Raw genomic sequence first — 111986 nt, 5'->3', positions numbered from 1 at the left:
GTGGCACCGAGTCACTGGGTGCCGAAACCCCGTCCGAGAAGCCCGTGATCATGGCGGGCGAGCCGAAGTCCGCGAGGTCGAGGGTCAGCCAATATGGCTCGGGCGCGGGCAGCACCGACTTCACCGCGCCGAGGATGGAAAACTCCCGCTGGACGTCCGTCTCACAGCACGCGCCCTGGGACTTGATCCGCAGGACGAGCCGTTGCGCGCTTCCGTTCCTCGTGAGACGGAAGGCATAGCACTCGTTGGCGCCGCCACCGGACATCTGGACCACGTCGGTGACCCCGAACTCCTCGCTCAGCCGACGCGACAGGAACCGGGTGATACGCGACTGGGCGTCGCCCGGCGTGATACCCGGCCTGTCCCCGATTCCCCGGGCACGACGGCGAGCCCGCTCATCGAGCACGGCCGCCAAGTTCCGTTCGATCCGCCGTTGCGGCGCTACTCCGGCCGACGACCTGGTTTCTTGAACCTTCATGAATTCATTCCTCACAGAGCTCGCACACCCTCCGGGTCAGACTTCTTCCAGGCTTCGGTTCGAGGTCCGCATGCCGAAGAAACCCATCGCCACCGCGAAAATCACCGCGGCGGCCGCCATGTAACCGAATACCGGAGCAAAACCGAAGGCATCGAAAATACCGGCCACGATGAAACCCTGAGCCAGTCCAGCCACCCGCCCCATTCCGTTTCCGACGCCGGCACCGAGGCCGCGCAGGTTGGTCGGGAATATTTCGGGAGCATACGTATAAAGCACCGAAAGCGCGACATACGACAGCGCCGTCAGCAAAAATCCCGAAACGATGAGCAGCGTGGCGCTTTTCGCGAACGCGAAAACAACCAGGAAGGCGGCGACCCCCACCATGCTCAGCGCACCCACGACGCGCCGTTCGAACCGGTCGATGATCGGATAGGCCAGGAAAGAGCCGGGAACACTCGCCAAGGAGATGATGAACGCGATGCGCAGCGCCTGCGACTGGGCGATCCCGCGCTCGACGAGCAGTGTGGCGACCCAGCCGTTGAACCCGTAGTTGATCAGAATGAAACAGATCATGCAGATGGACAGGACGACGAGACGGCCGAAGTACTTGCGGGAGAACAGGTTCCGCATCGCCCCGGCCGGCACCGGCTTGGCGATGACCAGGTCGGGCAGTTCCGCGCCGGTCTTGCGCCGGGCCTCGTCCTCCAGCCGGGCGACCAGCAGTTCCGCTTCGGCTCCCCGCCCGTTGTCCGCCTGCCATCGCACGGATTCAGGAAGGATCCGCAGGCCCACCAAGCTGCCGACGACACCGAGCCCGCCGATGACGAACACCCACCGCCACATGCCGTGGCCCAGGGGGATCAGCAGGCTGGAGATCCCTGACACGACCGGGATACCGATGCAGCCGAGCCCGAGGAGCACGGCCTGGTAGCGGCCGCGCAGATGCTTCGGGTACATCTCGCTGACGAACACCAGGAGCACACCGGTCATCGCCTGCAGGCCGACGCCGGTGAGGATCCGGCAGGTCCCCAGAAAACCCACGTTGGGCGCGCACGCCGCGGCGATCGAGAACACCGAGTAGAAGACGACCGACGCGAGGATGATCTTTCGCCTGCCCACCCGGTCGGCCAGTCGGCCGCCGACCACCGCACCGATCATCATCCCGGCGAACGTGATGGACGAGAGCGCCCCGATCGTCGAGATCGATAGCCCCCATTCGGCTTTGAGCGCAGGCGCCGTATAGCCGAGCATGGCGGCGTCGAGGGTATCGAAGAGGAAGAAGAACGCCAGCAGCACCATCCATCTTTTGTGCGTGGCGGTCGCCACCGGCAAGCGGTCGATCCGGGCTTTGAGAACAGCGGCTGAATCCCGCTGTTCGGAGGTAGAAGTCGTCATTGATCTTCTCCGGGAAAGTTCGGGGACACGTCGTCGCGACCCGAAGCGGGCGTGACGACGTTCTTGGTCTTCAACCTCTGGAAGGTCATCCAAAAAGGACGGCGGACTCCGCGCGCCCGGCTCCACGACCGGCACCGGGCGCGGCCCGGCCACAGCCGAACCGCTCGGGCAACGCGCCCCACGTGCTAGCGTTCAATTGCTTCGCTGCCCGAACCATATGTGTCACTATCGCGGGCAGCGAACCACCTGTCAAGAGACGGGCGAACGGGCTTCACGGCCCGGCGCCGAACGGGGGCTTAGGGTGATGTTCATGGACGGCGAGTCCGGCACGAATACCGACGACCCCGCGATTCCCGGGCTCTTCGAGCGCAATCCGGTGTCGCTGACCCCCGCGGAAGTCGCGGCGGCGAGCAGGCCGCCACTGACGATGATCGGCAACCGGCTGCGCGAAACCAACGCGAACGCGCCGCTCAGCGCCGCACAGAGCCTGGTGCTGAGCCAGCTCACCACCACAGACTCGATGCCGATCACCGAACTGGCCGCGGCCGACGGCCGCGCGATCTCGACGATGACCGAGATCGTCGGACGGCTCACCTCGGCGGGCCTGGTGGTGAAACGGGGCGGCGTGGAGGATCGCCGCCAGGTCAGGGTCGCGATCACCGCGGAGGGCAGGCGCGCCCTGGAGGACAACCAGCGACTACGGAACCAGACTCTCACCGAGCGCATCGCCGCGCTGTCCGACCAAGAACGGGCAGCACTCGCCGCGGCCCTTCCCGCCCTGTGGAAGGTCGCCGAGATCGATCCCGTCGCCTGGCCGCGGGTGCACCCCCGCAGCGAACGCCGTCGCCGACGAACAACGCGCTGAGCAGAGGAACCGACAGGACGGCCATCATTTATGGTTCGTGTCACGAAGCAATAGGCCGACGAGCGGCGCGTCCGGACCCTCTACACTATGGGCCGATTTTTGCTATTATCGGACCAAAACGTTCGAAAGGCCAACGGAGGTCATCGTGACGGAGTCGCGCGGCCACGGGAGTCCTGGGGCACTCGACGCCACGGGACCCCGGGTCGAAGACGCCATCGAAGCCGGATTGGTGGCGCACGACCAGTTGCGGGCGAAATGCCGGCAACTCCTCCGGATCCGCGACTTCGAGGCTGCCGGGGAACTCGAGCGGTTCCGCGCGTTCGAAGGCATGGTCTCGCGCCTTGACGACTTCGCACGAATCGCCACCACGGCACACACCGCGTGAGCTTGTCCCCGTTCGCCGGACACGTTGGCGTTGCCCCGGTTTGCCGGACCCGCAATGGTGGAGTCTAAGGCGGGTTGTTGTAGCTCGTGGAGTCTTTCATACTCGACCGGTGTGAGGTGGCCGAGCTTGGAGTGCCGACGTTGCCGATTGTGGAAGATCTCGAAATATTGGAAGATTTCGTTCGCCAGCTCGGTACGGATTTTCCAATTCTTCCGGTCGAGCAGTTCGGTCTGCATCTTCGACCAGAATGACTCCATCATCGCGTTATCGTAACCATCACCGACAGTTCCTAACGACGGCATGAGTCCGGCCTCCTTGACCCGGTTGGTGAAGGACCAGGACGTGAATTGCCTAGGTTCAGATTTCCTTGCGGTTGCGCGGGAACGGGTGACAGGGAACAAGGGTGCGCGCACCCCCGGAGTGGACCGGGTTGCTCCCTGGTTCATTTCTGAGCCAGCGAAAGTTACCGATTTTCTGGGCGAAACACGGGAACTGCTGCGGACGCGGGAGTTCGTGCCGCTTCCGGTTCGGGAGCGGCGGATTCCCAAGCCCGGGCAGCCTGGGAAGTTCAGAAGGTTAGGGATACCCACGGCTCGGGACCGGTTGGTGCAAGCGGCTCTGGTGCTGGTCTTGGAACCGATCTTCGAGGCGGACTTCGCGCCCGTGTCCTACGGGTTCCGCCCCAAACGTCGAGCGCAGGACGCGATCGCGGAGATCCACTTCTACGGGACGGGTTCCCGCAGTTATGAGTGGGTGTTCGAGGCCGATATCGCGGCCTGTTTCGACGAGTTGCCGCATCAAGTCGTTATGGCCCGGCTGCGGCGGCGGATCGGGGACAAACGTGTCCTTGCTCTGGTCAAGTCCTTCTTGAAAGCGGGCGTCATGTCCGAAGCGGGACAGTATCAGGGGACGGTGGCCGGCACCCCACAAGGCGGTATCATATCGCCGTTGTTGGCGAATATCGCGCTCTCAGCGTTGGATGAGCACTTCCTCGCCAAGGACGACCATGGAACATCGTGGCGGAGGGGAGCGCACCGCAAACGCGGTGGCGCTTTCTACCGGATCGTCCGCTACGCGGACTTATGCCGACGTCGGCATAAATCCGCTTATGTGGACCATCGGGTTATGTTGCTCCTGGTGCGATTGTGTTCGTGTGTAAGGGGTTTACTTCGGCGTGTTCGGCATAACCCCAGTGAGTCAGAGCGTTTTGAGGAAGGTCAGCAGTGTGTCCGGGGCGGTGTAGCGGCGGAGCTTGCCGCCGCGGGGATCGGTTCGGGCAAGGGCGCGTTCTTTGATGGTCATGTCGGCGTGGAGATAGATCTGGACGGTTTCGGTTGCTTCGTGGCCAAGCCAGAGGGCGATTACCGAGACGTCGACGCCGGCGTGCAGCAGCGCCATCGCGGTGGAGTGCCGCAGGGTGTGTGGTGTGACGTTTTTGTCCTCGAGCGAAGGGCAAGTGGTCCGGGCGGCGTGGGTGTGTTTGGTGACCAGGCGTGCGACGGCGTCGCGGGACAATGGGGTTCCCCGTCTGCTGGGGAACAGCGGGTCGGTCGCTGTGCCGTCGTGTTCTTTCAGCCAGGTCTTCAGGGTTTTGGCGGTGGTGCTGGTCAGCGGGGTGCAGCGGTCCTTGCGTCCCTTGCCGTGGCAACGTAGATGTGCGCCCGCGCCAAGGTGGACGTCGCCGATTCTCAGGCTGGTCAGCTCGGTGACGCGTAGTCCGGTGTGGACGGCGATCAGCAGCAGCGCGTGGTCGCGGCGGCCGGTCCAGGTGGACCGGTCCGGAGCGGCGATGAGTGCGTCGGTCTCGACGCGGGTCAGGTAGCTGACGATCGCGCGGTCCCGCCGTTTGGGAGGGATAGCCAGCACCCGTTGGATTAGCGCAGCGTGCTCGGGCGCGCGGGGCAGCGCGTGGCGGAAGAAGGAGTGAATCGCGGCCAGCCTCGCGTTGCGGGTCGCGACGTTGTTGCCCCGTTCGGTCTCCAGGTGTTCCAGGAACGCCCCGATCATCGGAGCGTCCAGGTCGGACAGCTCCATCTGGGCGGGTTGCCGCCGAACGCGGGTGCTGGCGAAGCCGAGCAGCAGTGTGAACGCGTCGCGGTATGTGGCGATGGTGTTCGGGCTGGCTTGGCGTTGCCGCATCAGTTTGTCGGTGAAGAAGTTCTGCAGCAGCGGCGCGAAGTCGCAGGTGTCGGTGTGCGCGGTCACGGCCTGGTCTCGTTTTCTGTGGTGAAGGCGCGTTCCAGCCGCGAGGCGGCCAGCGCCAGTAGTTCGGGTGATCCGCTCAAATACCAGTAGGAGGACTTGGGGTCGACGTGGCCGAGGTAGGTGGCCAGCAGCGGCAGGCGGGCCTGAACGTCGACGCCGGCCCGGTACCAGTCCAGCAAAGTCGCGACCGTGAAAGTGTGGCGGAGGTCGTGGATTCGTTGCCGGCGACGCCCAGGGGTTTGGGCGATGCCCGCGGAGGTGAGCAGCCGGGTGAACGTGTGCGACATGTTGGCCGCGTCCAGCCGGGTGCCGCGGGTGGACACGAAGAACGCCGGGTCGGCCGGGGCGGGGGCGAGCCGATCGCGCACGAGCGCGTAGCCGGCCAGCGTGGCCCTGGTCGAGGCGTGCATGGGGATGTCGCGGGACTTACCGAACTTCGAGTCCCGCACTGTGAGGACACCGCTTCGCAGGTCGACATCGGAATGATCTAGCCGGCATACCTCGCTCACGCGCATCCCGGTCACCGCCAGCAGCCCAAGCGCGGTCTGCCAGGTCGCCGCCCGCAGCGAAGGCGACAGCCTGCCCGCGGCCAGCAACAGAGCGACGATCTCACTGGGCGAGTAGAGATATGGGGTGACCCGCCGATAGCGGCGCGACAGGACGTCCTCGGGTGGGATTTCCGTTGCTGGTTCCATGGTTTTCAGGTGCCGGGCGAAGATTCGCACCACGTCCAGGCGGCGGGCCCAGTGCACTCGGTCAGTGCTGCCCCGAGGTGTCGATGTCGCCCAGGTGATAGCGGCGTCGGCGGAGATGACGGTGTGGCCACGCGATTCGAGGTAGCCGATGAAACTCATCAGTTTCGGTCCCCAGGTGGTGAGTTTGAACCCCAGCGCACGGCGCATGGCCAGGTACTGTTCGGCGTGTTCCCGCAGCATGGTCATGACCTGCCACCTTGTGGCGCGGGCAGCGGCCAGGGGCGTGCCAGTGTCCGCAGCGCGGTGTAGTCGACCTTGGCGTAAACGGTGGTGGATAACTGGTTGCGGTGCCGCAACAACTGCCCGACCTCGGCCAGCCCGGCGCCAGCCTGTAACACCTCGGTGGCCAGGGAATGTCGCAGACGATGCGCGCCCAGCCAGGGTAGCCCGGCCCTGTGGCAGGCCCGCCCCATGATCGCCCGGACCGCCGTGCCCGACAACGCGTGATAGGGCGCGCGGGCCGTGACGAACAACGCTGAGCACGAACACGACGGCCGCCCACTGGTCAGGTAGTCGGCCAGCGCCCGGCCAACCTCGACCGGCAGCGGGATCCGTTCGAACGTGGATCCCTTGCCGCGCACGGTGATCTCTCCGACATGCCAGTCCACATCGGTCAGAACGAGCGCGGCGGCCTCCGCCCCGCGCAACCCGAGCCGGGCCAGCACGGTCAAGATCGCGTGATCACGCAACCCCGCCGGGGTGGAAGTGTCCGGGCCGGCGAGCACGGCCGCGACCTGATCGCGTTGCAGACCACGGGGCAACCCAGCCAGACGCCAGCCCGCCACCGCGGGAACCGCGCCGGTCAGCGGGCCCGGGATCACGCCCTCCACATGCAGGAACCGCAGCAACGACCGCAACGCCGTCACCAATGCCTTGGCCGACCACACACTCTCGGCCGCAGTGCTGTGACCGAGGACGAACGCGGTCACCGTCGCGGCGTCCAACCGTGCCAGCGAGGAATCCACTGGCTCGCGCAGCCATTCAAGGAACTTCTTGGCCTGACTGCAATAGCAGCGCACCGACTCGTCAGCCAAACCGCGCTCACCCACCAGCCACGCGCGATACCGAGCGAGCAAGATCGCTACCTGGTCGGAGCACCACACCTCGCCCCGAGCGGGTGCGACTCCGGCACCACGCAGAAAACGCAGTAACGGCCCCAAACCTCGCCGGGCCACGGCCTCGCTGCCGCTGCGTTCCCGCCGCAGCGCAAGGAAATCCTCCACCACCGTCGGCGTCAAATCCGCCGCCGTTCGGCCGGTTTCCCGCAGCCACATACTCAGCCGGTCCATCGCCCGCACAACATCGGCCGCGGAGGAATCCAGGTATCCGGTCGCTGCCAACTCCGCACGCAACGCGTCCTCGTAGGGCGCTAACGGTCCGCCGGTGACACCACGATCCTCATCCATGATCCTCTCCCGTCTGGGGTCTGATGCCCATCCAGGCGAGAGAACCTCCGGATCATGACGCCGGTTATGCTGATTGAGACCCGAATGGCCCAGTCAACCACCAGGACACGATCGACAACAGTCGGCATAACCTGATGGTCCACATAAGCGGACGATTTTGTGATCCTGGTGAAAGGAACGCGGGAGCAAGCGATGGCCCTCTGGGATGAGGTCGGCCAGGTTCTCGCCCACCTAGGGTTGCGCCTGTCCGTCGAGAAGACCAGGGTCTGCCGCCTTGACGAGGGGTTCGATTTCCTCGGGTTCCGTATCCAGCGGCGTCGCAGGAAGGGGACCACCACGTGGACGGTCTACACCTATCCGTCGAAGAAAGCCTTGCTTTCGGTGATGGGCAAGGTGAGGGCGTTGACGAATAGGGTCAAGCAAGCTTCATTGGAAAGGTTGTTGAGGCAGCTCAACCCGATACTCAGAGGATGGTGCGCCTACTTCAGACACGGGGTGTCCAAAGCAACTTTCGGATACCTGGACATGTTCGCCTGGCGACGTGTCACCGCGTGGCTGAGGAAACGCCACCCTCGGACGAATTGGGAACAGCTCTACCGGAAGTTTTTGGCCGGTCGGCCAGGAAACCGGCCATTGGAGAACGGAATAGTCATGTTTGACGCCGCAACGCTGGAGGTCACCCGATACCGGTAGCGGGCGAGCAATATCCCTACTCCGTGGACGCAGCAACCCGCCTGAGGACACGGGAATCCGTGGAGCGCCGGATGCGTGGAGACACGCAAGTCCGGTGCGGTGAGCGGGCCGGGGAGACCGGCCGGGAGCAATCCCGGAACCGCGCCCCGGTCCGACTCTCCATCATCGGCAAGGACAACCGCTCCGCCATCGGCACTCTGGTCGAGCGCGCCACCCGCTATGTGATGCTGGTACACCTGCCACGGGAAGTGGGCTATGGCACCGTTCCTCGCACCAAGAACGGCCCCGCGCTCGCCGGCTATGGCGCGGTGACGATGAAGAACGCGCTCGCTGCTGTTATGGGCACGCTTCCCGAGTTGCTGTGTCGATCGCTGACCTGGGATCGGGGCAAAGAACTGTCCGAACATGTGGCATTCACCCTGGAAACCGGGATCCCGGACTACTTCGCCAACCCGCACAGCCCCTGGCAACAAGGCACCAACGAGAATACGAACGGGTTGCTACGTCAGTACTTCCCGAAAGGTACAGACCTATCGCGATGGAGCGCGGAGAAACTTCAAGCCATCGCCACCACGCTCAACAACAGGCCGCGCAAGGCACTCAACTGGCGGACCCCCGCCGAAGCACTCAACGATCACCTACACTCACTCCACCAAGCTGATGTTGCGACCACCGATTGAATCCGCCCAGTTCCGCTCGGCAGCCTACCGTAGCCTGCTGCACGCTCACGGTCTTACCGGCTCGATGGGACGGGTCGGCGCCTGCGGCGACAACGCTGCCATGGAATCGTTCTTTTCCTTGCTACAAAAGAATATTCTCGACACCCGGCGCTGGAAACCCGGGAAGAACTACGCCTGGCCATCGTCACCTGGATCGAGACGAAATACCACCGCAAACGCCGACAACGCGCCCTGGGCAAGCTCACCCCGGTCGAGTTTGAGACCATCTACACGGTCGCATCAGCGGCCTGAAACCAGTCAGCCCCGGTGCCAACCGAAGTCTGGGCAGACCCGCCGGCGACGTGGACGTGGGGCTGGACGTGTTCGGCGGGGAGATCCTCGCTCGCTCAGCCGGCGTCCCGGCTGGAAACCTGTCGGTACTTCGGCGAGCGGACAGCGGGAACCGACAGGACGCGCAAGCTGCCGTCGCGGACGAGCGTCGCCAGCTCGGCCAGCCGGACCCGGTCGGCTTCGACGACGGGCGGTGGCGGAAAACCGATCATCGTGCCCGACGAGGACTGATTCAGCCGTCCACTCAGGACAGAAGGTCGCGATAGAGCCGTACGTGGTCGGAGGCCGCCTTCTCCCAGCTGTATCCGGCGGCGAGAGTCTGTCCTGCCACGCGCAGGGAATCCGGGTCGTCGAGCGCGGCCCGGAACTGGGTGGCGAACCCGGCGGGGTCCTCGGCGAAGCGGGCCGCGCCGCCGAAAACCTCGCGCAGCACCGGGAGTTCCCGGGTGACCACGGGGACCCCGGCGGCGAGTGCTTCCATCGCGGCAAGGCCGAATCCCTCCTTTGTGGACGGAAAGGCGAACACACCCGCCGCCGCCACGAGGGAGGGGAGCTCGTCGTGCCCGACCGGGCCGAGCATCATCGGTTCCACGCCGAGTTCGGCGGCGCGTTTGTCGAAGCGGGCGCGGTAGTCGCGGTAGTCGAACAGGGTCTCCCCGCCGGCGATCACCAGGCGCACGCCGGGGTCTGACTCGCGCAGGATGGCGTAGGCCTCGAGGAGATCCAGGGTGCCCTTGCGCGGCTCGATCCCGCCGACGGCAAGCACGTAGTGGCCCAGTTCGGCCTGCCATCGCCGCCGGGCGGGACCGTCCTCAGCCGCCTGCGCGAACCGCCGCGCGTCGACGCCGTTGGGAATGACCGTGGCCTTGATTCCCCAGCCCTGGCGCAGTTCTTCCGCCACCGCCGCCGAAACGCAGACATGCGCGAAGGGCCGCACGATGGCCCGCTCGTGGCAGGCGGCCAGCTCCGGAGTGGTGAACTGGTCGAGATGGTGCACGGTGCGGACGCATCGCTCGACGGCGTTGGCGCTGATGCAGTCCTGGGCGTGCACGATGTGGTAGTCCGCCGGATCGAAGGCGGCGCGCAGTGCGTCGATCGAGCGCAGGATCCGGGGACCGACGCCTTCTCCCTCGCGGTCCGGGAACGGCACGATCCGCTGCCGCACCCGAGAATCGACCGGCCGGAAGAAGCCGCTGTCCCCGCCCCGGCCCAGGGTCCATACGGTCACGTCCTCGCCGGCCGCGGCCAGCGCTTCGGCGAGCGCGAGGGTGTGCACCACGCCGCCCCGGGGTTTGGTCGAGTAGGACAGCAGCGCGATTCTCACGTCGTTCTCCGGTAGGCGTCGGGTTTGCGTTCCCCGAGGTGGTGCAGCACCCGCCGGGCTTTGGTGACCTCCTCGGTCACGTCCACCTCGGCGATCGCGATCCCCGCCTTGCTCCAGGTGCGGGCCAGGATGTCGCCACCGGGCCCGACCACCTTGGCCTGGCCGAGAAAGCGCATTCCGCCCATCGCCCCGGTCTGGTTCGACGAGACGAGGACCACCTGGTTCTCGGCGGCCCGCGCCTGGTCGTAGAGGTCGAAGAGGCGGGACTGGCGGTCCTGGGCCATGCGGGGCGCCCGGTTGGTGATGCTGGTCGGCCAGGCCGACAGGCAGGCCACGATCTCCGCGCCGTCGAGGGCGAGGCTGCGCGCCGACTCGGGAAAGGTCTTGTCGTAGTCGATGAGCATGCCGATCCGGCCGACCGGCGTGTCGAACGCGGCGAACTCGCTCCCCGCCGCATACGCGGCGAGCTCGCCCGGTGGCTGGTGCACCTTGCGGTGGCGCCCGAGTACCCCGTCCCCGGTCACGCACACCGCCGCGTTGTACCGGTCGCCGTCCGCCTCTTCGCAGTACCCGACGCAGACGACCATCTCCGCGGCCAGCGCGGCGATCTCCTTGAGGTAGCGGCTGTCCTGGCCGAGCGCGGGCGGCAGGGCCTCCGGGTCGGGATGCCGGAGGTCGGCCAGATACCCGCCGAGCGCGGCGTCGGGCAGCACCAGCAGGGACGCGCCGGACCCGCGAGCGTGGTCGATGAGCGTGGTGATGCGCTGCATGCCGAACTCGAGATCCCGGCCGAAATGCGCCGCGACGGCACCGATACGGATCGCTCCCATGCGGTTCAGTATCTCGACGCCACGAGATCTTCATACGCCTCGGGTCGCCGGTCCCGCAGATGGCCCATCGACCGTCGCGCCGTCTCCAGCACCCGCGGCACATCGAACTCGGCGACCGCGACCCCCTCGGTGACTCCCGTGTCCGCCACGATCTCACCGCCAGGGTCGACCACCTTCGCGCTCGCCACGAACCGCAGATCGCCGAACGTGCCGGACTGGTTGGCCGACAGCCACACGATCTGGTTCTCCAGCGCCCGCGCGCGATCGAACAGGTCGAACCGGCGCTTCCACCGGTCCCGCGCGAGATCCGCGGCCGGGCTGGTGCGGCTGCCGGGCCAGGCCGACATGCACACCACGATCTCCGCGCCGTCCAGCGCCAGCGAGCGCGCCGACTCGGGGAACGCCTTGTCGTAGCAGATCATCATGCCCAGCCTGCCGACCGGCGTGTCGAACGCGGCGAACCCGTTGCCCGCCCGGTAAGTGGCGTCCTCCGACAGCGGCTGGTGCACCTTGCGGTGGTTGCCGAGTACGCCGTCCCCGGTCACACACACGGCGCTGTTGTACAGGCGCCCGCCCGCGTTCTCGCAGTATCCGGCCGTGACCACCAGGTCACCGGCCAGCGCGGCGAGCCTGCGGATCTCGGGTCCGTCCAGCGCCAGCGCGGGCGGGCCGTCCGCTCCCCCGTCGAGGTTGGCGAGGTACCCGCCGAGGCACGCCTCGGGCAGGGCCAGCAAACCGACGCCGTCCGCGCGGGCCTGGTCGATCAACCGCGAGATCCGCGCGAAGCCGGTCTCCAGGTCACGGTCGAACGGCGCGGCCACCGCCGCGACGCGAAGCACGCTCATGCCAACCCCAATCCCGTCACCCCGGACTCGATCGCCCGGGTCAGTTCTCCATCCGGCCAGCGGAGCACCACTCCCCTGCCCGCCACCAGTTCCCCGCATTCCGCGCCCACCGCGGGCCCCGCGGGGAGCGCCGGGCCGCCGGCGGTGAGCATCGCGAACCCCGGGAAGCAGGTGAACCAGTCGCCGACCGTCGCGCCGTCCGGCCGTGGCACGGCGGCGACGTCCAGCACCGCGCCGCACCCGCTCGCCTCGGCCACCATGCCGAGCGTCCCCACGATGCCCGCCATCGACACGTCTTTCGCCGCGGCGGGCCGGGCGGCCGCGACCGAAGCGAGCATCGCCCGCAATTCCGGGGTGCGCCGCGTGGTCGTGGAATCCCATTGCCTGCCCGCATATCCCGGCCGCCACCGCCCGGCGAGATCGGCGGTGAGCCGCACCCGCTGCCCCGGTTTCCCGCCCCCGCCCGGGATCGGCCGCGCGGCACGTCCGAGCGCCGTGACCGACAGCGCCGCGGGCACGCCGAGCTGTGTGTGCCCGCCGAGCACGGGCACGCCGTAGGCCCGGCTCGCGCGCCGCAGTCCGGCGAGCACCCTGGCCGCGAACGACCGGTCCCGCGCGCCCAGCGCGTCGAGCAGGCCCACCGGTCCGGCCCCCATCGCGGCGAGGTCGTTGACGTTGACCAGCACCGAGCACCAGCCCGCCCAGTCCGGATCGCGCTCCACCATCGACGGCACGATCGCGTCGCAGGCCGCGACCAGATCGCTGCCCGGCACCGGCACGCCGTCGTCACCCACGAAACCCGGCACCCCGGTCAAGCCGGTCAGCAGCGAGCCGAGATCGCTTTTCGTGGCCTTCGCGAGCGCGGCGGCACGCCCGACGGGCCAGCGCATCAGCACATGGGGTGCGCCCGCGACCGTCACCGGCCGGACACGTTCCCAGCCGAGCCGGGTGAACAGGATCTCGTTGGGAACCTGCACCGTGGCCTCGAAGCGCAGGACCCCGGCGTTCTCGGCATATGCGCAGGCCGCCCGCACCAGCGCCGCGCCGATCCGCCCCCGGCTCGCGGGCGCGACCACCAAACGGCCCCCGACCCACCAGCCGACATCCGGGCCTTCCTCGGCGGGCCCGAGCCGGACCCCGCCGACGACCGTGCCCTCCCGGTCCCGCGCGACGAGCACGACCGTGCGCGGATCCTCGTCCCGGAAATCCAGGTCGTGCCCGGTGAACAGGCCCTGCTCGCGCACGAACACCTCGGCCCGCAACGCCCGGTAGGCCTCGATCGCCGCCGTGTCCTGGGCCTGCTCGACCCGGAAGTCCGGCTGCCTGGCGACACTCGTGGAATCACCGAGGACGGCGAGAACATCCATCATGGCCACGGGGTCACGCCCCCGCCGCGCTCAGCGCGCCGCAAGCGCCGCAGGCCGCGCACCCGGCGCCCTGGTCCGCGCCCTTCATGTCCGCCTGGCGCAACAACGCGGCAACCCGTTCGGTGATGTCGCGAACCAGCGCCGGCGACGGGGCCTTCGCGCCGTCGCGCCGGGCGAGCGTACCCAGCATCGGCCGCATCGGCACGACGAACGGATACACGCCGCGGTCGATCAACCTGCCCGCGCCCGCCACCAGGTCGTCCGGGTTCTCGCCGAGCCCGATGAGCAGGTAGGTCGAGACGCGGTTGCGGCCGAACACGCGCACCGCCTCGTCCCAGGCCTCCTCGTACTCCCGCAGTGGCACGGTTGACTTGCCCGGCATCCACCGCCGCCGCACGTCGTCGTCCAGCGACTCGACGTGGATCCCGATCGACGTGGCCCCCGCCTCCCGCAGCTCCGTCAGCACCGCGAGCTCGCCGGGCGGTTCGATCTGCACCTGGATCGGCAGGCCCGGCACCGCGTCCAGCACCGCCCGCACGCACCGCACGAGATGCCGCGCGCCCCGATCCGGGCCGGCGGTGGTGCCGGTGGTCATCACCATCTGCCGCACCCCGTCGAGCCGCACCGCGGCCTCGGCGACCTCGGCGAGCTGCGCCGGGGTCTTCGCCGCGACCGTCGACCCGGCCCGCAGCGACTCCTCGATCGTGCAGAACCGGCAGCGCTGGTCCTCCCCGTACCGGATACAGGTCTGGACCACGGTGGTGGCCAGGACATCGCGCCCGTGCAGCAGCGCGATTTCGCGGTACGGCACGCCATCCGCGGTCTCCAGGTCGTAGAACCTCGGCCGCGCAACGGGTTCCACGGACAGCCCCAGGTCGATCGTGCCATGCCGCACGCGGCCGTCCTCGATGGTGTAAGGGCTTTCCGGGTCGATCGGCAGGGTCGCGTTGCGGCCGTCGATCACCACATGGCCGTCGTCGCTCGGCCCGGCGCCCTTGTGCCGCCGGACCGGCGCGTCCACTCTCACACCGCGCACGGCCAGGCCGACCCTCGCGGCGAGGTGCTCCGTCCCCTGCTCATCTGCGTCAACGCGCACGACAACTCCCTGTAGATTCGAGCCCGGTTACGTCGATATTTCGGAAGAACGAGACGACGTGGGCTGCCGGCCGGACCGCACGAATCAGGTTCGGACGGCAGCCCCCGTTCCGGCGGAACGCGAAGTGAGCCGCGAGGGCTACCACATGTAGGTGGAGTTGATGATCGCGCCCTTGCGCGCGTAGTGGATCAGGGCGTCCTGCACGTCCAGCGGATGGGTCGGGATCACGCCCTCGATCAGGTCCTCCTCCCGGAGCCCGTGCAGCGACAGGCCGAACCGGCAGCAGTACACCTTGCCGCCTTCCTTGATGAAGGTCTTCAGCTGGTCGTTGATGTTGTGCTCGCCCGGGAACGCCGAGCTCCCGGTGGTGGGGAAACCCCGGGTGGCCATGCAGTTCATCGACCCGGGGCCGTAGAAGTAGATCGCGGCCTCGAATCCCTTGCGCAGCGCGCGGGTCGCCTGCAGGATCGCCACGAAACTCACCGACGACTCGTGCGCGATACCGTGCACGAGCGTGAAATACGACTGGCCCGGTTCCGCTTGGTAGTCCGGGAAAACCTTGGTCCCGCCGTAAAGGTTCGAGCCCTCCGGCAGCGACGGGTGCGGGATATCCTCGAGGCTCTGCTTCTCGGTCTCGGTCAGCTCGGACACGCGTTCTCCTTCTGGTATTCGTTCGGATTGTTCCTTCACCACGGAATTACCCGTAGAGCTTTTCGAAAGTGCCCCGGAAGACCAGGTCCGCGAGCTCGCCGTCACCGGTCGCGGCGCGCAGCCGGGCGTACTCCCCTTCGTGGTCTCCCCAGGGCTGGTCGCTGGCGAACAGGATCCGGTCGTGCCCGATCCCCCGCCGGTCGATCTCGTGAGCCAGCCAGCGCGGCGCGAAACCGATGGCCCACGACAGGTCGGTGTAGACCCGTTTGCCCGCCTCGATCCAGTCGAAGAACCGGTGCGAGACCAGCTTGATGTGGCCGCTCATCCCGCCGCCGAAGTGCACGAGGTGCACCGTGACCCGGTCGCCGTAGGTGTCGACGAGCTTCCCGACCTCGTCGATGTCCGAGGCCGCGCCGGGCGAGGTGTGCACATGGACGACGAGGTCGTGGGCCCGGGCGACCTCGAAGATCCGGTCCAGTCCTGGCCGGCAGTCCGGATCGGAAGCCCGCCCGCCGAGCAGGAAGCTGAGCTTCAGCGCCCGCACGCCCGGTTCCCCGGCCAGCGCGAGTGCGGCCTCGGTCCGTTCCTTGTCCCGCGCCAGCGGGGAAACCCAGAGCCCGGCCCGGATCCGCTCGTCGCGGCTCGCCGCCTCCACGCACAGTTCGTTGAAGGAGAAGGCGATACCCGGGTCGGGCACCCCGTAGTTCGGGATGACCAGCGCCCGCTCCGTGCCCTCACTGTCCAAATCGGACAGGAGCTCGTCGATCGTGGCACGCGCCGTCACATCGGGCCGCACCGGCGGGCCGCCGTAGAACGGATAAGCCGGCATCACGCCGAGATGGCGGTGCGCGTCATGGATGCCGTGAGCCATGTCAGGCCACCGTCCGCGGCGCTGTCCAGTATTCGTCGCCGGGGTAGGTGCTCTCCGGCGTCCCCGCGATCCAGTGCACCTCGCTGCCCGCGCCCGGCCTGCCGGCCGCGGCTATGTGGGACACGAGGTAGGCGGCATCGTCGGCCACGCCGCAGAAGCGGCCGGAGCCCCACGTGTACTGCCACGGCAGCCCGATGAAGTACAGCCCGGGGCAGCTGGTGACGCCGCGGGTGTGCGTCGGGTAGCCGCGCCCGTCGAACACCGGCACGTCGATCCAGCGGTGGTCCCGGCCGAATCCCGTGCACCACACCACCGAGGTGATCCCCGCCGCAAGCAAGTCCACTTCGGACGGTTCGGTGTCCGGCTCCCAGACCGGCACGTAACGCTTTTCGGTCGGCGCGTCCAGACCGTTCGCCGTGATGTAGGCGTCGATCGAGTCCTTGATCCCCTCCGAGACCGCGTCGGCACCGTCGAGGTTCTTCCGGAGGTCCGGCGCGAACGTCAGCGCTCCGTCGCGGATGTCGGAAAGCCTGCCGTAGAGCCGCATCCCATCACGGGCGAACGCTCGCAGGTCGATGTCCCGCCCGCCGTCGCGCCCGGTCACGTAGTGATTGGCCCGGAACCGCACGGCATCCGCGTCCGCGAACTGGTCGATGCCACGCCGGTAGTAGCCCATGTCGTCCAGCCACGCCACGACGTCCCGCCCGCGGTAGCACCGCGCCACGCGCGGCGCGCTGCCCACCGCGAGATGCACCCGCCGCCCGGCCAGATGGAGGTCCTCGGCGATCTGGCACCCGGACTGGCCGGTGCCGACCACCAGCACCTCACCCTCGGGCAACTGGCCCGGATTCCGATAGTCCGCCGAGTGGATCTGCGTCACCGACGCCGGCAGTCGCTCCGCGTAGCGCGGCGTGAGCGGAACCTGATACGGGCCCGTCGCGAGCACCACGTGATCGGCGGTCAGCTCGCCGTGCGTCGTGGAAATCCGGAAGCCGCCCGCCTCCTCCTGCCGCAGCCGCGTCGCGGTCACCCCCTCGGCAAGCGGGACGTCGGCGAACTTCACGTAGTCCTCGATGTACCGCACGATCTCGTCCCGCACCATGAATCCGTCGGGATCGCCGCCCTGGTAAGGGAAACCGGGCAGCCGGCACTGCCAGTTCGGGGTCACCAGGCAGAAGGTGTCCCACCGCCGGTTCCGCCACTCGCCGCCCGGGCGATCACGCTCCAGCACGACGTGATCGATACCGGCCTGCGACAGGCGGTAACTCACCGACAGCCCGGCCTGCCCGCCGCCGACCACCACGACCGCGCGGTGCAGCCCGTCGATTTCCGTTGTCACCGCTCGAATCCTTCCACTACGACGTCCGCGTCCTCACCGGTGAAACCCGCGGCCCTGCGCTCGATGTCGGCCAGCTGAGCCGCCGCCTGCGCGCAGCCGAACCCGTAGCTCCGGCGCACCCGCTCGGACGCCTGGGTCAGGGCTTTCCGGCTCAGCGCGACGAACTCCGCCACGGGATAGGACCGGCCCGCGGAGAAGATCTCCTCGACCACGGTCGAGGGCGAGTAGCATCGATGGACGGAGCCATCCGGCCACCGCACGCGGAACACCACTTCGGGCACGATCGCCTCCCGTTCTCCGGTGCTGACGGAGACCAGTTGACCGCCCCGGTATTGCCGGACTGTTTCATCCGGAAAAGCCGTGCGTTACCAGGAGCCGCCGGATGTTACGGGCAGATGGCCCTTTCGCGGCAGGCGCCCATTTCGGTGGTGATCTGGTCCACAAGAGACGGTCGGAGGACAGAACCCTGTGCCCGTGGACACCCACCCTCGCCGCGGTGATCCGGCAGTGCGTTTCCCGCAATGCGTCGAGGTGGGCGGGATCTGGTGAGAGCGGCGCGGAGGCGTTCTCGGGTGAGCCCAGACAGTCGCTGGGCAGGGGTGCGTCGAAGCCGTGCCCCGGCATGTCGACGGCCACACTTGCGGCACCCAGTCCGGCCAGCGCGCGCCGCGTCGCCGCCCACTGTCCGGAGCTGTGCCAGGCGCCGTGCACGAAAACGAAGGCAGTGCCGGTCAGGGATACGTTCTTCATGGCTTCATTCCGGGAAGAAACCGCGGCGCCAGCCATTCATAGATCTGATAAACGGCAGGGTGATATCTTTGAGGTATCGGGCATCGCGAGCGCGAGGCCGCACCCCGCATCGTCGCCCACTGCGGTTCCGGCGCGACGATAGTCGACCGTGGAAGCGCTTTCCCTGTTTCCCACGGTGCGATCACCGGGCGGGCCCCAGCCGAGTCGGGGCGCGCTCACGCCCGGAGGTTCGCGCGCATCACCTCTGCCACGTCGTCGAATGCGGCACCCGGGGTACCTGGCAGTTCCCGGGAGGCGGCGCGAACGCGGGCGAGGATCTGCTCGGCGGAGCGGTCCGCCTCCGCCAGCAGCGTCGGCAGGTCGTGGCCGACGAGCACACCGTCCCGCTTCACGAACCTGCCCGCGACCATTACGTGCCGGATATCGGAGGGTTTCGTCTGGTAGATCAGCGTTCCCGGTGCGTCGAGGACGGGATGCACGGCCAGGCCCTGGCCGCCGGCCATGATCAAATCGGCCTTCTTGCCGACCGTGATGCTGCCGACGAGGTCATCGAGCCCGCAAGCCTCGGCGCCATTGATCGTCGCCCATTCCAGTGCCTGCAATGCCGTGGTGGACACCTGTTCGACATCCTTGCCGCTGAGATTGAGCTGCTCCGTGTCCGCCCAGCGCTTGAACGCGAGACCCATCCGCGCCTGCGTGATGAGGTCGCCTGAGTTCAGGGAAACCACATCGCACGACAGCGTGGGTTTGACGCCGAACTCGTCACATTTGGCGAAGACGGGACGCCCCATTCCCATGTTCAGTTCGGTCTCGACCGAGATCGACACCTTCACCCCGGAGTCGGCGAGGATGCGCCACCGCTCGTCGGTCAGCGCGTTGCAGTGAATGTGGACCTGATCGGGCCCGAGCAGCCCGGCCCGCGCCAGCGGTTCGAAGACCGAGGGTGCTGCCCACAGCCCGTCCATGTGTGTGGCGATCAGCGCGCCGTGCTCGCGCGCCGCCCGGATTTCGGCCCTGGTATGCGAAAACGGCACGATTCCGAGTTCGTTCAGCGACACGCCCAAGGTCACCAGGCCGTCGCCGCTGCCGAAATAGGTCTTGGCGATGCGCTCGAAGTCCGCGATACGGCTGGCGTGGCCGGGGAAATACGGTGGCGCCTCGGGACTGCTCTCGAAAAAGCCGTAGCAGAATTTGGCCCGGATTCCGGAATCACGAAGGCCGGTCACCGCGGCGTCGGAGTGATCCGGGGTGTTGTTGCAGTGCGAGAAGTCCAAGAGGGTGGTGACGCCGGCGTTCAACGCCTCCAGCGCGCCCAGCTTGTTGCCGAGGTAGACGTCGGCTGCGGTGTAGGCGGGAGACACCGCCAGCCGGATGCCGTAGAAGTAGTCGGCCATGGACCAGTCGGCACAGAGGGCGCGGACCTGGGTCTGCCACGTGTGCCTGTGGGTGTCGACCATGCCGGGCGCGACGATGTGGCCGCTGAGGTCGAGGATCTCGGCGTGCGCCGCCTCCACGTGCGCACCGACCGCGGCGATGGTGTCGTCCTCGATGAGGATGTCCCCGCGTGGCAGCACTCCGGTCGCCGGGTCCATGGAGACGATGTGCGCGTTCCGCAGGAGTACTCGGGTCGTCATCGTGATGAAATCCTTTCGTCCCCGGCATCCGGTGTCGTGTTCAGTTTCCTGATCGCCAGCTCGGCCAGCAGTCTGGCGACATCGGGCACGACCGAGTCGTCGAATCGCACGTCGGGTGAGTGGTTGGTGGGCAAGGTGTCAGGATCGCTTCCCATCGCGGCGCCGACCAGCACGAACGCGCCGCCCGTCTCCCCGAGGAGGAGCGAAAAGTCTTCCGAGAGCATCTCCGGCACGGGCAGGTCCCGGTAGCGTTCGGCGCCGAACAGCTCCCTCGCGGTGCCACGCACGAGCGCTGCCCCATCGGCGTCACTGACGGTCGCACCGAGGTCCGGACCGGTCCGCGCCCGAAGCCGGAGTCCGTAGCTTTCGGCGATGGCCGTCGCGATGCCCTGGATCCTGGCGTAGAAGTGGTGCGCCCGCGCGCGGCTTGTCGCGCGCAGGCACACCTTGAGCAGGGCCCGGCTCGGAATCACGTTGGCCGCGGTCCCGGCCGTGAGCGAGCCGACGGTGACGACGAGCGGATCCGCCGGCGAGGTGTTCTGGGCGACGAACGTCTGGATCGCCTGCACCACCAAAGCCGCCGTAGAGACCGGGTCGAGCGCCATGTGCGGGCGCGCCGCATGTCCCCCGCGACCCAGCAGTTCGAGGTCGAACACGAGCGCCGCGCCCATCACCGTGCCCTCGCGGCAGAAGAACATCCCCGCCTCAACATAGGAGAGCACGTGTACGCCGTACGAGGCGATCGGCGTCTGTCCGGTGACCAGGTGCGTCTTCTCGCTGATCACCAGCTCCGCTCCCCCGGCGCCCTCCTCCCCTGGCTGGAACAGCGCCAGCACAGTGCCGCGGAACTCGTCCCGCCTCCGGTACACCTCGTGGACGGCACCGACCAGCCCGGCCATGTGCAGATCATGGCCGCAGGCGTGCATGTTTCCGTTGACCGAGGCGAACTCCTCGCCCGATTCCTCGGCGACCGGCAGCCCATCCATGTCCGCGCGCAGCAGCACTGTCGGGCCAGGCCCGGCCCCGGGGATCACCACCGCGAGCGACGAGCACCTGTCACTGGTGTGGACCACCAGGCCGAGGGGTTCGAGTGTTTCCATCACGAGTTCCCGGGTTTTCGGCAGGTGCAGGGCGAGTTCCGGCGTCCGGTGCAGTCGGCGGCGGAGGTCGATCAGGTCGATCACGAAGCTCCCTCCGATGGGCTTGCCAGTTCGCGCGATGCCACGCCCCTCCTGCGTTTCCCGCGCCCTCCGACTACCGCGCCGATGACGGCGGCGAGCACGAGGACGTAAGGCAGGCGGGCGATCACCGGGGAGTCCGACCCGGTGATCAGGGCGAAGTTCTTCACGATCAGCGTGCACGCCAGCGCCAGGCCGGCCGCCGCGAGCAGCGGCGCCAGCACCGCTTGCCACACTCCTGGACTGCGCTCGGGGTGGCGCCGGAAGTAGGCGATGACCGAAAGGGAGACAACGGCTTCCATCGCGACGATCCCGAGCGTCGACAGGCCGACGAAAGTAGCGGCGAACTGCGTCAAGGGATCCGCGCCCGCGATGGCGTAGATACCGCCGACGACGATCGTCAGGATGGTCTGGACCACGATGCCGAAGTGTGGTGTCCGCCGTGTGCGGTGGGTCCTGGCGAACGGCCGGGGCAGATAGCCGTCGCGGGCGAGCGAAAACGTGTACCGCGACGAAGAGTTGATCGTCGCGATGAGCACGGCGAACACACTGGTCACCACGAAGACTTCCATAAGGTGCACGGCCCACGGTCCGAGCACCGCGCCCGCGGCCGCGAACATCATCTCACCGGGATTCTCCTGCGCCGCCTGGACGGCTCCGGCGCTCCCGAGGGACGCGATCAGGGACCACGCGGTGGCGATGTAAAGGACGCCGATGACGGCGATCGCGAAATACGTCGCGCGGCGGACGGTGCGCTTCGGATCCTTCGCTTCTTCGGAAAAGACCGCGGTCGCTTCGAAACCGATGAATGTGGCGAACGCGAACGCCAGCGCGACCCCGATCGAACCGCCGAAGGTCTCCGCCGGTGAGAACGCCTGGAGCGAATACGCTCCCGGGCCCGCCACGACCAGCGTGCCGATATCGAAGACGACGAGCAGGGCCGTCTCGACGCCGAGCAGGATCATCATCGCGCGGACGCTGGCCTCGATTCCCGTAAAGGCCAGCACACCGGCGATCAGGACGCCGAGAATCGCCAGCGGGAACCAAGGCACGTGCACGGAAAGTTCAGTTTCCAGGATGGTGCTGGCGAAGTACCCGAAAAACGCACTGATCGCGAACACCATTCCGCTGTAGGCGACCACGGACAAATATCCCGCGGCGACGCCGGCGCGACGACCGAGACCCGCCGCGATGTAGGCGTAGAACGCGCCGGCGTTGGTCATGTGGCGGCTCATCGCGGCGTAGCCGACCGCGAAGAGCAGCAGAACGACGGCGGCCAGCAGCCACGCGCCCGGTGCGCCGGCTCCGTCCCCGAGCCCGATGGCGAGCGGGATGCTGCCGACGCTCGCGGCCAGTGGCGCCGCGAAGGCGATCACGGCGACGACCATTCCGGCAACGCCCATCGTGCCGCGGCGTAATCCGCCGCCGGTTTCTTCGAGGGAGGACGCAGTTCCCGTTTCCTTTTTCTCGGTCATTGGGCGGCCTTAGCGGCTCGGACCGCGTCCGCGTAGATTTCCCGGGCAGCCGCATCCGCGGTCGCGAAGGCGCCGGGCGGGGTGCCGGGGAGTTCCTGGCCGGCATCGCGAATCCGGCCGAGAATCGCCTCGGCGGCGCTGTCCGCCTCCTCGGTCAACCGCGGCATGTCGACGCCGGTGAGCACGCCGTCGCGTTTGACGATCCGGCCATCGACGAGAACCGTCCGCACATCGGCGGCCGTCGTCTGGAAGACGAGCGTGGCGTAGGGGTCGATCCTCGGGTGCTGTTCGACCGCTCCCCCGCCCACGAGCTGCACGTCCGCGCGCTTGCCGGGGGTCAGCGAGCCGATCCGGTCACCGAGCCCCAGTGCGTGCGCGGCGTTGACCGTGGTCCATTCGAGCGCTTCCTTCGCGTTGGTGGTCACGGATTCGGGCATCGCGCCCGCCAGGTTGACCGCCTCGGTCGACTCCCAGCGCGTGAAGCCGAGCCCGAACCGCATCTGGTGCCACAGATCGCCGGAGTTCAGGGAGACGACGTCCGCGGACAGGGTGGGCGCGACCCCGTGGCGGCGGCACCGCTCGAAGACCGGCCGCCCCATCGACATGTTGAGCTCGGTCTCCACGGAGATCGAGATCTTCCCCCCGCTGCGGGCGATCGCTTCCCATTCGGTGTCGCCGAACTTGTTGCAGTGCACGTGCACCATGTCCGGGCCGAGCAGCCCGAGCGCGTCCAGCTCGACGTACCCGTCGCACATCACGCTGCCCCAGACGTCCCCGGCGTGGTTGACGATCAGCGCGTTCCGTTCGCGGGCGGCGACCAGCTCGGCGACCGTCTGTTCCCACGGCAGGCAGAACAGCTCGGACAGCGACACGCCCAGGGTCAGCAGTCCGTCCGAGGCGAAGTACCGGTCGGCGATCCGGTGGAAGTCGGCGATGCGTGCGGAGTGCTCGCCGAACTTCGAGTTCCCGGGCGAGCTTTCGAAGAAGCCGTAACAGAAGGCCGCGCGGATCCCGGCCTCTTGAAGTCCGAGCACGGCCCCGTCGGAGTGGTCGGGGGTGTTGTTGCAGTGGGAAAAGTCGAGCAGCGTGGTCACGCCGGCGTTGAGCGCGTCGAGCGCGCCGAGCCGGTTGCCGAGCCGGACGTCCTCGGCGGTGTAGGCAGGCGAGATCGTCATCCGGATGCCGAAGAAGTAGTCGGCGAGCGACCAGTCCCCGCAGATCCCGCGGGTCAGGGACTGCCAGGTGTGGCGGTGGGTGTCGATGAGCCCGGGCAGGACGAGATGCCCGCTCGCGTCGATCACCTCGGCATCGACACCGTCCAGTGACGGCGCGACGGCGGCGATCACCCCGTCCTCGATCAGGATGTCGCCGCCCGGGAAGTCGCCGAGCGCGGGATCCATCGTCAGAACGTGCCCGCCCCTGAGCAGTGTGCGTGCCATCGTGACCTCCAGATACATAGCATCGAGGTAGATCCTATAGATTTGACGAGTAAGCTATAGTCCTACTCATGAATCTGTCAACGAGGTCGGAAGCGGTGGAGCCCTCGCGGTCCCCGAGCCGCGCGGAAGCCGCGTATCGGGAACTGCGAACCCGGATCCTGTCCGGGAAGTTCGAGCCGGGTGCCCGCCTTCAACCCGACGCGCTGGCCTCCGCGCTTTCGATGAGCCCCACGCCGGTCCGGGAAGCGATCCAGCGGCTGGCCGCGGAAGGGCTGGTGCAGTTCGTTCCGCAGAAGGGCGCGCAAGTGATCACCCAGTCGCTCGCGGACATGCTGGCGATCTACCAGTTGCGGATGGTCCTCGAGCCCGTGGCCTTTTCCCTGTCGATCCGGCGCGGCACCCCGGACTGGTCCGTCGGCGTCCGGCGCTCGTGGGACGCGCTCACCGGCTCGAGTCATCCCGGGGATACCTGGAACGCGGAGTTCGAGCAGAAGCACGCCGATTTCCATCTCCAGCTCATCAGCGCCTGCGACTCGGAGGCACTGTTGCGGGAGATCGAGCGCCTGCGCGCGCAATCGCTGATGTACCGCGCGGTGTCCCGCGCGCCGCATGGTCCCGGGGAGGGCTTCGAACGAGCCCACGAACCCCTGATGGCGGCGGCACTGCAGGGAGATCACTCCGGCGCGATAGATCTGCTCGTCGATCACATCGCGTCGGCCGTCGACGACGCGAGGCTCGCGGGTGATGTGGTGCTGAGCGAGGAACAGCGCAATGCCGCGAAGGAGTCCGCGAGGCTCGTCGCGGCGAGTTGGAACGCGGTGACGATCCGGCCGGCGACGGCCACCTCGGTCCAATGAGGATCGGACGGGTAGCACGCGGCGCGGACGCCACCCCTCGCCTCGTCGCGGTCGCACCGGAAGGACTCGTCGATTTGGTGACGGCCGACATCGCCCTGTCGATGCGGCGAGGAGTCACCCGCGAGGCCGCGACGCGCGTCGCGGAGGCCAAATTTCCGGGCAGCCTCACCACGGCATTGGACCGAGGGGCCGGTGTGCTCCTGGAGGAGGCGGCGGCCGCGCTCGCTTCCTTCGACGAGCGTGCGCTGATTCCCTTTGACGAGGCGGTATTTCTGCCACCGGCCAATCCACGGGTGCTGCGCTGCTGCTCGGCGTTCGAGGAACACGCCCGTAACGGCTTCAGCAGGCTCGGGCGGGACGTGCCCGCCACCTTCTACGAGTTTCCGCCCTACTACAAGGGAAGTCCGGCGGGCCTGATCGGCCACCGCGCGCCCGTGCGCTGGCCGGGCTACACGCAGTCGATGGACTACGAGCTCGAATTCGCCTTGGTCATGGGCTCGGGAGGCACCAACCTCCAACCCGAAGACGCCGCATCCCACATCTTCGGGGTGACCGTCATGAACGACTTCAGCGCGCGGGATACGCAGTCGCGGGAAGCCGGGCAAGGACTGGGCCCCGCCAAAGCCAAGGACTTCGCGACCGCACTCGGCCCCTGGATCACCACCCTCGACGAGCTCGACATCCACTCGCTGCCGATGATCGCCCGCGTGAACGGCGTCGAATGGAGCCGCGGGTCCTCCTCGACGATGACCTGGCTTCCGGAGGAGCTGGTCGCGTACCTGGCCTACGGCGAGGAACTGCTCCCGGGAGACGTGATCGCCTCGGGCACGGTCGGCAAGGGATGCGGGATGGAGCTGGGAAAAGAGCTCGCACCCGGCGACATCGTCGAGCTCGAGATAGGCGGAATCGGAACCTTGACCAACCAGCTCGGCCGGCCCGAGACATCCGGCTGGCGGCCCGTCCCGCGCCGGCAGTTCGCAGGAGGAACCTCATGACCATTTCGCCCACGCCGCGCGTGGCGGAGCTCGCGCCAGGCATCTTCGCCTACGTCCAGCCGGACGGGAGTGTCATGGTGAACAACGCGGGCTTCGTGGCGTCCGGCCCGGATCTGCTCCTGATCGACACGTGCGCCACCGAAGCGAGAACGAAGGCACTTCTCGGTGCGGCACAAGCGAAAACCGGCTTGCACCCCACCCTGGTGGTCAACACGCACCATCATGGCGACCACACCTTCGGCAACTGCGTGACGAATCCGGCGCCGATCATCAGTCACGAGTACGCGCGCCGGCGCATCCTGTCGACCGGGCTGGAACCGATGAGCCTGACGCCGACGGTCCAGTTCGGTGATCTCGTGCTGGCCGCCCCGACGATCACGATCGAGACGCGGGCACGGCTGTACGTCGGTGCCATCGAGGTGCATCTCCTCCATCTCGGAGTGGCCCACACCGCGGGCGACCTCGTTGTCTGGTTGCCCAAGTCGCGTGTGCTCTACGCGGGGGACATCTTGTTCAACGGCGGGACCCCGTTCCTGATCGACGGCAGTCTCGCCACCTACGACCGGGTTCTCGACGAGATCCGCGACCTCGATCCCCGCGTGATCGTCCCCGGACACGGCGATCCCGCCGGGACAGAACTTCTCGACGAGACACGGGATTACCTGCGATGGCTGCGCCGGGTCGTGGCGGAAGCCCATGAACGCGGACAATCCCCTCTCGAGGCGGCGCGGGCCGCGGATCCCGGACCGTTTTCCGCCTGGCTGGATTCCGAACGCCTGGTGGTGAACATCGCGCGCGGCCTGGCCGAGCTGAAGGGCGCCGCACCGGCGGAGCCGCTTGACTACGCGCAACTGTTCGCGGATATGACCACGCTGCGCGGCGGCCCGATCCACACGCTCGCATGAGCACCACGCACGTGAAATTGTCTCCCCTTGGTCAGGAGGAGGTGTCCACTGTGCACGGTCTGCTCACCCGGGCGCGCGACCGCGGTCAGTTCGATGCCACCCCGCCACCGCAGCGCGTGCGAAACCTGTTAGCCAGCCCCGATTCCGCGGCTCGCGTGGTCAGGACGGACGAGGGCCGGGTGACCGGTTTCGTGTCCGCGGGGCCGCTGGGGCTCGTGGGCCCACCACTCGCGCGAACCACTTTCGTCGAGGTCGTCGCGGATCATCGCGAGACCGAGGACGCGCTTTTCGAGTGGGCGCAGGCGGCCGCGAACCCCGGTACCGTGCTTCGTACGCTTCGGGGCAGCGGGAGCGCGGAGCCGCAAGGTTTCGCCAAGACGCGGGAGTTCTGGCGGATGGACGCCAGCGCGCTCGAAGAGCCGGTGCCACAGCGCGATGACCTCACCCTGCACGCCTACCCGACAGCGGCCGCCGACGAAACGGCGTGGATCACGATCATCAACGAGGCGTTCGCCGAACACTGGGGCGGCTATGTTCCGTGGACGCCGCAACGGTGGCGAGACCGCCTCGAAACAGATCTCGGGGGCGGCCCGCAGCTCCTCGTCCTCCGGGACGGGGAGCCCGCCGGGGTGCTGCTGAGCCGGATCGTCGAGCTCGACGACGACGGCGCGCGGCCCACCGGCTTCATCGAGGTGGTCGCGACCCATCCGGCTCACCGGCGCGCCGGAATCGCGGAATACCTGGTCCGCACCACACTGACACGCTTCGCGGCGGCCGGCGTCACGAGGGCGGTGCTGCTGGTCGACAGCACGAGCGAAAGCAGATCAGCCGCCGTCTACCGGCGTTGTGGATTCGAACCGACCTTCACGTACGACGTCTGGGAGAGGCAGGCGAGCGAGCATCGGTGATCCGCGTTCGCGGTTTCCGGCGTTTCGGTGATCCGCTTCTTCGGCGGACCCGCGTCGTGGAGTCGCGCGTGACGAGGGTCGGCTCGAAGACGACCGAGCTGGGTTTCCGGCCTTGGAGAACGTCTTCGAGCAACCCGAACGCCGCTCGCCCGATGTCGAGCATCGGTGACCGGATCGTCGTCAACGGCACGGGCAGGCCGGCCGCGAGCGGCGTGTCGTTGTAGCCGACGACGCCCACGTCGTCGGGAACACGCAGTCCGTGCTCCCGCAACGCGCCGATGGCACCGATGGCGGCGAAGTCGTTGGTCGCGAAGATGGCGTCCGGTGCACGTCCGCTTTCGAGAAGTTCAGTGACGCCGGCACGTCCGGCATCGGCGTCGAATCCACTGTGGACGATGCGATGCGCCGGGAGATCGAGCCCGCCGGCGTCCAGGCCCGCACGGAAACCGGCGACACGGTGCGTCGCCGTCGACGCGTATCCGGGACCGGCGATGACGGCGGGCTCGCGGTAGCCGAGTTCGGCGAGGTGTTCCGCGGCGAGACGGCCACCGCGGACATCGTCGGCGAAGGAGCCGGCGTATTCCCCGGAAGAACGTGAAGCGAGGACGAACGGGACGCCGCGTTCCACGAGCCTCCGGAGGACGGCATCGTCCGCGCGCGCGTCGCACAGGATGAGTCCGTCGACACGGCGATCGAGAAGCTGCTCGACGCGGGCGTCGCGTTGTGCGGGGTCGTCGAGCGAGTTGGTCACGAACGCCGCATAACCCCGTTCGGACGCCGCTTGGTCGATGCCCTCGAAGACGGTCGCGAGAACGAAGTCCTGCAGACGGGGCACGATGACTCCGACGAGCAGGGAACGCGCGGTCCGCAAACTGGCGCCGTGCGGGTTGCGGCGGTAGCCGAGCTCCGTCGCGGCGCGCAGGATGCGCTCGACGGTGTCCGCCCCCGCCCATCGTTCGCGCTCGCCCGCAGGGCTGTTCAGCACTCGCGACACGGTGGAGACGTCGACCCTTGCCGCGGCGGCGACGCTGCGCAACGTCGGCGTCTTCTTCCCGGAGGCCACGTTCTTGACGGTACACAAACGTTTGAGTAGCTTCGGTGCGACACGTTACCCAATCGTTTGTGTACGGCGGAAGAGAGGCCACCATGGCGGAGCTCGCTGCCCGCGGCGGCGCGGCGATCCGACTCACGGCGGGGGATGACCTCCTCGTGACCACCACGCACGGGCAGCAGGTCGTCGACACGTGGGCGCTCTCCGCGACCGACGTCGCCCGGTTCGTCTCGGCCCCGCACCCGTGGAGGCACACGGGCAGGCTCACCGTGCGGGCGGGCGACGACGTGGTGTCAGGCTCGTGACGGGCTTCGTCGAAGCGCTCGAAGCGGCGCGCGCCACGCGGGACACCTTCTTGCAGCTCACGCCCGCGAGAGCCGAGCGGGATGCCGAGCGCGCACGGACGATCCGAGGCCCGCTCGCGGCGATTCCGTTCGCTGTCAAGGATGTCTTCGATGTCGCCGGCACACGCACGTCCGGTGCCTCGCGGCTGCTGGACTACCGCTCGCAGGCCACGGCCGACGCCGAAGCAGTACGTCGTATCACCGCCGCCGGAGGCGTTTGCGTCGGCAAGACGACGCTGAGCGAGCTCGCCTACTCCGGGCTGGGAGTGAACGACCGGTTCGGCACGCCGACGATCCGGCGCGGCGGACGCGAATATGTCGTGGGTGGCTCGTCGTCCGGCGCTGCCGCCGCCGTACGCGCCGGTATCGTATCCGTCGCCCTCGCGAGCGACACCTCGGGCTCGGCGCGGATTCCCGCGGCGTGGGCGGAGGTGTACGGGTTCCGTCCGAGCATCGGCCGCTACCCGGGCGCGGGGATGCTCCCCCTTTCGCCGACGCTGGACACTGTCGGCATCATCGCCGCGGACGCGGCCACCCTCATCGACGTCGACGCGGTACTCGCGCGAGAACCGCGTCGACGCGAGGAGCGGCCATCGGCGAAGTTCGCCGTACCGCACGATGATTATCTCGACGGCTGCGACCCCGCCGTCCTCGCCGAATTTCACGCCACCATCGACGATCTGCGCGACCGGGGGATTTCCCTCGAGCAGCGCCGGTTTTCCGCCCTCGACATCGCCCGCGGTCTGCACGCCACAGGAATGCCCATAGTGGAGGAAGAAGCCTTCGCCGCCTACGGCCCATACCTCGATCGGCACCCCGCCCGGCTGACCGCCGCCGTCCGCCGCAGGCTCGAACGCGCGCGCCTGCGCGGCCGCGAGCATTCCGCCACGCCGCTCCGGAACGCCATGTCCGCGCTGCGGGCGCGCTTCGCGGAAGAACTCCGCGACGACATTTTGCTGAGCCCCACCACCGAGATCGACGTCCCCACGCTGCACGATGTCCGAACGTCCGCCGAGCGGGAGGACGAGCTCAACTCGCGGGCGTTACGGCTCACGATGACACTGAGCTATTTGGACAGTCCCAGCGTGGTGCTACCTCTCTCGTCGCGCGCTCGTTCGCATACCGTCGCACCGAACCTCCAGCTCTCCGCCCGTTCGGGGAGAGATCGCCGGGTTCTCGTCGAAGGAGCCCGGCTCGCCACGTACGACAGCAGGACGAGAGAGGAAGAATCCGCATGACCACGCAAGCCTGGCTTCCCCGGGGAGCCGCGGCCGTCGCCTGCCTGACCTTCGACGTCGACGCCGAAACCGGCATCCTCTCGGCGGACGCGAGCGCCGCGGACCACGCGATGGCGATCACCCACCAGCAGTTCGGACCGGACGTCGGCGTGCCCCGCATCCTCGGCATCCTCGGCGATCTCGACGTTCGCGCGACTTTCTTCTTCCCGGGCTGGGTCGCCGAGCGGCGCCCGGACCTCGTCACCCGGATCGCCGAAGCCGGGCACGAGATCGGCCACCACTCCTACAGTCACGTTCCCGCCTCGTCCATGACGCGCGACCAGGAGGAACGGGACTTCGACCGTGCGCTCGAAGTGTTCCGGCGGATCGGGGTGCCGATCCACGGACACCGCGCCGGGCTGTGGGAGGCCAGCTGGTCAACCCCCGCGATCATCGCGGAGCGCGGTCTGTCCTACGACAGCTCCCTCATGGGCCGCGACACGCCCTACCGCGTGGCCACGCCGAAGGGCAGCATCGTCGAGCTGCCCCCGCACTGGTCACTCGACGATTGGGAGCAGTACGCCTTCCTGCCCTTCCCCGAAATCGGGCAGCACATCAAGAACCCCGCCGACGTCCTGAGCATGTGGCGAGCGGAGGTCGACGCGATGCGCCGGTTCGGCGGGCTGTTCATGCTCACCAACCACCCGTTCCTCACGGGACGGCCTGCTCGCGCGGTCGCACTCGAACAGCTCATCGGGCACATCCTGGATGCCGGTGACGTCCCGATCCTCACGGCGCACGAGCTCGCGGCACAGCTGTCGGAGGTCGTGCTCCCGGAACATGAGCACACGCGCCCCGAGCTCGAAACAGGTCTCTTTCCGACGCATTGACGAACGCCGCCTCCTGTTCCGGCGGTCTTGCTCGATAAGACATCTCGCGGGTCGTAAACTTGCCTCGTGGAAGCTGAGGAGAGCGAAGCGTCGATCGATGGCGCCGTGGGCGCGAGACTGCGCCGGCTGCGGCGCGAGCACAAGCTGTCGGCCAAGGACGTGGCCGACGCCGCGCACGTGAGTCCGGCTTATCTCAGCAGGCTGGAACACGGCAAGATCAGCCCGACGGTGGCCACCTTGACCCGCATCGTGCAGGCGATGGGCGAGTCGGTGGGCAGGTTGTTCGGCGACGACACGGCGGGACCACTGGTGCGCCGGGCCGACCGGCGGATCGTGCACAACCGCGGGGTCGCCGACGAGATCATCACGCCGGCCATGGCGACCCGGCTGGAGGTACTGGAGACCACTGTCGAGCCCGGCGCGGGCAGTGGCCCCGCGGCTTATCACCATCCCGGCGACGAGGAATGCGTGCTGGTGCTCGATGGGCGGCTCCTCGTCTGGCTGGACGGCACCGAACACGATCTGCGCGAGGGCGACGCGGTGACCTTTCCCTGCCGGACCCCGCATCGCTGGGAGAACCCCGGCGATGCGGCCGCCCGCGTGCTGTGGGTGATCACCCCGGCCGGCTATTGAGCCCAAATCTTGCTTCATAGAGCAAGATTTATTTGACTTCTTGACTTCAACTCCTGCATGCTGCGGAGGTACGTGCTGACGCGCACCTCCGCGAATGTGAGGGGAAGTCGAGAAGATGTCACAGCAGGGCCCGATTGATCTGCCGTTCGGACTGGGTGCGTTGCCGTTGCGCAACCGCGCGGTCGTGGCCCCGATGAGCCGGGTGAGCGCCGGAGCCGGCGGGGTACCCACCCCGCGGTTGGCCGAGTACTACGCCGGGTTCGCCCGCGGCGGGTTCGGCCTGGTGATCACCGAGGGCGTGTACACCGACCAGCTCTACAGCCAGGCGTACGACGGGCAGCCGGGTCTGGTCACGCCCGGCCAGATCGACGGCTGGCGCGTAGTCACCCGAGCCGTGCACGACGCCGGTGGGCGCGTCCTGGCGCAACTGATGCACGCGGGCGCACTGTCACAGTGCCGCACCGCGACCATCGCCCCCTCGGTGGTGCGGCCGCGCGGCGAGAAGATGCCGGCGTACGGCGGAGAAGGCGCCTTCCCGATGCCGGCGGCGGCCACCGACACCGACCTGAAGGCCGCGATCGACGGTTTCGCCGCGGCCGCGCTGGCCGCCCGCGAAGCCGGCTTCGACGGCGTGGAGATCCACGGCGCCAACGGTTATCTCCTCGACCAGTTCCTCACCGGGTACACCAACCTTCGCGACGACCGGTACGGCGGAGACGCGGCGGCGCGGGCCACGCTGGCGGCGGAAGTCGTCGACGCCGTCCGCCGTGCGACGGACCGCGAGTTCGTCGTCGGGATCCGGTTGTCCCAGACGAAGGTCAACGACTTCGACCACCGCTGGGCCGACGTCGCCGAAGCCACCGCGATCCTGCGGACCGTGACCGAGCCCGGCCCCGACTACCTGCACATCGCCGGTGAGGGAAGGAACTGGCGCACGGCCGCGACGCTGCCCGGCGGCCCCACGATCACCCGCCTCGCCAGGGAGGTGACGTCGCTGCCGGTCATCGCCAACGGAGGACTGCACGATCCCGCCCAGGCAGCGGAGGTCCTCAGCGAGGGTGACGCGGATCTGGTGTCGATCGGCCGCGGCGCGCTGGTCACCCCCGACTGGCCGCGGCGGGTCCGCGACGGCCTCCCCCTGCGGCCGTGGGACCCCGCCCTCCTGTCACCGGCCGCCGATCTCGCCTCGCAACACGCCTGGCAGGCGAAGAACTGATTCCCCGAAACCGCATACGACCCTGAAAGGCTGCTCATGACCTCCGAATCCGGCAAACCCGCCGAGGAATGGCCCACGGTGCTGAGCGCGACCGAGCTGTCCAACAGCTTCCTCGGCAACCTGATCGAGATCTGTTTCGTCACCCGCGATCACCAGCGCACGATGGAAGGGCTGGTGCGCCTGGGAATCGGCCCGTGGCGGGTCTACACCTTCGATTCGGCGACCGTCACCCAGCGCACCTACAAGGGCGCGGAGGCCGACTGGGCGATCAAAGTCTGTTTCGCCGACGTCGGGGACATGGCGGTGGAGATCATGCAGCCGCTGTACGGTCCCTCGATCTTCCAGGAGTACCTCGACCGGCACGGCGAAGGCATCCAGCACATCGCGTTCGACGCGGGTGAGCGCCCCTGGAAGCAGCGAATCGACACGTTCACCGGGCGCGGCTTCCCGATGGTCCAATCAGGACGGTTCGCCGACCGCAACGCCTTCGCGTTCTTCGACACCGCGGACGCGACGGGCACCACCTTCGAAACCTACGACATCCCCCCGGATTTCGTCTGGCCGGAACCCGAAGCGTGGTTCCCCGGCCCGCCACCCGCCGGGCAGCGGCCCCCGGTGCGCGGGCAGGGAAGTGGCGAACGATGAGCGCCGCGGTGACGAGCATCGAACCGGTGCCCGTCACGCTCCGGACATCGACGCCCCGTAACCAGTTCTGGATCTGGGCCGGCGGCAACGTCGCCCCGATCAACTGGGTGCTCGGCACCCTCGGGGCCGGTCTCGGCCTCAACTTCGTCCAGACCATGATCGTGATCGTGCTCGGCAACCTGCTGGGCTCGACGCTGTTCGGCTTGTTCTGCCTGATGGGGCAGCGCACCGGGGTCAACCAGATGGTGCTGTCGCGGCTGCCGTTCGGCCGTCGCGGCGCCTACCTGCCGTGCCTGGTGCAGCTGGTCATGTCCATGGCATGGGTCGGCGTCAACACCTGGGTCGTGCTCGACTTCGCGGTCTCGGCGCTGGAGCGGATGGGGGTGCACGGCTGGTCCGGCCTGCCCTACGCGGTCGCGGCGATCATCATGGTCCTGCAGATCCTGCTCGCCGCCAAGGGATTCCGCGCGATCCAGGTGTTCGAGCGCTGGACGATGCCGGTGGTGCTGCTGGTGATGGTCGTGATGACCGTGCTCGCCGTGACCCGGGTCCCCATCCAGCCCTACGCCCACACCGGTGGTCCCGGCGGCGTCGTCGCCATGTCACAGCTGATGACCGCGATCGGGGTCGGCTGGGGCGTCACCTGGCTCGTCTACGCCTCCGACTACACCCGGTTCATGCCTCGCGGTCTGCCCGCGCGCAGGGTCTTCACCGGGACGGCGCTGGGCATGTTCCTGCCGACCGTATGGCTTGCCGGTCTCGGCGCGGCGCTGGCCTCGGCCGGGGGCGGCAGCGACCCCGCCCAGCTGGTGATCACCGCGTTCGGGTCGATGGCACTTCCCGTGCTGCTGCTGGTGCTGCACGGCCCGGTCGCGGCGAACATCGTCGTCATGTACTCCGCGAGCCTCGCCGCGCTGTCCATGGATCTGCGGATCGCGCGGTGGAAGATCTCGGTCGCGACCGGGGTGATCGCCTCCGTGGTGCTCGTGTGGTTCATCAACGCCTCCGACGTCGCCGCGGCCTTCGAACAATGGCTGGCGTCGCTGGTCCTGTGGCTCGCCCCGTGGGCCGGTGTCTGCCTGGTCGACTTCTTTCTGCTGCACCGCGGCGAAATCGACGTAGACGCGCTGTACAGGCCGGTACGGAAACGGTGGTCCGGTGGCTTCTCCGCGCGGGGCCTGACAGCGCTCGCGGCCGGGCTCGCGGCCAGCTGGGCCTTCCAGATGGGGACCGTGCCCGCCATGCAGGGATGGCTGTCCCGCGCGACCGGTGGACTGGACCTGTCGTGGCTGGCCGGCCTGCTCGTCGGCGGGGGCTGCCATTGGCTGCTGTCACGGCGGATGACGATCAACCCCGCGCCGGTTCAGCCGGCACGCCTCATCGAACAGGAGATCCGGCCATGACCGACAGGTTTCACCCGCTGGCCGCAGGTTCCGGCACCGCGATCGGCCTCGGCACCGGAGACCGGGTGCGGATTCGTAACGCCCACGGCGGCCAGGTCGTCGACACCTGGGCGTTCGCCAGGCCGGATCCGGCTGAGCACCTCTCGATGGAGCACACCCGGACCACGCTCGAGCGGATCACCCTCACCGTCGGCGACCACCTGCTGAGCTCTCGGCGGAACCCGATGCTCGCCCTCGTCGAAGACACCAGCCCCGGCGTGCACGACACGCTCGTGGCCGCCTGTGATCCCGCACGGTACGCCTCCCTCGGCGCCCGGGCCGATCATCCCAACTGCGCGGACAACCTGCGGGCGGCGTTGCGCACCGCCGGTCAGGAGGTGCCGGTGATCCCGGCGCCGCTCAACCTTTTCATGAACGTCCGGTGGGACCGGGACGGCCACCTGACGTGGCTGCCCTCTCCCGCCCGGCCAGGAGACGCCGTGGTACTCGAAGCACTCATGCCGCAATGGCTCGTGCTGTCGGCCTGCCCGATGGATGTCAACCCCATCAACGGACATCGGCCCCGGCCCGTCGACTACCAAGTCCGCACGCGAGCGCCATCGCTTTCCTGACCGGCTCCCCGGGCGGTGCCAGTTCCGTTGGCACCGCCCGGTTTCACGCCACAGCGCCCGTGAGGGCCGCGCGGCTACAGCTCGGCCATCGCGGATACCGGGTTTTCGATGGCGTCGGCGACGAAGCGAAGGAACCCGCCCGCCGTGCCGCCGTCGCAGACGCGGTGGTCGAACACCAGCGACAGTTGCACGATCTGCCGGGCCACGACCTCGCCGTCCACGACCCACGGGCGCGGGAGGATCCGGCCCATCCCGAGGATCGCGGCTTCCGGGTGGTTGATGATCGCCGCGCTGCCGTCGACGCCGAGTACGCCGTAGTTGTTGAGCGTGAACGATCCCGAGCTCAGTTCGGCCGCCGTCACCGTGCCTTCGCGGGCGGCCGCGGTGAGGCGCCGGATCTCGGTGTCCAGGCCGCGCATGCCGAGTCGATGCGCGTCGCGGACGGCGGGCACGACGAGACCTCGGCCGGTCTGCGCGGCGAGTCCGAGGTTGACCCCGCCGAAGTGGGTGATCTCGCCGCGCTCGGTGTCCACCCGCGAATTCAGCTCCGGGAACCGGGCCAGCCCGGCGACGACGAACCGCGCGACCATGGCCAGAATCCCCGGCGCGCCACCGTTTTCCTGGAGCCGCGCCCGGAGCTCGAGCAACGTCGTCGCGTCCACGTCCACCCAGGTGGTCGCTTCGGGGATCTCCGAGCGGCTCCGGGTGAGGGTGTCGGTGACGGCCTTGCGCAGCCCGGTCAACGGCACCCGGGCGCGGATCGGCAAACCCGTGCGGCGATCACTGTCCGCCGCGGGTGCGGGGGCGGCCGCGGTTTCGACGTCATGCCGGGTGATCAGGCCGCCGGGCCCGGTCCCCGTCAGCGCGTCGAGTTCCACGTTCCGGCGGCGGGCGAGCTGGCGGACGATCGGCGACTGCACGGCGGGCCGTTCTCCGTTGCGTGCCAACGTTTTCACGGCCGGCCGAGCCGCCTTGCGGCGGCGCCTGGCCGGCGCGGCGGCCGAGGTTCCGTATCCGATGAGGACATTGCCGGATCCGGCGCGTTCTTCTTCCACGTAGGCGGCTCCGGCGGCCGCGACGGAGATCAGCGGCGCGCCCACGGTGAGTGTGGCGCCTTCGTCGCCGTGCAGTTCCGCGATCGTTCCGGCGAACGGCGAAGGCACCTCGACCGCCGCCTTGGCGGTCTCCACCTCGGCCACGGGCTCATCGACCCGCACCGTGTCCCCGACTTTGACCAGCCAGCGCAGCAACTGGGCTTCGGTGAGTCCCTCGCCCAGATCAGGCAACGTGAAAACCCGGGTGCTCACGCGACGTCCTCCCACTGCAAGGTGTCGACGGCGTCGAGGATCCGGTCCACCCCGGGCAGGTAGTGCTGTTCGAGCTTCGGCGGCGGGTAGGGCACGTCGAACCCGGTGACCCGCCGCACCGGCGCCTCCAGGTGGTGGAAGCACCGCTCGCCGACCCGTGCCGCGATTTCCGAGGCCACGGAAGCGAAACCCGGCGCTTCGGCGATCACCACGACCCGTCCGGTCTTGCGGACTTCAGCGCACACGGTCTCGTCGTCGAATGGCACGATCGAGCGCAGGTCGACCACCCCGAGATCACGGCCCTCGGCCTTCGCCTGCTCGGCCGCGGCGAGCGCGACGGGCACCGACGGGCCGTAAGCGATCAGAGTGGCGTCCCGGCCGTCGCGGCGGACCGCGGCGTGACCGATCGGCGGCACGTACGCGGAGACGTCGACTTCTTCCTTGGCGAAGTAGTGCTTCTTGGGTTCGAGGAACACCACCGGGTCCGGGCTTTCGATGGCCGCGCGCAGCAGCCCATAAGCGTCGGCGTTCGTGGCCGGGGCGACGACAGTGAGGCCCGGCGTGTGCGCGTAGTAGGCCTCCGACGAGTCGCAGTGGTGCTCCACGCCGCCGATCCCGCCGGCGTAGGGGATCCGGATGACCATCGGCAGCCGGATCCGGCCACGCGTGCGGTTGCCGAGTTTCGCGACATGGCTCGCGATCTGTTCGAACGCCGGGTACGCGAACGCGTCGAACTGCATTTCCACGACCGGCCGCAACCCGTTCATGGCCATCCCGACGGCCAGTCCGGCGATCCCGGACTCGGCGAGCGGCGTGTCGAAACAGCGGCTCTCGCCGAAGTCCTCGTGCAGCCCGTCGGTCACCCGGAACACGCCGCCGAGCGGGCCGACGTCCTCCCCGAACACGACCACCGATTCGTCGGCGGACATCGCGTCGCGCAGTGCGGTGTTGATCGCCTGCGCCATGGTCAACTTGGGCACGGCCATCAGGCCTCCTCCAACTCGGCGCGCAGCTGAACGCGTTGCTCGGCCAGCTGCGCCGTGGGCGTGGCATAGACGTGCGCGAACATCTCCTCCGGGTCCGCGGGTGCCTCGGCGCCGAGCCCGGCCCGGACGGCGGCGGCCATCTTCTCCGCGGCGTCGGTGATCTCCTGCTCCACGGCATCGTCGAGGACCCCGGCCTCGGTCAGGTAGGCGCGCACACGCACCAGCGGGTCGCGCCGCGCCCAGCCCGCGACCTCGTCGTCGGTGCGGTAGCGGGTGGCGTCGTCGGCGTTGGTGTGGGCGTCCAGGCGATAGGTGTCGGCCTCGACCAGCGTCGGGCCTCCTCCCGCGCGCGCCCGGGCCACCGCGTCGCCGAGCACCTTTTCCAGCGCGGCCAGGTCGTTGCCGTCCACACGCACGCCGGGCATTCCGTACCCGATCGCTTTCGCCGCAAGGGAAGGCGCGACGGACTGGCGGGCCAGCGGGACCGAGATCGCGTACTTGTTGTTCTGCACCAGGAAAACCACCGGCGCGCGGAACACCGCGGCGAAGTTGCATGCCTCGTGGAAGTCGCCTTCGCTGGTCGCGCCGTCCCCGCACAGCGCCATCACGACGGTGTCCTCCCCCCTGAGCCGCGCGGCGTGGGCGACGCCGACCGCGTGCGGCAACTGCGTCGCCAACGGCGTCGCCTGCGGCGCGACCTTGTGCGCCACCGGGTCGTAGCCGCAGTGCCAGTCCCCGCGCAGCATCGTCAGCACGTCGACCGGATCCACACCGCGCGCGGCGATCGCCGCGGTGTCGCGATAGGTCGGGAAGAGCCAGTCGCCGTCAGCCAGTACGGAAGCGCACGCGACCTGGCAGGCCTCCTGCCCCCGCGACGACGGATAGACCGCGAGCCTGCCCTGCCGGACCAATGCCCCGGCCTGCTCGTTCAGCCGCCGCGCGGACACCAGCCGCCGGTAACCGGCCAAAAGTGTGGCGGGGTCGGGCTTTTCTCCGCCCATCACCACGGCACCGGACTCGTCGAGCGTCCGGGTCACGGTCAGGGCCGCGTCGAGCCGGTCGGCCTCCATCTCCACCTCCATCGGCGATCCACTGAGCCAGCATCCTGCCAACTTCCGTGGTCATTCGACTATTCTTTGCCGTTACTACGAGACGATTGACTGGCATTGGCCGCCTGGCCGCTCCACTCGGACCGGCCAGTGCCACCGCCGCCCCGGGGAGCGAGACGAATGGACGACATCGACGGACGGATCATCCGGGAGCTGGAAGCCGACGGCAGGCTGTCCGGTCGCGCGCTGGCCGAACGCGTGCTGATTTCGCGCGCCAACGCCTACTCGCGGCTGGAGCGCCTGGTCGCTGACGGGGTGATCACCGGCTTCACCGCCCGCGTGGACCCGGCCAAGGTCGGGCTGACGACCTCGGCGTACGTATCGATGACCGTCCGCCAGAACACGTGGCGGGACCTGCGCGAGCGGCTCCGGGCCATCCCCGAGGTGCGGCACATGGCGCTCACCGGCGGGGATTTCGACGTCATGCTCCTGGTGCGGGCGGAGGGCAACGACGCGCTGCGCCGGGTCGTCCTGGAACAGCTCCAGGCGATCCCGGGCGTGCTGTCGACGCGGACGTTCCTGATCTTCGAGGACGAGGAGAACTGACGGCCGGGGTCTCCGGCCACCGGATGAGGCCGCGCAACGAGCCGCCCCGCAGCATGGCCAGTTCTTCCGGCGTCAGCCGCTCGTCATGGCACAGGTAGGTGACCGCGGCACGGTAGTCGTGGTGGTGGCCGGCCCGGGTGATGTCCGAGCCCAGGCCACCCGCTCGACGCCGAACGCGTCGAGCACCCGATGCAGCGCGTCGTACACATCCGGGAACGGGTAGCCGGTTCGGGAAATGGCCTTCGAGCTCAGGTTCTGGATGAACCCGATCGTGCCGCCGGACGCCACGTCGATCGAACCGCGCGCGAGCGCCGCCGCCATGGAAGTGGTTCCGCCGGAAAGGTCTTCGTCGGTCACGTTCAGGCCCATTCGCTGGAAGGAACGGCGCCATCATGAAGGCCTTTACCCACGCCGCGGTGTCCCGCACCGGCACGGCAGCACGGCGATCCCCGATGCGCCCCTGTGTGGTCCCGGCCCGCGAAGTCACCGAAGGCCGGCGGGCCTCCTGGGCGACCGGCTACCTCCCCGCAAGCCGGGAACCGTGATCGGAGACGGCTCGCCGCTCACCCTCCCGCTAGGTCTGAAACTGACGGAGGTCGTTGACAGTCAGGGCTTCTGATCAAGGGAGGTCCTGTGGCTGAGTGAGCGTGGAGCGAAAAGGACCTGGTCAGGCGCGCGAATCGGCGGCTGGCTGTGCTTCGTCACGCGGAGGCGTTCAGACGCCCACCCCGCACGTCGAGCAAAGCGCCGGCGGCGCTCCCGCCAGCCGGCGCCTGCGCGCACAAACGACTCCGATCATTCAGAGCTTGCCGAGATCCAGCCGGCCGACCCTGTTGCCCGTGAACTCGCCGAAGTAGATGTAGCCGTTCTGCGAGTTGTTGATGTCGCAGGGGGCCGACACCGGTGTCGGGGTCTCGAACTCGCGCAGCTTGCCCGTCGACGGGTTGTACTGGCCGACCTTGTTCCCGGCGAACGCCAGGTTTCCCTCGGTGAAGTAAAGGTTCCCGTCACTGCCGATGCGAGTCGGGCCGGGGAACGGGAGCGGGTTGCCCAAGCCGATCGACACCGGCCCGCCTTCACGAAGCGCCAGCAGGTCGTACTCGGTCACCGCGCCGGTGGCCGGGTCGATCTTGCCGATCTTCTGCCCCGCCGTCTCCGAGAACCAGATCGTCCCGTCCGCGGCGGTGGTGACGCCCTGCGGGGCGGACACCGGGGTCGGGACCGGATACTCCTTGATCTGCTTGGTGTTCACGTCGATGGTGCCGATCTTGTTGCCGGTGATCTCGGAGAACACCATGGTGCTGCCGGGCCCCGGCTGGATGATCAGCGGCACCGACGCGAGCGTCGGGATCGGGTAGCTGGTGATCTGCTTGGTGGTCAGGTCGATGCGGCCGATGCTGTTGGTGGCGCCGTTGGTGAACCACATGCCGTTGTCCCTGCCACCGGAGATGTCGATCGTCGCCCGGACGCCGACGGGCAGGTCGTTCACGAGTCCGATGCTGTAGGGCACGTTGTAGCGATCCATGTGACCGGTCGCGGTGTCCATCCGGACGATCGCGTTGCCGGCGACCTCCGGGAACCAGAGCGCGCCGTCGCTCCCGAACTCCATGCCCGCGGGGATCCCGGCCGGGTTGGTCAGCGGGTATTCCGACGTCGCCCCGGTGGACGGGTCCAGCCGGGCGATCTTGTTGCCGCTGATCTCCTCGATCCAGGCGATCCCGTTGTGGTCGAACTCGACTTCGCACGGAGTGGCGGCGGGCGTCGGCAGGAACGGGTACTCGGTGACCGCGCCGGCGGCTTCCGCCTGGGGCGCGATCAGCACGCCGCCGACGAATGCCGCCACAGCGGCCGCGGCGGCCACTCGGCGCCGTGATGTGTTGCGGGACAAGACTTCCTCCGGTGAACTCAGAGTGCGTACGCTTCTACGGTTTGGGCGATGGTTTCGCCGCCGACGAGTGCTTCGTCCGGGGTCACGCCGGTGGTGACGACCTCTTTCCCGGCGAGGCCGAACGTGACCAGGGCTTGGCTGAGCGAAACGCCGCCGTGCGGAAACGCGTAGGCGACGGCGTCGCGGAACTGATCGCCGGTGTGCGCGCTCACCGCGATGTGGCCGCCTTCCACGATGATGTGCCCGAGCTCGGCGGGCTTCGTGTCCAGTCGCTGGGCCTGAATCGCCGCGGCGGCCGCTTCGCCGTCGCCCGCGGCCAGGCTTTCCGCGACCTGGGTGCCGGGGTCGGTGGTCGCCGCGTTCGCCGGGGCGGCCGCGAGCAGCGTCAGCAGGGCAGCGCAGGGCAGCGCCGCCTTCCAAGAAGACTTCATTGTTTTCCTGTTCTCGTTCATGTGGTGGCGAGCGGACTGCGCTCGTCCAATAGCCGCTTTCGCAAACCGATGAGATCCCGCCGGCGTCCGATCGCGACGGCACCGATGAGCCGGCCGGTACGGTGGCAGGCGATCGCGACGTCGCCGTCCAAGTCACCGGCCACGACCTCCCGGGCGTCAGCCAGTGCGGGCGAACCGAAGGCCTGGATGCGCAATCCGGCCTGGTCACTCCAGAACCCCGGCAGCGGCCGGAACCCGGCGGGCCCCGGGGTGCGGCCGAGCAACGTGAGCGCGGCCTGGCGAGCGGTGTCGACCGCCATGGTCCAGTGCTCGACGCGCCGGGGCACGTCGTCGATGAGCGGGTTGGGGAACCGGGCGACATCTCCTGCCGCCACAACGTCTTCGTGTCCCTGGACGCGCAGGCGGTTGTCGCACAGAACCCCGTCGGACAGGTCCAGCCCGTTGTCTTCGAGCCAGTCGACCGCCGGGGTGCAGCCGACGGCCTCGACGAGCAGGTCGGTCGGAAGATCGGTGCCGTCGGAGAGCACCACCGCGCGCAGAGTTTCGCCGCCATCGCATTTCGAAGCCACCGTGCCGAGCCGGAACTCGACCCCGCGGGCCTCGTGCCGCCGACGAAGCGCGGCACCCAGTTCGGCCCCGAGGACGGCCGCCATCGGCTCCGCTTCGGGCGCCACGATCGTCACCGAACACCCCGCATCGACCGCGACAGACGCGATCTCGCAGGCGATGAAGCTTGCTCCGAGAACTGTCACCCGAGCGCCGGGCCGCAGCGCGGCCGCGAGGTTCCGCGCGTCGTCGAGCGTCCGGACGACATGCCGACCACGCCGGGGCCCCGGGAGCGGCAACCGGCGCGGCCGCAGGCCCGTTGCGACGACGAGGCCGTCGTAACCGAGCTCGCCGCCGTCGGCGAGTTGAAGCCTGCGGGCCGCGAGGCTCACTTCCGTCGCCGGTACTCCCAGGCGCCACTCCGCCGCCCGCTCACCGGTCGTTTCCAGCTCCAGCCCGCCGGCGGCACCAGCGAGGACGGCCTTCGACAGCGGTGGCCGGTTGTACGGCCCATGACGTTCCTCACCGACGAGCACGACCTCGCCTCCGAACCCCTCCGCGCGAAGTGCTTCGGTACAACGCAGGCCGGCCAAGGAAGCACCGACCACGACAATCCTCTGCACGCTTTTCAGTCCTCGATGGTGATGGCCCGGACCGGGCACGACGTCGCGGCGAACCGGACGGCGTCCCGGGACTGCTCACCGGGACTCTCGTTCCAGACCAGGACGTCGTTGTCGTCGAACTCGAAGATGTCCGGCGCGGCGAAGACACACTGACCGTGGTCCTCGCACACGTCCATGTCGACCTTGACCTTCATGACTCTCCTTCAGCCGCGCCGGACCGGAAGCGCCAGCACCTGGTTGACGAACAGGTTCGCGCCCCGGACCGGCGCACCGTCCAGAACCAGCTTTTCCTGCCGTGCCACGAACTCCTCGAGGAAGATCTTGACTTCCAGGCGGGCGACGTGATTGCCCATGCAGTGGTGGACGCCCCCGCCACCGAACGCCATGTGCTGGTTCGGCGAGCGGGTGACGTCGAACCGGTGCGGGTCGGTGAAGACCTCGGGATCCCGGTTCGCGGCAGGGTAGAACATCAGCACCATCTGTCCTTTGCGGACAGTCTTGCCGCCGATCTCGACGTCGGACGTGGCGACGCGGGCGAAGTAGTTGATCGGCGTGATGTAGCGCAGCAACTCTTCGACCGCCGCGCCCGACTCGCCCCGGCCGATGGCCGCCCGGATCTCCGCGTCGATCTCGGGGTTTTCGAGCATGAGCCGCATCGCCTGGCCGATCGCCGTGTGGGTCGTCTCGAAGCCGGCCATGGTGAGCAGCACGACGTACTTCATGTACTCGCCGTCGGCGAGCGGCCGGCCGGCGTCGTCACGGGCATCGTTGAGTGCGGTGATCATGTCGTCGGCGGGGTGCTCCCGCTTGATCTCGCGCATCTTCGCGGCGAACCCCGCCATGTTCTGCAGCCCGCGGACGTGCCGTTCCATCCCGTTGGGCTCGTTGACGGCGAACACGTCGGTGGCGCATTCGACCACGTAGTCCCGGTCTTCGTCCCTGTCGATCCCGAGGATCGCCGCGATGACGAGGCCCGGCACGCGCGACGCGATTTCGTGGATGAAGTCGAACTTCTCCAGCTTCGCGGCGTCGTCGAGCACCCGGACGACGACCTCGCGGATCCAGCTGTCGAACTTGGACACCACGCGCGGGGTGAAACTCTTCTGCACCAGCTTGCGCAGCCGGGTGTGGTCCGGCGGGTCCATCAGCATCATCATGTCCGCCTGCTCGGCCAGTACCTCCGGCGGCGGGAACGGGTAGAGGTCACCCTGCGTGCTGGTGAAGTGCTCCTGGTCCTTCGAAACCGCGGCGATATCGGCCTGCCTCGTCAACGCCCAGTAGCCACCCGTCTCCGGCTCGTGCCAGGACACGGGTTCCTCACGCCGCAGCCGATCGAAAGTGTCGTGCGGGACGCCTTCCAGCCACACGTTCGGGTCGGTGAGCTCGACGGTGCCCGGTTCGTGGACGGCGGTCATGGTTTCTCCTTTGAAATCCCCGTGTTCGCGGTGCAGGTCAGGACCGGTGGATATTTTGGAGCCTGACCGTATCAATAATTAGTGACCGCCGCCACGCTGTCAACGACGACGGCCCGGCTCGCCGTCACCCGGACGCTTGACACGCGTTCAGCGCGCCGACCATATTGAGATGATAAAACTCATTATTCAACCTCAGGGAGGCCCGGGTGGGCGACTACCGGTTCATCGAGTACGAGACGCTCGACGAGGGGCGCGTCGCACGGATAGCGCTGAACCGGCCGCGTGTCCGCAATGCGCAGAGCCGCGGCCTGCTCGTCGAACTGGACGACGCCTTCGCCAGGGCCGAAGCCGACGACGGCGTCCGGGTCGTCATCCTCAAGGGCAACGGTCCCGCCTTCTCCGCCGGCCACGACCTCGGCTCACGCGAGGGCGCCGAGGAACGCGCGCCCGGCCCGGGACAGCACCCGACCTTCACGCGCAACGGCGGGACCGCGGGTCCGATCGAAATGCGGCACCGGCAGGAGTACCACTACTACTTCGAGAACACCCGCCGCTGGCGTGACCTCCGCAAGATCACCATCGCCCAGGTCCACGGCCAGGTCCTGTCCGCGGCGCTGATGCTGGCGTGGTGCTGCGACCTCATCGTGGCCGCCGACGACACGACGTTCGCCGACGTCGTCGGTACCCGGCTGGGCATGTGCGGGGTCGAGTACTTCGGCCACCCCTGGGAGTTCGGCCCGCGCAAGGCCAAGGAACTGCTGCTCACCGGTGACGCGCTCGACGCGGCGGAAGCACACCGGCTGGGCATGGTGAGCAAGGTGTTCTCCCCGGAAACCCTGGACGGCAACACACTCGAGTTCGCCCGGCGCATCGCGACGATGCCGACCATGCCGGCACTGATGATCAAGGAATCGGTCAACCAGGCCCAGGACGCCATGGGATTCGCCACCGCGCTGCAAGCGTGCTTCTCCATCCACCAGCTCAACCACGCGCATTGGACCGCCGAGTCGGGAGGCACTTCGATCATCGGCACCCCCGAGCTCGGGCTGCCGGACTGGCGCACCGCGCCCCCCATCCGCGTCGCGGCACGGGACAAGGCGTGACCGCGACGCGGGGCGCGCTGGAGGGCGTCCGGATCCTCGATCTGAGCCGGGTGCTCGCCGGCCCGCACGCGACGATGCTGCTGGCCGATCTCGGCGCGGACGTCGTCAAGGTCGAACGGAAGGCCGGCGGGGACGACACCAGGACCTGGGGCCCGCCGTGGCACGACGGGGAGGCGACGTACTTTCTCGGCGCCAACCGCAACAAACGGTCGCTGTGCCTGGATTTCACCGACGCCGCCGATCTGCGGACCGTTCGCTCCCTGGCCGCCCGCTGCGACGTCCTCGTGGAGAACTTCCGCCCCGGGACCTTGGAGAAGTACGGGCTGGGCTACTCGCGGCTGACGGCGGACAACCCCGGCCTCGTCTATTGCTCGATCACGGGTTTCGGCACCCACGAGGGCGCCCACCTGCCCGGCTACGACCTCATCGCCCAGGCCGCGGGCGGGCTGATGAGCATCACCGGGCCACCTGGTGAGCCGTCGAAGGCCGGGGTCGCACTGGTCGACGTGATCACCGGGCTGCACGCGACGATCGGGATCCAGGCGGCGCTGCGGCACCGGGACGCCACCGGGGAGGGCCAGGTCGTCGAGGTGAACCTGCTGTCGTCGTTGTTGTCGGCGATGTCGAACCAGTCCTCGGCACACGTACTGACCGGGACCGTGCCGTCCGCGCTCGGCAACGCCCACCCGAGCGTCGCGCCCTACCAGCCGATTCGGACCGCCGACCGCCCGCTGGCGATCGCCGCGACGACCGACCGGCAGTTCCGTGCGCTGGTGACCACGATCGGCCGGGCCGAACTGGCCGAGGACGAGAGGTACGGGTCCAATTCCTCGCGGGTCGCCCACCGCGCCGAACTGATCGCGGACCTCGAAGCGACGTTCACCACCGAGGACGCCGACCACTGGTTCAAACTGCTCAGCGCGCGAGGCGTGCCCTGCGGCCCGATCAACGATCTCGGCCAGGCGTTCCAGCTCGCCGAAGAGCTCGGGCTCCGCCCCGTGGTCCGGACCGGCGACGAGACCCGCGCCGTCGACCAGGTCGCCAACCCGATCACACTCTCCCGGACGCCCGCCACCTACCGGCGTAACCCGCCGCGGCTCGGCGCCGATTCGGGCGATCCCGGCTGGCTGGGCGATGGCGGGTAAAGTCGAGACTGAACGTCTGAAAAATCGCTCCGACAGGGGGTTGGCAGTGCCGAAGGCCACGCGCAGCACCGGGGGTACTCGCGCGCCCGGACGGCCACGCAAGGAAATCGACCTCCTGGAAGTGGCCGACACCGCCGGCAGGCTGTTCGCCGAGGGCGGGTATGACGCCGTTTCGATCGAAGCCGTCGCAGAACAGTTGTCGGTCTCCCGCGCGACGCTGTACCGGACCGTTCCCACCAAGGAGCGGCTGCTCGACATCCTCTTCGAGCGCAGTACGCAGAACCTGGACGAAGCGGTCACGGCGCTGATCGCCGAGCACCGGGAACCCGCGGACGAACTCACCGAGCTGGTGTGCCTGCACATCAACGCCGCGATCGAAACCCGCCATTACATGGCGGTGTTCTTCGGTGGTGCCGGCGTGTCGCAGGACGTGTACCAGCGGTGGCAGAAGTTCAGCCACTCCTACGAACAGCGCTGGCTCGGTGTCGTCAAACGCGCGATGGGCGCGAACGTCCTGCACTGGGGCGATCCGGTGCTCACCACCCGGCTGCTGCTGGGCATGGTGATCTGGGTTTCCCGGTGGTACCGCGGGAGCGAAAAGTTCACGGCGGCGCAGATCACCGAAACCGCGGTCGGCCTGATCCGCCAGCACGCGCCCCAGGATTGACCGGGCCGTCCGTCCTGGGGCGGATTCCGTTGTGGACGGACGGCCCGATCCGGTGCTCAGAGGTAGAGCGCCTTGACCTGCTGGTACGCCGCCAGGCCTTCCGGGCCGAGCTCACGGCCGAGCCCACTGGCCTTCACCCCGCCGAACGGGGCGTCGAGCGGGATGGCGTAGCGGTTGACGCCGATCGTCCCGGTCCGCACCTTCCTGGCGATCGCCTGGCCACGCTCCGGGTCCTGTGTGAAGACCGTGCCACCAAGGCCGTAGGCACTGTCGTTGGCGATGCGGACCGCCTCCTGCTCGTCCTCGTACGGAATGACCGTGAGGACCGGGCCGAAGATCTCCTCCTGCGCGACACGCATGCCGTTGTCCACGTCGCTGAACACCGTCGGCGACAGGAAGTAGCCACGCGAGAGGCCGTCCGGACGGCCACCACCCGTCACGAGCTTCGCGCCCTCCTGGCTGCCCAGCTCGACATACCCTTGGACCCGCTCGAGCTGCCGCTTGTTCACCAATGGCCCGGCCATCGTTTTCTCGTCCAGTGGGTCGCCGACCGTAAGCCCCGCGGCGGCCGCCGCGATCGCTTCGACGGCCTCCGCGTAGCGCGACCGCGGAGCGAGCACGCGGGTGCTCGAGTAGCAGATCTGGCCGGAGTTCGGGATGCACACCACCGGGATGTTGGCGGTGAACGACGGCAGGTCCACGTCGTCGAGCAGGATGGCCGCCGACTTGCCGCCCAGTTCCAGCGTGACCGGCTTGAGCGCCTCACCGCACGCCGCGGCGATCTCGCGGCCGGCCGCGCTCGACCCGGTGAACGCGATCTTCCCGACGCCGGGGTGTCGGACCAGCGCCCGCCCGGCCTCGGCCCCGCCCGTCACGTAGTTGATGACACCGGCGGGAATTCCGGCCGCCTGCACGGCTTCGGCGAAGATCGGCAGGTCCAGCGAGGTCTCCGGCGCGGCCTTGAACACCACCGTGCAGCCGGCGGCCAGCGCCGCGCCGAGCTTCCAGGCGAGCAGGGTGTGCGGGCCGTTCCACGGAACGATCAGGCCCGCGACGCCGATCGGTTCGCGCCGCAGCACGGTGGTCGACCCGTCTCGTGACGGGCGGATCTCTTCTTCACCGGCCTTCTCCGCGAGATCCGCGAAGTAGCGATAGGACTCCACGGGCAGGATGTCGTTGGCATACTGGGACATCGCCAGCGGCATGCCGTTCTGCGCGGTGACCGCCGCGGCGATCCGGTCCCCACGCGCCTCCAGCTCGTTCGCCAGGGCACGGAGGTGAGCGGCACGCTCGGGACCCGTGGTGTCACCCCAGGCGCCATCGAATGCGGCCGCGGCGGACTGCACGGCCTGGTCGACGTCCTCGGCGCTCGCGTCGGCGATGGAGCCGATGGTCTCTTCGGTGGCCGGGTTGACGACCCCGATCCGCGCGGCCGACTTCGCCGCACGGAGCTCACCTCCGATGAACAGGGCCGCTTCGTTGCTTGCCATGTCGATGCTTCCTTCGGTCAGGGGTTCAATGCTGGTGCTGGATGACGCCGCGGACGATCCGGCCGGCCAGCATGTCGTCGTAGGCGCTGTTGATTTCGGTGAGCTTGTACTCGGTGGTGACCATCTCGTCGAGCAGCAGCTTGCCTTCGCGGTACAGGCTCAGCAGGCGCGGAATGTCCGCGCGCGGGTTGGCTTCGCCGAACAAGCTGCCCAGCACCCGCTTCTGGAACAGCGTGAACATGGCCAGCGGGAGCGTGGGAGTGACGTCGGAAAAGGCCGCGATACCAGTGACGACAACGGATCCGGCCTTGCGCACGAGTTCGAGCGACTGCCCGATCATCGGGCCCTCCACGAGCCCGACCGTCAGGATCGCCGAGTCCGCCATGACGCCGCGGGTCAGTTCGCCGACGAGTTCGGTCGCTTCCTCGAAGCTCGTCGCGAAATGGGTCGCGCCGAACTGTTCGGCGGCCGCGCGCTTGCCGGGCACGATGTCGACGGCGATGATCTTTTCCGCACCCGCGATGCGGGCGCCCTGGAGCGCGCCGGCGCCGATCCCGCCGATGCCGATGACGACGACCGTGTCCCCCGGCTGGACCTTGGCGGTGTTGACCGCCGATCCCCAGCCGGTGGTGACCCCGCAGCCCACGAGACAGGCACGGGAGAGGTCGTAGTCGTCCTCGATCTTGACGAGCGACACCTCGGGCACGGTCGCGTAGGGCGCGAACGTGCCCAGCAGGGAGATGGCTCCGATGTCCTTACCGCGGGCGTGGCGCCGGAACGTCCCGTCGAGATTGGCGCCCTGCATGATCAGCGCGCCGAAGTCACACAGGTTCTGCCGCCCGGTCGAGCACCACCGGCAGCGCCCGCAGGCGGGGATGAAGGAGCCGACCACGTGATCGCCGGGCTTGAGCGTGGTGACGCCCGCGCCCACCTCCTGCACCAGCCCGGCACCTTCGTGCCCTCCGATGGTCGGCAGCATCGCAGGCGCGTCCCCGGCCCGCGGGTGGTGGTCCGAGTGGCACAGGCCGGTCGACTGCCAGGCGACCAGGACCTCCCCTTCGCGGGGCCCGTCCAGCTCGACCTCTTCGACGCTCCAGTCCTCGTGGGGACCCCAGAGAACAGCACCGTTCATCTTCATGGTCGTCATCCTCCGATTTTAGACACACATGGTATCAAAAGTCGCTGTGGAGGCAAGGCGCTGTTTTCAGCAAGGGGGCGAGCCGTTGGCAGATAACGGAAACGTTGCGTTCGACGAGATCTTCCGGCATCCCGCCGACCGAAGCCCACAGGAAGACAGTGTCCACCGGCAGGCCGGCGACGGAGTCCCGGATCCGCGTCGCCAGCGCTTCCGGCGTGTCGAACCAGAAGTATCCCGGCCGTGACATCGGCCGGGTCCGGGCATCCTCGGCGTCGAACGGCCTGCGTGGCGGGACCGGCATTCCCTCGACGCTGTGCCGCCGATACGAATCCTGCTGGTAGGCAATGAATTCCCGGGCCTGCGCCCAGTCCCGTTCCGGATCTTCGCTCGGCAGCGCGAAGACCGGCCCCGACACCCTCGCGCCGCCCGGGTCATGGCCACCGTCGGCGAGCCCTTGCCGGTACGGCGTGAGCTGGGCGGGATTCAAGAACAGCAGCCCCTCGCCGAGCAGACCCGCGGCCCGGGCCCCACGCGGGCCGCTGAACCCGAGCCAGATCGGCAACCGGGACTGCACCGGGGCCGGAGTGGCTCCGCCGGTCCACAGTGTCCTCAGCTGCCGCGCCATTTCGACGGTCGTATCGAGACGCCCCGCGGAACTTCGTTGGTAGAGCTCCAATTCCGGGACCCGGTAGCCGCCACTGAGACCCAGGTCGAGGCGGCCACCGGAGAGCAGGTCCACCACGGCCGCTTGTTCGGCGATCTCGGCCGGGTGGTGCAACGGCGCCACGACGACCGCGGTCCCGATCCTGATTCGGCGCGTGCGGGCGGCCACCGCGGCGGCCGCGGTCAACGGCTGCGGCAGGTAACCGTCGTCGAACCTGTGGTGCTCGCTGAACCAGACCGAGTCGATCCCGGCGCGCTCGGCTTCTTCGCACATTTCCAGCATGTGCGCGTAAACCCTGGCGGGTGCCAGGCCCGAGCGCGCCGGAACGCGCAGGTCGAAGTAGAGGCCGACCTTCATCTTCCCGGCCTCAGTCGAACTCTCGCTGGTCGGCGAAGAACGGCTGGTGCGCCAGCAGCCCGCCGTCCACCCGGACCACCATGCCGTTGATGCCGTTCGCCGCGTCGGAGGCCAGGAAAGCGACCGCGCGGGCGACATCGGCGGGAGCGTTGAGCTCCGGATTGATCGTGTGCCGCTGGTACAACTCGCGGAACCGCTCGGGCGCCCGCTCGACCGCCGGGCTCGTAGTTGTGCCGGGACAGACCGAGTTGCACCTGATCCCCCGGCGGCCGTACTGCGTGGCCGTGTACACGGTCAGCGCGTTGACCGCGGCCTTCGACGCACCGTATCCGGTCAGGCTGAGATCGCCGGCGAACGCGTGCGTCGAGGCGGTGTTCACAATGGACCCCCGTCCCTTCTCCAGCATCACCGGCAGCGCGTGTTTCGTCAGCAACATCGCCCCGCGCACGTTGACGGCCATCACGTCGTCCCAGACCTCGATGTCGAGGTCCCCGACGGCACCGTCGCGTTCGGGGAACACGCCGGCGTTGTTCGCGACCACGTCGACGGTCCCGAACGCCTCGACCGTCGCGGCCACCAGACGTTCGATATCGCCTTCGCCGCGGATGTCGGTCACCTGCGAAGCGATGACGCCCTCGCCGAATTTGCCGCCCAGCTCGGCGGTCAGCGCGTTCGCGCCATCCCCGTCGATGTCGGCGACCATGACCCGGGCTCCGCTCGCCACCAGTTCGGTCGCGATGGCGCCGCCGATGTTGACCTTGCCCTCGACGATCGCCGCGCCGGTGACGATCGCGACCTTCTCGCTCATTTCTGCCACTGCAACACTTCCTCGGTCGTATTCGGGGAAATCCGGGACTTCGGGCGCAGTCGTGCCAGTGCCAGCGCGAAGCAGCCCACGATCACCGACGGCACCAGGGACAACAGGAAGATGGTGTTACCGGCCATGTTCAGGCTGAGCAGCGCGCCGCCGATGACCGGCCCGAGCACCCCGCCGACGCGGCCCACGCCCAGCGCCCAGCCGACACCTGTCGACCTGATGGCGGCCGGGTACAGCGAAGCCGCCCACGCGTTCGCGCCGATCTGCGTGCCGATCGCGCCGAACCCGATCAGAAAACCGAAAATCGTGACGAGCAAGGAGTTCCCGGCCGCCAGCACCAGGACGATGGTGGCGATGATGGCGAGCAGCTGCCCGAACACGAGGTTCCGGTAGCCGCCCCGTGTGCGGTCGACGATCACGCCGAGCACCACACCGCCGATCATGCCACCGAGGGTGCAGGCGGAGGTGGCGAAGACGGCGGTCTGCTCACTGAGACCGGACGCGGTCAGGACCGAGGGCATGTAGCCGTAGATGAAGAAGTTCAGCAGCAGCCCGAAGAACATGACGCCCCAGATCAGCACGGTCGGCCAGACCCTGCCGCCGGCGAGGATCTCCCGGATCGGGACCCGGCGGCGCTCCGGTGTGTCCGAGGAGAATCGCATGTCGTCACCGATCGGCACGTCCTTCGCGATGCGGCGCAGCAGGCCGAGCACCTGCCGGTCCCGTCCGCGGGCCACGAGGAAGGTGATCGACTCGGGCAGCAGGGCCAGTGTGGCCACCAGCAGCACGAGCGCGACGGCGCCGCCGACCGCGAAGACCGAGCGCCAGCCGAACGCCGGGATCAGTGATCCCGCCACCAGCCCGGCGACGAAGCCGCCACCGGCCAGGCCGAGCCCGATCGTCGTCACGACGGTCGCGCGGGCCCTCGCCGGAGCGTATTCCGAGGACAACGAGATGATGTTGGGGGTCGCGGCACCGACTCCGAGGCCCGTGCAGAACCGCAGGATCGTGATCATCTCGACGGACTGCGAGAACGCCGTCGCCAGTGTGCAGACCGCGATGCAGCCGACGCCGATCCGGATAAGGGTGCGGCGGCCGAACCGGTCGGCCAGCGGGGCGACGAGCAACGCCGCCAGGATCTCACCGATCGTGGACGCGATCACGACCCCGGACAGGTTACCGGCGTTGACGTGCCAGTCCTCGGCGAGCGCCGGCAGGACGTAGCCCACCGACAGCGCGTTGAAGCCGTCGATCAGGCAGAGCACGAGACACGAGGCCACGAGCATCTTTTGCAACCGGGAGAACGGAGCGCCGTCGATCAGCGCGGAAACGCTGTTCGGGGCGGTGTTTTCGAGAGCCATCCGAGCATGCCCTTTCGTCATTGAAAGAAAGCAGGAAGTGGTTCAGAGGTCGAAACTGCCGAAGTCGATGGTCGCCTGGGCCATCCGCCGTACGTTCTCGGCGGTCACGTCGTCCTTCTGCATCTTGGGCTGGAAACGCCCGGAACCGATGGTGTAGAGCCAGAACACGAGCGCGTGGAAGATCTGCAGCCGGTATTCGTCCCAGGCGCGCTCGAACTCCGGTGGCTGACCGCCATGGGCGGCCAGCTCCCGCAGGTACAGCCGCAACAGGTCCTTCTCCCACGCGCGACGGTCTTCGGTGCGCAGGGCCGACGTCAGCGCGTAGACGACATCGAGCGCCCAGCCCCCGTGCGACATGCACTGCCAGTCGTAGAGCCCCATCCCGCCGTCGCGGTCGCGGTACCAGTTGCCGATGTGCATGTCACTGTGCAGCAACGTGTGCGGACCGGAGACGTTCACCCGCAACGAATGCATCAGTGACGGCCAGATTTCGCCGCGACGCTCCAGGAACTCGCGCGGCACGATGCCGGCGCCCCGCTCGACGCCCACCAGGGTCCGCTTCTCGAAGTCGATGGCGTCGTTGACCCGCTCCTGGAACTGAAGGCTGGACTGCAGCCAGGGCGCGGTGGAGAGGATCTCGTCCTGCCAGAACCGGCCGTGGTAGGCGGCGAGGTTCCGGACCATGCTCTCGGCCATCGGGCGGTCGACGTACATCGTGACCGGATTGCCGAACTCCGCGCCCTTCGACTCCGCCACGTCCTCCAGCAGGTAGACCGACCGGAAGGACTTGGTGTCCAGCGAAATGTGGTACGAGCCGGGGCTGTTCATGTCGACCTTCGGCCTGAGCTCCCGGTAGAACCCCGCCTCGCTCTCCAGCGCGCCGCTGAGTCCGTTGACGAGCCGGGAGGTGAAGCCCGGGCTGCTCTTGACGAACAGATACCCGGGCAAACCCGCGGCGCGACCGGGTTCGTTGTAGCGGATCCTGATCCGGTCCCGTGTGGTCGAACCGTGACTGTGGTCGCCCAGCTCGAACGAGATCACCCGGGCGCCGGGGGCGTCCGCGCACAGGGCCGCGCTGAGCCATTCCGTGCTCAGCCGCTGGACCGACGACGGTACTTCGGCCAGGCTCGTCGGTACCGACTTCCCGATCCGTTCCTCGAGCACGTGCCCGCCGACCTTCGCGATCTCGAGCACCCGCTGTGCTTGTTCCTTCACCGACGACACTTTCGCGCCGAGCGACATCGTCCTGCTCCTTCGTGTTCGTCTTTGAACGAGGCTTCTTCTTCGTCAGGAACGGGTTCGCGCGGAACGGTTCTCGTGCACCAGCACACCGGCCCCCAGCGCGCCCACGCCGAGCGCGATGGCCATCGGGGCGGCCTTCCGGCCGGGTACTCCGCTGAGGTACACGGCGAGCGCGTCGGCGGCGTCCGTCGCGATGCCGACCTTGAGCCAGAGCTTGCGGGCCTGGGCCGGGGCGAGCAGGACGCCCAGTCCGTAGGCGATGTCACGCGCGCCGAAGAAGCGGGTCGACACCGCTTGCCCCGGCTCCCCCACTTCCGGTGCTCCCACCGCGTTGTCGTTCAACTGCGGCGCGAGGTACGCGGCGGCTCCCACCGCGACGCGCAGCGCCGCGAGCGTGACGACCAGCTTCCCAGGGGCTTTCATAGTCGTGGAATCTCCGTTCCGCGGTCAGGCTGATCCCGGTCCGGCGGTCAGGAACGGCCGCGGCCCATGGCACAGCGAAGAGTCCGGCAGGCGATGAGCGATATTTTGAGCCTGACCGTCTCGCAACGCTAACCTCGCCCTGTTGTGACGTCAAGACTCCGCGTTGGATCGAGAATCACCCGCTTGCTGGACATCGCGCCGCCACCTCATTAGAGTTATGCGACAACGAGTCCAATAATTAGGGAACGGAGCCAGGCATGCCGGAACAGCCCCCGTCCGTGGTCGCCCGGTTGCTCACCGCCGTCGCGGGCGAGCTCGACGAGCTGGGCAGGACTGCCGCCGGGACGGCCGATCTGGGCACGCGGCTCGGCCACGCCCGCGAACTTCTTTCCTGGGCCCGGGACCAGCTGCCCGGCGACACGCCCGTGACAGCGCCGGCGGAACCGGAAACGGCCCGGGATCCGACTCCCGCGGAGATCACGGCGTACCTGCGCGGGAGGCGCCCTGACTCGGCCGACGAGGCGCACCGTGTCCGCATGATCCGCGGCGGTTTCTCCAAGCGCACGATCCTCGTTTCGGCCACTCTGGACGGCGTCGGCCGCGAAGTCGTCCTCCGCCAGGTGCCCGCGGGCCGGAAAGCCCGCTCGCTGGCTCCCGAATTCGCCGTGGTGCGAGCACTCCACGAAGCAGGCATCCCTGTGCCCGAACCGCTGTGGATCGAACCCGAAGCCAACGCGCTGGGTGGGGCTTTCTTCGTCACGGCACGGGCTTCAGGCGAGAACTTCGGCGACGTGTGGGGCGGCAGCGGGGTGTCCAAGGAGATCTGCGCGGAGATCGCGCGGATCTACGCCCGGATCCACCTGGCGGACGTCCACGGGGTCGAGACGCCGGTCTCCCCGCGAAGCACTCCGGACGAACTCCGGCAGACGCTCGACTGGCAGTCCTCGACGCTGCGCAAGCGCGAGATCACGATCGAACCCCCGCTCGCCTCATTGTTCTCGTGGCTCCGGGAAAACATCCCCGCGAACCCGGGCACGGCATCGCTGTTGCACGGTGACGCCGCCTTCTCCAACCTCCTGATCGAGGACGGCCACGTCAGCGCGATCCTGGACTGGGAAATGGCACATTTCGGCGACCCCGCCGAGGAACTGGCGTATCTGCGTCCCTCCATCGAGCCGGTCCTGCCGTGGGAGGACTTCCTCGACGAGTACGAGCAGGCGGGCGGCCGCCGGCCGGACAACGCCTCGCTGCGCTTCTTCGAGGTCTGGTCGCATGTCTGGCGGCACATCGGCTGCCTGTGGCTCTCGCAGAACTTCGTCTCGACCGGCCGCTACGCCGCGGCCGTCGCCGCGTTCGTGCACGGACCGAGGTTCCTCCAGCAGGCGCTCCGCTCGGCGTTTCCGGATTCCTGACAGCGCAAGGGAAAGGGCCGTGCACCCGGTTTCCGGGTGCACGGCCCTTTTTCTCGGCTCAGGAACCGAAGCCCAGACAGGCGGCCGTGTCCCAGTAATAGGCCTTGATCTCACCGACGCGGCCGCCGGTGAAGCTCCACACCTCCACCGCGCCGGTCCCCGTCACGACCCGCTCGCTCTTGGGGTCGCGCCAGTCGAATTCCAGCTGCGCGGCCACCGTGTCCCCGCCGTCGACCACACCGGTCAGCCGCAGGTTCTGCACGCCGGCCGTCTGACCGGCCGAAGCGGCACCCGCCAGCACGCGCTCCAGCTTCGACTTCCCCGCGACGGAACCGCCGTAGGGAAGCGACTCCGGCCACCGGAGAACCGCGTCCTCGGCGAAATTGTCCCGCACCACCGACCGGACGGCGTCTCCGTCCTGTTTGCTCACTGCCTCGTAGAACGCCGTCACGACGGCGGACGCTTCGCTCATGATGCGACCTCCTTGGGTACTTCTTCGTAGTCACCGGGCTCGAAGTCCTTGGTGCGGGCCCAGTAGTCGATGTACTTCCACGGGCTGTTCACGACGATGCGGCCCGCGTCGTTGCGGAAATAGGTCGAGGTCTTGGTGTGCGACCAGATCATCCGGGCGAGCATCTCGTCGACTTCCTTGTTGTAGTCCCAGAAGACGTCTTCCCGGACATCGACGGAGGCGAGGCCGGCCTCGACGATCCGGCGGATCGCCTGCATCGTGTACCGCACCTCGAACTCGGTCGCGATGATCGCGCTGCCGCCGTGCCCGGCGAACGTGTTCGGGCCGTTGATCACGAAGAAGTTCGGGAAGCCCGGCACCGTGACGCCGAGGTAGGCCCTGGCGTCGTCCTCCCCCCAGACCTGCCGCAACGTTTTGCCGTGGCTGCCCCGGATCTCCATCGGCCACAGGAACTGGAGGATCTTGAACCCGGTCGCGAGCGCGATCACGTCCACCTCGTGCTCCTCGCCCGATTCGGTCACCACCCCGGAGGCGGTCACCTTGGCGATGCCTTCGGTGATCAGGTCCACGTCCGGCCTGGCGACGGTCCGGAACCACCCGTTGTCCAGCAGCGGCCGCTTCACGTACGGGGGATAGTCGGGCACGCAGTCGTCCAGCAGGTCGGTGCGCTCGCCGAGCTCGCGTTCGATGTGCCGGGACAGGAAGACCCGGTGCTTCTCGTTGGCAGCGTTGATCGAGCGGTCCTGGTGCGGCCAGTCCGGGTCGATCAGCAAGGGGTCGTACAGCCGGTCACCGAAGTTCCAGAACGTGCGCAACCGGTACCAGCGGGCGTACAACGGCACCCTGCTCATCAGGTACCGCACCCCCTCGGGCACGTCCCGGCTGTAGTTGGGGTGCGGCAGTGCCCACTGCTTGGTGCGCTGGAACACCAGCACCCGCGCGGCCTCGTCCGCGATGGCCGGGACCAGCTGCATCGCGCTGGCCCCGGTCCCGACCACGGCCACGCGCTTGCCGGCCAGATCCACCTCACGCCGCCATCGCGCGGTGTGCATGACCGGGCCGGTGAAGTCCTCGATGCCCTCGATCGGCGGGACCGACGGGCGGTTCACCTGGCCCACGGCACTGATCAGGACCGGCGTCTCCAGTTCGAACTCGCGGCCGTCGGCGTCCCGGGCGCGCACCCGCCACAGGGAGCGGTCCGAGTCGTACTCGGCCCCGGCGACTTCGGTGGAAAACCGGATCCGCCGCCGGATGCCGTGGGAGTCCGCGATCCGCGCGAAGTAGTTCCAGACCTCGTCCCGTTTGGGGAAGTAGCGGGACCATTCCGCGTTGGGCTCGAAAGAGAACGAATAGAAGTGGCTGGGCGTGTCGACCCCGCAGCCGGGATAGACGTTCTCGAGCCAGGTTCCGCCGAGGTCCGGGTCCTTTTCGAGCACCACGTAGTCGATGCCGGCGGCTTCCAGCTTGACAGCCATGCAGATACCCGACATGCCGGCACCGATGACGACGGCCCGGAAACCCCCCGGAGGCCGTAGCGGACCGACGTCGCGCGATACGAGGCCGAGTTCCTCGGCGAGGAGCTCGCCGTATTCCTCCGGCACGTCCTCGGTCAGCGCGGCCGACAACATCCCCGCGATCCGGCCGACGTCGATCGGCGGGATCGCGGTCCCGGCACCCTCGCTGGCGAGGATGGCGTCGTAGGCCGCTTCGCGCACCTCGCGCTGCAGGGACTCCGGCAAGCCGGCGGTGTCGTTGTCACTCAACGGCTCGGCGCGCCGTGGCCGGTACGGCTCGTCGAGCCAGCGTTCGTCGCCCGTCAGGTGCGCCAGGACCAGCAGCAGGGTCGGGATGTTGGCCACCTCGAGCGCGGAACGCAGCCGCGTGGCGTCACCCGGTCCCTGATCTCCGTCCATAGTGGACATGTGAACCCCTTTTCCGGAAACCCGTGTCTCCGGCCATAATATTGAGCCTTATCGTCTCAGAATAGGTCCACCCGGTCGAATGTCAACACGAAGGGACCGTGATCCGCGCCCGGCGCGGGTCAGGACCGGAAGTCGAGCCAGTGCCCGTGCGCGGTCCAGCCGAGCCGGAACGGCAGCTCGATCCGGGTGATCGGCCCCCGGGTGATGTCGTCGGTGTCGAAGATCAGGTACTCGCCGCGGTTCTCGGCCCACCACGACACCGGCACGATGATGTAGCCGTCCCCCTCCGGCGAATCGGGCGTACGCGGGGCGAACGTGGCCTCCAGCACGGCCGCGGGCTGATCGGTGCGGATCGTGTACTCCTGGTCGGACAGGGTGCGCATGTCCGTGACCACGAGGCTGTTCATGGACATCCCGCTTCGCTTCACGCGGCCGCCCACCTGATACCCCCAGCGGTACCCCTGGCCGTAGAAGCGTTCGTCCACCTTCGGCAACTCCGATGGCCGGTCCGAAAGCTGTTCGACGCCGGTCTTGCCGGTGTCCAGGTCCACCGTCCAGCGGCCGAGCTGGCTCTTGGCGATACTGAAGAACAGCGCCACCTCGTCGCCCTCTTCGAAGTCCTGCTCGAAGGGGAACGGCGGCCGGTTGAAGATGGGGGCGTCGAGCGTGAGCCTGCCGCCCTCGACATTCGCCGACATCGTGTGCATCACGTACTGCGGGTCGGCGTCCAGGGTCACCCAGCGGACCGGGCCGTGGATGTCGTGGCGCGGGATGAGGGCCAGCACGATCGGCCGGTCCGGCTCCCACGAGTAGACGCTCCGCCCCTCGGCGATGCGCGCCCGGTCGACCAGGAACGGCTGGAAGGGCATCACCACGTGCTCCGGGGTGAGCCAGATGTCGTGCGCGACGGTGTTGTACGGCGCGTCGTCCAGATCCCGCGTCTCGACGGCGCCTGAGGGATGCACGAAGTGCAAGGTCACGTACGGCCGGCGGTCACGGTACGTCCAGCCGTAGAGCATGCCCGTTTCCCGGTCCCACTTGGGATGCGCGGTGAAGCCCGCGTCGCCGAACGCCGCCTTCTCGTGGATACCGGCCGACAGCTTCGACGACCAGGGCACGATGCCGACCGTGTCGAGCGTGATCGGGTCGACGGCGATCGGCGCGCCGACCGAGTCCGCGGTCGCGAGCATCTTGCCCTGGAACGGGAAGATGTTCACGTTGCTGGTTCCCTGCGGGACCCCGCAGGTGAACTGGTCGCGGACGGCGTCACCCAGCCCGAAGTTGCGCCAGTCCTGCCAGTCGCCGTCCGCGAAGGCGAACATGCTCTTGCGGTGCTGCTGCTCCAGCGCGTACTTCGGCGTCCGGATCCACCGGTTGCGGAAGTCGGCACGGCCGTTCTCGATCACCAGGCCCTGCACCATGCCGTCCATGGACAGCAGCCCGTTGGTGCCCTGCTTGGTCGGGCGCTTCCACGTCGGGCCGACGCGGTAGAAGCCACCGGCCAGGTCCTTCGGGATCTCGCCGTACGTGACGATGCACTCCTCGACCGTCGCTTCGAAGCGCATCGGCTGGAACGGCCCCAGCAGGCGTGGATCTTTCGGGATCGGATACCCCATGACACCCTCCTCGCCCACGACCTTGCCGTCGGGGCAATTTTTGAGCTTGCTTATCTCAAAGTTACGAGACATCGGGTCCCGCGTCAAAGTTTCCCAGCTCCAGCAGGCATCTCGGGCACAACCGTGGACATCCCGCGCTCCGCTGGCTAATGTTCTGAGACGCAAGCTCTAATAAATCCTCGCGCCGCCGCCGGATGCGCGATCCCGGCGCACGAGCGAACAAGGAGGTTCGTGGTGCTCGACGAGACCCGGACACCCTCTCCGGAGAGTGTGGTCGCCGAGGTACTGGGAATGACCACCGACACCGTGCTCGACGCCCTGGAGCGGGCGGTCGCCGCGGTGCCGGACCAGGTCTTCCTGGACTTCAGCGGGAAAACCTTCAGCTACGCCGAGATCGACCTGCTCTCGACCCGGTTCGCTCACGAACTCCACCGGCTCGGCGTCTCCGCCGGGCAGACCGTGTCCACCGTGCTCGACAACAACGTCGACCAGGTGGTGACCTGGCTGGGCGCGAACAAGGCAGGCGCGGTCTGGGTTCCGCTGAACACCGCTTACCGCGGGGAGTTCCTGCGGCACCAGCTCGACGACTCGCAGGCGCGGATCGTCATCACCGAATCGCGCTACCTGGAGCACGTCTGCGAGGTGAGCGCGGAGCTGCCTGATCTGCGGCTGATCCTCTGCCGGGGCGATGCGGCCGCCGAAGTGACCGCCCGGTGCGCGGTCCCCGTCGAGCCCCTGGACGCGCACGCTGGCGACGACGATTCCGCCATCCCGGTCACGGCCAGGCCCGGCGATCTGTCGATGCTGATCTACACCTCCGGCACGACCGGGCCTTCGAAGGGCTGCATGCTCAGCCAGAACTTCATCTGCCACATCGGCCGCCAGTCACTGCAGACGGTTCCGCCACGCCCGGGCGACTCCTTCTACACGCCCCTGCCCCTGTTCCACAACGCCGGCGTCGACGTCGTCACCGCGGCGCTGCTCTCGCAGACCCGCGCGACCATCGCGCAACGGTTCTCCCTGTCCAGCTTCTGGTCCGAGATCGAACGGTCCGGGGCGACCAACGCCCGGCTGATGGCGTCGATCTTCCCGCTCGTGGCCAACGCGCCCGACAGCCCGGAGATGAAGCGCTGCTTCGGCCAGCTGCGTGCCGTCGAAGGCGCGCCGTTCCCACCGCAGCTGCGCCGGGTATGGCACGACCGCTTCGGCGTGGAGTTCGCGAGCAGCTGGAACTACGGCCAGACCGAGGGCCTGCGCCTGGCCCTGCATTGCGTCGGCGAGCCGACGCCGCCCGAGGACTCCTGCGGCCGGGTCGCCGACGACTGTTTCGAAGTGGCCATCCTGGACGACGACGACAACCGCGTTCCCGACGGCGGCACCGGCGAAATCGCGTTCCGGCCCCGCAAACCGCACGTGATGTTCGAGGGCTACTGGCGCCGTCCGGACGAGACGATGAAGGTCTGGCGCAACATGTGGGTGCACACCGGCGACCTCGGCCGGCTCGAGAACGGCTACCTGTTCTTCGTCGACCGCAAGAAGGACTACCTGCGCAGCCGCGGCGAGAACATTTCCAGCTACGAGGTCGAACGCGCGTTCCTGCGCCATCCCGCGGTCCACGAGGTCGCGGCGCATTCGGTGCACACGAGCGCGACCGAGGACTCGCTCAAGATCACCGTGGTGGTCCGTCCTGATGTCGTTGTCACCGAAGAAGAACTCTGCACCTGGGCGATCGACAACGTGCCCTACTTCGCCGTCCCCCGCTACATCGAATTCCGGGACGACCTGCCCCGCACGCCCAGCAACAAGGTGCAGAAGTTCCAGCTCCGCACGGAGGGCCTGACCACAACGACCTGGGACCGCGACGCGGCCGGAATCCGGGTGTCCCGCCAACGCTGAATGAGACACGAAAAAAAGGGGGCGCGGTGGAAACCGCGCCCCCCTTTTCGTCATTCGGCTTCGAGGACGACCGCGCCGCCTTGGCCGCCGCCCGCGCACATGGCCGCCACCGCGATCTTCCCGCCACCACGGCGAAGCTGGTGCGCCAGCGTCGTGAGCATGCGGGCGCCGGACGCGGCGACCGGATGGCCCAGGCTGCAGCCGCTGCCGAACGGGTTGACGAGCGCCTCGTCGATCTTCAGCTCCTGGCAGGCCGCGACCGGAACGGACGCGAACGCCTCGTTGATCTCCCACAGGTCGACGTCGCCCACCGAAAGGCCCGCCCGGTCGAGGACCTGCCGGATCGCGACGATCGCACCGGACCCGGTGAGCTGGGGATCGACGCCGACCGCGGCCCAGGCCCGCACCGAGGCCAGCGGCCGCGCGCCCAGGCTTCGCGATCGCTCTTCGGACACGAGCGTCAGCGCCGCCGCGCCGTCGTTGACGCCTGAGGCATTGCCCGCGGTGATGGAGAAATCCGCGATCTCCGGATGCAGCGGCTTGAGCTGGGCCAGGCGTTCGACGCTCGAATCGCGACGGGGGTGCTCGTCGACCGCGAAAGCGGCGGTTCCGCCGTCGGCGGTGGTCACGTCGATGGGCACGATCTCGTCGGCGAACGTGCCCGCGTCGATCGCGGCGCAGGCACGGGCGTGCGAACGCGCGGCCCATTCGTCCATCCGCTCCCGGCTCAGCCCGTAGTGCCGCGCGACGTTCCAGCCCACGGAGAGCGTCACGTCGTCGCCGGTGTCGTCCGTGTACGGATAGGTCGGCGCCATTCCCTCGCGGAACTCCTCGGGCGCTCCCGGCACCGGCCGGCGAAGGATCGGCGCCAGCGAGGACGACTGGACACCGCCGGCCACCACCGCGTCGGCCATCCCCGACATGATCGCCGCGGCCCCGTTCGCCACGCTGGTGAGGCTGCCCGCGCAATGACGGTTGACCGCCTGCCCCGGCACCGCGATCATTCCCGCCTCGACGGCGGCGTAACGGGCGATGTCCCCGCCGCCCTGCAGGCTCTCGGCGAGGATCACGTCGTCGATGTCACCCGGCGCGACGCCCGCGCGCTGAATCGCCGCGCGCAGTACGTGCGTCGCCAGGCGTTCCGGTGGGGTCTGCGCGAGAGTGCCCTTGCGCGCGGTGCCGATCGCGGTGCGCACCGCACTGACGAGCAAAGCCTTTCCCATCAAAGCCTCATTCCGAATAGAGTTCGTCGATCTGGCGGGCGTACTTCCGGTTGACGACACGCCGTTTGACCTTCGCCGTCGGAGTCAGCTCGTCGCCGTCGATCTCCCAGGCCCCGCCGAGCACGGTGAACTTCTTGACCTGCTCGTTGCGGTTGAGCCGGGCGTTCCCGCGGTCGACGGCCCGCTGGATCTCCTCCCGGATCCGCGGCGAGCGCAGGACTTCCTCCTCGCTGAGCCCGGCGAGTTCGCTGTGCTGCTTCACGAAAGTGGCCACGGCGACGGGGTCGAGCGTGACCAGGCCGGTCACGTAGCGGCGTGCCTCGCCGATGGCGACGAACTGGGCGATCAGGGAGCTTTCCTCGGTGATGGCCGTTTCGATCACGGCGGGCGACATGTTCTTGCCGTGCGAGTTGATGATGATTTCCTTCTTGCGATCGATGATCCTCAGGAAACCGTCGGCATCCAGTTCGCCGATGTCGCCGGTGCGCAACCAGCCTTCGTCGTCCATCACTTCCGCTGTCTTGTCCGCGTCGCGGTAGTAGCCGGACATGGTCAGCGGGCCGCGGCACAGGACCTCGCCGTCCTCGGCGAGCTTGAGCTCGACGTCCGGCAGTGGCTTTCCCGCGGTCCCGGTCTTGAAGTCGTCGACGCGGTTGAAGACGTTCAGCAGGACTTCGGTGGCGCCGTAGGCCTCCAGCATGGGCGCGCCCACCGCGCGGAAGAAGTGCACGAGCTCGGGCGCCACGGTGGCACCCCCGATGATGACGGCTTCGAGCCGGTCGAAGCCGATCCTCGCGAGGATCGGCTTGAGCAGTTCCAGGCCTCGTTGCCGTTCACCGGCGAGGTGCGCGAGATCATCGATGGACCCGGTGAAACCGGCGTCCTCGGCGTGGGCGAAGCGGAGACCGAGCGCGACCGCCGCCCTGAGTTCCGTGCGCGCGGGTTCGGGCGAACTCTCGATCATTCCCTCGATCGCCACCTGGAGCTTCTCGAACAGCCGGGGCGAAGACATGAACAGGTCGGGATGCACGTCGACCAGTGACGCGGGAACGTCGGCGAAGTCGGGGCACACCGTGAGCGTGGCGCCGTAGGCCAGCGCGTAGTGATGGCCGTTGTTGCGGCCACCGGCGTGGGCCATCGGCATGAACGACACGACTCCGCGGCGTGGCAGCGGGATCGCCTTGTCGACCGACCGCAGCCCGGACATGATCATCCGGTTCGACCACTGCGCCGCCTTCGGCTGCCCGGTCGTACCCGAGGTGTAGATGATGCACTCGACGTCCTCGGGCTCGATCGCCCGCCACGCGGCGTCGAAGTCGAAGCCAGGCCGATGCTCCCCTTCCACCGCCCGCAACGTGGTCTCGAGGTCCCCCAGCTCCGCGCGTTCCCCGTCGACGACAACGACGTGCTCGACCAGACCGTCCAAAGTGGACATCGCAGGCCGGACGCCGGGGAGGAACCGGGACTCGGTGATCACGAGCCTGGCCTCCGCGTGACCCACCTGGTAGGCGATCTGCTCGGGCGAGGAGGTGTTGAAGATGCCGAACGGGACCGCGCCGAGATGCGCGACGGCGTAGTCGGTCAGGTGGTTCTCGACGAGGTTGCGCATGAGGATCGCGACCTTGTCACCTTTACGGACTCCCAAGGAGTCGAGGCCCGCGGCGACCGCCCGTACCCGTTCGTCCAGCTGTGCCCAGGTCAGCTCCGTCGCTCCCCCGACCGTCCGCAGCGCGGGTTTCTCCGGGTAGGTGGCGACGGTTCGCTGGAAGGCCTCAGCGAGCGTCGCCGCTTCGATCGGTGCGCCACTCATACCGTGCTCCTTTGCTCGGTCGGGGTCAGCGTCGGCGGCCGAGGTCGTACCTTTCGATCCGGCCGGTCGTCATCACGGGCAGATGCCCGGTTCCCGGTACGCCGTTGAGGGTGACCTTGGCCGGCTGCTCCCGGTGGCCGGGCCGGTACGGCTCGCCCTCGCGGGTGACCCGGCCCGGGACCGAGAGATCCAGCCGGTCGAACTCGACCAGTTCGCCCCGGGGAACCCCGACTCCGCGGCTGTCTTCGAAGCCGTTCTCGTACCCGGTCCCCCGGTACGCCCACGCACTCTGCAGCGCGGTGGCCTCGAGGATCATCTTGTCGCCGTCGGACAGGTGCAGCTCGTAGACGAGCGTCTCCCAGTCCCGGGTGCCCTCGATGAACCGGATGTCGTGCTCGACGCGCTCGATGCGAACCGGATCGCGCCCGGACGACGGAGCGAAGGTGATCTCCCCGTCGAAGTGCTGCAGCTCGCCCGTTCCGCTCTCACGCAGCTGGAAGTGGCACGCCGTGTCGCCCGCCACCGCATAGGCCCACAGCCACAGCAGCGACCCGTTCCACTGGCGGCCGTGGGACGGTTCGAAACCGCCGACGTCCGGCCGCACACCCCACGAATGGTCCCGCACGCCCCACCAGTCGGTGTAGTCGAACCGCTCGCCGTCCAGCTCGATCCATCCGCTCCAACGGCCGAGCTGGTCGTAACGGCTCGTGTCCTGGACAACGCGACCGTCGACGAAGGTCAGGTGCGGGGCTTCCAGATACGCGGGGAACGTGCTCGCCCATTCCAGTTCCGCGCGGACGGGATGATCTCCTTCGTCCAGCGAAAGCCGGATGCGCTCGAACGGCTCGAGCACCTCGACCTTCAGCGGGCCGACGCGGGGTTCCAGATCGTCGCCAAGGGGCCGCGAAACCCGGACGTTGGTCTGCTGGCGTCCGTTTTGGACAGTCACGAACCCGTCGGTGGTACCGAGGTTCTTGTACACGCCCATGCCGGCGATCATCATCAGCTCACCGTCCGGGCTGATCGCCTCGAACCAGTGCCGGTCGTAGAACCGGTGGTCGGTCGTGCCGGGCACGCGGAAGGGCCGGGGGGTCTGGTGGTTGAGGTGTTCGTCGAGCGGGCCCAGCAACGACACTGGTCTCTCCTTCGTGTTGGGAGGCAGACGGGTTCAGCGGCCGACGTAGGCGCCGGAGCGCTTTTCCTTGAACGCGGCGATCGCTTCGACCAGATCCGCGGACCCGAGCGTGACCCCTTCCGCGAGCAAGGCGGTCTCGAGAACTTCACCGGCGCGCTGGCGCGTCAGCTGGTTGAGCGCGGCCTTGGTCCCCTGCACGGCCAGCGGTGCCAGCGCCGCGATCCTCCCGGCGATCTCGCGCGCCTTCGGTGCGACGTCATCCGGCGTGTCCACCAGGTCGGTGACGAGCCCGAACTCGTAAGCCTTGGCGGCGTCGAGGGGATCGCCGGTCAGCAGATGACGCCGGGCACGAAGCATGCCGGCGGACTGCGGCCAGAACAATGCTCCCCCGTCCCCGGCCACCAGCGCGATCCCGACATGCGTGTCGGCGATCGTCGCGTTCCGGGAGGCCACCACGGCGTCGCTGCCGAGCGGAACCGTCGCGCCGAGGCCGATGGCGGCTCCCTGGACACCGACGACCATGGGCTGGGGCAGGTGCGTGATCGCGTCGAGCAGATCGCGCGCACGTTGCAACGCGGCCTGCCGCGCAGGCAGATCGACGTTGACTTCGAGCATCAGATCGAAGTCGCCGCCGGCCGAGAACGCACGCCCTTCCGCGAGCAGAACCACCGCGCGCACGCCGTCATCCCTCGCGATTTCCCGCAGCACGGCGGCGAGTTCGGCCTCACCGACGGCGTCGAACCGGTTCAGCAACTCGGGCCGGCACAGCGTGATCTCGGCGACGGCGTTCTTTTCCGACACGGTCAGCGATTCGTACTCGGCCGTCACTGCACACCCCTTTTTGAGTCTTGATATCTCATAAAGTAGGTCACGGGTCAGCGGCCGTCAAGAAACGCCAGCAGCGCCGCATCGAATTCGGCGGCCGCTTCGAGCATCGGATAGTGGCCACACCCCGGGAGCTCGACGAGACGGGAATCGGAGAGGCGGTCGTTCAGCCAGCGCGCCCCCTTGGCCGAGTGGACCGGGTCGTCGCTTCCGATGAGCTGCAGTACGGGCATGGTCACCCGCGGGATCTCGGCGGTCAGGTCGGTGAACAACATGGACTCGTAGCAGCTCACGGCAGCCCAGGACGGCATCTGCAGCGAACGGTCCAGTAACCACCGCAGGACGTCCTCGCCGGGGTTTTCCGCGAAACCCCCGGCGATCGTCGCACGACGGGCGCTCAGCCGGTCGCGCTTCTCCGCCTCCACCAAGGGCGGGGCCAGCTTCTCCGGCACGAGACCGAAGGGGAACTCCGCGCTCCGGCTGGCCCGGACCCCGTTGGAACCGACAAGCACGAGGCGCTCGACCAGCCCGGGATCCTCGGCCGCCACCTGGAATGCCACCTGGCCGCCGAACGACCAGCCCACCATCGCACAGCCACGGACTTCCAGCGCCGCCAAGGCCGCGCGAAGGTCGAGCCCGAGCCGGTCCACCCCGTATCCGCCGAGCGGCTTGTCCGACAGCCCGTGCCCGCGCTGGTCCACGCAGATCACCCGGTACCGCTCGGCCAGCACCCGCACCTGCCGGTCCCACACCTGATGATCCAGCCCGAAACCGGCGACGAGCACGACAGGCGTGCCGCTGCCGAGATCCTGGACGTGCAGCCGGATGTCGCGATCAACCTCAACGTAGACCATGGCGGGAGTATAGGCCCCGACGTGAACGATCGGTCACGTCAAATACGAACATCGACCACAGCCAAACAACTGATCGTTGCCGGGGCCACGAGCACCACGTGAACGACTGGTCCCCTAGAATAGGCGAGGTGAACCGCGAGCAGAAGATCCTGGAGGCGGCCGAGAAGCTGTTCGCCGAGCGCAGCTTCGACGGCGTGGGAGTCGACGCCATCGGCAAGGAGGCCGGCGTCACCGGCTCCGCGATCTACCGGCATTTCGCCAACAAGGACGAGATCCTGGCCGTCCTGTTCGACCAGGCGACCGACGCGCTGCTGATGCGGATCGGCGAGCCACTGGACGCCCCGGAGGACGAACTCGCCCACCTGGTCAGGGCGCACGTCGAGTTCACCATGAGCCACCAGCGCCTGGCCAGCATCTGGGCCCGCGAACAGCACGCGCTCACGGCCGTGCACCAGCGGAACTTCCGGCGGCGCCAGCGGCGCTACATCGACCGCTGGATCGACGCGCTGGGCAAACGCCACCCCGGCCGCTCCCGCGAGGAGCTGGTTTCCACGACCCGCGCACTGCACGCCCTGATCACCTCCGACGCGACCAGGCCGCCGGGCGGAAAACGGGCGCCGCAGCTGCAGGAGCTGCTCACCGCCCTCGCGCTGGCCGCACTGGACGGGCTCGCCGAGGACCGCGTGGTGAGCGAACGCTGACTACGTATTCCACCTCCGCGCCGACCAGAATCCCGTGCTCGCCGATGGTCCACGATGCCGCCCGCCCTGGTTGTGAACGTTCGTTCCTCTGTTAGCGTGCAACGATGAGCACCCTCACCACTCCGGCCGAGATCAGCTTCGACTCCGGCGGCGTCCGGCTGGTCGCCGACAGGTGGGAACCTGCGGGCGAACGGCGGGGGACCGTGCTGCTGCTGCACGGCGGCGGCCAGCGCCGCCATTCCTGGCACACGACCGGGCACCGCCTGGCCGGACAGGGCTGGACGACCATCGCGCCCGACGCCCGCGGCCACGGCGACAGCGACCGTTCGCCGGACGGGGACTACTCCGCGGACGTGCTCATCAGGGACCTCTCGGTCATCGTCGGCCAGATCGGCGAGCCCTGCGTCCTCGTCGGCGCTTCCATGGGCGGGATGACCGCGCTGGTCGGGCAGGGCGAGCAGGGTGACCTGGCCTCGGCGCTGGTGCTGGTCGACATCGTGCCCAGGGTCGACCCCGCCGGAGTCCGCCGGATCATGGACTTCATGTCTTCGGCACCCGACGGGTTCGCCTCACTGGAAGACGTCGTCGAAGCGATCAGGGCCTACAACCCGCACCGTAAGCGGCCTCCCACGCCCGACGGAGTGCGCCGCAACGTCCGGCAGGCGGAAAACGGCCGCTGGTTCTGGCATTGGGATCCCGCCTTGCTGCGCCGTGGCGACGAGCCGCGGCGCGACGCCGACGAAGACCGCGCCAAGGCGGCGGCCCGCAAGATCGACGTACCGACGTTGCTCGTGCACGGCACCGAGTCGGACATCGTGACCGCGGCGGGAATCGAGGAGTTCACCCGGCTGATCCCGGGCGCCGAGCACTTCGCGGTCACCGGCGCGGGCCACATGGTCGCCGGTGACGACAACGACGTCTTCACCGGGCGGGTCGGGGAGTTCCTAGGACGCTTGCCCGCCCGGGCCGGCTGACATCGAGAGTCCGCCATCGTGCAGCCGGCTGCCGACGAGCCGGATCGCCGCCTCCGCGATTTCGTCCTCCGAGATCCGGTCGGCGGGCCGGTACCACCGCGAAACCCAGATCACCATGCCCAGCAGCAACCGCGTGGTCACCTTGGGCTCCCCGGGTTCGAGCACGCCCGCCTTCATCGCCTGCCGGACCACCTTGAGCCACAACCGTTCGTAGTTCCGGCTCCACCGCTGCCAGCGCGCGTAGACCTCCGGCGGGAGTCCCGCGCCGCCGAAGAAGACCGCGAGGTAGCGCCGCATCTTGATCGCCGCGCTGACGTGCACCCGGATCAGCCCGCACAACGCCTCCGCGGGATCGGACGTCCTGGCCACGAGCGCCCGCGCGGTCTCGTAGAGCTCGCTCGTACTGCGTTCGAACAGGATGCCGAGCAGGTCCTCCTTGGTCGGCACCGTCCGGTACAAGGTCGCCCGCGAAACCGCGAGCTTCTCCGCCGCGGCTTCGATGGAGACGGCGTCGTACCCGCCTTCGAGGAACAGGGTCGCGGCGGCGTCCGCCACCTCGTCGAGGTCGATCTCTTTCCTCGGCCGCCCGCGGGGACGGCTCTGCGCGGCGGCGGCCGCGGCGCGCCCTTCACCCGAGCGGGTGGTCTCCTTGCGCGGAGGCATACCCCGGCATCTCCTCACGTCGGTCAGGCACAGCGAACTCTGAGATTACCGGTTCCCCTTGTCGTCGTCATCACGCCCCGCGCGCGGACACCGCATCTGCGCGACGGTTTACTTTTGCGACGCACTGACTCAGAATTATGGCGTCCGCAACCGCCGAAAGCGAGGTCCGCCATGCCGACGATCGGCGCAGGTGTCCTCCACAACGCCGCCCGTGTCCCGGATCGCCCGGCCCTGATCACCCCGGAGCGACGGTGGACGTGGCGGGAACTCGATGACGATGCCGCCCGAACCGCGGCGCGCCTGCGCAAGGCAGGACTGGGAAAGGGCGACCGGTTCGCGATCGTCGCGGGCAACCGGGCCGAGACCGTGGTGGCCTTCTTCGCCGCCGCCAGGCTCGGCGCGATCGTCGTCCCGGTCAACGCCCGGCTCGCGGCACCGGAGATCGCGCACATCCTCGCCGATGCCGGACCGGTGGCCATCGCGTCGGCGCCGGAACTGGACGCGGTGGTCGACGAAGCGGTGACGGCGGCGCGAGCGAAACTCGCCCGGTTCAGCCTCGGCGCCGGCGGCGAGCATCCCGACCCGACCGTGGCGGGAACCGAAGAAGAGCCCGTATACCAGGATTTCGCGGCCGAATCCGACGATGCCCTGATCCTTTACACCTCCGGCACCACAGGCCGCCCCAAGGGTGTCCTGCTCGATCACCACCGGGCCATCTGGGCGGCGCTGGCGCAAGTGGTCTCGCTGGGGCTGCGGGACGGCGAGCGTTATCTGCACCTGCCGCCGCTGTACCACGCGGGTGGCGTCGTGTTCCTCAACGCGATCACGTTGCTGGGCGGCACGCACGTGCTCATCCCGGCGTTCGATCCCGGCGTCGCCGCCACCACGATCGAGCGCGAACGGATCTCCGCGATGCTCGGCGTGCCGACCATGTACCAATTCCTGCTGCGCCACCCCGGAATCGACCGGTACGACCTCTCGTCATGGCGGACCGGGATCTTCGGCGCGGCCCCGATGCCGGCGGAAACGGTGCGGCAACTGCTGGCCCGTTTCCCCGGCGTCACCTTCTTCCAGCAATGCGGGCAAACGGAGGCGGGCCCCACCGGGCTTTATTCCACCTACGAACAGATCCAGTCCCGTCCCGACTCGTCGGGTCACCTCGCGCAACCCTTCGTCGAGGCACGCCTCGTCGACGAGAACGGCGCCGATGTCGCGCCCGGCGAAGTCGGCGAACTGGTGTTGCGCGGCGAACCGGTGATGAAGGGCTACTGGCACCAGCCGGAAGCCACCGCCGAAGCCTTTCGCGGCGGCTGGCTGCACACCGGCGACCTGATGCACCTCCACGAAGACGGGGCCATGCGGCTCGTCGACCGGCTCAAGGATGTGATCATCACCGGCGGCCGCAACGTGTACTCCGCCGAAGTCGAGCAAGCGCTGGCGAGCCACCCCGACGTCGCGGACTGTGCCGTGGTCGGTGTCCGGCATCCCGACTGGAACGAAACCATCGTCGCGGTGGTGACTCCCGTTTCCGGACGCGCGCCGACCCTGGAGTCGATCCGTGAGCACTGCCGCGCGCGTATCGCCGACTACAAACTCCCCCGCGAACTCCGGCTCGCGGAAATCCCCCGCACTCCGAGCGGAAAAATCCAGAAACACCTGATCAGGAAGACGTTCTCGAAAGGACAGACCGTATGAGCACCACGGACACCCGGGCCCCCGCCACCGGCGACACCGAAAGCCTCGCCCGGCTGCTGGACGGCCGGTGGAGTTGTCGCGGTTTCCGGCCGAGCCCGGTGCCGCGGGAACGGATCACCCGGGTGCTCGACATCGCGCGGCAGGCGCCGTCCTGGTGCAACACGCAGCCCTGGCACGTGCTCATCACGGAAGGCGAGGGCACCGAACGGTTCCGTGCCGCGCTTTCCGCGCACGCGGCCACCGCGGAGCTCACGCCCGACTTCCCGTTTCCCGAGTCCTACAGCGGTGAATACCTGCGGCGGCGGCGCGAATGCGGTTTTCAGCTCTACGACAGCGTCGGGATCGCGAAAGGCGACCGCGAGGCTTCCGCGCTGCAGGCAGCCAAGAACTTCGAACTCTTCGGCGCTCCGCATGCCGCGATCATCACCACCGAGGCCGAACTCGGTGTCTACGGCGCGGTCGACTGCGGGGTGTACCTGGAGACCTTCCTGCTGGCGGCGCAAAGTCTCGGACTGGGCGCGATCCCGCAGGCCGCGCTCGGCGCCTACGCGCCGTTCATCCGCGAGTTCTTCGGCCTGCCCGAGAACCGGCTCGTCGTCTGTGGCGTGTCCTTCGGGTGGCCCGACCGGGACCACCCCGCCAACGGATTCCGCACGACGCGGGTCGGCGTCGAGGAGACCGTGACCTGGGTCGGCTGAGGACCGGTGTGGTGCGGGCCGGGCCCGCACCACACCGGGTTCACCCGAAACGCGGTGCGCGCTTCTCGGCGAACGCCCGCCGCGCTTCCTGGTAATCCGGGCCGTGCTGGGCATTCCCCTGGGCGATCGCTTCTTCACCGAGCTGCTCTGCCAGCTCCCGGGAGAAGGATCCGTTGAGCAGCCCGCGAGTCGTACCGACCGAAGTGGACAGTGCCGCGATTTCCGCCGCGATTTCCACGGCTCGCGCAAGCACCTTGTCCCCGTCGGCCACCTCGGTGACAAGGCCCCATCGCAGCGCCTCGTCGGCGCGCACGGGCCTGCCGCGCAACGCCATGTCCGCGGCCCGCCCGGCACCGACGACCCGCGGCAGCAGCCACGTCGCACCCGCGTCGGGGACGAGTCCGACCTTGACGAAGGACAGCTGGAATTCGGCCGTGTCAGCGGCGATCCGGAGATCACAGGCGAGCGCGAGGGAGACCGCGGCTCCCGCGGCGACGCCGTTGACGGCGGCGATGACCGGCGTGCTCATCGCGACCAGGTCGAGGATCAACGGGTTGTAGTAGGTCCGCACGACTTCGCCGGTGTCGCTGGGTCCGCCGCGCAGATCCGCACCGGCGGAGAACGCCCGTCCGGCCCCTGTCAGCACGATCGCGCGCGCCGCGCTGTCACCTTCGAGTTCGCCCAGCAGCGCACGGAGGTCCGAGAGCAGGCCGTGGCTGAGCGCGTTCAGCCGTTCCGGCCGGTTGAGCGTCACGATCGCGACGGGTCCCTCGCGATCCACCCGCAGCTGGTCCTCGCCCATCAGGACTCCCCCGCTTCCTGTGCCGCCCCGCTTTCCAGCAGGGACTCGACATCACGGACACCCCAGTCGGTCAGCGCGTCCCTGGTGTCCGTGCCCGGTGCGACCGGGCCCCGGCGCACCGTGGCGGGGGTGCGGCTGAACCGCGGCGCCGGCGCGGGCTGGGTCACGCCGTCCACTTCGATGAACGTTCCCCGCGCCACGTTGTGCGGATGGTTCGGCGCCTCGGTGAAGCCGAGCACCGGCGCGACGCAGGCGTCCGTGCCTTCGAAGACCGAGGTCCACTCCGCGCGGGTGCGGGCCGCGAACGCCTTGGCGATCCGGTCCCGGAGCAACGGCCAGGTGCGCGGGTCGGACCGGTCGGCGTCGTGGGCGTCCAGGCCGAGCAGGCGGACGAGCTCGGCGTAGAACTTGGGTTCCAGCGGGCCGACGGCCATGTGCCCGCCGTCGGCGGTCTCGTAGACGTCGTACCAGGGCATCCCGCCGTCGAGCATGTTCACGCCCCGCTCGTCCCGCCACTGCCCGGCGGCGATGAGGCTGTGCATGAGCGTCGTGAGCGACGCGGCACCGTCGACGATCGCCGCGTCGACCACCTGCCCGCGCCCCGACCGGGCGGCTTCGAACACCGCGGCGAGGACACCGATGACCAGATACAGCGAGCCACCGCCGAAATCGCCGACGAGGTTCAGCGGGATCGTGGGAGCCTCGCCGCGGTTGCCGATCGCGTGCAGCGCACCGGTGATCGCGAGATAGGAGATGTCGTGTCCCGCGCTGTGCGCCAGCGGCCCGTCCTGCCCCCAGCCGGTCATCCGGCCGTAGACCAGACGCGAGTTGCGTTGCCGGCAGTCCTCGGGCCCCAGACCGAGCCGTTCGGCGACGCCCGGCCGGTAGCCCTCGATGAGGACGTCCGCGCTCGCCACGAGGTCGAGCACGGCGCGCTTTCCCTCTTCCCTGCGCAGATCCAGGATCACCGAACGCCGTCCACGGCGCAGCGCATCCAGTTCGGCGGGAACCGCGCTGCCACCATCGGGCCGCTCGACCCGGACCACGTCCGCGCCGAGGTCGGCCAGCAGCATCGCCGCGAACGGCCCGGGGCCGATTCCGGCGAGCTCCACCACCCGCAGGCCCGAGAGCGGGCCCGCGGTGCCGTCGCCTGTCATCCTGTCGCCTCCTGTGTCGTCGAAAACTTTGAGAACGGTCGGTCACCGGAACCCATCCTGACCAGCAGGCACGAATTCTGAGGCCGTGAACGAACTTTGACCGACCGAGGACAGCATTGTATCTTTGAGACGACCAGACTCAAAATAAGGAGGATCCATGACGCGCACCGCGGTCATCGTGGACGCTGTCCGGTCTCCGATGGCGAAGGGCAAGGCGCCCAAGGACGGGAAGCCCGGCGGCGCGTTGTCCGCCGTGCATCCCGTCGAGCTGCTCGGACAAGTACTCGGGACGCTGTTCGAGCGGAACGACGTCGATCCCGGCGAAGTCGAGGACGTGATCGCGGGCTGCGTCAGCCAGGTCGGCGAACAGTCCGGCCCGGTCGGCCGCTGGGCCTGGCTCGGCGCCGGCCTGCCCGAGCACGTCCCCTCCGTCGCGGTGCACCGCGCTTGCGGCTCCAGCCAGCAGTCCGCGGACTTCGCGGCACAGGGCGTGATCGCGGGCGTCTACGACGTCGTCGTGGCGTGCGGGGTCGAGTCGATGAGCCGGATCCCGATGTTCACGTCGCGGATCGGGCAGGACCCTTTCGGTCCCTCGGTCACCACGCGCTATGAGCCCGGACTGGTGCCGCAGGGCATTTCGGCCGAGCTGATCGCGGCCCGGTGGAAGCTGGGTCGCGAAACGCTCGACGAGTTCGCCAGCGCGTCGCACACCCGTGCCACCGCAACGGATTTCTCCCGGGAGATCGTTCCGGTACGGCTCCCGGACGGCACCGTCGTCGACGCGGACGAAACCATCCGCCCCGGCACCACCGTGGAAGGGCTGGGCAACCTCAAACCCTCGTTCCGCACCGAGGAAATGAGCCGGCGCTTTCCGGAGATCAACTGGCACATCACGGCGGGCAACTCGTCCCAGCTGACCGACGGCGCGAGCGCCGCCCTGATCATGAGCGAGGAACGCGCGAACCAGCTGGGCCTGCGGCCCCGTGCCCGGTTCCGCTCCTTCGCCGTCGCCGCGGACGACCCGATCACGATGCTCACCGGACCGTTGCCCGCCACGGAAAAAGTGCTCGCCCGCTCGGGACTGTCCATTGCGGACATCGACCACTACGAGGTCAATGAGGCGTTCGCCTCCGTCCCGCTCGCCTGGCGCGCGCACTTCGACGCCGACCCGGCCAAGCTCAACCCCCGCGGCGGCGCCATCGCGCTCGGCCACCCGCTCGGCGCTTCCGGCACCCGGCTGCTCACCACGATGCTCGCCGGACTGGAAGCGACCGGCGGCCGCTACGGACTGCAGACCATGTGCGAGGCCGGTGGCATGGCCAACGCCACCCTCATCGAACGACTCTAACCGAACCTGAACGAAGGGAAACACGATCCGTGGAGATCAACGGGATCACCGCAGTGGTGACCGGTGGAGCGTCCGGCCTCGGCCTGGCTACCGTGCGACGCCTGCTCGAGGGCGGCGCCGCGCGGGTGGTCATCGCCGACTTGCCTTCGTCGGACGGCGAGACCGTCGCCAAGGAACTCGGCGACCGGACACGGTTCGTCGCCGCCGACGTCCGGGAACCGGCCCAGATGGGCGCCGTCTTCGACGCGGCGGAGGAGGCCGGACCACTGCGCGCCGTCGTGCACTGCGCGGGCCGTGGCGGGGCCGTACGGCTGGTGAACAGGGACGGCTCCCCCGGCTCTCTCGAAACCTACAGCGAAGTGGTCGGCATCAACCTCATCGGCACCTTCAACGTGCTCCGGCTGGCCGCGGCCAGGATGGCGCGCAACGAGCCGCTCGACGGCGACCGCGGCGTGTGCGTGCTGACCGCGTCGGTGGCCGCGTTCGAGGGTCAGATCGGCCAGATTCCTTATGCCTCGGCGAAAGCCGGCATCGTCGGGATGACCGTCGTCGCCGCGCGTGACCTCGCCGGCAAGGGCATCCGCGTCTGCACCATCGCGCCCGGCACGTTCGACACCCCGCTGCTGAACCGCCTGTCGGACGACGTTCGCGCGTCGCTGGCCAAGACCGTGCCACACCCGAGCCGGCTCGGGCAGCCGGACGAATACGCGAAACTGGCGCTGCAGATCATCGACAACGGCATGCTCAACGGGGAAACCATCCGCCTCGACGGCGCGATCAGGATGGCCCCGCGGTGACCGGCCCGGCCGAAGCCGTCCGGTTCGAGGTCACCGGCGGGGTCGCCGTGATCACGCTCGACCGGCCCAAGGTGCGCAACGCCGTCGACCGGCCGGCCGCGGAAGCACTGGCCCGCGCGCTCGACCAGGTCGACGAGCGGGACGACGTCTCGGTCGGCGTGCTCGCCGGCGCGGGGCGGTTCTTCAGCGCCGGCATGGATCTCAAGGCGTTCAGCGCCACGGGTGAGCGCCCGGTCGACGAGCGGCGAGGCGGGTTCGGCATCGTCGGACGCCCGCCGGAGAAACCGCTCATCGCCGCGGTGGAGGGCCCGGCATTGGGCGGCGGGTTCGAGATCGCGCTGGCCTGCGATCTGATCGTCGCGGGGCAGAGCGCGACATTCGGTCTCCCCGAAGTGAAACGCGGCCTCGTCGCGGCGGCGGGCGGAGTGCTCCGGTTGCCCCGGCGGATCCCCCACGCCATCGCTAAAGAGATGTGCTTGACCGGTGCACCCGTGGACGCGGCCGAGGCTCAGCGGCTCGGCCTGGTCAGCCGGGTCGTGCCGGACGGCGAAGCGCTCACGAAGGCACGCGCTCTCGCCGAGGTGATCGCCGCCAACGCCCCGCTCGCCGTGCGCACCGCGAAACTGCTGGTGGACCAGTCGGTGGACTGGCCGCTCGACGAGGCTTTCGATCGCCAGGCGCCGTATACCGACGCGGTGCGCGCGTCCGACGACGCCAAGGAAGGCGCCGCCGCGTTCGTGGAGAAGCGCGGGCCGAACTGGACCGGTTCCTGAGGACCCGAGGAGACGACAACGGTGTTCGAACTCACCGAAGAACAACACGACCTGCGTGAGCTCGCCGCGAAAGTAGCGGCCGAGCAATACGCTCCGCACGCGCGGGAATGGGACGCGAAGCGCGAGCACCTGCCCGCGACCGAACGGAAGCGGCTCGCCGATCTCGGCCTGCTCGCCCTGACCCTGCCGGAGGAATACGGCGGCGGCGGACGTCCGCTGCTGGACGCTCTGATCGTGCTGGAAGAGCTGGCCAAGGCGAGCCCGGTCGCGGCGTGGCCGGTGTTCGAGGCGTCCACCGGCCCGGCCCGCGTACTGCACCTGTTCGGCACCGAGGAACAGAAACAGCGCTACCTGCCCGGTGTCGCTTCGGGCGAGACGACGATCGCGGTGTCCATTTCGGAACCCGACGTGGGTTCGGCCGCCACCGACGCGACCACGACGGCCCGGATCGAGGGCGACGAGGTCGTGCTGAACGGGACCAAACGCTGGTGCTCCGGCGCCGGGTTTTCCGAGAAGTACCTTGTCTACGCGCGATTTGGCACCAAGCGCGGAGCCGGTGGCATCGGCGCGGTGCTGGTCGGCAAGGACGCGCCGGGCCTGGAGTTCGGCCCGCAGGAGGAGCTGATGGGCTTCCGGGGCATCGGCTCGGCGGACATCTTCCTCACCGATGTCCGCGTCCCGCTCGACGACGTCATCATTCCCGAAGGCGGCTTCCGGAACCTGTTCACCGCCTTTTCGGTGGAGCGGCTGGGCAACTCCACGATGTCGCTGGCGATCGGGCAGACCGCGCTCGACCGGACCGCACGCTACGTCCAGGAGCGCCAGCAGTTCGGCAAGGAGATCGTGGAGTTCCAGTCGATCCAGACCGCACTGGCCGACATGGTCGTCCAGGTCGAAGCGGCCCGGCTGCTCATCTACCGGGCGGCGGTGAACGCGGGCACCGGCGCACCGGTCACGCTGGAAGCCTCGGTCGCGAAATGCTTCGCGAACGAGATGGCCAAAAAGGTCTCCGATCTCGCGATCCAGCTGCACGGCGGCTACGGATACTCGGCGGAGTACGAAATCGAGCGCCTGCACCGGGACTCCCACGGCTGGGCGCTGGCTGGCGGAACACCGGCCATGCAACGGACGCGGATCGCCTCCGAGTACCTCGGTCGCCGATTCGACCAGCGCCGGTGAGCGGGGCGGTCATGCGCGCGCTGTTCGACGCGGACCACGCCGCGTTCGCCGACACCTTCGACGCCTTCGTCGAACGGGACGCCGCGGAGCCGGACGCCTTCGCCCGGGCCGGAAAGGCCGGCCTGCTGGGCATGCAGGTCGCTGACCGGTACGGGGGCGGGGACATCGACGATCCCCGCTTTTGCGCCGTCGCCGTCGAAAAGCTGGTCGCCCGAGGGCGGGTCGGCTTCGCGCTCGCCTACGCGGGCCACGTCGGCGTGGGCCAGGCGACGTTGAGCGAGCACGGAAGTACGCGGCAGCAGGAGGAATGGCTGACCCGGCTGGCCAGTGGCGACGCCATGGTCGCGGTAACGGCCGATGCCGTCACCGCCGAGCCTGCCGGTGAGGAAATCGTCCTGCACGGAACCGTCGCGGCGGTGGTGAACGGGGCGTCAGCTGATCTTCTTCTGCTGCCGCTGGAGCCGGACGGCGTGATCGCGGTAATCCCCACGGCTACGCCCGGGCTCTCTCGTACAGCGGTCGAAGGACTCGCACTGACGGACGCGCATCTGGCGGACATCGAGTTCGATGCGGTCCGGCTCTCGCAGTCGGATCTGTTGCCGCAGAACGCCACCGAGCCGTTCTTCGCGTCGCTTCGGCTCTGGGCCGCGGTGGCGTCCGTCGCCGGCGCCCGGACGGCCTTGGGCTGGACGCGGGCCTATATCCGTGACCGCAAGGTGTTCGGACGGCCGGTCAGTGGCTTCGAGAACACCCGCCAGGTCCTCGGCGGTCTTTCGGCGGACGTGCTGGCGGCGGAAGGACATGTCGACCAGTGCCTGCGGGCGCACGGCGAAAGCAGGCTGCGGCCGGAGGACGCGCTGGCGGCCAAGCTCGTCGGCTCGGAGCTGTTCGGCCGGGCCGCGGACCGGGGGCTCCAGCTGCACGGCGGGTACGGCTACATGCGCGAGTACCCGATTTCCCTCTTGTTCGCCGACGCACGCTTCCTCCGCTGGTACGCGGGAGCGAACGAACAGCTCGCCCTGGAGCTCGCGGATTCGCGGGGTCTGTGACGCACCAATGAGGCCCGGCTCGGTGATCCGGGCCGGGCCTCATTCGCGTCCCGCGTCAGTAAGAGCGCGGCAACCCGAGCGTGTGCTCGGCGATGAAGTTGAGGATCATCTCCTTCGACACCGGGCCGATCTTCAGCATCCGCAGCAGGAACCAGTAGTTCGCGAGCTGATACTCCTGGGCGACACCGTTCCCGCCGTGCACCTGGATCGCCGCGTCGAGACAGGCCAGGCCGGCATCCACCCCGGTCATCTTGGCCATGTTGCTGTACTCACCGGCGTCCTTGCCAAGGTCGTAGAGCATCAGCGCCTTCTGGGTCATCAGCCGCGCCGTCTCCAGCTCCACCTTGGCCTCGGCCAGCGGATGCGACACCGCCTGGTGCGCGCCGATCGGCACCTTCCACACCTGGCGCTCGCTGGCGTAGCGGACCGCCTTGTCCAGGGCATAGCGGCCGACGCCGGTGCAGATCGAGCTGACCAGCAGGCGCTCGGCGTTGATGCCGGCGAAGGCCGCGCGAAGACCGTGGTGCTCCTCACCGATCAGCCGGTCCGCGCTCACCCGTACGTTGTCGAAGTACACAGTGGACTGTCGTTCCGGCGTCTGCAGCGCCGTCGGCAGCGGCTGAATGGTCAGGCCCGGCGTATCGGTGTCCACGAGGAACAGGGTCAGCCTGCCGCGGCCGCTGCGTTCGTCCGTGCCCGTCCGCGCGACCACGAGCACCCACTGCGCCTCGTCGATGCCCGAGATGTAGTACTTCTGGCCGCTGATCAGCCAGTCGGCGCCGTCCTTGCGGGCCGAAGTGCTGATGTTGAACGAGTTCAGGCCGGCGTCGGGTTCGGTGATGGCGAACGAGCTCATGGTCTCGCCGGTCGCGAGCCCCCGCAGCCAGCGATCCTTCTGTTCCGGCGTCCCGTGCTGTGCCAGGATCGTGCCGTTGACACCGGCGGAAAACACGGCGGCCAGTGCCGGCACGCCCGCCGCCGACGTCTCCTCGATCACCGTGGCCAGGTCGTACAGGCCACCGCCACCGCCGTCGTACTCCTCGGGCAGGTGCACCCCGAGGAAACCGCTGCGGCCCAGCTCCTGCCACAGCTCGGTCGCGGGCTCACCCGCGCGCTCGACCCGCTGGAAGTAGTCGGGTCCGTAGCTGCGCGAGAGGTCACCCACGGACTTGCGCAGGAGTTCCTCCTCCGCCGTCATGGCCAGCGGCAACGAGGGAACCGCGGTCTCTCCTGACATCTTCACTCCTGATCTGCATTGTGCGACAAGCTCAAAGCCCGAGGTCGTGACCGACGATGACCTTCATGATTTCGCTGGAACCGCCGTAGATGCGGCTCACCCGCCCGTCCAGGTACGCCCGCCCCAGCGGGCAGTCCTTCCGGTAAGCCGAAGGCCCGAGCAGCTGCAGGCAACGATCGGCCACCCGTCCCTGCAGCTCCGTGCAGTACAACTTGGCCATCGCGGCGTCGGCGGGCGACAGCTCCCCCGCCTCGAGTTCCAGCAGCGCCCGGTCCACCAGCGTCTGCCCGGCCCCCACCTCGGCCGCGCAGGCGGCCAGTTCGAACTTCGCGTGCTGGCCCGGGCGGGTCCCTTCGAGCCGCCGGGCCGTGTATTCCAGCGCGGCGACCGCGGCGGCTTGCGAGTTGACCGCGATGGACAGGCGTTCCTGAGCGAGATTGGCCGTGAGGTAAGAAAACCCTTGGTTCTCTTGTCCCAGCAGGTTTTCCACCGGGACACGGACATCGGTGAAGGACAGTTCGGCGAGGTCTTGCGCTTTCAGGCCGAGCTTGTCCAGACTGCGGCCCCGTTCGAAGCCCGGGCTGTCGCCTTCCACGACGAGCAGGCTGATCCCGTCGCGGCCGGCCGCGGGATCGGTCTTGGCGGACAGCACGACGAGGTCGGCCGCGGCACCGTTGGAAATGAACGTTTTCGCGCCGTTGACGACGTAGTGATCACCGTCGCGGACGGCACGGGTGGCCATCGCCTTCAGATCCGATCCGGCGCCGGGCTCGGACAACCCGAGCGCGGCGATGGCGGACCCGCTCGTCAGCCGCGGAATCCACCGCTGCTTCTGGTTCGCGTTCGCGTACTCGAGAAAGTAGGGCATGCAGATGTCGGTCTGCACCCGGAGCCCGCCGATCGCCAGGAACTCGCGCTGGATCTCCTCGGTGACCACCACGCTGTGCGCGAAAGAGGACCGGGCGAGCCCGCCGTATTCTTCCGGCACGCCGATCCCGAGAATTCCGGCTTCGCCCGCTTCGCGCCAGAAGTCACGGCTGGGGCGGCCCGCGGCTTCCCAGCCGGGGTACGCCGGGAGGAGCCTGTTCCGGACGAAGTCGCGGACTTCGAGCCGGAAGGCTTCCTGCGCCTCCCCGAACACCGTTCTGCGCACCCCGGCCTCCTCGCCATCCTAATCTGGGACTGATCGTATCAAAAACTGGCGCCCGCCGGAATCAGCGGAAGTCCATCCAGTGCCCGTGCGGCGTCCAGCCCATGAGGAACGGCAGTTCGATCCGGCAGATCGGCCCCTTGGTGATGTCATGGGTGTCGAAGATCTGGTACTCGCCGCGTTTGTCGGCCCACCAGGACACGGGCACGATGATGTAACCGTCGCCCTCCGGCGCGTCCGGGCTTCGCGGCGCGAAGGTCGCCTCCAGCACGGCCGCGGGCTGGCTCGACCGGATCTGGTAAGCCTGCTCGGACAGCGTGCGCATGTTGGTGACCACCAGGCTGTTCATCGACATGCCGCCCCGCTTGACGACACCGCCGACCTGGTAACCCCAGGTGTAGCCACGGCCGTAGTAACGCTCGTCCACCTTCGGCAGCTCCGAGGGCCGGTCGGAGAGTTGCTCGCTCTTGGCGGCGCCGGTCCGCAGGTCGATGGTCCACCGCCCGAGGTGGCTCTTCGCGATGGAGAAGAACAGCGCGATGTCGTCGCCCGCCGCGAAATCCTGCTCGAACGGGAAAGGCGGCCGGTTGAAGATGGGGCCATCGAGCATGAGCCGGTCACCGTCGACGTTGGCCGACATCGTGTGCATGATGTACTGCGGCGGCAGATCGGTCTCGATCCACCTGATCTCACCCTGGACGTCGTCGCGCGGGATCAGCGCGAGCACGATCGGCTTGTCCTCTTCCCAGCCCCAGAGGTTGACCTTCTTTTCGGTGATGCGCTTGCGGTCGAGCGTGAAAGGCTGGAACGGCATGACGATCCACTCCGGCGTCAGCCACACGTCGTGCGCCACCGTGTTATAGGGCGCGTCCCACAGATCCCGGGAATCGACAGTGCCGTCCGGATGCACGATGTGCATCGTCACGTACGGCGCGAAATCCCGGTACGTCCAGCCGTAGAGCGTGCCCGTCTCGTGGTCCCATTTGGGATGCGCGGTGAACGCCGCGTCACCGAAGGCGGCGGGATCGTGCATGCCCCGCGACAGCTTGGGCGACCACGGCACGATTCCCTTGGTGTCCAGGGTGATCGGGTCGATCGCGATCGGCGCGCCGCCCTGCTCGCTGGAGGCGACCATCTCACCCTGGAACGGGAAGATGTTGATGTTCGCCGTACCCTGTGGCACCCCGCAGTTGAACCGGTCCCGGGTCACGTCGCCGTAGGCGGTGTCGCGCCAGTCGCCGAACCCGCCGTCCGTCCACTCGAACATGCTCCGCCCGTGGCGGTCTTCGAGCAGGTACTTCGGGGTGCGGATCCAGCGGTTGCGAAAGTCCGCCCGGCCCTCCCGCAGCACGAGGCCCTGGACCATCCCGTCCTGGCCGAGCAACGGGTTCGCGCCCTGTTTCGTCGGCCTCTTCCAGGTCGGCCCGGTGCGGTAGAAGCCACCGGCGAGATCCCGGGGGATCTCCCCCTCGGTGACGATGCATTCCTCGACGGTCGCTTCGAACCGCATCGGCTGAAAGGGCCCCTTCAGCGAATTCTCCTGTGGCAGTGGGTACCCCATCACGTCCTCCTCATCGCGGAAACCTCGCCCCGAACGTAGCACGCACCGACCGATCTAGTAAACGATCGTTTCCACATTCTCGCTTTAACCTGGAAAGACTTGCGTGTAATGTCGCTTGACGAGCACCAACTTCGTTACCGATCGTTCCGCAAGAAGGGAACCCAGCGTGGCTGACGAGACCGATCCGCAGGGCGTCGCGCCCTACGGCGCGAGCGAGGACAAGTGGATCGAATGGACGGAGCAGCTCGGGGTGTCCCGTGCGATCGGACTGCGCTGCGCCGCCATCGGGCACGGCCGCGCGACCCTCGTTCTCGACGACTGCTCGTGGCCGCTCAACGCCAATGGCGCGGTGCACGGCGGCATGGTGATCGCCGCCGCCGATCACTGCTTCGGCATCGTGGCCACCACCGTGCTCGACGAGGACCACATCCCGGCGACCGCGAGTCTGACCTCGGACTTCCTCCGGCCCGCGCTGCCACCGCTGACCTTCGAGGCGAGCGTCGACCGGGTGGGCCGCACGATGGCCTTCCTGACCGTCACCGTGCTCAACCGCACCGGGAAGGTCTCCACCAAGGTCAACGGCACGATGGTGATCGACGGCTCGTCCCGCTTCGCGCGATGAAGGCCGGCCGGGCCGGACACCCCATCCGGCCCGGCCGGTGACTCAGCGCAGCCCCAGGGAAGAAGAAATGACCTCGCGCTGGATCTCGTTGGTCCCGGCGTAGATCGTCGGGGCGACGGCGTCGCGGAGATGCTTTTCCATCCCGTATTCGACGGCGTAGCCGTAGCCACCCATCAGCTGCACGCCTTCCAGCGCGGTCTGCTTCGCGGTCTCGGTAACCTTGACCTTGGTCATCGACGTGAGCCGCACCAGCACGTCGGCCGGTTCGGCCGCCGCCTGCACGCGCCGCACGGTCGAGTACTGCAGGGCACGGGCCGCTTCGATCTCGATGGCCAGGTCGGCGATCCGATGCCGCAGCGCCTGGAACGAGCCGATGGCCTGCCCGAACTGCTTGCGCACCTTCACGTACTCCAGCAGGTCGCCGAAGGTGCGCGCGGCCATCCCCAGCGCTTCGGCCGCGGCGACGACCCGCTCGCCGTTCAGCCCGGCCATGAGCTGCCGCCAGCCGTCGCCCTCCTTGCCGACCAGCGCGGACTCGGGCAGCACCACGTCGGTGAAGTAGAGGTCGTTGACCAGCGGGCCGCCCATCGTCTCGATAGGACGGATTTCGAGCCCAGGCGTGTCCGCGGGCAGGTAGAACATGCTCAGGCCCTCATGCCGCTTCTCCGCGCGAGCGGTCCGCGCCACCAGCAGGATCCCGGTGGCGTGCTGCGCGGCCGAGCACCAGGTCTTCTGCCCGTTGATCACGAACTCCGCCCCGCGCCGGACTGCCTGGCAGGCGATGTTCGCCGCGTCCGAACCCGCCTCCGGTTCGGAGATGCTGATCGACATCGGCGCGCCGCCGGCGATCGCGCCGAGCACTTCCTTCTTCTGCTCTTCGGTGCCGTAGCGCTTGAAGATCCCCGCCACGGTGTGCGTCCCGCCGATCGCGTGCACCGGCGCCAGCCCGCGGTAGAGCTCTTCATGGAGGATGCACTGGTCCATCAGGTCACCCCCGGCACCGCCGTACTCCTCGGGGATCGCGATGCCCAGATACCCGGCCTCGGCGAGTTTCGCGTAGACGACGTCGCTGTGCGCTTCGCCGTCGGCGGTCAACTCGGCGCGCTTTTCGCGCGTTCCGCACTCGCGGCGGCAGAAGTCACGCAGCGCCTCGGCCAGCGCGGTCTGCTCCTCGGTCAACCCCTGCCAAACCGAACTCATCCCAGATCTCCCGCCGACGTAACGATGCCCTCACCAGGGAGGCATCCTCCCGGGTGCACCAGAACCTATTTTTGATCCTTATCGTCTTATATTTAAGGCTGCCGGTGCGCGGCCGTCAACTCCCCGGCGCTCCCCGGGCCACCCGGTCCGTCAGAATTCGGTGACGCCGGCGTCCGGGGCCAGTTCGTGCGCGGTCAGGTACCTGGACTCGTCCGAAGCCAGGAACAGCACCACATCCGAGATGTCCTCCGGCTCCACCCACTCCTCGGGCGGCAGGACCCGCTGAAACTCGTCCCCACCCGCTGTACGGCTCGGCGACCTGGATGCCGCACGGGCAACTGCTCGCCTCGAGCGTGCAGGACAAGAGCTTCGACGTGTCCTGGAACCGCAGGGCGAACCGGCCACTCGCCAGCACGTTCCGTTGCGCGGACGGGGTCACGTTGTCCGGGCGCTATGACGAACTCGACGAGATCTTCGCGGGAAGGACCGCCGCGGACTGGCTCACCGGGTACCGGGATTCCCCATCGATTTCGGAAAAACCGACGCGGGCCCGCCCCGGGCTGCGCGAAGACGGGACGGCACGGTGACGTAGCCGCTGTCCGGTCACACCGGCTGCAAGGCCGAGATCAGCCACTTCCCGTCGATGTTCTCGAGCGTCGTCTGTACCCGGCTGCCGTCGAGTTTCGGTCCCGAGAGCTGCTTCCCGGTCGTCGTCTGGTTGACGAACAGCAACACCTGGACCTCGTCCGTGCCCGCGGAGACCACCGCAGCGTCCGCAATGGCGGCCTTGGTGACCGTCTCCTGGCTCTTGGCGACCTGGATGACGGTGCCGTTCATCAGTTTCGTGTAGTCGTCCAAAAAGGACCCGGTCAGCGATCCCCGCGCCTTGGCGACGTCGGAGTCGATCGAGTGGTAGTCGTAGGACAGCGCGGCGACGACGCCTTCCCGCGCGGCGTCCACCGCTTGTGTTCGTGCCGCCTCGACTGCCTGCTGGTCACCGCGCTGCCAGGCGAGCCAGCCGACCCCGGCCGCCAGTACGGCGACCACGACCACCATGGCCGTGACAGCGCCGACCGGGCGCCGCAGCCCGAACCGCCACACAGCCCGCGGTGGACGCAGCAGCGCCGATGCCACCACCTTCACACGCGACGTCTTGCGAGGCGCATCTTCTGGTTCGGCAGTGTCCTCTTCGGACTGCGCATTTTCGGCCTCAACCTCTTCCTGCTCGGCTTCTTCGGCCTCGGCCACTTCCGTCGTCGTCACTGTGCTCACCTCGTCCTTGCCGGTCACGGAACGAACTCCACCTGCGCGACGAGCCACCTGTCGCCGGACCGCCGCAGATCCACCGACAGCCGGTAGTTGCGCTCTTCGCCTTGCGGTGACTGGGTGTTCTTCACCGTCGCGTGGCCGGCGACCAGTGCCTTCGCGGAGTCGCCCGACAGCGAGACGATTCCCGCCGATTTGATGTCCCCGGTCGAGATCACCTGCTGCTGTTTCACCACGTTGACGAAAGTGTCCTGCTGCCCGGCGAAGTCGGACTTGAACTGGCCGGTGGCGCCGTCGAGCAGGCTTCGGACGTCGGTGTCGACCGTCTGCCCGCTGATCGTCAGCAGGTTGATGACTTCCTGCTTCGCCGACGCGAGCGCGGCGGCGCGATCGCTGTCCGTCCGCCGGCTCTTCAGCGCCGCCGAACCCAGGATCGCTCCCAGGATGACGGCGGCGACGGCCAGCAGTGCCAGGACGGACATTGCCGTGACGTAGAGCTTGAACCGCCGAGGACGAGCCTCACGCTCCTCCTCGTCCGTCGCCTCAGGCGCCGCGTCATCAGCCTCCGGTTCTTCGTCGCCGCTCGCCTGAGGATCCTCCGTGCCGGCCTCGCGTTCCGGCTCACGGGGATACGGGCTCGGCTTCACCGTCCGCTCGGCCGTTCCGGCCTCTTCCGGTTCCCTGGCCGGGGTTTTCACTGCTACAGCCCCACCGGGCTCAGCAACATCCTCTGCCATTGCAGGTCCTCCTTTCGCGGTGCCTGTGTTCCGATTCCGCCGAGCGCGAAGAACTGTCCATCGGCGCTGACCGCGGTTCCGCTGCCCGGGTCGTACCGCGCGCCGGTGAGCGCCCCCAACGGCGTTCCCGGCGCGAACGGGGGCTCGTTCTGGGCTTGCGGCCGGTACCCCTCCCCTCCGCATTCGGCAGGGGTGGCCGCGCGCTTTCCCGGTACGGCCAAGCAGGGCAGGTTCCGGGAACCGCGCAGCACGGTCGGGTCGTTCTGCGGAAGTTTGCACCGCAGGTCGTCCGGTGTGGCCACGTCGGTGAGAGCGCTGGGGTCGCGTCGCTGGTCCGGCGGCAGGAATCCCGTGGTGCACTGCGGCGGGTTCTGCACGTTCAAGCGAAGGTCCAGCCCGATACCACCGTCTCCCTGGTGAGGCTTGGTAGTGGAGATCAAGGAGGTCGTGGTGACCGGATAGACGACGAGGACCGTCTCCAAGGCCGGCTGGTAGGTCACCAGCACCTGCTCGACGTTGACCATGTTGCTCAGCAGGATCGGCAACGTGGGCCGCAGGTCCTGAAACAGGCCGTTGACCTGTTGCGCGGCCGGCTGCCCCCGGTCCAGCAACGAGCGCAGATCGGCGTCGCTCGCGTGAACCTGGTCGGTGAAGCCGGACAGGCTCTTCACCAGTGACCGGATCTTGTCGCTGCTGACGACCTGAGTGTCGAGCAACGGCCCCGCGTTGTCGATGAGCTGCTGGGTCGGGCCGAAGTTCTGCTGGGCCTCGTCGACCAGTCGCGTGCCCTGATCAAGCAGGCGCTGCAGCTGCTCCCCGGTTCCGTTGAACGCGCTCGAAAGCTCGTTCAGGGCCGTGCGCAGGCTGTCCCGCGGCAAAGAGGCGAGCAGGGTGTTGGCGTTGTCCAGCACCGACCCGATTCCCGGCGGGACGCTCGTGCGGTTCTCCGGGATGTTCGCGTCGTCCGCGAAATACGGCCCCGCGGTACGGCCGCTGACCAGATCCACGTACTGCTCGCCGATCGCCGACACGCTGTGCACTTCGGCACGGCTGTCATCCGGGACAGGATGGTCCTTCGACACCGACATCGTCGCTTCGACGCCGTCTCCGTCCACGGCCACCCCGGTGACCCGTCCGATTTCGACTCCCCGGTAGGTGACCCGGGCTCCTTCGTAGAGCCCCGCGGCGTCGGAGAACTGAGCGGTGAGGGTCCGCTGCCCGAACCCGAGCATCGTGGGGACCTGCGCGTAGACGACCGCGATGACGCCGATGCTCACGACGCTGATGACGGTGAAGAGCACCAGCTGGATGCGTACGAAACGACTGATCACCGGGAGCCTCCAGAACCGCCGAGCAGGCCGCCGAGGAGGCCGCCGTCGCTTTGCCCCGTCGCCGGAGCCTCCGGCTGCCGCGCGGGCGATGTGCCGCCCACCGCGGGCTGAGAACCGGCCGCGGGTGGTGGCGACGCGGCGGGCGCCTGGATCGGCGCCGTGAGCGGGTTGCTCGCCTGTCCCGCGTTCGAACCGACGACCTGACCGAGCAGACCCTCCACTCCGGACACCGCGCCGGCCAGCGGGGTGCCCTTGAGCAGCTCCAGGTAGTACCGGTTGATCGCGCTGTTGGTCAGGTCGACGGTGACGAACAGATTGGTGTAGTCACCTTGGAAGAGGTTCCGGTAGGTCTTCAGCGGGAACGGCCCGTGGCCAGGATCCCGGTCGACCCGACGAGGGCGTCGCCCGAGTCCGCCAGGGACTTGAGCACCGGCTCGAGGTTGCGCAGGTTCGTCACGAGCGCGCCCTGGGTCTCGTCGATGATCTGGCCGGCCGCGTCGGAGAAGCCGTTGAGATCGGTCATCGCCTGGATGAGCGGTCCTCGTTCCTGGTTGAGCGCGTCGAGCGCCGGTTCCAGGTCGGTCAACGTCTTTTCGATGACCTGTTTCTGGTCGGCCGCTTGTTTGCCGAGCCGGTTCAGGCCGTCCAGCGCGGCCGTGATCTGGCCCTTCTGCCGGTCAAGGCCCGCCGCGAAGGAGTCGAGCTGATCAAGGGTGTCCCGGGTCTGCTGCTCGCGGCCACCGAGGGCCTTGTTCAGCTCACCGGTGATCGTCTGGACCTTCTCCAGGCCGCCGCCGTTCAACAGCAACGACGCGGAGGCCAGCACGTCTTCGGTGTCCGGATAGCTGCTGGTGTGGTCGAGCCCGATGACCGAGCCCTCTTTCAGCTTTCCGGCAGGCTGTTCGGTCGCCGGTGGCGCCAGTTCGATGTGCTTGGAACCGAGCAGGCTCGTCTGCGCGACCTTCGCGGTGGCGTTGGCGGGGAGGTCCACGTCGTGGTTGAGCCGGATCGTCGCGATCGCATGCCAGTTCTGGAGGCTGATCTTCGACACCGAACCGACGTTGACGTTGTCCACCATCACCTGTGTGTTCGGCTCCATGCCGCTCATCGTGGTGAACTCCGCCCGCACCGAGTACGAGCCGTCGTCGTTGCCCTGTGTCCCGGGCATCGGCAACGAGTTCAGGCCGTCCTGGTAGTCACAGCCGGTGAGCAGCACCAGGGCCGCGGCCAGGCCGGTGGCCAGCAAGGTCCGCCGCATCAGTGGCCTCCCGCCGGATTCAGCAGCTGCCGCAGGGTTTCCGACAACGGCTGATCTCCCAGCAGCTCGTGCGCGGAACTCAAATCGCCTTGGTGCGCTTCCTGCTGACCGACCGGCGGCGCGACCGGGGCTCCCTGCCTCGTGAGGGCGTCGACCGACACAGGCGGATAGTTCATCTGCAGCAGGTTCAGCAGCGGCCCCAGCGTGTCGGAGCACAACTTGCCCGCCTCCGCGGGAGTCGTCGCCGTCGCGGCTCCGATACCCGAACAAACGAACTGAGCCGGGTTCTGGAGGTTGGTCAGCGCCGCGGTTCCGGTGTAGGAACCGCCGAGCGGGTCGTAGACGTTGTAGAAGTTCGTGATCGCGGTCGGCGCGACGTGCAACGCCTCCTCCAATGCCGGCCGCTGCTGCGACAGATTCCGCACCACATCGGTGAGGGTCGACGTGGCGTCCTTGAGCTGACCCCGGTTGTCCTGAAGGAACTTGGTGACATCACCGGCCGCGACATCGAGGCTCGACAACGCATCCGCCAGCTGCCGGCGGTTGTCGTCCAAGGTGCCGGCCACGGTGTCGAGCCGGTCGGTGAACTGCACGATCTGCTGGTCACTCGCCGACAGCGCGCTCACGAAGACATCGAGGTTGCGGAGGGTGCCGAACAGATCGGTGCGGCCGTCGGACAAGGTCTGGATCGCCCGGCTCACCTGATCGATCGTGTCGTGAAAGGACTGTCCCTGTCCTTGGTAGGACGCGGCGGTATCCAGCAACCGGCCCAGCGCGCCGGTCTGGTTCGCCCCGTCCGGCCCGAGCGCGGTGGTGAGCTTGTCGAGCTCGGACTTGATGTCGTCGAACTCGACCGGGACCTCGGTCCTGCTCAGGGGAATGCTCGCGCCATCAGCGAGTTCCGGCCCGCCGTTGTATCCCGGCGCGAGCTGGATGTAGCGCGAGGTCACGAGCGCGGGCGCGATGATCACCGCATGGGCGTCGGCCGGCACGGGCCGGGACGCGTCGTAGTGGAACGACACCTTCACCCGGTCGCCCTGCGGCTCGATCGCGTCGATCGACCCGATCTTCACGCCGAGCATGCGGACATCGCTTCCGGTGTAAAGGCTCTTGGTGGCAGGGAAATACGCGACGACATGGTTCTGCACGCCACCGAGCACGACGATCCCGCCCGCTGCCAGCAAGGTGAGGACCACCAGCGCCACTCCCAGCCGGAAAAGCCGCAGGGAACGCAGTTTCGACACGACACCGGCCGCGGTCACTTGGAGCCTCCTGGTGCCTGGTTCCGCGCGCCGAGAACGTTCGGCAGCGGGATGAGGTTGCCTGGGATCAGGTTCTGGATGTACGCGGAGAAGAACGGCCCGCTGGCCACCGATTCGCCGAGCGAACTCGCGAACGGGCCGATGCGCTGCAGCGCGACCGCGATATTGCCGTCGTTGCGGCGCAACACATCCAGCACCGAGTTGAGGCGCTGCAAGGTCGGCTGCAGCTGAGCTTCGTTGTCGTGCACCAACCCCGACAGCTGGGTCGCGACCGACTGCACGTTGACGAGAAGCTGCTGGATCGCGGTCCGGCGCTGTGCCAGCTCCCCGAGCAGGTCGTTGCCGTCCACCACCAGCCGGGTGAGCTGCTGGTTGCGATCGGCCAGGATCCCGGTCACGCCCTCGGCGTTGCCCAGCAGACTCTGGATCGAACCGTCGCGCGACGAAATCGTCTGCGAGAGCCTGGTCAGGCCGTCCAGGGCGGCTCGCAGCTGCGGTGGCGCGTCCTTGAACGCCTCGGAGATCGCATCGAACGACCGCGCCAGCTGCGCGGTGTCGATCTGCCCGGTGGTGCTGGTCAGCCGGCCCAGCTGGTGGGTGATGTTGTACGGGGTGCTGGTCCGGGCCAGCGGGATCACGCCGTCCGAGTCGAGCTCCCCTGTTCCCGCGGAGGTCACTTGCAGGAACTTGCGGCCCAGCACCGTTTCCGTCTTGATCGCGGCGGAGGTCTGGGAACCGAGGTGCACACCGCTTTCGGTGACATCGAAGGAAACCACGACCTGATTCCCGTCGAGGTCGATGCCGCGGATCTTGCCGACCGAGGCGCCGGCCAGCCGGACCTTGTCGCCGGTCTGCAGACCGGCCGCGTCGGCGAATGCCGCACGGTACGTCGTCGCACCGGTCAGGAACGGGAACTGGGTCAGGTTGAACAGCACGATCAGGCCCACGACGATCACGGCGACGCCGGCGAGCCCGATCCGGGCCTGGTTCATCTCACGGAAATTCTTCATTTCGGGAACTCGCAGCGTTGAGTGGCACTGTTGGGGCCGATCCAGGGCGTGTAGAGCGGATTCCCGTCGGGGCCGGAAAGCTTCACACGGATACTGCAGATGTAGAAGTTGAAGAAGCTGCCATAGGAGCCGTCCCGCGCGACCCGCTGGTAGAACCCCGGAAGAGCGCGAAGGTTCTGGTCGAGCTCGTCCTTGTTCTTGTCGACGGCCCCCAGCGTCCGGTTGAACTCGTCGACCGTGCCCTGCAGGTCGGGGCGTGCCTGATCGAGCAGCTGGGCGAAGGATCCGGCCAGGGAACCGATCTTGCCGAAAGCGGCGCCCAGCGTCGCGCGGTCCGCCGAGAGCCCGCTGACCAGCTGCTGGAGTGTGACCAGAGTGGTGGAGAACTGGTCTCCGTGCTGGTTCACCGTCGTGAGCACCGTGTTCAGGTTCGTGATGACGTCGCCGATCACCTGGTCACGGTCGGCCAGCGCGCTGGTCAGCGAACCCACGTGCGCCAGGAGATCCTGCACCGTGCCGCCCTCGCCCTGCAGGACGCCGATCAGCTCGCCGGAGAGCTGGTTGATCTGATCCGGTTGCAGGCCTTGGAAAAGCGGCTCGAACCCGCCCAGCAGCGAATCGAGGTCGAGTGCCGGCGAGGTCTGGCTGGCGGGAATGGTCGCGCCCGGAGCCACGCGGGTGTCGGCGCCGGGGCCGCTGGACAGTTCCAGGTACCTGTCCCCCAGCAGGTTCTTGTACCGGACCGCGAGCCGCACGCCCTGGGTGAGCGCGATGTCCCGGTCCGCGGTGAACTCCACGACCGGTTTCCCGTCCTCGAGCGAGATGTCCTTGACGCTGCCGACGGTGACTCCGGCGATCTGGACGTCGTCCCCGGACTTCAACTCGCTGACGTCGGTGAAGGCCGCGTGGTAGGTGTTCTCCGAGGAGAACCGGGTACCGGAGAGCTGAGCGGCGAGCAACACCATGACCGCGGCACAGAACAGCGTGAAGGTTCCGACCTTGACCAGATCACCGCGCACGCTGATCGCCGACTTGCGTGCCATCATCGCGAACCCCCCGCCGTTCCGCCGCCGCCGAGCAGCAGCTGCACCGGCGAACGGCCGACCGCCAGCTTGTTGTCGTCAGCGTTGCCGGGGTTGTCGATCCCGACGCCAGGGACCTTGATCAACGGCGCCGGAGCGTTGTCGAGATAGGGAAGGCCATGGCAGTCGGGGCCGGAATGCGCCGCCACTTGCGGCAGGTTGGCCGGGTTCTGGTAGGGCTCCTTGCCCGGCAGGACGTTCGTGACCGTACTGGCACCCGGCCGCGCGCCGCCCACCGAAGGCTCGAGCAGTGTGCGCGCGTAGTCCTCGCCTTGCAGGAAACACGTGAGCTCGGGCGAGTACTTCGCCAGGAGGCTCGACGTCGGCTCGAGCAGGTCGAGCGTCTGCACCAGATTCGCGCCGTTTTCGGTGAACAGCTGGTCTCCGGAGATGCCCAGTGAGCTGAGCTCCTTCAGGAACCCGTCGAGCGCTCCCTGCTTGTCGACGACCGTGGCCCCGATCTTCGTCGCGTTGTCGAGAACGTGGAAGAAATCCGGCGCGACGTCCGCGTAGAGATTGGTGACCTGTGCGGTCTTGCCGAGGTCCGCCTGCACCGCAGGCAACTCGGGGTTCAGCTTTCGCAGGTACGAGTCCACATTGGCCAGGAAATCGCCGAGCTGCTCGCCCCGGCCCTGCAGCGTCGTCGCCAACGCGTTGAGAGTTGTGTTCACCTGGCTGGGATGCACGGTGTTCAGTACCGCCATGAGATTGCTGAAGACCGTGTTGACCTCGGTGCCGATGTGGTCAGCCCGCAACACGGCGCCGGGACGCAAAACACCTTTGCCCCCTGAAGGAGGTGTCACGAGGCTGACGTACTTGTTTCCGAAGGCGGTCGCCGGGCTGATCTCCGCGGTGGCGTTCGCCGGGAGCCTGCCGACCTGGCCGGGGTCGAGGTGCAGGGTCAGCCGTGCGGTGTCACCGGCGAGCTGGACGTCCGAGACCTCGCCGATCACGACTCCGTGGAACTTGACGTCGTTCTTGGGCGACATCAGGAGCCCGGCGCGGTCCGCCACCAGCGTGACCGTCGCGGTACTCGTGAAGGCCTGGTTGAACATGGCCACGACGAGAGCCGCGATGAGCGCGAAAACACCCAGCATCCCAACGCCGTACACCCTCGTCTTCATTGTCGCGTTCACCGCGGTCACCCCGAAATCCGCAGCGTGTCGTGGCCGCCGTACACCGCGAGCGCGACGGCGAGGTTGACCGTGGTGACTCCGATGAGAGAGGTGCGCACGGCCTTTCCGACGGCCTCCCCGACACCCGCGGGGCCACCGGAGGCCCGGTATCCGTGATAGGTGTGCACCAGGATCACGACGACCGCCATCGCCAGGGCCTGGATGAACGAGTAGAGGATGTCGACCGGTTTCAAGAACGTGTAGAAGTAGTGGTCGTACGCTCCGGTCGAAACGTCGTAGAAGAGCACTGTCACGGCCTTGTACCCGAGGTAGCTGAGGATGATCGCCAGCGAGTACAGCGGGATGATCGCGATGAACCCGGCGATCAGCCGCGTCGTCACCAGGTACGGCAGCGACGGCACACCCATCACTTCCAGCGCGTCGATCTCTTCGTTGATCCGCATGGCGCCGAGCTGCGCCGTGATGCCGGTGCCGACCGTCGCCGCCAGTCCGGCGCCCGCGATGATCGGCGCGGCGAGTCGCGTGTTGACATAGGCCGACGCGAATCCGGACAGTGCGGTGAGATCCACCTGATGCAGGCCCTGGTATGCCTGCACCCCGGCGTTGGTTCCCGTGAAGAAGGTCAGGAAGCCGGTGATGGCGACCGAGCCACCGATGAGCGCGAGCGCGCCACTGCCCATGCCGACTTCCGCGAGCAGCCGCACCTGCTCCTTCTTGTAGCGGAACAACGCCCGGTAGACCCAGGCGACGGCACGAACGTAGAACGCGCCCTGCTCACCGAGGCTGTCCAGCACCCGGATCGGCGCGCCCGCGGCGTGCTTCATCCGCACTGCCACGGAATCCTTTTCGGTCTCCATCATCTTCCCTTTCGCCCTAGTTCCCGACCAGGCCGAGGCTGTACGGCAACGCGGTGAGGAACAGGTTCGCGAAGAACAACAACATGAACGAGTAGACGACCGTTTCGTTAACGGCATTTCCCACGGCTTTCGGCCCGCCCTTGACCTGGAGCCCGCGGTAGCAGGCGACCAGGCCAGAAAGCATGCCGAACACGATCGCCTTGAACTCGCTATGCAGGAGCTCGGGGATCCCCACCAGGAGGTTGAGATTCGAGACGAACAACCCCGGCGTGGCGCCCTGCAGGCAGACGGAAAACAGGAACCCGCCGCTCAGTCCGATCAGGATGATCAGAGCGTTCAGCAGTGACGCCATGAACACCGACGCGAGCACCCGCGGGGCGACGAGCCGGTGCAGGGCGTTGATCCCCAGCACCTCCATCGCATCGATCTCCTCGCGGATCGTCCGCGCCCCGAGATCGGCACAGATCGCGGTCCCGCCTGCTCCGGCGACGATCAAGGTGGTGACGACCGGTCCGATCTGGGTCACGGTGGCGAAGGCCGAACCCGAGCCGCTGAGGTCGATCGCGCCGACCTCGCGCAGTACGTTGTTGAACTGGAAGGTCACCAGGCAGGTCAGCGGGATACCGACGAAGATCGCAGGCCCGATCGAGACCCGCGCGATGAACCAGGACTGCTGGATGAACTCACGCCACTGCCAAGGCCGCTTGAACATCACGCGTAACGTGTCGAGCCCCATCGCGAAGAACCCGCCCAGCGGGGCGCTGAGCCGCTGCAGCAAGCCCTTCTTCTGCCGGCTCGCCAGGTGGTCGTCCAGTTCGATGCGCGTGCGCGGGTCCACTTCGGACACATTGGCCGCCATCGCGATCAGCCTCGCCATTCGGAAAGCGGCAGGGTTCCCGTGACGCGGTTGCCGTCGCGGCCATGCCTGCCCGCCGGCGCGCCCACGCCGTAGAAAGCCCGGTCCGCTTCCGACATCGACTCGATGATCCCTCGCTGCGCCGTCTGGGGAAGCGTGTGCAGAATCCGCATCACCCGGTCCATCCGGCGCCGGACGCCGGCCCGCTCCGGCAAGCCCGGTGTCGGCTGCAGTTGCGGCACGATTCCCCGAACGTCCTCAGTGGACCCGTCGTGATGGCCGGCATCGGCGTGCGCCTGTTCCTCGGCGATCTGCGCCTGGTCCTTTTCCTCGGACATCCCGATCGGACCCAGCCGCCGCCCGTTGAGGAACTGTTCGACCACGGGCTCCTCACTGCTGAGCAGCACCTCGCGCGGACCGAACATGACCAGTTCCTTGCGGAACAGCATGCCGATGTTGTCCGGCACGGTACGGGCCACGTTGATGTTGTGCGTGACGATGAGGATCGTCGCGTCGATCTGCGCGTTCAGATCGATCAGCAGCTGCGACAGATACGCCGTGCGGACCGGATCGAGCCCGGAATCCGGTTCATCGCACAGGATGATCTGCGGATCGAGCACGAGCGCGCGGGCAAGGCCCGCCCGCTTGCGCATACCGCCGGAGATCTCGCCGGGAAGCTTCTTCTCCGCCCCGGCCAGACCCGTCATCTCCAGCTTCTCCAGCACGATGCGCCGGATCTCGGTCTCCGACTTCTTCGTGTGCTCACGGAGCGGGAACGCGACGTTGTCGTACAGGTTCATGGACCCGAACAGCGCGCCGTCCTGGAACAGCACGCCGAACAGCTTCCGCGTCTCGTACAGCTGGTGTTCGCCGCAGGTGACCACGTCGGTTCCGTCGACGAGGCACCGGCCACGCTCGGGCCTCAGCAGCCCGATCACCGACTTCAGGAACACCGACTTGCCGGTGCCGGACGGTCCCAGCAGGACGCTCACTTCCCCGGGCGGGAGGGTCAGCGTGACGTCCCGCCAGATGTTCTGCCGCCCGAAGGACTTCGTCAGTCCCTCCACGACCACTTCGACACCCACGCTCAGTCTCCTAGAATCGGCTGTCCGTCGGGCCGGCGCTTCAGTGGGTCACCCTGCCCGGCAACGAGATCTCCTGATCGCATCATCATCACGACGGTCCACTCCGGACCGTCCCATTAATGATCCGAGGAGTCTCAAATACTAGCCACCCATGTCACCCGAGTCAAAGAACGGGCCATCCGCGCGACCGGAGCGAAGCTATCGGAACACCCGGTCCACCACCAGGCTCTCCCGTCAACTCTGTCCTTATGGGTCATTTTCCGGACTTCCCCCGTCACAAGCCCGCGAGGAACTCGTTGGGGACACTCGGGCCATTTTATGAAATAACCTGTCCCGCAATTAACGCGCGCGGCGGGTGCCGGCCCAACGAGATTCGGGAGTGATCGGGGATGTCTTCAGCGTTGCGTGGTCCGGGAGCGGCCGGCGGGGCCTCCGCCGGCCGCGCGCCCATCGAGGTCCGTTGTCCTGCCGACGGCCGGATCGTCGGCACCGTCCCGGACATGTCCGCGGGCCAGGTGCGCGCTATCGCGGCCGGGCTGCGCGACGCCCAGCCCGAATGGGAGGCCCTCGGTTTCGCCGGACGCCGCCGATGGCTGGCCGCGTTCCGGGACTGGCTGCTGGACAACGAAAAACGCCTGCACGAACTGGTGCGGGACGAGACGGGGAAGGCCTGGGGTGACCTCGCCATGGGCGAGGTCACGCCGTCGGTCGACGTGCTCAACTACTACCTCAAGAACGGCGAGCGGTTCCTCGCTCCCTGGCACCCGCGACCCCACAGCCCGGCGATGCTGACCAAGCGGCTGACCGTCACCTACGACCCGCACCGGCTGGTCGGCGTGATCACCCCGTGGAACGCGCAGCTGGCCATGCAGATGCTCGACGTCCCGGCGGCGCTGATGGCCGGCTGCGCCGTACTGACCAAGGCTTCCGAGGAGACTCCGCTGGCCTGGAACGAAGCCGTCCGCGGCTGGAGTGAGGACCTTGGCGCGCCGCCGGTCCTGGACGTGGTCACCGGCCGGGGCGAGACCGGGGCCGCCATCGTCGACGCCGTGGACATGATCCAGTTCACCGGCTCTGTCGAAACCGGGCGCCGCATCGGTGTCCGGGCCGCGGAACGGCTCATCCCGTACAGCCTGGAACTCGGCGGCAAGGACCCCATGGTGGTGCTCGCCGACGCGGACCTGGACAGGGCGGTCTCTGCCGCTGTCTGGGGCGGGCTGTACAACGCCGGGCAGATCTGCGTTTCGGTCGAACGCGTCTACGTCGAAGCCCCGGTGTACGACGAGTTCGTCGCCCGGGTCGCCGAAAAAGTGCGGTCCCTGCGGGTCGGCATGGACGCGCCGGATGAGTACGGCACCGATATCGGCGCCATCGCCACGGCGAATCAGCTCGACATCATCGAAAGCCATGTCCGGGACGCGGTTTCGAAAGGCGCGAAGGTACTCGTCGGCGGCGGCCGGAAGGAGCCGGGGCAGTTCTTCGAACCGACGGTGCTCGTCGATGTCGACCACACCATGGACTGCATGCGCGCGGAAACGTTCGGCCCGACCTTGCCGATCATGAAGGTCGCCGACGCCGACGAGGCGGTCCGCCTCGCGAACGACTCCGATTTCGGGCTCGCGGCCAGCGTTTTCGGCGGCGACCGGGTGCGCGCCCGCCACGTCGCCCGGCTGATCGACTCCGGCTCGGTGAACATCAACAACGCGATGACCAACGTCTTCCAGCTCCCGGTGCCGATGGGCGGGCGCCGCGGCTCCGGTCTCGGCAGCCCGCGACTCGGCGGCGCGGAGGGCATCCGCAAATACACCCACCCGAAGCCTGTGATCGAGGAAAGGTTCCGCCTGAAGTCGGAACTGTACTGGTATCCCACCACGGCGAAGAACAGCAAGCTGATGAGCCGCGCCACGCGCTTCCTCGGCGCGAAGGACTGGAAACGCCGCCTCGGCAGGTGAGTCCGGTCGTGGGGCGGCCGCGCGGAGGCCGCCCCACGATCAGGACGGCCTTCGCCCTCCGGTGAGTCCCGACGTGGTCAGTTCGGTGAGCTGCGTGATGATCACGTCGACCGGCGGCGGCTCCCGGCCGGGGAACAGCCAGTCCCCGTGCACCGTGACCCCCAGGGCCATCCCCACGATCAGCCGCGGCGCGACCGCGGGATCGAGGGTGAACCCGCGGTCACGTGCCTCCACCTCGAAGACCTTCTCCAGCGCGTCGAGCAAGGGCCCCAGCGTGTGCGCGAGTTCGGGGAAAAGCTCCCGTTCCGGATCCTCGAAGAAAAGCGCCGCCAGCATCGAAATCAACAGCCGGCGGTCCTGCTCGCCGAACTGGAACATCCGCTCGTAGAACTGGTGCACCTCGGTCCGCAGGTCGAGCACCCCGTGCTGCCGGCCACCCCAGTCGTCGATGAACCCCTGGATGATGCGCTCGACCGGCTCGATCGCGGCTTCCCGGAACAACGCCGCCTTGGTCGGGAAATGCCGGAAGATGGTCCGTTCGGCCACATTCGCGCTGGCCGCGACGTCCAGCGTCGTCGCGCCCCGGTACCCACGTTCGGAGAACAATTCGCGCGCCGCGGCCACGATCCGCGCTCTGGTGGCGGGCTTACCGGCGCTCCGGCCGTCGGTACGGGAATTCAGCGGCGCCACGGCCGTCTTTTCCTCGGGTTCTCGTGCAACCACCGTGCCACCATAACCTTTGTCCCATTCCGGCCCGGCCATGCCGCGGCGTGGTGGCTCTCTCTTCATCACACCCCGCTGACGCGATGAGGAAACTCGTCGCCCCACTCCGCGATCATCCGCGCGCGAAGCGCCCGGACGGCGCGGTGCTGGAGCTGCCGGACGGTGGCCTCCGTCTTCTGCATCCGGTGCGCGGTCTCACGGACGCTCAGTTCGAGGCCGAACCGCAGCTCCAGACAGGTCCGCTGAGGGCCGGTGAGCTCGGCGAAACCCTGCCACATCAGCTCAGCCAGGTAGTGGTAGACCGCGATCCGCTCCGGGTCCGCCTCCGCGCTCCACTGTTCCGGGACCTCGTCCACCATGCTGCGCCGCCGCACATACGACGACTTGAGATGATCTCGCGCCATGTTCCGCACAATTGTCATGACCCAGGCCCGCAGGTCGACCCCCTGATAACGGACGTGATGAATGCTCGCCAGCGCGCGGGCGAAGGTCTCACTGACGAGATCCTCCGCCACAGCCCTGTTCTTCACGATCGACAAGGCGTACTGCATCACGTCGTCCCGGTACCGGGAGTAGATCTCGCCGAACGCCTCGAGTTCTCCATCCCGGCATTTGCCCACGAGCGCCCAAGCGCCGGTAAGACGGTAATCGGGCGTGGCCGGGCCGGCGCCCGGCCTCCCGGGCCGGCGGGTGACCACAGGGTTCGACGAAGTGCGCATTGCCATCACAGCTCACCGTTCGGAGTGCGCGACACCGGTCGCGAGTGAATGAAGGAAACAGGATTCGCCGGAAGCACGGATCCGCATTCCGGGAACAAACAAACGGAGGAAAGAACCGCCTGCGGCCCATCCGCGTGCGGCCGCGGCGCCGGACTCCGGCGTCAGCCGGAAAAACCCATCGGATCCCGAGGGAGCGGACGAGGTCTTCTCTTCCGATCCGGGCGCGCGGTCGGGGAACTCGGCCGGGGAACCGGCTCTACCTGTAGAGACAAGGTCTTCAACTCCAGGTGGTGCTCGCAGTCGTCATTGACAAGCGAGGCGCACCGCCCGCCGCCCGGGCGAGTGGGCACCGCCACGACAGGGGCGTCCCTGATCGCTCGCCGTAGTGTAATGTCAGTGGTCACTGTCGTCAACGCTCGTTCACGCTCGTCGGTCGGCGATGTCGGCTCATCAGGAGCCAGGATGGCCTGCTCTCTCAGAAAAGCGGGATCGACGGCCATCACGAACATCGTGAGCGTTCGTTGACTGTCACAGATAGGTGCCCGCCCGGCGCGCACCAGGAAGTGCCGACCCGCCAGGCCGTCCGGCCGAAAGACGCAGGGGATGCCGATGACCACGCAAGTAACACCGCCGAACCAAGAGATCTCGGTGCTCGACCCCGACACCTACATGAACGGGGACCCGGAGACCTTCGGCCTGCCACTCGACCAGTTCGACTACCTGAGGAAACATGACCCGGTCCATCTGCAGCGCTTCGACGATCCGTTCTACATCGACGAATGCTGGGTCCTGAGCCGGTACCACGATCTCTGGGAAGCCGACCGCGACCCAGGGTTGTTCGCCTCCGACCGCGGTGGTCTGAACATCTGGCGCGTCACCCCGATCGACCCCCACGCCGGCGGCCTGCCCGCCTGGAGCACGATGGACGGCGGCACGCACAAACGGAATCGCGGTGTCGTCTCGAAGACCTTCAACCCCGGTTCGGTGCGGAAGCTGCGCGAGAAATTCGCCGGCTACGCGAAGGACGTCGTCGACAAGGCACTCGACAAGCGGGTGTTCAACGCGGTCGACGACCTCGGTTACCGGATGCCGATGGAGGCCTTGGGCGACATCCTCGGGTTGCCCGCGGAGGACCGCGAGACGGTCTTCGGCTGGGTCGACAAGTTCGCCGCTCCGGTCGATCCGCGCATCACCCCGTCCACCGATGCCGCGATGGAAGCGATCATGAGTTTGTGGGCCTACAGCCACGATCTCGCGGAACGCAGGCTGGCCGAGCCCGGCGACGACGTCGTTTCGTTGATGGTCCAGGCCATGGCAGCGGGCGAAATGGACCAGGAAGAGCTGCTGGGCAACATCACCCAGCTCGCCAGCGGGGCCGCCGAAACGACCCGGGCGGCGCTGAGTCACGGACTGCACCAGATGCTGCTGCACCCGGATCAGATGCAGTGGGCCCGTGACCGCAAGGACGACCTGCCCGCGACCGCGATCGACGAGATCGTCCGCATCGCGGTGCCCTTCTCGCATTTCGTGCGCCGCGCCACCCGGGACGTCGAAATGCACGGCAAGACCATCCGCGAAGGAGACTTCGTGTGCTTGCTGTTCGCCTCCGGCAACTTCGATCCGGACGGTATCCCGGACCCGCGAAAGTTCGATCTCTCGCGCAGCCCGAACATGCACCTCAGCTTCGCCCGTGGCCCGCACACCTGCCTCGGCAAGCACGTCGCCGGGCTCGAAATGAAGCTGCTCTACGAAGAACTCTTCAGGCGCACCAAGGAGATCCGGCTCGCCGGCGACGTCAAATACGTCCGCGACGCGTTCACGCGCGGCATCTACGAACTCCCGGTCGAGCTCGTCCCGGCCTGATCCCGCCCGACCACCGGGACACGGAGAGGAACAAAGATGAAGGTTGTGCTCGACAAGGGTTTGTGCGCCGCGCACGGCGATTGCGTGGTGGCCGCACCCGAGGTGTTCGACATCGGCGATGACGACGACACGGCGGTCGTGCTCGACGAAAATCCCGGCGAGGACCAGCGTCCCGCGGTCGAAATGGCGGTCCGCGTCTGCCCGGTGAGCGCGCTCAGGATCGGGGACTGAACGGTGGAACGTCTCGTCGTCGTCGGCGGGGGCCTCGCCGGCCACCGGGCTCTTCAGTCCGCACGCAAGCTCGGCTTCACCGGCGAACTCGTCCTCATCGGCGCGGAACGCCACAAACCCTATGATCGCCCTCCCCTGTCCAAACAGCTGCTCGGTGCGGCCGGCGATCCGGACCGTTACTTCTACGACTGCGCGGACCTGGCGGACGTGGACTGGCAGCTGGGCAGCCCCGCCGTGGCGCTCGACACCGGCGCGCAGACCATCGCCGTCGAGGACGGCCGCTCCCTGAGCTATGACAAGCTCGTCCTCGCCACCGGCAGGCGCGCGCGCAGGTGGCCGGGCGAGGTTCCCGGCAGCGGCGTGTTCACCATCCGGGACCTCGACGATTCGCTCGCCCTGCGAGCGAGCGTGAACCCCGGCAGCCGGGTCGTCATCCTCGGCGCGGGGTTCATCGGCATGGAGGTCGCGGCCACGCTGACCCAGCGGGGCGTCCGGTCGGTATCGGTACTGGACGTGGCGCCGCATCCGATGCCGGTACTCGGCCCGGATGCCGCCGACCGCGCGCTGCGGATCCACCGGCGGCACGGCGTGGACATCAGGTGCGGCGTGACCGTCTCGGCCATCGAAGGCTCGGCACGAGCGGAGACGGTGCTGCTGGCGGACGGTACCCGGCTGCCGGCCGACATCGTCGTCGTCGCGATCGGGTCGGAGCCCAATACCGGGTGGCTCGCGGATTCCGGTCTCGAACTGTGGCGTGGCAACGTGCGCTGCGACGAATACTGTCGCGTCGCCGGTGTGCAGAACGTCGTCGCGGCAGGCGATGTCGCGGCCTGGACGCACCCCTGGCTCGACACCGTAGTGTCCATCGAGCACTGGGCCATCGCCAGGGACATGGCCGAGATCGCGGTGGAGAACATCCTGACCGGCGGAGCACCGCGTCCGATGGCGACCATCCCGACGTTCTGGTCGGACCAGTATTCGGTCAAGATCAAGTCAGCCGGGTTCCTCGCCCAGGCCACGTCGTTCCACGTCGTGGAGGAGAGCGACGACAAGCTCGCGTTGACTGTCGAAGCGTTCCGGGACGACCAGCTGGTCGGGGCGATCGTGTTCAACCGGAACAAGACGATCATCGGCTATCAGCGCCGGCTCGCCGGGCAGTTCGCCGGCAGCCGGTGACCCCCGCACTGTCCAGAAAGGAACGAACCGCCATGCCGCTTTTCGCTTCGAGCGAGGAACTCTACGCCATCCAAGGTCCTTTTCTCGAGAATCTGACCGTCCATCCGGTACTCGGCCCGAAGCTCGCCACGGCGGGCACGTCGTTCAGCCTGCTCTACTCGGAGCCGGACGCGATCTTCGGTATGGACTGCACACAGGACCCGCCCGTGTTCTCCGCCGGGGACGACGCCGCCGGCCGCGAGTTCAAGGTACGGATCCAGATGCGTGCCGACGACGGGCACAGGTTCTGGCTGGGCAAGCTCAAGGCTCCGGTCGCGCTGGCGACGCGGAAGCTGAAGGTCTCCGGCGCGATGACCGAGTTGATGGGGTTGCTGCCGATTCTCGGTCCGGTGTATGGAAACTACCGCGAGCACCTGATCGGCAGCGGGCACGAGTCGCTCGTGTGACCTCCGGAACCGCACGAATGGCCGGTCCCCCGGGAACACTTCGGTTCCCGGGGGACCGGCCACACGACACTTCACCGCACGACGAAGCCGGCGTCGACGGGAAGCGTCACCCCGGTCACGAACTTCGCCTCGTCTCCGGCCAGCCAGACCACCGCCTTGCTGATGTCCCCGGCCTCGACGAACTGCACCGGCAGCAGGTTCTGCGCCATGTCGGCCGCCGAAGGGTTCTCCTGGAAGAACTTCATCATGAAATCGTTGAGGACCATCGGCGTGGCCACACCCGTCGGATGGACGGTGTTCACCCGGATGCCGTGCTTGGCGTAGGCGTGCGCGGCGGAGCGCATCAGGCCCACGACCGCGTGCTTCGAGGAAGCGTAGGCGTAGGACGCCGCCGAACCGTCGCCACCGCGGCCCGTGAGGCCCTGGGTGGAGCTCGTCAGGATTATCGAGCCTCCCTTGCCTCCTTCGATGATCGCGGGCGCGGACGCGGCGATCGTGTGCCAGACACCGAACATGTTGACCTCGACGATGTCGCGGTAGACCGCTTCGTCGAACTGCTCCACTTTCCCGCTGCCGATGACACCGGCGTTGGCGACGACGATGTCGAGACCACCCAGTTCGTCGCGGCCTTCCCCGACAGCATCGCGGACGGCGGCGAGATCGCGGACATCGGCCTGCTTGACGACCGCCCGGCGGCCGAGCTCACGGACGAGCCTGCCGGTTTCTTCGAGATCGTCCTTCGACGCGAGCGGATAGGGAATGGTGTCGATGTCCGCGCCGAGATCGATCGCGATGACGTCGGCACCGGCCCTGGCGAGTTCGACCGCGTGACTGCGCCCCTGCCCGCGGCCCGCCCCGGTCACGAACGCCACTTTTCCTTCGAGGGAACCCATTACCGTCACCTTTCGTCTGGATGCACAGCAGGCTGTGAACGATCGTTCTCGCGCAGGCTAGCATTCGGCCAAGATTTCTTCCGCCCTCGTGGAGGTGAGATATCGCAACGATCAATCACGATCGTGGTGACGACCGCACCGGCAACTCCGCCCGCAAGGTGAACGATCGTAGACCGGAGATAGTTCTCGACAGTACGATGTGGACCGCCATGAACCCAAACTTTCCGACAGCACTGAGGAGACTCTTCGCATGCCCGAGGAAACCGCGCAGGCGATGCGCCGCAACAGAACCGCGAAGACACTCGCGGGCGTCATGGTCCGCGTCACCCGGGTGGCCACGCTGACTTTCGCCGCACTGCTGGCATGTTACGTACTGCTCACGGTCACCGGCGCGAATTCCGACAACAGCATCGCCGCATTCGTCGGCTCCTGCGCCCGTCCGCTCGCGCTGGGCTTCCGCACATTGTTCACGACCGATTCGAGCCAGGTGGACACACTGGCCAACTACGGCGTGGCCGCATTGTTCTGGCTGGCGGCCGGCATGCTCGTCACCCGCTCCATCCGCAAACTCTTCGCGCTCTGATGTTCCGGGTTCCCTTGCACAAGAACACGAAGACGACCGTCAACGAGCGTGACGGAAAATCGTGACGGGACGGTAGCCGTCTTTTTCCTTTCCCCGGGAAGCCGGTTTCACCGAAACAGCCGTTGACTGCCCCTTTATATAAGATACGCTTAGTCGCAATAATCAGGCACTCTCCCCGCGATGCAGGGATTCTCGATGATGCCGGTAGCCGTCGAGGAGGACGAGCTCTCATGAACGACGAAACCGCGGACCCGGCACGGGCACAGGTGCGGGACCTGGCCGGCGAACGATCTCTTTGCTCGGTGTTCCAGCGAACCGCCAGGCGAGTGGCGGATCGCGTCGCGCTGCGCCGCCACGATACCGACGACGAGCTGACTTGGGCGGACTATGACGAGAGGGTGCGGGCGATCGCAGAGGGGCTGCACTCGCTCGGCCTGCGCGCCGGGGACACGCTGGCGATCCAGCTGACGAGCCGGCCGGAGTTCCACCTTGTCGACACCGCGGCCCTCCACCTGGGTGCCACCACCGTCTCCGTGTACAACACCCTGCCGGTCGAAGAAATCGAGTACGTCCTGCGTGATTCGGCCGCGTCGATCGTCGTCACCGAAACCACGTTCCTGGAGAACGTGGACGAGGCGAGGCAGCGGGCCGGCATCAGCACTCTTGTCGTGGTCGACCCGGCTGCCGGCACGGCGGCGCTGTCACTGGCCGACGTCGCCGCGATGACGAGCCCGGGCTTCGATTTCGAATCGGCCTGGCGATCCGTCACCCCGGACACGATCGCCACTCTCGTCTATACCTCCGGTACCACCGGAAAACCCAAGGGCGTCGAACTCAGCCACCGATCACTGCTGGGCAACCAGCAGGCGCTCAACTCCGCGATCGGCATCGTCGACGGCGCCACCGGGATCTCCTATCTCCCCATGGCCCATGTCGCCGAGCGACATCTCTCGCACTACCGGGCGTTCGTCGGCGGGATGAGCATCACGTGCTGCTCGGACATCCGCGCGATCCCCGAGGTGCTTCGGGAGCTGCACCCCGGGTACTTCTTCAGCCCTCCCCGGTTGTGGGAGAAGTTCCGGGCCGCGATCCTGTCCAGGGCCACGCCCGAGACGGAGCCCAGCCTGCAGCGGATGATCAGCCTGGGCGCCGCGCTGGAACAGGCGCGGCGGGGCGGCGGGGACCTGGATCCGCGGCAGGCACAGGAACTCGAGGACCTCCAAGCGAGGGTGGGCAAGCCGATCCTCGCCGGCCTGGGGCTCGACCGGATCGAAGTCGCCCTCATCGGGTCCGCGCCGGTGAGCCCCGAACTCGGCGCGTTCTACCTCGCGCTCGGGCTGCCCTTGATCGAGGCGTACGGCATCACCGAATGCGGCGCCTTCGCCTCCTTCGGCCGTCCGGACGACTTTCGGGTGGGCACCGTGGGCAAGCCGGTCGACGGCTCCGAGATCGAACTCGCCGAAGACGGGGAGATTCTGGTCCGCAGCGCTTACCTCATGAGCGGCTACCGGAACCGGCCCGAACTCACGGCGGACGCGATCGACTCCGAGGGATGGCTGCACACCGGGGACATCGGTTCCTGGGACGCCGACGGATACCTCTCCATCATCGACCGCAAAAAAGAGCTGATCATCAACGCCGCCGGGAAGAACATGTCGCCGGCGAACATCGAGGCCAAGCTGCGGGAGAGCAGTCCGCTGATCGGTCCCGTCGTCGCGGTCGGCGACGGGCGGCCCTACATCGTCGCGTTGATCGTGCCCGACCCCGAGGCTCTGGCGCAGTACGCGAAGGCCAACGGATTCGGCGAGCTGTCGACGGCGCAGCTCGCCGAGCATCCCGACGTGCGCCGGCACATCGCCGACGCCGTGCGCGCGGCCAACTCCAAACTCGCGCGCGTCGAGCAGATCAAACGCTTCCGCCTGCTGCCCGTCGAGTGGAGCCCGGGCTCCGACGAGCTGTCTCCGACGATGAAGGTCCGCCGCAAGCCGATCCATACGAAGTACGCCGCCGAGATCGCCGAACTCTACGAGCAGGAACGTTACGCGGTCGACCCGGCGCGGCCCGGTGACCGGACCGAAGCCGCGGTGCACTGAGCCACGGGCCGCGAGAAAGGAAAAACATGATCACCGAATACGACGATTTCTTCTGCCATCAGACGATCGAGCCGATCGCCCACGTGTCGCAGAACGAGCGCAGCTGGGGCGAGCGCACCTACATCACGATCAGCGACCCGGAACGGTTCGCGATCGACGTCGGGATGTCGATGTACCCCAACAGCGACGCGATGGAGGCCTACGCGATCGCGACGGTGCCTGGGAAACAGTGGTCTTTCCGTGCCTCGCGCGATCTGTCGGCAGGCCGGTATCCCCTGTGGGCCGGACCGTCGCACATGGAGATCGTCACCCCTATGAAGCACTGGAAGATGCGTGCGGACCCCAACGAGAGCGGCATCTCCTACGACCTGGAGTTCGTCTCCCGCGGCGCGCCCTACATGATCCGGCAGCCGGAGGTACGGAAGAACGCCCGGCTGATCCACAGCGACATCTACGTGTTCCAGCCAGGCAGGGTCAACGGCACCTTGACCCTTGACGACAAGACGTTCGAACTGGATGGCGTGGGCGCGCACCGCGACCGGACCTGGGGCCTGCGCGCGGCGGGCGAGGGCGTGCTCCCACACGGGGTACTCGCCTGGGTGGCCGGGGACTTCAAGGACTACTCACTCGTGATCCATATCCGGGACCGCGGCGACGGCGTCCCGCAGGTCCGTGACGGCGCGATCTTCTCCGAAAACGGCGACATCTCTCCGCTGGTCGAGTTCGACCACGACCTCGAGTTCGACCACGACAGCCGGCAGTTCCTCAAGGGAACGCTGCGGGTCACCGACTTCGACGGCAGGACCTACGACCTGGAGATCGAGCCGAAGTTCCGGATGTACCTCTCCGGAGCCGGTTACGTGACCGAGCCGAGCAGGCGCCGGGGCCGCCAGGGCAACTCGTTCTGGCAGGAGCGCTGGGATCTGACCGACCCCGAGCAGGTGGCCAAGGTCGAGGGCCTGAACGACAACATCTCGGTGATCCGCTGCAACGGCGAAGAAGGCACCGGCGTGATCGAGACGTCGCTGGGCGTGCACCACCGGTACCAGGTCGCACCGGCGAACATCGTCTGATCCGGCACAGCACTCAGAAGTCCGCTCGCGGGGGAGGAGCCCTGTTCATGTCAGTGACGACAACCGGTCGCGCGATGGGCGCGATACGCCCATGACAGCCCGCACCGACCGCACCGGCACGGCTGGGCTCTCCTCAGCGGGCGATCCCGCCGACGGCAAGCAGACCTCGCGCTGGCTGCGCGGGCATGTGCCCGGCGAGCCCGGGATCTGGTTGTTCATCTTCGGCGATATGTGTGTGTTCGCCGTCTTCTTCGCCGTTTTCCTCCGGGCCAGAATGCAAGAGCCCGCGTTGTTCGCCCAGTCTCGCCCGGAACTCTCCATCGCGCTGGGCACGGTGAACACCGTTGTCCTGCTGACGAGTTCGCTGTGCGTCGCGCTCGGAGTCCGCGCCTACCGCCGGTCCGAACGCACGACCGCTGTCCGCCTGTTCACCGGCGCGATGGGCTGCGGTGCCGGATTCCTGGTCATCAAACTGGTGGAATACGCAACCAAGCTGGCGGCCGGGATCACTCCCGCCACGAACACGTTTTTCCTCTACTACTTCATCTTCACCGCGATCCACGCCGTACACGTGGTACTCGGCCTTGGCGGGCTCACCGTGCTTCGCGCGTTCGCCGGGAAGCACACCCGCGGCGTGCACGACCTTCGCGTCGTCGAAATCGGCGCGACGTTCTGGCACATGGTGGATCTGCTGTGGATCGTCCTGTTCCCTCTCTTCTACTTGGCGTCGTGAAACCATGATCTCGCTTCTGCGCGACCGGCTCGTCGTGGTGTGGGCACTCCTCGTACTGGCCACGGTCCTCTCCTTCGTCCTGGCGCACCGGCACGGATCACTCACCGACGCCGGCGTCGTCATCGCATTGGCCATCGCCTTCGTGAAAGTCCGTTATGTCGGGCGCGAGTTCATGGAACTCGACCGCGCGCCGCTCCTGCTGCGACTCGTTTTCGACCTCTGGTGCGCCGGAGCCGGCGCCATGGTGATCACGATGTTCCTGCTGGGAAGCCGCTGAACCGCCCGTCTGCTCTTGTTCAGCCAGGAAGGATCGGAAAGTTGTCAGAGCGCAGTCAAACCTTCGTCGTCTGGTGGGCCTTGGCCATGACCGCCACTTATGGTCTGGTACTCGGCTTCCTGTTCCACATGATTCCGCCACCGAGCCCGTCCCTCGGCGCGCAGGCGGTCGCCGACTTCTACCGGACGCACTCGACGGAGATCCGGATCGGCGCCACCATCTGTGGCTGGGTCTCCGCGTTCATGCTGCCACTCTCGACGGTCATCGCGACACAGATGCGCAGGGAGGAGAAAGGCCGCATCTGGTCCAACCTCACGCTCGTCGGTGGCGCGCTGATGTCACTTTTCCTCGTTCTCCCGACGATCTTCTGGGGCGTGGCCGCGTTCACGCCGACGCGTCCGCCCGAAATCACGTTGCTCATGCACGAACTCGGCATGCTCACCCTGGTCACGACCGACCAGTTCTACGTCTTCATGTGGGTGGCCGTCGCCGTGATCTGCTTCAAGACGAGCAACGTCCGGCATTCCGCTTTCCCCCGCTGGTTCGGCTACCTCACCGCGTGGATCGCGATCATGTTCGAGGCGGGAGCCATCTCCTTCATCCCCCGTGCCGGCGCGTTCGCCTGGGACGGTCTCTTCGTTTTCTGGTTCCCCCTCACGCTTTTCGGCGTGTGGATCGCCGCACAGGCTTTCCTGCTGCTGCGTGCTTTGAAGGGGCAGCGCCTGGAGTCCGCGCAGGCCCCCGTCAGCGTCGCGAGCACCGGTCCTGCCGGTCTTTCGCCCGTGGCCGGGCAGGCCTGAAGGAGGCGCCCTGGTAACTATCGGGGCGCCTTCGCTGATCCACAACAACGAGCTTTGCCGGGTGTTCGCCCCTGACATCGAGCGGCGTGTCCACGCTCGCCGGGACCACCATGTCGACTCGGATGTTCGCCGATGAACCCGGGCACGTCCCCGGCACGTGGACGGGGGACGTGCCCGGCCTGTCCCAGAATGCCGATCATCCCTCCGACGTCCGTGTCGGCCGTGGCCTCGCTAGGCACAACGTCGGCGACGCGGCGAGCCGGCGTGTTGGTCGGCAGCACGGCGCCGGGCGCCGCATCGGCGAGTTCGCCCTGAAGTGCGATCCCATCCGCCACTTCGGGATTGTGACCGAGGTTCCCCTGCTGCGCCCGGATCCGGCCGGGCGCGGCGTGCAACGTGGTCACGTCGGGTCGGTCAGGTGGGCACTCGCCCCGGTGGCGGCGAAGACCCCGGCGATGGAAGGGCCCCTCAGCCCGCCACCGACGACATCGACCGTCAGGCTCGTGACCTCGCCAGGCCGAGCGGGTGTGCCCAGGCACATGCCTGGCGCCGGATCTGTGTGGTGCAGAGGGATCGCGCGGGGCCGGGTGATGCCATTGACTGGGCCTGTTCCGCGCCAGCGCCGGACAACGAGAACAACGATGCTGCATCCCAACCTCGTCGTGACGGGTCGCGCCCACGGCAAGTCGGTCTTCGTGGACGAATGTGCGCTGACCCCGGTTCGGACGCCGGACCTGGCCGGCCTGGATCTCTTCCTGGCCTGGGGCACCCCCGGCGGCACGATCACCAACCGCTGGGAAAAACCCCGCCCCGGCCCCGGCCCCGGCC

Annotated in this window: 111 protein-coding genes and 4 pseudogenes (1 of these 115 running past the window's edge); 47 read left to right on the top strand and 68 right to left on the bottom strand. The window is 68.1% G+C overall.

What is annotated here, in order from left to right:
* On the bottom strand, positions 1–478 hold the 5' end (the start) of the coding sequence (locus FPZ12_RS17195; protein ID WP_144748181.1) for a phosphotransferase family protein. The gene continues 701 nt to the left of window position 1, outside the view; only the first 478 of its 1179 coding nucleotides appear in the window; the start codon lies at positions 476–478; the stop codon falls past the left edge of the window.
* Positions 479–514: 36 nt separating this feature from the next.
* Positions 515–1873 (bottom strand): MFS transporter, encoded by a 1359-nt coding sequence (locus tag FPZ12_RS17190; protein ID WP_144748182.1) that lies wholly within the window; start codon positions 1871–1873, stop codon positions 515–517.
* A gap of 310 nt (positions 1874–2183) precedes the next feature.
* Between FPZ12_RS17190 and FPZ12_RS17185 the strand changes: the two genes are divergently transcribed.
* Entirely contained in the window at positions 2184–2738 is a 555-nt protein-coding gene (locus tag FPZ12_RS17185) for a MarR family winged helix-turn-helix transcriptional regulator (protein ID WP_166462794.1), read from the top strand.
* Between the two features lie 145 nt (positions 2739–2883).
* Positions 2884–3123: a hypothetical protein gene (locus tag FPZ12_RS46440; protein ID WP_243769886.1), complete on the top strand. Its 240-nt coding sequence runs from the start codon at positions 2884–2886 to the stop codon at positions 3121–3123.
* Between the two features lie 95 nt (positions 3124–3218).
* Here FPZ12_RS46440 and FPZ12_RS46435 read toward each other — a convergent pair.
* Positions 3219–3473: pseudogene (locus FPZ12_RS46435) on the bottom strand (integrase core domain-containing protein); the annotation flags it as partial.
* Here FPZ12_RS46435 and FPZ12_RS17175 point away from each other — a divergent pair.
* Positions 3424–4110 (top strand): annotated as a pseudogene (locus tag FPZ12_RS17175) (reverse transcriptase domain-containing protein); the annotation flags it as partial. The pseudogenes FPZ12_RS46435 and FPZ12_RS17175 sit on opposite strands and share 50 nt — an antisense overlap.
* A gap of 210 nt (positions 4111–4320) precedes the next feature.
* On the opposite strand, the gene FPZ12_RS17170 reads toward FPZ12_RS17175, so the two are convergent.
* The 3 genes from FPZ12_RS17170 to FPZ12_RS17160 are packed head-to-tail and all read right to left on the bottom strand — an operon-like array spanning position 4321 to position 7489.
* The gene (locus FPZ12_RS17170; protein WP_243769884.1) at positions 4321–5328 is read right to left on the bottom strand and encodes a tyrosine-type recombinase/integrase; all 1008 of its coding nucleotides are present in this window, start codon (positions 5326–5328) and stop codon (positions 4321–4323) included.
* Positions 5325–6269, bottom strand: coding sequence for a tyrosine-type recombinase/integrase (locus FPZ12_RS17165; RefSeq protein WP_144748185.1), 945 nt, complete (start codon positions 6267–6269; stop codon positions 5325–5327). Before FPZ12_RS17165 ends, FPZ12_RS17170 begins: the two co-directional genes overlap by 4 nt.
* Positions 6266–7489 carry a tyrosine-type recombinase/integrase gene (locus tag FPZ12_RS17160; RefSeq protein WP_208025877.1) on the bottom strand — a complete coding sequence of 408 codons (1224 nt, stop codon included), beginning with the start codon at positions 7487–7489 and terminating at the stop codon, positions 6266–6268. Before FPZ12_RS17160 ends, FPZ12_RS17165 begins: the two co-directional genes overlap by 4 nt.
* A gap of 192 nt (positions 7490–7681) precedes the next feature.
* Between FPZ12_RS17160 and FPZ12_RS17155 the strand changes: the two genes are divergently transcribed.
* From FPZ12_RS17155 to FPZ12_RS46035, 3 genes and pseudogenes are all read left to right on the top strand, one after another.
* Positions 7682–8182, top strand: coding sequence for a group II intron maturase-specific domain-containing protein (locus FPZ12_RS17155; protein WP_208025876.1), 501 nt, complete (start codon positions 7682–7684; stop codon positions 8180–8182).
* Positions 8183–8358: 176 nt separating this feature from the next.
* Positions 8359–8862: pseudogene (locus FPZ12_RS17150) on the top strand (IS30 family transposase); the annotation flags it as partial.
* 4 nt (positions 8863–8866) lie between these two features.
* Positions 8867–9153: pseudogene (locus tag FPZ12_RS46035) on the top strand (integrase core domain-containing protein); the annotation flags it as partial.
* A gap of 95 nt (positions 9154–9248) precedes the next feature.
* Here FPZ12_RS46035 and FPZ12_RS45620 read toward each other — a convergent pair.
* The 15 genes from FPZ12_RS45620 to FPZ12_RS17080 all read right to left on the bottom strand — a co-directional run bounded on the left by FPZ12_RS45620 (position 9249) and on the right by FPZ12_RS17080 (position 23991).
* Positions 9249–9404, bottom strand: a complete 156-nt coding sequence (locus tag FPZ12_RS45620) for a hypothetical protein (protein WP_166462792.1) — start codon at positions 9402–9404, stop codon at positions 9249–9251.
* A gap of 32 nt (positions 9405–9436) precedes the next feature.
* Positions 9437–10516, bottom strand: coding sequence for an MSMEG_0565 family glycosyltransferase (locus tag FPZ12_RS17145; RefSeq protein ID WP_144748187.1), 1080 nt, complete (start codon positions 10514–10516; stop codon positions 9437–9439).
* On the bottom strand, positions 10513–11346 hold the full coding sequence (locus tag FPZ12_RS17140; protein WP_144748188.1) for a carbon-nitrogen hydrolase family protein: 834 nt from the start codon (positions 11344–11346) through the stop codon (positions 10513–10515). The genes FPZ12_RS17145 and FPZ12_RS17140 overlap by 4 nt, the downstream gene beginning before the upstream one ends.
* Before the next feature lie 5 nt (positions 11347–11351).
* The gene (locus tag FPZ12_RS17135; RefSeq protein ID WP_144748189.1) at positions 11352–12191 is read right to left on the bottom strand and encodes a carbon-nitrogen hydrolase family protein; all 840 of its coding nucleotides are present in this window, start codon (positions 12189–12191) and stop codon (positions 11352–11354) included.
* On the bottom strand, positions 12188–13561 hold the full coding sequence (locus tag FPZ12_RS17130; protein ID WP_144748190.1) for an MSMEG_0567/sll0787 family protein: 1374 nt from the start codon (positions 13559–13561) through the stop codon (positions 12188–12190). The genes FPZ12_RS17135 and FPZ12_RS17130 overlap by 4 nt, the downstream gene beginning before the upstream one ends.
* A 10-nt stretch (positions 13562–13571) precedes the next feature.
* Entirely contained in the window at positions 13572–14654 is a 1083-nt protein-coding gene (locus FPZ12_RS17125) for an MSMEG_0568 family radical SAM protein (protein ID WP_144748191.1), read from the bottom strand.
* 138 nt (positions 14655–14792) lie between these two features.
* Entirely contained in the window at positions 14793–15305 is a 513-nt protein-coding gene (locus FPZ12_RS17120) for an MSMEG_0572/Sll0783 family nitrogen starvation response protein (protein ID WP_144748192.1), read from the bottom strand.
* A 46-nt stretch (positions 15306–15351) separates the two neighbouring features.
* Positions 15352–16176 carry an amidohydrolase family protein gene (locus FPZ12_RS17115; protein WP_144748193.1) on the bottom strand — a complete coding sequence of 275 codons (825 nt, stop codon included), beginning with the start codon at positions 16174–16176 and terminating at the stop codon, positions 15352–15354.
* Position 16177: 1 nt separating this feature from the next.
* The gene (locus FPZ12_RS17110; protein ID WP_243769883.1) at positions 16178–17515 is read right to left on the bottom strand and encodes an MSMEG_0569 family flavin-dependent oxidoreductase; all 1338 of its coding nucleotides are present in this window, start codon (positions 17513–17515) and stop codon (positions 16178–16180) included.
* Positions 17512–17796: an MSMEG_0570 family nitrogen starvation response protein gene (locus FPZ12_RS17105; RefSeq protein ID WP_144748194.1), complete on the bottom strand. Its 285-nt coding sequence runs from the start codon at positions 17794–17796 to the stop codon at positions 17512–17514. The genes FPZ12_RS17110 and FPZ12_RS17105 overlap by 4 nt, the downstream gene beginning before the upstream one ends.
* Positions 17797–17860: 64 nt before the next feature.
* Positions 17861–18265: an alpha/beta fold hydrolase gene (locus tag FPZ12_RS46030; protein ID WP_208025884.1), complete on the bottom strand. Its 405-nt coding sequence runs from the start codon at positions 18263–18265 to the stop codon at positions 17861–17863.
* Positions 18266–18480: 215 nt separating this feature from the next.
* Positions 18481–19899 carry an amidohydrolase family protein gene (locus tag FPZ12_RS17095; protein ID WP_144748195.1) on the bottom strand — a complete coding sequence of 473 codons (1419 nt, stop codon included), beginning with the start codon at positions 19897–19899 and terminating at the stop codon, positions 18481–18483.
* Positions 19896–21083, bottom strand: a complete 1188-nt coding sequence (locus FPZ12_RS17090; RefSeq protein ID WP_166462791.1) for a M20 metallopeptidase family protein — start codon at positions 21081–21083, stop codon at positions 19896–19898. Before FPZ12_RS17090 ends, FPZ12_RS17095 begins: the two co-directional genes overlap by 4 nt.
* Complete coding sequence (locus FPZ12_RS17085; RefSeq protein ID WP_144748197.1) at positions 21080–22552, bottom strand: APC family permease; 1473 nt, start codon at positions 22550–22552, stop codon at positions 21080–21082. The genes FPZ12_RS17090 and FPZ12_RS17085 overlap by 4 nt, the downstream gene beginning before the upstream one ends.
* Positions 22549–23991, bottom strand: coding sequence for an amidohydrolase family protein (locus tag FPZ12_RS17080; protein ID WP_243769882.1), 1443 nt, complete (start codon positions 23989–23991; stop codon positions 22549–22551). Before FPZ12_RS17080 ends, FPZ12_RS17085 begins: the two co-directional genes overlap by 4 nt.
* 68 nt (positions 23992–24059) lie before the next feature.
* Here FPZ12_RS17080 and FPZ12_RS17075 point away from each other — a divergent pair, with 68 nt between their 5' ends.
* From FPZ12_RS17075 to FPZ12_RS17060, 4 genes are read left to right on the top strand one after another with little or no spacing between them, the layout of a single operon-like run.
* A complete protein-coding gene (locus FPZ12_RS17075) occupies positions 24060–24848 on the top strand; it encodes a GntR family transcriptional regulator (RefSeq protein ID WP_144748199.1) in 789 nt (262 codons plus the stop codon).
* Positions 24845–25843 (top strand): fumarylacetoacetate hydrolase family protein, encoded by a 999-nt coding sequence (locus FPZ12_RS17070; protein ID WP_150980368.1) that lies wholly within the window; start codon positions 24845–24847, stop codon positions 25841–25843. Before FPZ12_RS17075 ends, FPZ12_RS17070 begins: the two co-directional genes overlap by 4 nt.
* Positions 25840–26748, top strand: a complete 909-nt coding sequence (locus FPZ12_RS17065; RefSeq protein ID WP_166462790.1) for an MBL fold metallo-hydrolase — start codon at positions 25840–25842, stop codon at positions 26746–26748. Before FPZ12_RS17070 ends, FPZ12_RS17065 begins: the two co-directional genes overlap by 4 nt.
* A complete protein-coding gene (locus tag FPZ12_RS17060) occupies positions 26745–27656 on the top strand; it encodes a GNAT family N-acetyltransferase (RefSeq protein WP_144748202.1) in 912 nt (303 codons plus the stop codon). Before FPZ12_RS17065 ends, FPZ12_RS17060 begins: the two co-directional genes overlap by 4 nt.
* Here the strand turns inward: FPZ12_RS17060 and FPZ12_RS17055 are convergent.
* Positions 27613–28719, bottom strand: coding sequence for a LacI family DNA-binding transcriptional regulator (locus tag FPZ12_RS17055; RefSeq protein WP_144748203.1), 1107 nt, complete (start codon positions 28717–28719; stop codon positions 27613–27615). The two genes, FPZ12_RS17060 and FPZ12_RS17055, sit on opposite strands and share 44 nt — an antisense overlap.
* An 83-nt stretch (positions 28720–28802) precedes the next feature.
* On the opposite strand from FPZ12_RS17055, the gene FPZ12_RS17050 reads away from it, so the two are divergent.
* The 8 genes from FPZ12_RS17050 to FPZ12_RS17015 all read left to right on the top strand — a co-directional run bounded on the left by FPZ12_RS17050 (position 28803) and on the right by FPZ12_RS17015 (position 35666).
* The gene (locus FPZ12_RS17050; RefSeq protein WP_144748204.1) at positions 28803–29012 is read left to right on the top strand and encodes a DUF1989 domain-containing protein; all 210 of its coding nucleotides are present in this window, start codon (positions 28803–28805) and stop codon (positions 29010–29012) included.
* A complete protein-coding gene (locus FPZ12_RS17045; protein ID WP_166462789.1) occupies positions 29009–30289 on the top strand; it encodes an amidase in 1281 nt (426 codons plus the stop codon). The genes FPZ12_RS17050 and FPZ12_RS17045 overlap by 4 nt, the downstream gene beginning before the upstream one ends.
* Positions 30286–31158, top strand: a complete 873-nt coding sequence (locus tag FPZ12_RS17040; RefSeq protein ID WP_144748206.1) for a polysaccharide deacetylase family protein — start codon at positions 30286–30288, stop codon at positions 31156–31158. The genes FPZ12_RS17045 and FPZ12_RS17040 overlap by 4 nt, the downstream gene beginning before the upstream one ends.
* A gap of 66 nt (positions 31159–31224) precedes the next feature.
* A complete protein-coding gene (locus FPZ12_RS17035; RefSeq protein ID WP_144748207.1) occupies positions 31225–31791 on the top strand; it encodes a cupin domain-containing protein in 567 nt (188 codons plus the stop codon).
* Between the two features lie 115 nt (positions 31792–31906).
* The gene (locus FPZ12_RS17030) at positions 31907–33007 is read left to right on the top strand and encodes an NADH:flavin oxidoreductase (RefSeq protein ID WP_144748208.1); all 1101 of its coding nucleotides are present in this window, start codon (positions 31907–31909) and stop codon (positions 33005–33007) included.
* Between the two features lie 36 nt (positions 33008–33043).
* Complete coding sequence (locus FPZ12_RS17025; protein WP_144748209.1) at positions 33044–33652, top strand: VOC family protein; 609 nt, start codon at positions 33044–33046, stop codon at positions 33650–33652.
* Positions 33649–35055, top strand: coding sequence for a purine-cytosine permease family protein (locus FPZ12_RS17020; RefSeq protein ID WP_144748210.1), 1407 nt, complete (start codon positions 33649–33651; stop codon positions 35053–35055). Before FPZ12_RS17025 ends, FPZ12_RS17020 begins: the two co-directional genes overlap by 4 nt.
* Positions 35052–35666 (top strand): DUF1989 domain-containing protein, encoded by a 615-nt coding sequence (locus FPZ12_RS17015; protein WP_144748211.1) that lies wholly within the window; start codon positions 35052–35054, stop codon positions 35664–35666. The genes FPZ12_RS17020 and FPZ12_RS17015 overlap by 4 nt, the downstream gene beginning before the upstream one ends.
* Positions 35667–35740: 74 nt before the next feature.
* Here FPZ12_RS17015 and FPZ12_RS17010 read toward each other — a convergent pair whose 3' ends face one another.
* Genes FPZ12_RS17010 through pdhA form a run of 3 tightly spaced genes read right to left on the bottom strand, consistent with a single transcriptional unit; the run spans position 35741 to position 39041 of the window.
* Entirely contained in the window at positions 35741–36973 is a 1233-nt protein-coding gene (locus FPZ12_RS17010) for a dihydrolipoamide acetyltransferase family protein (protein WP_144748212.1), read from the bottom strand.
* Positions 36970–37959, bottom strand: coding sequence for an alpha-ketoacid dehydrogenase subunit beta (locus tag FPZ12_RS17005; RefSeq protein ID WP_144748213.1), 990 nt, complete (start codon positions 37957–37959; stop codon positions 36970–36972). Before FPZ12_RS17005 ends, FPZ12_RS17010 begins: the two co-directional genes overlap by 4 nt.
* Positions 37959–39041, bottom strand: coding sequence for a pyruvate dehydrogenase (acetyl-transferring) E1 component subunit alpha (gene pdhA / locus FPZ12_RS17000; protein ID WP_279537819.1), 1083 nt, complete (start codon positions 39039–39041; stop codon positions 37959–37961). The genes FPZ12_RS17005 and pdhA overlap by 1 nt, the downstream gene beginning before the upstream one ends.
* Positions 39042–39188: 147 nt before the next feature.
* Between pdhA and FPZ12_RS16995 the strand changes: the two genes are divergently transcribed.
* Positions 39189–39614, top strand: a complete 426-nt coding sequence (locus tag FPZ12_RS16995; protein WP_144748214.1) for an Lrp/AsnC family transcriptional regulator — start codon at positions 39189–39191, stop codon at positions 39612–39614.
* A gap of 72 nt (positions 39615–39686) precedes the next feature.
* On the opposite strand, the gene FPZ12_RS16990 is transcribed toward FPZ12_RS16995, so the two are convergent.
* From FPZ12_RS16990 to FPZ12_RS16965, 6 genes are all read right to left on the bottom strand, one after another.
* On the bottom strand, positions 39687–39983 hold the full coding sequence (locus tag FPZ12_RS16990) for a hypothetical protein (protein ID WP_144748215.1): 297 nt from the start codon (positions 39981–39983) through the stop codon (positions 39687–39689).
* Between the two features lie 430 nt (positions 39984–40413).
* Complete coding sequence (locus FPZ12_RS16985; protein ID WP_144748216.1) at positions 40414–41502, bottom strand: Vgb family protein; 1089 nt, start codon at positions 41500–41502, stop codon at positions 40414–40416.
* A 17-nt stretch (positions 41503–41519) separates the two neighbouring features.
* Complete coding sequence (locus FPZ12_RS16980; protein ID WP_144748217.1) at positions 41520–41933, bottom strand: hypothetical protein; 414 nt, start codon at positions 41931–41933, stop codon at positions 41520–41522.
* Between the two features lie 17 nt (positions 41934–41950).
* Entirely contained in the window at positions 41951–43123 is a 1173-nt protein-coding gene (locus FPZ12_RS16975; RefSeq protein WP_208025875.1) for an NAD(P)/FAD-dependent oxidoreductase, read from the bottom strand.
* 5 nt (positions 43124–43128) lie between these two features.
* Positions 43129–43317, bottom strand: coding sequence for a ferredoxin (locus tag FPZ12_RS16970; protein ID WP_144748218.1), 189 nt, complete (start codon positions 43315–43317; stop codon positions 43129–43131).
* A 9-nt stretch (positions 43318–43326) separates the two neighbouring features.
* A complete protein-coding gene (locus tag FPZ12_RS16965) occupies positions 43327–44538 on the bottom strand; it encodes a cytochrome P450 (RefSeq protein ID WP_144748219.1) in 1212 nt (403 codons plus the stop codon).
* A 206-nt stretch (positions 44539–44744) separates the two neighbouring features.
* Between FPZ12_RS16965 and FPZ12_RS16960 the strand changes: the two genes are divergently transcribed.
* Genes FPZ12_RS16960 through FPZ12_RS16950 form a run of 3 tightly spaced genes read left to right on the top strand, consistent with a single transcriptional unit; the run spans position 44745 to position 47453 of the window.
* Positions 44745–45641, top strand: a complete 897-nt coding sequence (locus FPZ12_RS16960; RefSeq protein WP_144748220.1) for an enoyl-CoA hydratase — start codon at positions 44745–44747, stop codon at positions 45639–45641.
* Positions 45638–46786 (top strand): CaiB/BaiF CoA transferase family protein, encoded by a 1149-nt coding sequence (locus FPZ12_RS16955; protein ID WP_144748221.1) that lies wholly within the window; start codon positions 45638–45640, stop codon positions 46784–46786. Before FPZ12_RS16960 ends, FPZ12_RS16955 begins: the two co-directional genes overlap by 4 nt.
* 46 nt (positions 46787–46832) lie before the next feature.
* A complete protein-coding gene (locus FPZ12_RS16950; RefSeq protein WP_243769881.1) occupies positions 46833–47453 on the top strand; it encodes a TetR/AcrR family transcriptional regulator in 621 nt (206 codons plus the stop codon).
* A gap of 56 nt (positions 47454–47509) precedes the next feature.
* Here the strand turns inward: FPZ12_RS16950 and FPZ12_RS16945 are convergent, their stop codons facing one another.
* From FPZ12_RS16945 to FPZ12_RS16915, 7 genes are read right to left on the bottom strand one after another with little or no spacing between them, the layout of a single operon-like run.
* A complete protein-coding gene (locus tag FPZ12_RS16945; RefSeq protein ID WP_144748223.1) occupies positions 47510–48943 on the bottom strand; it encodes an aldehyde dehydrogenase in 1434 nt (477 codons plus the stop codon).
* A gap of 25 nt (positions 48944–48968) precedes the next feature.
* Complete coding sequence (locus FPZ12_RS16940; RefSeq protein WP_341771226.1) at positions 48969–50090, bottom strand: NDMA-dependent alcohol dehydrogenase; 1122 nt, start codon at positions 50088–50090, stop codon at positions 48969–48971.
* Between the two features lie 25 nt (positions 50091–50115).
* Positions 50116–51102, bottom strand: coding sequence for an LLM class flavin-dependent oxidoreductase (locus FPZ12_RS16935; protein WP_144748224.1), 987 nt, complete (start codon positions 51100–51102; stop codon positions 50116–50118).
* Between the two features lie 10 nt (positions 51103–51112).
* On the bottom strand, positions 51113–51910 hold the full coding sequence (locus tag FPZ12_RS16930) for an SDR family NAD(P)-dependent oxidoreductase (RefSeq protein WP_208025874.1): 798 nt from the start codon (positions 51908–51910) through the stop codon (positions 51113–51115).
* On the bottom strand, positions 51907–53280 hold the full coding sequence (locus FPZ12_RS16925; RefSeq protein WP_166462788.1) for an MFS transporter: 1374 nt from the start codon (positions 53278–53280) through the stop codon (positions 51907–51909). Before FPZ12_RS16925 ends, FPZ12_RS16930 begins: the two co-directional genes overlap by 4 nt.
* Positions 53281–53322: 42 nt before the next feature.
* A complete protein-coding gene (locus FPZ12_RS16920; protein WP_144748227.1) occupies positions 53323–54522 on the bottom strand; it encodes a phosphotransferase in 1200 nt (399 codons plus the stop codon).
* Between the two features lie 45 nt (positions 54523–54567).
* A complete protein-coding gene (locus FPZ12_RS16915; RefSeq protein WP_144748228.1) occupies positions 54568–54945 on the bottom strand; it encodes a hypothetical protein in 378 nt (125 codons plus the stop codon).
* A 257-nt stretch (positions 54946–55202) separates the two neighbouring features.
* Here FPZ12_RS16915 and FPZ12_RS16910 point away from each other — a divergent pair, with 257 nt between their 5' ends.
* Positions 55203–56357 carry a phosphotransferase family protein gene (locus tag FPZ12_RS16910; protein WP_144748229.1) on the top strand — a complete coding sequence of 385 codons (1155 nt, stop codon included), beginning with the start codon at positions 55203–55205 and terminating at the stop codon, positions 56355–56357.
* Between the two features lie 58 nt (positions 56358–56415).
* Here the strand turns inward: FPZ12_RS16910 and FPZ12_RS16905 are convergent, their stop codons facing one another.
* From FPZ12_RS16905 to FPZ12_RS16895, 3 genes are all read right to left on the bottom strand, one after another.
* The gene (locus FPZ12_RS16905; protein ID WP_144748230.1) at positions 56416–56829 is read right to left on the bottom strand and encodes a nuclear transport factor 2 family protein; all 414 of its coding nucleotides are present in this window, start codon (positions 56827–56829) and stop codon (positions 56416–56418) included.
* Entirely contained in the window at positions 56826–58751 is a 1926-nt protein-coding gene (locus tag FPZ12_RS16900; protein ID WP_144748231.1) for a flavin-containing monooxygenase, read from the bottom strand. The genes FPZ12_RS16905 and FPZ12_RS16900 overlap by 4 nt, the downstream gene beginning before the upstream one ends.
* 119 nt (positions 58752–58870) lie before the next feature.
* A complete protein-coding gene (locus FPZ12_RS16895) occupies positions 58871–60367 on the bottom strand; it encodes a carotenoid oxygenase family protein (protein WP_144748232.1) in 1497 nt (498 codons plus the stop codon).
* 291 nt (positions 60368–60658) lie between these two features.
* Between FPZ12_RS16895 and FPZ12_RS16890 the strand changes: the two genes are divergently transcribed.
* Positions 60659–62263, top strand: coding sequence for an AMP-binding protein (locus tag FPZ12_RS16890; RefSeq protein ID WP_150980364.1), 1605 nt, complete (start codon positions 60659–60661; stop codon positions 62261–62263).
* A 50-nt stretch (positions 62264–62313) separates the two neighbouring features.
* Here FPZ12_RS16890 and FPZ12_RS16885 read toward each other — a convergent pair whose 3' ends face one another.
* From FPZ12_RS16885 to FPZ12_RS16865, 5 genes are read right to left on the bottom strand one after another with little or no spacing between them, the layout of a single operon-like run.
* Positions 62314–63486, bottom strand: coding sequence for a thiolase family protein (locus FPZ12_RS16885; protein WP_144754643.1), 1173 nt, complete (start codon positions 63484–63486; stop codon positions 62314–62316).
* Positions 63487–63493: 7 nt separating this feature from the next.
* Positions 63494–65296 carry an AMP-dependent synthetase/ligase gene (locus FPZ12_RS16880; protein WP_144754647.1) on the bottom strand — a complete coding sequence of 601 codons (1803 nt, stop codon included), beginning with the start codon at positions 65294–65296 and terminating at the stop codon, positions 63494–63496.
* 25 nt (positions 65297–65321) lie between these two features.
* Positions 65322–66431: an Rv3169 family protein gene (locus tag FPZ12_RS16875; RefSeq protein ID WP_144754649.1), complete on the bottom strand. Its 1110-nt coding sequence runs from the start codon at positions 66429–66431 to the stop codon at positions 65322–65324.
* Positions 66432–66464: 33 nt separating this feature from the next.
* Positions 66465–67259 carry an enoyl-CoA hydratase/isomerase family protein gene (locus tag FPZ12_RS16870; RefSeq protein ID WP_144754652.1) on the bottom strand — a complete coding sequence of 265 codons (795 nt, stop codon included), beginning with the start codon at positions 67257–67259 and terminating at the stop codon, positions 66465–66467.
* Positions 67260–67306: 47 nt separating this feature from the next.
* Positions 67307–68110, bottom strand: a complete 804-nt coding sequence (locus FPZ12_RS16865) for an alpha/beta fold hydrolase (RefSeq protein ID WP_144754655.1) — start codon at positions 68108–68110, stop codon at positions 67307–67309.
* Between the two features lie 128 nt (positions 68111–68238).
* Here FPZ12_RS16865 and FPZ12_RS16860 point away from each other — a divergent pair, with 128 nt between their 5' ends.
* Entirely contained in the window at positions 68239–68811 is a 573-nt protein-coding gene (locus FPZ12_RS16860; protein WP_144754658.1) for a TetR/AcrR family transcriptional regulator, read from the top strand.
* Positions 68812–68915: 104 nt separating this feature from the next.
* Entirely contained in the window at positions 68916–69785 is an 870-nt protein-coding gene (locus FPZ12_RS16855; protein WP_144754662.1) for an alpha/beta fold hydrolase, read from the top strand.
* Here the strand turns inward: FPZ12_RS16855 and FPZ12_RS16850 are convergent.
* Complete coding sequence (locus tag FPZ12_RS16850; protein ID WP_144754665.1) at positions 69756–70448, bottom strand: TetR/AcrR family transcriptional regulator; 693 nt, start codon at positions 70446–70448, stop codon at positions 69756–69758. The two genes, FPZ12_RS16855 and FPZ12_RS16850, sit on opposite strands and share 30 nt — an antisense overlap.
* A 171-nt stretch (positions 70449–70619) precedes the next feature.
* Here FPZ12_RS16850 and FPZ12_RS16845 point away from each other — a divergent pair, with 171 nt between their 5' ends.
* Together FPZ12_RS16845 and FPZ12_RS16840 are read left to right on the top strand one after the other, a co-directional pair.
* A complete protein-coding gene (locus FPZ12_RS16845; protein ID WP_144754669.1) occupies positions 70620–72143 on the top strand; it encodes a class I adenylate-forming enzyme family protein in 1524 nt (507 codons plus the stop codon).
* Complete coding sequence (locus FPZ12_RS16840; protein WP_144754672.1) at positions 72140–72841, top strand: nitroreductase; 702 nt, start codon at positions 72140–72142, stop codon at positions 72839–72841. The genes FPZ12_RS16845 and FPZ12_RS16840 overlap by 4 nt, the downstream gene beginning before the upstream one ends.
* 40 nt (positions 72842–72881) lie before the next feature.
* Here FPZ12_RS16840 and FPZ12_RS16835 read toward each other — a convergent pair whose 3' ends face one another.
* Entirely contained in the window at positions 72882–73643 is a 762-nt protein-coding gene (locus FPZ12_RS16835) for an enoyl-CoA hydratase/isomerase family protein (RefSeq protein ID WP_144754675.1), read from the bottom strand.
* Positions 73643–74800: a CaiB/BaiF CoA transferase family protein gene (locus FPZ12_RS16830; RefSeq protein ID WP_144754678.1), complete on the bottom strand. Its 1158-nt coding sequence runs from the start codon at positions 74798–74800 to the stop codon at positions 73643–73645. The genes FPZ12_RS16835 and FPZ12_RS16830 overlap by 1 nt, the downstream gene beginning before the upstream one ends.
* Positions 74801–74957: 157 nt before the next feature.
* On the opposite strand from FPZ12_RS16830, the gene FPZ12_RS16825 reads away from it, so the two are divergent.
* Genes FPZ12_RS16825 through FPZ12_RS16805 form a run of 5 tightly spaced genes read left to right on the top strand, consistent with a single transcriptional unit; the run spans position 74958 to position 79946 of the window.
* A complete protein-coding gene (locus tag FPZ12_RS16825; RefSeq protein ID WP_144754680.1) occupies positions 74958–76148 on the top strand; it encodes a thiolase family protein in 1191 nt (396 codons plus the stop codon).
* Between the two features lie 29 nt (positions 76149–76177).
* Complete coding sequence (locus tag FPZ12_RS16820; protein WP_144754683.1) at positions 76178–76945, top strand: SDR family NAD(P)-dependent oxidoreductase; 768 nt, start codon at positions 76178–76180, stop codon at positions 76943–76945.
* A complete protein-coding gene (locus FPZ12_RS16815; RefSeq protein WP_144754686.1) occupies positions 76942–77718 on the top strand; it encodes a crotonase/enoyl-CoA hydratase family protein in 777 nt (258 codons plus the stop codon). The genes FPZ12_RS16820 and FPZ12_RS16815 overlap by 4 nt, the downstream gene beginning before the upstream one ends.
* 21 nt (positions 77719–77739) lie before the next feature.
* The gene (locus tag FPZ12_RS16810) at positions 77740–78897 is read left to right on the top strand and encodes an acyl-CoA dehydrogenase family protein (RefSeq protein ID WP_144754689.1); all 1158 of its coding nucleotides are present in this window, start codon (positions 77740–77742) and stop codon (positions 78895–78897) included.
* On the top strand, positions 78894–79946 hold the full coding sequence (locus FPZ12_RS16805; RefSeq protein ID WP_144754692.1) for an acyl-CoA dehydrogenase family protein: 1053 nt from the start codon (positions 78894–78896) through the stop codon (positions 79944–79946). The genes FPZ12_RS16810 and FPZ12_RS16805 overlap by 4 nt, the downstream gene beginning before the upstream one ends.
* Before the next feature lie 55 nt (positions 79947–80001).
* Here the strand turns inward: FPZ12_RS16805 and FPZ12_RS16800 are convergent, their stop codons facing one another.
* The 3 genes from FPZ12_RS16800 to FPZ12_RS16790 form a co-directional block, all read right to left on the bottom strand.
* Positions 80002–81183 carry an acyl-CoA dehydrogenase family protein gene (locus FPZ12_RS16800; protein WP_144754695.1) on the bottom strand — a complete coding sequence of 394 codons (1182 nt, stop codon included), beginning with the start codon at positions 81181–81183 and terminating at the stop codon, positions 80002–80004.
* A 31-nt stretch (positions 81184–81214) separates the two neighbouring features.
* The gene (locus FPZ12_RS16795; protein WP_144754698.1) at positions 81215–82336 is read right to left on the bottom strand and encodes an acyl-CoA dehydrogenase family protein; all 1122 of its coding nucleotides are present in this window, start codon (positions 82334–82336) and stop codon (positions 81215–81217) included.
* Between the two features lie 61 nt (positions 82337–82397).
* A complete protein-coding gene (locus FPZ12_RS16790; RefSeq protein ID WP_144754701.1) occupies positions 82398–83894 on the bottom strand; it encodes a carotenoid oxygenase family protein in 1497 nt (498 codons plus the stop codon).
* Between the two features lie 166 nt (positions 83895–84060).
* Here FPZ12_RS16790 and FPZ12_RS16785 point away from each other — a divergent pair, with 166 nt between their 5' ends.
* Positions 84061–84516: a PaaI family thioesterase gene (locus FPZ12_RS16785; protein ID WP_166462787.1), complete on the top strand. Its 456-nt coding sequence runs from the start codon at positions 84061–84063 to the stop codon at positions 84514–84516.
* 42 nt (positions 84517–84558) lie between these two features.
* On the opposite strand, the gene FPZ12_RS16780 is transcribed toward FPZ12_RS16785, so the two are convergent.
* Complete coding sequence (locus tag FPZ12_RS16780; protein ID WP_144754707.1) at positions 84559–85716, bottom strand: acyl-CoA dehydrogenase family protein; 1158 nt, start codon at positions 85714–85716, stop codon at positions 84559–84561.
* 150 nt (positions 85717–85866) lie between these two features.
* On the bottom strand, positions 85867–86121 hold the full coding sequence (locus FPZ12_RS46430) for an SDR family oxidoreductase (RefSeq protein WP_243769880.1): 255 nt from the start codon (positions 86119–86121) through the stop codon (positions 85867–85869).
* Between FPZ12_RS46430 and FPZ12_RS16770 the strand changes: the two genes are divergently transcribed.
* Entirely contained in the window at positions 86040–86303 is a 264-nt protein-coding gene (locus FPZ12_RS16770; RefSeq protein WP_144754710.1) for a hypothetical protein, read from the top strand. The genes FPZ12_RS46430 and FPZ12_RS16770 overlap by 82 nt on opposite strands.
* A gap of 16 nt (positions 86304–86319) precedes the next feature.
* On the opposite strand, the gene FPZ12_RS16765 is transcribed toward FPZ12_RS16770, so the two are convergent.
* From FPZ12_RS16765 to FPZ12_RS16715, 11 genes are all read right to left on the bottom strand, one after another.
* Positions 86320–87006 (bottom strand): hypothetical protein, encoded by a 687-nt coding sequence (locus FPZ12_RS16765; RefSeq protein WP_144754713.1) that lies wholly within the window; start codon positions 87004–87006, stop codon positions 86320–86322.
* Entirely contained in the window at positions 87003–87719 is a 717-nt protein-coding gene (locus FPZ12_RS16760) for a hypothetical protein (protein WP_144754716.1), read from the bottom strand. Before FPZ12_RS16760 ends, FPZ12_RS16765 begins: the two co-directional genes overlap by 4 nt.
* Positions 87683–89050 (bottom strand): MCE family protein, encoded by a 1368-nt coding sequence (locus FPZ12_RS16755; protein ID WP_166462786.1) that lies wholly within the window; start codon positions 89048–89050, stop codon positions 87683–87685. Before FPZ12_RS16755 ends, FPZ12_RS16760 begins: the two co-directional genes overlap by 37 nt.
* 352 nt (positions 89051–89402) lie before the next feature.
* Positions 89403–90308 (bottom strand): MCE family protein, encoded by a 906-nt coding sequence (locus FPZ12_RS16750; protein WP_144754722.1) that lies wholly within the window; start codon positions 90306–90308, stop codon positions 89403–89405.
* Positions 90308–91570, bottom strand: a complete 1263-nt coding sequence (locus FPZ12_RS16745; RefSeq protein WP_166462785.1) for an MCE family protein — start codon at positions 91568–91570, stop codon at positions 90308–90310. The genes FPZ12_RS16750 and FPZ12_RS16745 overlap by 1 nt, the downstream gene beginning before the upstream one ends.
* Positions 91567–92580, bottom strand: coding sequence for an MCE family protein (locus FPZ12_RS16740; RefSeq protein WP_144754728.1), 1014 nt, complete (start codon positions 92578–92580; stop codon positions 91567–91569). The genes FPZ12_RS16745 and FPZ12_RS16740 overlap by 4 nt, the downstream gene beginning before the upstream one ends.
* Entirely contained in the window at positions 92577–93626 is a 1050-nt protein-coding gene (locus FPZ12_RS16735; protein WP_150980361.1) for an MCE family protein, read from the bottom strand. Before FPZ12_RS16735 ends, FPZ12_RS16740 begins: the two co-directional genes overlap by 4 nt.
* The gene (locus FPZ12_RS16730; RefSeq protein ID WP_144760372.1) at positions 93623–94798 is read right to left on the bottom strand and encodes an MCE family protein; all 1176 of its coding nucleotides are present in this window, start codon (positions 94796–94798) and stop codon (positions 93623–93625) included. The genes FPZ12_RS16735 and FPZ12_RS16730 overlap by 4 nt, the downstream gene beginning before the upstream one ends.
* Before the next feature lie 5 nt (positions 94799–94803).
* Positions 94804–95658 carry an MlaE family ABC transporter permease gene (locus tag FPZ12_RS16725; RefSeq protein WP_424923610.1) on the bottom strand — a complete coding sequence of 285 codons (855 nt, stop codon included), beginning with the start codon at positions 95656–95658 and terminating at the stop codon, positions 94804–94806.
* A 13-nt stretch (positions 95659–95671) separates the two neighbouring features.
* Entirely contained in the window at positions 95672–96532 is an 861-nt protein-coding gene (locus FPZ12_RS16720) for an MlaE family ABC transporter permease (RefSeq protein WP_243769879.1), read from the bottom strand.
* On the bottom strand, positions 96520–97596 hold the full coding sequence (locus tag FPZ12_RS16715) for an ABC transporter ATP-binding protein (protein ID WP_144760375.1): 1077 nt from the start codon (positions 97594–97596) through the stop codon (positions 96520–96522). Before FPZ12_RS16715 ends, FPZ12_RS16720 begins: the two co-directional genes overlap by 13 nt.
* A 389-nt stretch (positions 97597–97985) precedes the next feature.
* Here FPZ12_RS16715 and FPZ12_RS16710 point away from each other — a divergent pair, with 389 nt between their 5' ends.
* Entirely contained in the window at positions 97986–99548 is a 1563-nt protein-coding gene (locus FPZ12_RS16710; RefSeq protein ID WP_144760378.1) for an aldehyde dehydrogenase family protein, read from the top strand.
* Positions 99549–99587: 39 nt separating this feature from the next.
* Here FPZ12_RS16710 and FPZ12_RS16705 read toward each other — a convergent pair whose 3' ends face one another.
* Together FPZ12_RS16705 and FPZ12_RS16700 are read right to left on the bottom strand one after the other, a co-directional pair.
* Positions 99588–100271: a TetR/AcrR family transcriptional regulator gene (locus FPZ12_RS16705; RefSeq protein WP_166462784.1), complete on the bottom strand. Its 684-nt coding sequence runs from the start codon at positions 100269–100271 to the stop codon at positions 99588–99590.
* Between the two features lie 65 nt (positions 100272–100336).
* A complete protein-coding gene (locus tag FPZ12_RS16700) occupies positions 100337–100996 on the bottom strand; it encodes an RNA polymerase sigma factor (RefSeq protein WP_144760385.1) in 660 nt (219 codons plus the stop codon).
* Positions 100997–101599: 603 nt separating this feature from the next.
* Between FPZ12_RS16700 and FPZ12_RS16695 the strand changes: the two genes are divergently transcribed.
* From FPZ12_RS16695 to FPZ12_RS16680, 4 genes are read left to right on the top strand one after another with little or no spacing between them, the layout of a single operon-like run.
* Positions 101600–102853 (top strand): cytochrome P450, encoded by a 1254-nt coding sequence (locus FPZ12_RS16695; protein ID WP_144760388.1) that lies wholly within the window; start codon positions 101600–101602, stop codon positions 102851–102853.
* A gap of 36 nt (positions 102854–102889) precedes the next feature.
* Complete coding sequence (locus FPZ12_RS16690) at positions 102890–103084, top strand: ferredoxin (RefSeq protein ID WP_144760391.1); 195 nt, start codon at positions 102890–102892, stop codon at positions 103082–103084.
* 3 nt (positions 103085–103087) lie between these two features.
* On the top strand, positions 103088–104260 hold the full coding sequence (locus FPZ12_RS16685; RefSeq protein WP_144760394.1) for an NAD(P)/FAD-dependent oxidoreductase: 1173 nt from the start codon (positions 103088–103090) through the stop codon (positions 104258–104260).
* A gap of 32 nt (positions 104261–104292) precedes the next feature.
* Positions 104293–104706, top strand: a complete 414-nt coding sequence (locus FPZ12_RS16680) for a hypothetical protein (RefSeq protein WP_144760397.1) — start codon at positions 104293–104295, stop codon at positions 104704–104706.
* 71 nt (positions 104707–104777) lie between these two features.
* On the opposite strand, the gene FPZ12_RS16675 is transcribed toward FPZ12_RS16680, so the two are convergent.
* A complete protein-coding gene (locus FPZ12_RS16675; protein ID WP_150980359.1) occupies positions 104778–105599 on the bottom strand; it encodes a mycofactocin-coupled SDR family oxidoreductase in 822 nt (273 codons plus the stop codon).
* A gap of 250 nt (positions 105600–105849) precedes the next feature.
* On the opposite strand from FPZ12_RS16675, the gene FPZ12_RS16670 reads away from it, so the two are divergent.
* The 7 genes from FPZ12_RS16670 to FPZ12_RS16640 form a co-directional block, all read left to right on the top strand.
* Positions 105850–106182, top strand: a complete 333-nt coding sequence (locus FPZ12_RS16670) for a hypothetical protein (protein WP_144762100.1) — start codon at positions 105850–105852, stop codon at positions 106180–106182.
* Positions 106183–106412: 230 nt separating this feature from the next.
* Positions 106413–108275 carry an AMP-dependent synthetase/ligase gene (locus FPZ12_RS16665; protein WP_144762103.1) on the top strand — a complete coding sequence of 621 codons (1863 nt, stop codon included), beginning with the start codon at positions 106413–106415 and terminating at the stop codon, positions 108273–108275.
* A gap of 26 nt (positions 108276–108301) precedes the next feature.
* Positions 108302–109348 carry an Rv3169 family protein gene (locus FPZ12_RS16660; RefSeq protein WP_144762106.1) on the top strand — a complete coding sequence of 349 codons (1047 nt, stop codon included), beginning with the start codon at positions 108302–108304 and terminating at the stop codon, positions 109346–109348.
* Between the two features lie 91 nt (positions 109349–109439).
* Entirely contained in the window at positions 109440–110081 is a 642-nt protein-coding gene (locus FPZ12_RS16655; protein ID WP_144762109.1) for a cytochrome c oxidase subunit 3 family protein, read from the top strand.
* 4 nt (positions 110082–110085) lie between these two features.
* Positions 110086–110358, top strand: a complete 273-nt coding sequence (locus FPZ12_RS16650) for a cytochrome C oxidase subunit IV family protein (RefSeq protein ID WP_144762112.1) — start codon at positions 110086–110088, stop codon at positions 110356–110358.
* Between the two features lie 41 nt (positions 110359–110399).
* Entirely contained in the window at positions 110400–111158 is a 759-nt protein-coding gene (locus FPZ12_RS16645; protein WP_208025873.1) for a hypothetical protein, read from the top strand.
* Between the two features lie 641 nt (positions 111159–111799).
* Positions 111800–111986, top strand: a 187-nt coding sequence (locus tag FPZ12_RS16640; RefSeq protein WP_150980356.1) for a hypothetical protein, incomplete at its 3' end; no start/stop codon positions are given.

Origin of the sequence: Amycolatopsis acidicola, from assembly GCF_007713735.2 — a bacterium.
Classification (GTDB): domain Bacteria; phylum Actinomycetota; class Actinomycetes; order Mycobacteriales; family Pseudonocardiaceae; genus Amycolatopsis_E; species Amycolatopsis_E acidicola.
This window is presented reverse-complemented; position numbering and strand designations above follow the sequence as displayed.

What these genes read in the sequence shown, in the direction of transcription:
- FPZ12_RS16970 (WP_144748218.1), bottom strand. Translation starts at nt 43,317, where the DNA reads ATGAAGGTCAAGGTCGACATGGACGTGTGCGAGGACCACGGTCAGTGT.
- FPZ12_RS17060 (WP_144748202.1), top strand. Translation starts at nt 26,745, where the DNA reads ATGAGCACCACGCACGTGAAATTGTCTCCCCTTGGTCAGGAGGAGGTG.
- FPZ12_RS17085 (WP_144748197.1), bottom strand. Translation starts at nt 22,552, where the DNA reads ATGACCGAGAAAAAGGAAACGGGAACTGCGTCCTCCCTCGAAGAAACC.
- FPZ12_RS16650 (WP_144762112.1), top strand. Translation starts at nt 110,086, where the DNA reads ATGATCTCGCTTCTGCGCGACCGGCTCGTCGTGGTGTGGGCACTCCTC.
- FPZ12_RS17190 (WP_144748182.1), bottom strand. Translation starts at nt 1,873, where the DNA reads ATGACGACTTCTACCTCCGAACAGCGGGATTCAGCCGCTGTTCTCAAA.
- FPZ12_RS16720 (WP_243769879.1), bottom strand. Translation starts at nt 96,532, where the DNA reads ATGGCGAGGCTGATCGCGATGGCGGCCAATGTGTCCGAAGTGGACCCG.
- FPZ12_RS16680 (WP_144760397.1), top strand. Translation starts at nt 104,293, where the DNA reads ATGCCGCTTTTCGCTTCGAGCGAGGAACTCTACGCCATCCAAGGTCCT.
- FPZ12_RS17130 (WP_144748190.1), bottom strand. Translation starts at nt 13,561, where the DNA reads ATGATGGATGTTCTCGCCGTCCTCGGTGATTCCACGAGTGTCGCCAGG.
- FPZ12_RS17095 (WP_144748195.1), bottom strand. Translation starts at nt 19,899, where the DNA reads ATGACGACCCGAGTACTCCTGCGGAACGCGCACATCGTCTCCATGGAC.
- FPZ12_RS17065 (WP_166462790.1), top strand. Translation starts at nt 25,840, where the DNA reads ATGACCATTTCGCCCACGCCGCGCGTGGCGGAGCTCGCGCCAGGCATC.
- FPZ12_RS16835 (WP_144754675.1), bottom strand. Translation starts at nt 73,643, where the DNA reads ATGGGCGAGGACCAGCTGCGGGTGGATCGCGAGGGACCCGTCGCGATC.
- FPZ12_RS16980 (WP_144748217.1), bottom strand. Translation starts at nt 41,933, where the DNA reads ATGAAGTCTTCTTGGAAGGCGGCGCTGCCCTGCGCTGCCCTGCTGACG.
- FPZ12_RS16905 (WP_144748230.1), bottom strand. Translation starts at nt 56,829, where the DNA reads ATGAGCGAAGCGTCCGCCGTCGTGACGGCGTTCTACGAGGCAGTGAGC.
- FPZ12_RS16855 (WP_144754662.1), top strand. Translation starts at nt 68,916, where the DNA reads ATGAGCACCCTCACCACTCCGGCCGAGATCAGCTTCGACTCCGGCGGC.
- FPZ12_RS16750 (WP_144754722.1), bottom strand. Translation starts at nt 90,308, where the DNA reads ATGCGGCGGACCTTGCTGGCCACCGGCCTGGCCGCGGCCCTGGTGCTG.
- FPZ12_RS16740 (WP_144754728.1), bottom strand. Translation starts at nt 92,580, where the DNA reads ATGAAGAATTTCCGTGAGATGAACCAGGCCCGGATCGGGCTCGCCGGC.
- FPZ12_RS16665 (WP_144762103.1), top strand. Translation starts at nt 106,413, where the DNA reads ATGAACGACGAAACCGCGGACCCGGCACGGGCACAGGTGCGGGACCTG.
- FPZ12_RS17140 (WP_144748188.1), bottom strand. Translation starts at nt 11,346, where the DNA reads ATGGGAGCGATCCGTATCGGTGCCGTCGCGGCGCATTTCGGCCGGGAT.
- FPZ12_RS16935 (WP_144748224.1), bottom strand. Translation starts at nt 51,102, where the DNA reads ATGAAGGTCGGCCTCTACTTCGACCTGCGCGTTCCGGCGCGCTCGGGC.
- FPZ12_RS16990 (WP_144748215.1), bottom strand. Translation starts at nt 39,983, where the DNA reads ATGGGCCTGAACGTGACCGACGAAGACCTTTCCGGCGGAACCACTTCC.
- FPZ12_RS16840 (WP_144754672.1), top strand. Translation starts at nt 72,140, where the DNA reads ATGAGCACCACGGACACCCGGGCCCCCGCCACCGGCGACACCGAAAGC.
- FPZ12_RS17015 (WP_144748211.1), top strand. Translation starts at nt 35,052, where the DNA reads ATGACCGACAGGTTTCACCCGCTGGCCGCAGGTTCCGGCACCGCGATC.
- FPZ12_RS45620 (WP_166462792.1), bottom strand. Translation starts at nt 9,404, where the DNA reads ATGATCGGTTTTCCGCCACCGCCCGTCGTCGAAGCCGACCGGGTCCGG.
- FPZ12_RS16710 (WP_144760378.1), top strand. Translation starts at nt 97,986, where the DNA reads ATGTCTTCAGCGTTGCGTGGTCCGGGAGCGGCCGGCGGGGCCTCCGCC.
- FPZ12_RS17080 (WP_243769882.1), bottom strand. Translation starts at nt 23,991, where the DNA reads ATGGCACGCACACTGCTCAGGGGCGGGCACGTTCTGACGATGGATCCC.
- FPZ12_RS16880 (WP_144754647.1), bottom strand. Translation starts at nt 65,296, where the DNA reads ATGAGTGGCGCACCGATCGAAGCGGCGACGCTCGCTGAGGCCTTCCAG.
- FPZ12_RS16825 (WP_144754680.1), top strand. Translation starts at nt 74,958, where the DNA reads ATGACGCGCACCGCGGTCATCGTGGACGCTGTCCGGTCTCCGATGGCG.
- FPZ12_RS16675 (WP_150980359.1), bottom strand. Translation starts at nt 105,599, where the DNA reads ATGGGTTCCCTCGAAGGAAAAGTGGCGTTCGTGACCGGGGCGGGCCGC.
- FPZ12_RS16790 (WP_144754701.1), bottom strand. Translation starts at nt 83,894, where the DNA reads ATGGGGTACCCACTGCCACAGGAGAATTCGCTGAAGGGGCCCTTTCAG.
- FPZ12_RS17050 (WP_144748204.1), top strand. Translation starts at nt 28,803, where the DNA reads ATGGCGGAGCTCGCTGCCCGCGGCGGCGCGGCGATCCGACTCACGGCG.
- FPZ12_RS16760 (WP_144754716.1), bottom strand. Translation starts at nt 87,719, where the DNA reads ATGGCAGAGGATGTTGCTGAGCCCGGTGGGGCTGTAGCAGTGAAAACC.
- FPZ12_RS16690 (WP_144760391.1), top strand. Translation starts at nt 102,890, where the DNA reads ATGAAGGTTGTGCTCGACAAGGGTTTGTGCGCCGCGCACGGCGATTGC.
- FPZ12_RS16930 (WP_208025874.1), bottom strand. Translation starts at nt 51,910, where the DNA reads ATGAGCGAGAAGGTCGCGATCGTCACCGGCGCGGCGATCGTCGAGGGC.
- FPZ12_RS16780 (WP_144754707.1), bottom strand. Translation starts at nt 85,716, where the DNA reads ATGAGTTCGGTTTGGCAGGGGTTGACCGAGGAGCAGACCGCGCTGGCC.
- FPZ12_RS17040 (WP_144748206.1), top strand. Translation starts at nt 30,286, where the DNA reads ATGACCACGCAAGCCTGGCTTCCCCGGGGAGCCGCGGCCGTCGCCTGC.
- FPZ12_RS16660 (WP_144762106.1), top strand. Translation starts at nt 108,302, where the DNA reads ATGATCACCGAATACGACGATTTCTTCTGCCATCAGACGATCGAGCCG.
- FPZ12_RS16945 (WP_144748223.1), bottom strand. Translation starts at nt 48,943, where the DNA reads ATGGCAAGCAACGAAGCGGCCCTGTTCATCGGAGGTGAGCTCCGTGCG.
- FPZ12_RS17020 (WP_144748210.1), top strand. Translation starts at nt 33,649, where the DNA reads ATGAGCGCCGCGGTGACGAGCATCGAACCGGTGCCCGTCACGCTCCGG.
- FPZ12_RS16770 (WP_144754710.1), top strand. Translation starts at nt 86,040, where the DNA reads ATGCCGCACGGGCAACTGCTCGCCTCGAGCGTGCAGGACAAGAGCTTC.
- FPZ12_RS16800 (WP_144754695.1), bottom strand. Translation starts at nt 81,183, where the DNA reads ATGTCAGGAGAGACCGCGGTTCCCTCGTTGCCGCTGGCCATGACGGCG.
- FPZ12_RS16845 (WP_144754669.1), top strand. Translation starts at nt 70,620, where the DNA reads ATGCCGACGATCGGCGCAGGTGTCCTCCACAACGCCGCCCGTGTCCCG.
- FPZ12_RS16940 (WP_341771226.1), bottom strand. Translation starts at nt 50,090, where the DNA reads ATGACGACCATGAAGATGAACGGTGCTGTTCTCTGGGGTCCCCACGAG.
- FPZ12_RS16895 (WP_144748232.1), bottom strand. Translation starts at nt 60,367, where the DNA reads ATGGGGTATCCGATCCCGAAAGATCCACGCCTGCTGGGGCCGTTCCAG.
- FPZ12_RS16850 (WP_144754665.1), bottom strand. Translation starts at nt 70,448, where the DNA reads ATGCCTCCGCGCAAGGAGACCACCCGCTCGGGTGAAGGGCGCGCCGCG.
- FPZ12_RS17135 (WP_144748189.1), bottom strand. Translation starts at nt 12,191, where the DNA reads ATGAGCGTGCTTCGCGTCGCGGCGGTGGCCGCGCCGTTCGACCGTGAC.
- FPZ12_RS16725 (WP_424923610.1), bottom strand. Translation starts at nt 95,658, where the DNA reads ATGATGGAGACCGAAAAGGATTCCGTGGCAGTGCGGATGAAGCACGCC.
- FPZ12_RS16830 (WP_144754678.1), bottom strand. Translation starts at nt 74,800, where the DNA reads ATGACAGGCGACGGCACCGCGGGCCCGCTCTCGGGCCTGCGGGTGGTG.
- pdhA (WP_279537819.1), bottom strand. Translation starts at nt 39,041, where the DNA reads ATGGAGGTGGAGATGGAGGCCGACCGGCTCGACGCGGCCCTGACCGTG.
- FPZ12_RS16995 (WP_144748214.1), top strand. Translation starts at nt 39,189, where the DNA reads ATGGACGACATCGACGGACGGATCATCCGGGAGCTGGAAGCCGACGGC.
- FPZ12_RS17185 (WP_166462794.1), top strand. Translation starts at nt 2,184, where the DNA reads ATGGACGGCGAGTCCGGCACGAATACCGACGACCCCGCGATTCCCGGG.
- FPZ12_RS16965 (WP_144748219.1), bottom strand. Translation starts at nt 44,538, where the DNA reads ATGACCGCCGTCCACGAACCGGGCACCGTCGAGCTCACCGACCCGAAC.
- FPZ12_RS16670 (WP_144762100.1), top strand. Translation starts at nt 105,850, where the DNA reads ATGCCCGAGGAAACCGCGCAGGCGATGCGCCGCAACAGAACCGCGAAG.
- FPZ12_RS17025 (WP_144748209.1), top strand. Translation starts at nt 33,044, where the DNA reads ATGACCTCCGAATCCGGCAAACCCGCCGAGGAATGGCCCACGGTGCTG.
- FPZ12_RS16695 (WP_144760388.1), top strand. Translation starts at nt 101,600, where the DNA reads ATGACCACGCAAGTAACACCGCCGAACCAAGAGATCTCGGTGCTCGAC.
- FPZ12_RS17070 (WP_150980368.1), top strand. Translation starts at nt 24,845, where the DNA reads ATGAGGATCGGACGGGTAGCACGCGGCGCGGACGCCACCCCTCGCCTC.
- FPZ12_RS17075 (WP_144748199.1), top strand. Translation starts at nt 24,060, where the DNA reads ATGAATCTGTCAACGAGGTCGGAAGCGGTGGAGCCCTCGCGGTCCCCG.
- FPZ12_RS16700 (WP_144760385.1), bottom strand. Translation starts at nt 100,996, where the DNA reads ATGGCAATGCGCACTTCGTCGAACCCTGTGGTCACCCGCCGGCCCGGG.
- FPZ12_RS16735 (WP_150980361.1), bottom strand. Translation starts at nt 93,626, where the DNA reads ATGATGGCACGCAAGTCGGCGATCAGCGTGCGCGGTGATCTGGTCAAG.
- FPZ12_RS17030 (WP_144748208.1), top strand. Translation starts at nt 31,907, where the DNA reads ATGTCACAGCAGGGCCCGATTGATCTGCCGTTCGGACTGGGTGCGTTG.
- FPZ12_RS16865 (WP_144754655.1), bottom strand. Translation starts at nt 68,110, where the DNA reads ATGGTCTACGTTGAGGTTGATCGCGACATCCGGCTGCACGTCCAGGAT.
- FPZ12_RS16885 (WP_144754643.1), bottom strand. Translation starts at nt 63,486, where the DNA reads ATGGGAAAGGCTTTGCTCGTCAGTGCGGTGCGCACCGCGATCGGCACC.
- FPZ12_RS17155 (WP_208025876.1), top strand. Translation starts at nt 7,682, where the DNA reads ATGGCCCTCTGGGATGAGGTCGGCCAGGTTCTCGCCCACCTAGGGTTG.
- FPZ12_RS17005 (WP_144748213.1), bottom strand. Translation starts at nt 37,959, where the DNA reads ATGGCCGTGCCCAAGTTGACCATGGCGCAGGCGATCAACACCGCACTG.
- FPZ12_RS16655 (WP_144762109.1), top strand. Translation starts at nt 109,440, where the DNA reads ATGACAGCCCGCACCGACCGCACCGGCACGGCTGGGCTCTCCTCAGCG.
- FPZ12_RS46030 (WP_208025884.1), bottom strand. Translation starts at nt 18,265, where the DNA reads ATGAAGAACGTATCCCTGACCGGCACTGCCTTCGTTTTCGTGCACGGC.
- FPZ12_RS16890 (WP_150980364.1), top strand. Translation starts at nt 60,659, where the DNA reads ATGACCACCGACACCGTGCTCGACGCCCTGGAGCGGGCGGTCGCCGCG.
- FPZ12_RS17165 (WP_144748185.1), bottom strand. Translation starts at nt 6,269, where the DNA reads ATGACCATGCTGCGGGAACACGCCGAACAGTACCTGGCCATGCGCCGT.
- FPZ12_RS16910 (WP_144748229.1), top strand. Translation starts at nt 55,203, where the DNA reads ATGCCGGAACAGCCCCCGTCCGTGGTCGCCCGGTTGCTCACCGCCGTC.
- FPZ12_RS16900 (WP_144748231.1), bottom strand. Translation starts at nt 58,751, where the DNA reads ATGTCCACTATGGACGGAGATCAGGGACCGGGTGACGCCACGCGGCTG.
- FPZ12_RS17160 (WP_208025877.1), bottom strand. Translation starts at nt 7,489, where the DNA reads ATGGATGAGGATCGTGGTGTCACCGGCGGACCGTTAGCGCCCTACGAG.
- FPZ12_RS16915 (WP_144748228.1), bottom strand. Translation starts at nt 54,945, where the DNA reads ATGAAAGCCCCTGGGAAGCTGGTCGTCACGCTCGCGGCGCTGCGCGTC.
- FPZ12_RS16925 (WP_166462788.1), bottom strand. Translation starts at nt 53,280, where the DNA reads ATGGCTCTCGAAAACACCGCCCCGAACAGCGTTTCCGCGCTGATCGAC.
- FPZ12_RS17115 (WP_144748193.1), bottom strand. Translation starts at nt 16,176, where the DNA reads ATGGCTCACGGCATCCATGACGCGCACCGCCATCTCGGCGTGATGCCG.
- FPZ12_RS16920 (WP_144748227.1), bottom strand. Translation starts at nt 54,522, where the DNA reads ATGTCGCTCGGCGCGAAAGTGTCGTCGGTGAAGGAACAAGCACAGCGG.